Below are 111318 nucleotides of genomic sequence, written 5' to 3' on the forward strand. Positions count from 1 at the left end.
TTCGACATGATCTGCAGGCCCGGACGGGCCAGCTCGGCGCGCATCAGCAGCGCCATCACGCCGCCGATCAGGAAGAACGCGAACGAGGTGACCAGGTACAGCGTCCCGATCGTCTTGTGGTCGGTGGTCGTCAGCCACCGCACGGCCCTGATGTCTCTGATCCTCTTCACGTCCCGCCTCTGTCGGCACCCGGCCCATCGGTCACACTCGGACGGCGCGAGAAGGATCACGGAAGAAGGGTGTGACGATCCGGTCGGTGCCGGACACGAACCGAGCATGAGCAACGACGAGATCTTCGCCGCTGCCTATCGCGAGCACTACTGGGCGGTCAGCCGCTATGTCGCGAGGCGGCTGCGGGGGCGGGCCGACGAGGTGGAGGAAGTGGTGGCGGAGGTGTTCACGGTCGCCTGGCGCCGCCGGGCCGACCTGCCCGCGACGCCGCTGCCCTGGCTGTACGGGGTGGCCCGCCACTGCCTGGCGAACGCGGTACGCGGTCAGGGGCGCCGGCGCCGGCTGGTGGACCGGCTCGGCAACGATGAGGCCGCACACGCCCGGCACGTCGCGGCCGGCCCCGACGCGGAGGCCCCCGGCGCCTGGGTGCACGAGGCGCTGGGCCGGCTGTCCCCGGCGGACCAGGAGGTGCTGCGCCTCGCGGCGTGGGAGGAACTCGGCGCCGACGAGATCGCGGTCGCCCTCGGCTGCGGCAGCCGGGCGGCGGCCATGCGGCTGCACCGGGCCAGGAACCGGCTGAGGACCGAGATCGACCGGCTGCGCCCCCCGGTCGCGGCCGCGACCGCCCCCGCCGACGCGACCACCCGCGAGGACGACCGACATGGCTGACGAACTCGAACTCCTGCGCCGCGCCAACCCGGTGCCGGACGACGGCCCCCACTTCGCGGACGGCCCCCTGGACGCGCGCGCGGAGCACCGGCTCCAGCGGCTGCTGCACGAACCCAGCCCACGGCACCGTGTCCGGCAGCTCCCGGTGTTCCCCGGCCGCGGCGGGCGCGCCAGGCTGGCCTGGGGGCTCGCCGCCACCGCCGTCGTCCTGGTGATCGCCGTCAACGCCGTGCTCGGTGATCCGGGCACCTCGCGGGCCGTGGCCGCGCCGCGGCCGCTGGCGGTTCGGTCCGGCTCCGCGCCCGTACCACTGCGGGACATGGTCGCCCTGGCCGACGCGGCCGCCGCGGCAGGCTCCCCGGACCTGCGCAAGGGCACGCACGTGCAGTCGTGGAGCCTCGGCATGAGCGACGGCGGGCCCCCCGTCACCCTCCCCGAGGAGCGGGTGGTGCGCTGGCGGGCGGACGCGAGCCACACCGAACTGGTCGTGGCGACCGACCCGCGCCGGCCGGGCCGCCCTGTCCTCACCGACGAGGGCGGCGAGCCGCACCTGGTGGCCGACGGCCATGTGATCAGCCGGACCACGTACCCGCCGATGTGGAGCGACGCCCCGCCCGAGGCGCCCCCGCCGCACACCGCGGCGCGCCTGCGCGCCTACCTCACCGAGATCGCCCGCCCCCGGACCGACCGCGGCACGGCCGCGCTGAGCACCGCCGAACTGCTCGACGCGGTAGCGGAACTGCTGGACCACTGGACCCTCGGCGCCCGTGAGTCGGCGGCCGTCGTCCGGCTGTTCGCGGGGACCGGGGGCCTCAGGCCGGCCGGCGAGGTGACCGACCGCCTGGGCCGCCCCGGACACGCGTACGTGCACGACACCGGAGGCATCCGGCACATGCTGATCCTGGAACCGCGCACCGGGGCCGTCCTCGGCATGGAGGACACCTTCACCGAGGACGCCCCCGAGTACGGCGTGAAGGCCGGGGCCGTCATGGGCTACAGCGCCTGGATGCGCTGATCACACCCCGGCCGCCTGCCGCCCGGCTCACCTGGACCGGATCCGCCGGGTCCGGGACGGGCGCGGCAGCGCGGGGCGCGGACGCGGACGCACGGCCCGCAGAACCGACCGGACGACGGCGGCGGACAGGTGCACACCCGCGGCGGACACCGGCGCGGACCGCCGCGGGCGGGCCCGCCCCCGTGCCGCCCGGGCCGAGAAAGTCCAGGTCAGCCGCGCGCCGACCTGGACCCTCGCGGTCTTCCTCCCTACTCGTCCCATGCCTGGATCAGAATCTGCTCGGCGATCTTTCCATCGCGCAGGGTGATCATCGACTCGGCGAGGACCCGGGTACCGTCTCCGTACTCGCAGGACTCGCAGTAGGCGGCCTGATCGCCCTGGACGACGCACCGGTCCAGCCTGTGCGTCATGTCGCGGCTGTAGACGTCGTCGAGCATCGCGGCGATCTCGCCGCGGCCGCGCAGGATCTTGGGATGGCTCGGCTGGGTGTTGCGGTCGATGATGCGGATCTGCGCGTCGTCCGCGTAGAGGGACAGCAGGGTGTTCCCCGTGGTCCCCTCTATGCCCCGGCGCAGTGTCTCGGTGTCGAAGCTGGAGCCTGTCGCGGTGCCCATGGTGTGACCTCCTTCAGGCGCCCGCGGCCCGGCGGGAAGAGGGCGGCGCGAGCCCCATCTCCGAGACTCCTCCGCCCCGGCGGGCTCGGCAAACGCAGACGGCCCGGTCCGCCTGACGAGTGAGCACCGCCCGGTGCCCGTGTCCGGCCGGGGCCCGGCACCGTTGCTGAGGGCATGATCTCAACACGACGCATCGTCGCCGCCGTCGGTCTCGCCGCCGGGTTCGCGGGCCTCGCCGCACCCATGGCAAGTGCGGCCGACAACGGCGCACCGGACACCGGGCGGATCAGCCCGATGGCCACCCTGGACTCGCTCGCCACCACCGGACTTCCCGCCGACCAGCAGGGCCAGATCCCGAAGGTCTCCGAGCAGTTGGGTGGTCTGAACCAGATCGGCGCACCGGACGGAGTGGGTCAACTGAGCCAGCTCACGGATCTGGTCGCGCCCGTGACCGGTCTGCTCCCCGGCCTCTGAACCCGACCCCCGCGGTCCGGGGGTCGTCCCGCTCGGGAACGGCCCCCGGACCGGCCCGGCGTATCGCCGGGCCGAAAGATCCACTCTTCCGGTCGTGCTCCGTGCCGCCACCCGCGGTTCGCGCGTAGGGTCGCACCGAACGCACTACGAGGAAGGGGCCGGACCATGGCGCAGGAAGTACGCGGCGTGATCGCACCGGGGAAGGACGAGCCCGTACGGATCGAGACGATCGTGGTCCCGGACCCCGGGCCCGGCGAAGCCGTCGTACGCGTCCAGGGCTGCGGCGTCTGCCACACCGATCTGCACTACAAACAGGGTGGCATTTCGGACGACTTCCCCTTCCTGCTCGGCCATGAGGCCGCCGGTGTCGTGGAGTCGGTCGGCGAGGGCGTCACGGACGTGGCCCCCGGTGACTTCGTGATCCTCAACTGGCGTGCCGTGTGCGGGAACTGCCGGGCCTGTCTGCGCGGCCGGCCCTGGTACTGCTTCAACACCCACAACGCGAAGCAGAGGATGACCCTGGCCGGCACCGGGCAGGAGCTCTCCCCGGCGCTGGGAATCGGTGCGTTCGCCGAGAAGACCCTTGTCGCGGCCGGACAGTGCACCAAGGTGGACCCGGCCGTCTCACCGGCCGTGGCCGGACTGCTCGGCTGCGGTGTCATGGCCGGTATCGGCGCCGCGATCAACACCGGCAACGTGGGCCGCGGCGACTCCGTCGCCGTCATCGGCTGCGGCGGCGTCGGGGGCGCGGCGATCGCCGGGGCGAACCTCGCCGGGGCGGCGAGGGTCATCGCCGTCGACATCGACGACCGCAAGCTGGAGAGGGCCCGCACGCTGGGCGCCACCCACACCGTCAACTCCAAGGAGAACGACCCGGTCGAGGCGATCCGCGAGCTGACCGGGGGCTTCGGCGCCGACGTCGTCATCGAGGCGGTCGGCCGCCCCGAGACCTACCAGCAGGCCTTCTACGCCCGTGACCTGGCCGGCACCGTCGTCCTCGTCGGCGTGCCCACCCCGGAGATGAAGCTCGAACTGCCCCTGCTGGACGTCTTCGGACGCGGCGGCTCCCTGAAGTCCTCCTGGTACGGCGACTGCCTGCCCTCCCGGGACTTCCCCATGCTGGTCGACCTGCATCTGCAGGGCCGGCTGCCGCTGGACGCGTTCGTCACCGAGACCATCCAACTCGACCAGGTGGAGCAGGCGTTCGAGCGGATGCACCACGGCGACGTGCTGCGCTCGGTGGTGGTCCTCTGATGACCGTGCGCATCGAACGCCTGGTGACCTCCGGCCAGTTCAGCCTCGACGGCGGCACCTGGGACGTCGAGAACAACGTGTGGATCGTCGGCGACGAGCGGGAGGTGATCGTCATCGACGCCGCCCACGACGCCGAGGCGATCGCCCGCGCCGTCGACGACCGGCGCCTGGCCGCCATCGTGTGCACCCACGCCCACAACGACCACATCGACGCCGCGCCCGCGCTCGCCGACCTGACCGGCGCCACCATCTGGCTGCACGCCGACGACATGCCACTGTGGCGGCTCACCCACCCGGACCGCGAGCCCGACCGGTACCTGGTCGACGGACAGGTCATCGAGACCGCCGGCGCCGATCTGACCGTCCTGCACACCCCCGGTCACGCGCCGGGGGCGGTCTGCCTGTACGACCCCGGACTCGGGGCCGTGTTCACCGGTGACACCCTCTTCCAGGGCGGTCCCGGCGCCACCGGGCGCTCGTACTCCCACTTCCCGACGATCATCGACTCCATCCGGGACCGGCTCCTCACCCTCCCGCCGGACACCAAGGTCCTCACCGGACACGGCGAGTCCACGACCATCGGGGCCGAGGCACCCCACCTCGAGGAGTGGATCAAGCGCGGGCACTGACCCCGGCACCGCCGAAACGCGGTAATAAGGTGACAGGAGATGTCCGGCTTCCCCGCGAGAGTGGACGACGACAGCAGTCGTACACGTACAGGAGGCCGGACATGCCAGGTCCGCTGCGGGGCAGGGTCGCACTGGTGGCAGGGGCGACCAGGGGCGCGGGACGGGGCATCGCCACGGAACTCGGGGCGGCCGGCGCGACCGTCTACGTCACCGGACGCAGCACCCGCGCCCGCCGCTCCGAGTACGACCGCCCCGAGACCATCGAGGACACCGCCGACCTGGTCACCGAGGCCGGCGGCCACGGTGTCGCCGTGCCCGTCGACCACCTCGACCCGGCCGCGGTACGGGCCCTGGTGGACCGCATCGCCGACGAGCGGGGCCGCCTCGACCTGCTGGTGAACGACATCTGGGGCGGCGAGAAGCTCTTCGAGTGGGACACGCCGGTCTGGGAGCACGACCTGGACAACGGGCTCCGGCTGCTCCGCCTCGCCGTCGAGACGCACGCGATCACCAGCCACTTCGCGCTGCCGCTGCTGCTGCGCCACCCCGGCGGCCTGGTGGTCGAGGTCACCGACGGCACCGCCGACTACAACCGCGACACCTACCGTGTGAACCTCTTCTACGACCTCGCCAAGGCCTCCGTGCTGCGCATGGCCTTCGCCCTGGGCCACGAGCTGGGCCCGCGCGGCGCGAGCGCGGTGGCGCTCACCCCCGGCTGGATGCGCTCGGAGATCATGCTGGAGGCCTACGGCGTACGGGAGGAAAACTGGCGCGACGCCCTCGCCCGCCAACCGCACTTCGCCATCTCCGAGACCCCGCGCTTCACCGGCCGCGCCGTCGCCGCCCTGGCCGCCGACCCCGAGGTGTCCCGCTTCAACGGGCAGTCCCTGTCCAGCGGCGGGCTCGCCCGGGTGTACGGCTTCACCGACCTGGACGGCAGCCGCCCCGACGCCTGGCGGTACCTGGCCGAGGTGCAGGATCCGGGACGGCCGGCCGACACCACCGGATACCGCTGAGCCCGGGGCCCGCACCGCCCTCGGCCGAGCACGCGGCCCCCGCATCCCCCGCCTCCCCGAAGCCGCCAAGTTCACCGTTTCGTCACAGCGTGGCCGGAACCACAACCCTCCGGCGCCCCGGCAGGTCTAGTAGTCCGGAACCGCGGGAATCGCGAAGGGAACCACCCGGGCACGCCCCGGGCGCAAGGGGACAAGGGGAAGAGGCCGACATGGGGGACATACGCAGACGCGGTGTCGTCGCACTGGGCGTCACCGGACTGGTGGCGCCGCTCACGCTCGCCTTCACCGCGGCGCCGGCCCAGGCCGCGAGCTGCACCACACAGGCGGGCCCGTACCAGAAGCAGGTGGAGAAGTTCCTCGGCCGGCCGGTCGACGGCAAGCAGTCCTCCACCGACTGCAAGGCCATCCAGGCCTTCCAGAACAAGCACGGCATCACGCCCAACATCGGCTACGCCGGTCCCGTCACCTGGGGCGTGATGGATCTCATGAACAAGCAGAAGGCCGTCGGGAGCAACCCGAACAGGGACGGCAAGTGCCCGGTGAACAAGGGCCGGATCGCCTGCGTGAACCTCACGCTCCAGCTCAGCTGGATCCAGGACGGAAGCAGGCTGGTCTACGGACCGGTGCCGGTACGCACCGGCCGTGACGGCTACGAGACCCGCACCGGTCTGAAGAAGATCTACTGGCGGGACATCGACCACGTCTCCACCATCTACAACGTGGCGATGCCCTACAGCCAGTTCTTCGACGGCGGTCAGGCCTTCCACTCGGTGGGCCTGAGCATGTGGAACCCGCCCGGCTCCCACGGTTGCGTCAACATGACCACCGCCACCGCGAAGAAGTACTGGTCGCTGCTGAAGAACGGTGACGACGTCTACGTGTACGGCCGTAAGCCGGGCACCTGAGCCACGGAGGGCTGGACGGCGCTGTGATCCCGATCACGGCGCCGCCGGCTGCCGGGCTGTCGCGCCCCGACACCCGGGGATGTCAACTGGCTTGCTCGCCCAGCTCATTGACGTGATGAGTAACACGGTCCGATATGTCCGCATCCAGTGCGCTTACTCACAGCGCCTTCACTCCGACCGGCATATGCTTCACAACATGTCCACCACTGTTGCAGCCGCCTCCGAGCGATCGGCCGCGGAGGTCAACGAGGAGATCAGGGCCCTGTGGCGCCGGTCGGGCGGGACACTGACCACCGAGCAGCGCGCGGAGTACCAGCGCCTCGTGATGGAGTGGGCCCTGGCGGCCCCCCAGTCCGACCGGGCTGCCTGAACCGACCGGCGGCCTTCCCGGCCGTACCGCCGAGGGCACCCGTGAGCGCACGGGTGCCCTTCTCGTCGTACCTCCCGGAGCCGAACGGCTCCCGTCCGCCCCCGCCCGCTCAGCCCCACGTCGCCGAGTAGTGCCGCTGGTACGCCTTGCGGTCCTGCTCGGACCGGATGTACCGGGTCGCGACGAGGGCGATCAGGCTGCCCGCGACCACCAGCAGCCCGGGGCCGACGTTCCGGGTGTCCGTGAGCCGGGCCAGCAGCGTCCGGCCCTCGGCGCCGCCCGTGACCGGCGCCGAGGAGCCCGGCGAGGCGGCACTCGGTGCGGCGGCGCCCCGTGAGGCCGGGGCGGACGGCGCGGGGGAGGACGCCGCGCCCTGCCCCGCGCCGCCGTTCCCGGCCGACACCAGGAGCTTGACGTTCAGCGCGGTCAGCGCCTTGGTCACCGGCTGGAAGAAGGTCGTACCGCCCGTGGTGCAGTCGCCGCTGCCGCCCGAGGTGACGCCCAGCGCGACGCCCTCGGAGAACATCGGACCGCCGCTGTCGCCGGGCTCGGCACACACATTGGTCTCGATGAGCCCGGTGACGGTGCCCTCCGGATAGTTCACGGTCGCGTTCAGGGCGGTCACCTGCCCGTCGCGCAGCCCGCTGGTGCTGCCGCTGCGGAACACCCGCTGACCCACCGACGGATCGGCGGCCCCGGTGATCCGCACGCCCTTGCCGCCGCCGACCGCGACCACGTCGGCGCCGGGACCGGCCCGGCCCGAGTCGTACTGGACGAGTGAGAAGTCGCTGCCGGGGAAGTTGCTGCTCACCGTCCTGCCGAGCTGCCGGTCGCCCTGGTTGTCGGCGAACCAGGTGGACCCGGAGGGTCCGCAGTGGCCGGCGGTCAGGATGAAGTCGCGCTGCCCGTCGGTGACGTTGAACCCCGCCGAGCAGCGGCCGCCGGTGGACAGGATGGGCTGCGCCCCGTTCAGCCGCGCGGTGAAGGTGCCCTGTGTGCGCTCCATGTGCACGAAGTCCCCGATCCCGGAGGCCACTTGACTCATCCGGGACCAGTCGCCCGCCGACACCGTGCGGTCGGCCCGCACCACGACCCGGTTGGTGCGGTAGTCCACCGCCCACGCGGTGCCGCTGACCCGGGGTGCCGAACGCAGCGTGCCGGTGGCCGACCTGAGCTCGTCCATGCTGTGCGGCACGACCTTCGCCTCGGCCCCCGCCCGGCGTACCGTCCGTGCCGCGTCCGCGTCGGTCACCGCCACGACCGGACGGCCGTCGGCTCCGATCCAGTTCCCCGCCGTCCGCTCCGTGCCGAGCCGCGCCACGAGCGCGGCACCGGGGTCACCGGCCGTCCCCGCCGAGCGGAGCGGCCGGGCGGACGCCGGGGGTGTCTCGCTCGCCATGGCGGCCTGTGCGACCATCGCGCCCCCCAGCAGGAGTCCGCCGACCGCCGCCAGCCGTGTCACCCGCCTCACGACCCGTCGTCGTGCGTGCCTCATGCATGGCTCCCGAACACCGGACGCGCGATGCCCGTACCGGCACCGCGGGGGCCCCGACCGGCGTCGGGCGCCCGGCGTTCAGTACGTGTCCCGGCCCGGCGGCGTTCACCGGCGGCGGCGATCCATCCGGCCCCGGGGTTCCGCGCCCGCTCAGCCCTTGCGCGCCACCCCGCCGAACATGGCGACCTCCTCCGGCTCCGGACCGGCGTCGTCGTCCGGGCGCCAGCGCGAGCACGACACCACGCCGGGCTCCAGCAGCTCCAGACCGTCGAAGAACCGGACCACGTCCTCAGGCCTGCGCTGGGTCAGCTTCGGAGTGCCGTGCTCGTTCCAGAACCTGACGGCCTCGTCCACGTCCGGCATCGCCGGGCTGGTGATGGTGTGCGACAGCACCAGATGGCTGCCGGCCGGCAACCGGTCGGTCAACTGCCGCACCAGCCCGTACGGGTCCTCCTCGTCGCCGATGAAGATGACCACGCCGAGCAGCATCAGTGCCACCGGCTTGCTGAAGTCCAGTGTCTTGGAGGCGTGTTCCAGGATCGCGTCGACGTTGCGCAGATCCTCGTCCAGGTAGTCGGTACGGCCCTCCGGCGTGCTGGTGAGCAGCGCCCGGGCGTGCGCGAGCACGAGCGGGTCGTTGTCGACGTACACGATCCGCGCGTCCGGTGCGACCCGCTGGGCGACCTCGTGCGTGTTGTCGGCGGTGGGCAGCCCCGTGCCGATGTCCAGGAACTGCCGGATGCCCACCTCGCCGACCAGGTGCCGCACCGCCCGGCCCAGGAACAGGCGGTCGGCGCGCGCGTAGTCCCCGATGCCCGGGTGGAGCCCGCGGATCTGGTCGCCGGCCGCGCGGTCGACCTCGTAGTTGTCCTTGCCGCCGAGCCAGTAGTTCCATATCCGGGCCGTGTGCGGCTGGCCCGTGTTGATACGGGCGCGCAGCGACACGGCCACGTCGTTGGTGGCTGCCGGGTTGTCGGTCACGTGGGTCAGCTCCTGGTCGCCTGATGTGTGAGGTGCACCGGTCAAGACGCAATCTAGACGCCCGAGTTGATCCACGCGGCGCGACCCGGGCAATCCGCGGGCGCCCCGGGGCCCGGCCCGCGGTCTCGCCCGCGCCACGCGCCCCACCTGTCCGGCATGCCCCGTTTCCGCGCCGACGGCGGCCGCCTATCTTGAGCCCCATGACCAGCATCCCGCACGGCACACCAGGCGAACCCGACCCGCTGCGCGCCCTCGGTCTCGAGCGGCTGCGCCGTCGTACGAGCATGAAGTGGCGCACCTACCCGGAGGACGTGCTGCCGCTGTGGGTGGCCGAGATGGACGTGCCGCTCGCCGGGCCCGTCGTCCGCGCCCTCACCGACGCGCTCGCCCTGGGGGACACCGGCTACCCCGTGGGCACCGCGTACGCCGAGGCGCTGGCCCGCTTCGCCGCCGAGCGCTGGAACTGGGACGGGATCGACACCGGGCGCACCGCGATCGTCCCGGACGTGATGCTCGGCGTGGTCGAGATGCTGAAGCTGGTCACGGGGCCCGGTGACCCGGTCGTCGTCAACTCGCCGGTGTACCCGCCGTTCTACCAGTTCGTCACCCACCTGGACCGCCGGGTGGTGGAGTCCCCGCTGGACCGCGGCGGGCGCATCGACCTCGACCGGCTGGCGCGGACCTTCCAGGAGACGGCCGCGGACGGCCGCAGGGCCGCCTTCCTGCTGTGCAGCCCGCACAACCCCACCGGCACGGTGCACACCGCCGCCGAACTCGCCGCCGTCGCGGAGCTCGCCGAGCGGTACGGCGTCCGGGTCGTCGCGGACGAGATCCACGCGCCGCTCGTCGCCCCGGGTACGGGCTTCGTGCCGTACCTGAGCGTGCCCGGTGCCGAGCGCGGGCTGTCGCTGATGTCGGCGTCCAAGGGCTGGAACCTGGCCGGCCTGAAGGCCGCGCTCGCCCTCGCCGGACCCGGTGCCGCCGAGGACCTGGCCCGCATGCCCGAGGAGGTGAGCCACGGTCCCAGCCATCTCGGGGTGATCGCCCACACCGCCGCCCTGAACGACGGCACCGGCTGGCTGGACGCCCTGCTCGCCGGGCTCGACACCAACCGCCGCCTGCTCGCCGGGCTGCTGGCCGAGCACCTCCCGGCGATCCGCTACGAGCCGGCCGAGGCCACCTTTCTGGCCTGGCTCGACTGCCGCGCCCTGGGCCTCGGCGACGATCCCGCCGCGGTGTTCCTGGAGCGCGGCCGGGTCGCGCTCAGCCCCGGCCTGCTGTTCGGGACCGGCGGCGCGGGGCACGCCCGGCTCAACCTGGCGACCTCGCCGGAGATCCTCACCGAGGGGGTGCGCCGGATGGCCGCCGCTGCGGCCTGAGTCCCCCGGCGGCCCGCACACGCGCCCGAACGGCCCGCGAACTCCTAGACTGCCGGGCATGGACGACACACGGCCGGACCGCCTCGCCGCCGGCAAGTACCTGCTGGTCACCAGTTACCGCAAGGACGGCACCCCGGTCGCCACCCCCGTCTGGGTGGTCCGGGACGGGGACGGCCTCGGCGTGTGGACCACCGCCGACAGCTGGAAGGTCAAGCGGATCCGCCGGCGCGCCGACGTCCTCGTCGGCCCCTGTGACGTGCGGGGCCGTCCCACCGGCGGCCAGGTCCCGGCCACCGCCGAGATCACCGACGCGGCCACTACCGCCCGCTACCGCGCGCTCATCGCCCGCAAGTACGGCATCCTCGGCCGGCTCACCCTGCTGGGCAGCCGGCTGCGGCGCGGCACGGACGGCACGGTCGGCATCCGGGTGACCTTCGGGCCCTGAGCGGGCCGCCGCCCCGGCGGCCCCGGTGGCCGGCAGGCGGGCGGGAAGTGGCCGGGCGTCAGCTCCAGGCGCGGTAGGGCTCGTCGACCAACTGGAAGACCGGCTCACCGCGCACGGGGTCCTTGGCCGTGGACAGCCGCACCCGGTCCCCGCTGTGTATACCGATCGGCGGGCCCATGACCCGGCCCCGTACGACGAAGCCCTCGCTCATCTCGATCAGCGACACATTCCGCGCCGCGGGTGTGTTGCGGTGCACCACGGTGGAGTGGCGCACCGTCCCGGTGCCCTCGCTGCGCTCGGTGCGCAGTTCGCTGCCCTGGCACACCGGACACAGCAGCCGGTGGTACATGGCGGTGCCGCACCAGGTGCAGCGCTGGAAGGTGATGGCGTCCCTCGAGTCCGCGGCGACGGGCTCGAGGAGGCCCGTCGCTGAGCCGGCCGCCGGAATGGAGGTGCTTGCTGAGTGGTGGTACACGCTGGTCAACTCCCTGCGCTCGGCCGGAATCCCGCATGCCCGGCCTGAGGCCGCGCACGTCTGTGCACGGCCGCGGTGCCACCGTGCACGCCCACAGATTATGGCACTCAGTGTCACTCGTAAAGGCACTCCGTACCCCAATTCTGTGGAGGTCCGGTGTGCGGCGCGGGCGTGCACGGGAGGGGAGGGTCAGGCCCGGCCGGTCAGCGCTTCGAACTCCTGCACCACGCGCCACAGCGGGGTGGCCCGGCGGGTCACCAGCACGACCACGTCGTCGGGCTGTCCGTCGTCCGGCTGTTCCGCGGGGCTCACGCGCACCTGCTGGTCGAACGCGGCCTGCACGTACCCCAGGGCGTGGTCCACCTCCGCGCCCGCGTCGCCCCTGCCGTCCGAACGCAGCCAGGAGCGCAGGGCGTTGTTGTGCGCGGCGACCACGGCGGCCGCGACCACGTCGGCGCGCAGCGTTCCGTCCGGCCGTCCGGCGAAACGGCGCCGCAGGTACTCGGCGAGCGCGCGCTCGTAGCGCCACACCACCGAGAGCTCGTAGGCGCGCAGGCCCGGCACCTGCTTGGTGAGCCGGTAACGCTGCACGGAGAAGGTCGGGTTCTCCGCGTACATCCCCAGCACCAGCCGGGCCGCGTCGCACACCCGCCGCACCGGTTCGGCGTCCGCCGCGCTCGCGGCGAGGAACGCGGTCATGTCGGCGAGGCAGCGCTCGTGGTCGGGGAAGACCACGTCCTCCTTGGAGGGGAAGTAGCGGAAGAACGAGCGGCGGCCGACCCCGGCCAGCGCCACGATGTCGTCCACGGTGGTCTGTTCGTACCCGCGTTCCAGGAAGAGCTGGAAGGCCGCCGCGACCAGGGCGTCCCGCATCGGCGGCTTCGCGGCCGCCGCCGCGCTGCTGGAGCTCATGAACGGGAACGTAGCACCAGACACGGATCGATGACACTCAGTGCAGCCAACAGCCCTGAATGAGGGAACTGAGTGCTGTACTAAGTCGGTCGGGGCAGGGCGTAACCTTTCCGCAGCCGCCGCCGGACCCCGTTCCGCGTCCCGTTCCGCCAGGAGACCCCATGCCCGCCGCCCGCCCCCGCATTCTCTACGTCACCGATCTGGCGTATCCGGCCCGCGGGCGCCGCTACTGCGACGAGGACATCCTCCTCACCTCCCGGCTGCGCGAGCACTTCGACCTCGCCCTGTGCCACCCGCTGGACGCGGCGGCGCTCATGGACGGCTACGATGCCGTCGTCGTCCGCAACAGCGGGCCCGTCCTCGGCTACCAGAGGGAGTACGAGGCCTTCCGCGAGCGGGCACTCGCCGCCGGGGCCCGCGTGTACAACCCGCTCACCGGCCAGGCTGACATGGTGGGCAAGCAGTACCTGCTCGACCTGAGCGCCGCGGGCTTCCCGGTCATACCGACCGTCGACCGCGTCGCGGACCTGCACCGGCTCCCCGCCGCCGAGCGCTACGTCGTCAAGCCCAAGCTCGGCGCGGACTCCCTGGGCCTGCGGATCCTGCCCGCCGGCCGGCTCACCGGGTTCGCCGACGGCACGGTCCTCATCCAGCCGTGCGTCGACTTCGCGTACGAGGTGTCCTTCTACTTCGTGGACGACGACTTCCAGTACGCCCTCTACGCCCCCGACCCGGAGCGCCGCTGGGAGCTCACCCCGTACCCGGCCACCGCCGCCGACCTGGAGTTCGCCCGGCGCTTCATCGACTGGAACGGCCTCGGCCAGGGCATCCAGCGCGTCGACGCCTGCCGGGCCCCGGACGGCGAGCTGCTGCTGGTCGAACTGGAGGACCTCAACCCCTACCTGTCCCTGGACGCGCTGCCGGAGGCGGCCCGGGACGCCTTCGTCGGCGCGCTGACCTCGTCCCTGGGCCGGTTCGTCCAGCAGGCGCCCGTCCCCGCCTGAACGGGGCCGCCGTCCCCGCCGTATCTCACGCCGGGACCGCGGACGTGCGTACGCACGGGACGGAGGGAGAGCAGAGTGCCGACACCGCCCGACCCTGAACAGCCGCACCGCGGACCGGTTCTGGAGCCGGTCCGCGTCCTGCGCCCGCGCCGCTTCGACGCCCTCGCGGAACTGATGCGGGAGATGTACCCGGAACCGGGGCCGAACGGGCCCGAGCCGAGCGGGCCGCAGCCGAACGGGCCGGGACCAGCCTCGCCGGCACCGTCCGGGCATGCGGCGTACGAGTCCTTCGGGACGGCACCCGGGCCGGGCCGCACCGTGCCCTGGGCTTTCCGCAGCGCCGAGGACGAGACGCAGGAGCTGTCGCCCGTCCCGGCCGCACCCCGACCCGGTGGCCCCGGCGCCGGACGAGGCCGTGCCGCCGTCGCCCTGGCGGTCGGAGCGGCCGCGCTCGTCGGCTTCGGCTGCGCCCTGCTGCTCCCCGCCCGGCAGGGCGCCACCGCCGCCCCGGAGCCCTCCCGCCCCGCCGCATCGGCCCCGGCCTCCCCGGCCCCGGCCGCCCCCGTGGGCACGCCCTCCACCGACCCGGACGGCCCCGGCACCCTCCGGCAGGGCGACACCGGCCCCGAGGTCACCGAACTGCAGCGGCGTCTGCTGGGCGTCCCCGACGTCTACCGCGACGGCTCGACCAGCGGCACCTACGACGCCGTGCTCACCGCCGCCGTGGCCCGCTTCCAGCTCTGGTACGGCATCAGGGGCGACGAGACCGGCGTCTACGGCGACGACACCCGCCGGTCGCTGGAGTCCCGGACGGTCTCGGGCACCGGCGGCTGACCCGGCGGCGCCGGGACCCGTTCGCACCCGCCCGTGGTTCGGCTCCGCGCGCCCGGGGCACGCTCACCACACCCGAGACCTCCGGCGGGCGTCCGCGACGAAGGCGGGCAGGGCGACGGTGCGGACGAGAGCTGGGCGGCATGACGGACGTGAGGGGCTTCTTCCGGCGGCTGGATCCGGACCTGTGCCTGGTGACGGCCGCGGTGGGCGGTGAGCGGGCCGGCTGTCTGGTGGGCTTCGCCTCGCAGTGCTCCAAGCGGCCGCCGCGGTTCGCGGTGTGGCTGTCCAAGGCCGACCGCACCTATGAGGTGGCCCGGGCCGCACGCTGCCTCGCCGTGCATCTGCTCACCGGCGACCAGGGGGAACTCCTGGAGACCTTCGGCGGCGGGACCGGTGACGAGGTCGACAGGTTCGCGCGGGTGTCCTGGCGGGAGGGACCCGACGGTGCCGTCGTGCTGCGGGACGCGGCGGCCTGGTTCGTCGGCACCATCCTGCACCGCACCGACGGCGGCGATCACGTCGGCTTCGTCCTCGATCCCCTGCAGGGGGGCGAGGGCCCTGGCGGGCCCCTGCTCCGGCTGTCCGACGCGACACGGATCGAGCCCGGACACCCGGTGGACTGAACCGGCGGCACGCGGGGACGGCCGGGAAGGGCGGACCCCGCTACTCCTCCTCCAGCGGCAGCCGGATGTCCAGCACGCACACGTCGTCCCGCCGCTCGCCCGGCAGCATCGCCGCGAGCAGCGCCTCCAGCGATCCGTCGGCGCCGCACTCGTGCGCGAGCACTGCCTCGGCCATCCGGGCGAGGCCCGCGTCGATCCCCTCACCGGGGCGCTCCACCAGGCCGTCGGTGTACAGCAGCAGCCGGTCCCCGGGCTCCAGGCGGATCTCGGCCGACTCGTAGACGGGGGACGCGCCGGCGCCGAGCAGCATGCCGCGGGGGCGGTCGAGGTAGCGGATCCCGCCGTCGCGCACCAGCAGCGGCGGCGGGTGGCCGGCCTGGGTCCAGGAGAGGATCCGGGTCGCCCGGTCGTAGCGGGCGAGCACCATGGTGGCCGTGTTCCGGGTGTCCCGGGACTGCAGCAGCAGCTGGTTGAGCCGCGCGAGCGCGCCGGTCAGCGAGGAGCCCGTGCTGACCATGCCCTTGGCGGTGAACCGGAGCTGCGCCATCGTGGCCACCGCGCCGACCCCGTGACCGGCCACGTCACCGACCACGAGCAGCGCGGCGTCCTCCGGGAGTTCTATGGCGCTGAACCAGTCACCGCCGACGTGGACACCGGACTGGGCGGGCAGGTAGGCGACCTCTATGCGCAGTCCGGCCAGTCGGACCGGCTTGCTGGGCAGCGGGAGCAGCGCGTGCTGCAGCCGGGTGGCCAGTGCCCGCTCGGCCTGCAGGACCCCGCGCTGCAGCAGCATCGCGCGTTCGCTCTCGGCGAGTGCGAGTTCGGCGCTGCGCTGCGCGGTGAGGTCCTGGACGAAGCCGTGCACCTCGGCGAGGGTGCCGTCCGGTTCCGTCACGGCCTCCGCGACCATCCTCAGGTGCCGTACCCCCAGCGGCCCCTGGATCCGGAACGGCACGTCGAACCGCTGCGCCCGCCGGGCGAGTTCGGTGATCGCGTGCTCCAGAACGGGCGCGTCCTCGGGCAGCGCGAGGGCGGGCAGCCCCTCCAGGGCGACCGGTCCGCGCGTGCGGTCGCGGCCCAGCACCGCGAAGGCCTGCGCGGACCAGGCGATCTCCTCGGTGACCAGGTTCCAGTTCGCCCAGCCGAGGTTGCCGAGCCGCTGGACGTCCGACAGCCGCTGCTCCTGGAGCTCCGCCGGGTCGTGCCGCAGCCAGGACACCAGGAGCCCGTCGCCCAGGGGCGCCGCCCGTACCGAGTAGGTGCCGGTCACGGGCACCGCGTCGGTGATGTCCTGGTAGGCGAACGGCTCGCTCTCGAACGCCGCCCCGGTGGTGAGCGCGTCCAGGTAGCCGTGCCACAGCGGCTCGGCCGCGACGGACGGATAGCTCTCCAGGATGTGCCTGCCGACCATCTCCCGGCCCGTCCGGCCGAACACGTCGACCGCGTCGGGGGTGGCGGCGTCGATGCGGTAGTCCTCCACCTCGCCGGAGGCGGCGCGCAGCGGGGTCAGCAGGATCGCCGCCCCGGGCAGGGCGCCGAGCACCGTCTGCACGGTCCGGGTGGCGGCGTCGTCGGGGCTGTCCGGCGCGGCGTCGAAGGACCGCAGCCGGCCCGCGCACAGCCGGGCCACGGCCCGCAGCAGTTCCCGCTCGCGTGCCTCGAAGGGGCCGTCCTGCCGGCGCAGCACGCCGAGGGCGGCGCCGGCCGTGTTCCCGGCCGGCACCGGCAGCCAGGCCCGCGACGGCCAGCGCTCGGGCGGTTCGCCGATCAGCAGGTACCGCTCCCGGTCCGCGGCCGGATCCTCCAGCCAACGCGGCTCGCCGGACCGCAGGGCGTCGAGCGGGGCGACACCGGACACGGGCGGTACACGGTGCCACTGTGTGGCGAGGGTCGGCTCGATGCCCGCGTGCCCGAGCAGTTCGAGTCCGCCCCCGGGCAGCCGTTCGTAGAGCATCACGGCGTCGGCGCCCACCTCCGGCGCCAGGTGTTCCAGCAGGCATCCGGCCAGCTCCTGTGGGGAGCCGACCCGGACCAGGGCCCGGCCGACGCGGCCCAGTACGTCGGCGAAGTCGCCGGTGCCGGGGAGCGGGGGGTCCCAGCGGCCGGCGGCAGGCGGCTGGACCACGCTCGGGGTGGCCCGCTCGGCCGGCCGGAGGGCACCCAGGGTGAGCCAGCACTCCTCGAGGAGCGTGCGGTTGCCGGTCCTGGCGCCCCGCAGCAGTGCGTCGTGCGCGGCGTCGGGGGAGCAGCCGGTCGACGCCATCACCGCGCCCGTGGCCCGCTCCAGCAGGGCCGACGTCGCGGCCTGCTCCCGCAGCCGCTCCAGTTCCGCGCGCTGCCGGGCCACGACTCTGGCCAGCGCCGCCACATCGGCGCGCGGGCCGGGGTCCACGGGGGGCGCGGGCTCGCTCGTCACGCGATGAGCATCGCACATCCGGGCCCGTTCGATCACTCGTCTGCCGCATCCGCTTCTCCCGCTCGACGGGGCGGACGTAACGGCTGGAAACAGGTGGTCCGGCGAGGGGCGGCCGGTGCGCCGGGCGGTACCCGGTCAGCGGCCGGTGCCGCGTCCGGCCAGTGCCTCGCTGACCGCGCGGACGCTGCGCGCGATGTGCTGGAGCTGCATGATCTCGGCGGCGTACAGCTTGATCGTGTGCTCGATGACCGACTCCGGCAGGCCGAGGACGGGCAGTTCGGCGCGGGCCGTCTGCAGGGCGGTCCGCGCCACCCGGATCTCCTGCTGCACCTGGATCTGCGCGTGCCGGGCGAGCAGGACGGGGTGCCGGATCATGGCCGGGTAGCTGCCGTAGCGCGCCGGGATCAGCTCGCGCAGCCACTTGGCCGCCGAGCGTTCCCAGTCGTAGGTGCCCGGCATCTTGACCTGACAGGGCCAGTCGGGGCTGATGCGCGTGGTGGTCAGGGGCATGGTTCTTCGCTTCCGGTGTGCGGCGTCTTGAGGGTGGTCCGCCGGTTGGGGCGGCCCCGGCCTAGGGGATGACCGGGGCCGCCACTGGCGCACCGCCTCGGCGGTGCGCCACCGGACATCCCTGGCGCCGACGTGGGTAGGGAACGGCGGCTTGGGATGTCCGAGCGGGAGCCCCGGACGACGGGAACCGGCGCGTCGGGCGGGCTTGCATGCGCATGCGGTACGTCGTCCTTCTCGGGGCGGTGCCGCAGGCGGTGGGCCCGCGGGGGCGGACCGTCCCGGAGTGCGCCGGGTGCGATCCGTGAGCAGTATTTATATATGCCGTCGGCTTGGCAAGACGTATGAAAACATTCATGCGCGGTATGCGGTGAATGATCCCCGTACGGCGAAGGATTTCCGTGCCGGCTGCGCGCGGCGGGAAGATCTGGTGCGCACCGGACCACCCGGCGGAAGGTTCAGTCCTTCAGGAAGAAGTGGTGCTGGTCGGCGCCGTGTTCGTACTTCTCCAGCCGGGCCTGGGTGCGCTCGGGATCGGCGTCGGTCATGGCCTGGAGGATCGCCGCGGCCAGCACGCCGGGCGCGGCGTAGGAGTCGAACACCAGCCGGGAACCGGTGCCGGTGGCGAAGACGATGTCGGCCTCCTCGGCCAGCGGCCCGAGCGCCAGGTCGGTGATCAGCGCGACCTTCAGCCCCGCCTCCCGGGCCACCCGGAGCGCGGTGAGCGTCTCCTGCGCGTGCCGCGGCATGGAGAACGCCAGCACCCAGGTGCCGCCCGCCTCCCGGGCCTGCAGCAGGGTGTCGTAGGCCACGCTGCCGCCCCGCGTCACCAGCCGCACGTCGGGGTGGATGCGACGGGCGGCGTAGCCGAAGTACTCGGCCAGCGAGACGGAGATGCGCAGGCCCAGGACGGTCAGCGGGCTGGAGCGGGACAGCTCCCGGCCGACGCGGATCACCCGGTCGGGGTCGGCGACGTCGCGGCGCAGGTTCTCCAGGTTCTGGAGTTCGGCGTCCACCGCGGCCTGCAGTTCGTTGGCCCGGTTCTCCTCACCGGGCCCGCCGGCCAGGCTGCTGAGCGCGATCGACTGGAGCTTCTCCCGTAGCGCCGGGTAGCCGCTGAAGCCGACGGCGGCCGCGAAGCGGGTGACGGAGGGCTGGCTGACGCCGACGCGGTCCGCCAGTTCGGTGATCGACAGGAACGCGGCCTCGGTGATGTGCTCGATCAGGTACTGGGCGACGCGGCGCTGCCCCGGCGAGAGCTGCGGTCCGTCGAAGAGTTCCCTGAGCTGGGAGGTCGGTGCCGCCTCGGCCTCCGGCACGGTCTTGCCCGAGGTGATCGCTGATGCCTGGGCGCGTGCCTGCTGCGGCGAGGGCGCCTGCCCGCCTCCATTGTCTCCCACGACCACTCAACATAGCTCACCGGCCGTCATGAGCAGGGCGTTTACGGGGCGGCGGGCTCACCGCCGGTACAGCGTGACCGAATGCCCGACCTCGCCGACCGGACGGCTGGAGCCGATCAGTTCCGCCAGTGGGCCGCGCGCCTTGGCGGCCGCCGAGTCGGACACGGCCAGCAGCCCGTGCACCCGCTCCGGCGCCACCCCGCGCGGATCGGCGGCGTCGATCCCGTAGTACGACGGCACCCCGCTGCCCTTGTAGACCAGCCACACCCGCTCGCCCGGGTACCGCTGCCGCAGCCGGTCGGCGAGCCGGCCCAGGTCCTGGCCCCAGTCCACGTTGGAGTCGTGCAGCAGCCTGTGCGTGTGCGCCGGACCGCCGAACGCCTCGTTGGCGTACGGCAGGTAGTACGGGAAGGTCCGCAGCGAACTCACCGCCACCAGCAGCACCAGCAGCCCCACCGGTACACCGGTCCGGTGCCGGCGCACCGTGAGCACGCCCGCCGCCGTCACGGCGAGGAACACCGGCACGAACACCGCGTACCGGGTGCCGAGGTCGCGGGAACCCGTCATCGCCGCCGTCAGCAGCACCGCGGGCGGCAGCAGCAGATACGGCGCCACGGGCCGCAGCCGCCGCACCGCCACGGCCAGGACCGCGCCGGCCGCGCCCAGCGCCAGCAGCCCGAGCGGCGTCTTCACGAGCAGCGCGGCCGGCAGGTAGTACCAGCGCGAGCCCGTGTACAGGTGCCCGAACAGAAAGCCCTGCCAGTGCTGGTCCTCGAAACCGAACTGCACCCGCATCCCGGCCCGGTACGCGGGCGGCAGCGGCAGCAGGTCCGTGACCCGCCCGCGCAGCCCGCGCACGGCCGGCACCGGCTCGGCCGGGTCGAACCGCAGCCGCGGATCGACCGCCAGATACGCCGCCCAGACCACGGCGACCGCCGCCACCGGCACGGCCGCGGCGGCCGCCGCCCCCCGGAGCAGCCGCCCGCGGCGGCCGGCGCCCCACACCGACAGCACCGCCAGCAGCATCACCACCGGGACGGCCGGCAGCGCGCTCATCTTCGTCGCCACCGCCGCCCCCAGCGCCGCGCCGGACAGCGGCAGACACAGCCGGGGCCTGCGCCGCGCCCGCCACACCAGCCACGCCGACGTCAGCACGAAACCCGCGGCCGGCACGTCCAGCGTGGCCAGCGAGCCGTGCGCGATCACATCGGGGGAGAAGGCGTACAGCGCCAGGCCCGCCAAGCCGCCCCTGGTGCCCGCCACGTCCCGCGCGAACGCGAACACCACCGGACCGAACAGCAGGGTCAGCACGATCACCGGCAGCCGCGCCCACCACATCAGCCGCCAGGGGTCGTTGCCCGACTCGTACAGCAGATGCCGGCCCACCTCGCCCTGGGTGCCGGAGTACGCCGGGTCGTAGCGCGGGTCCGCCACCGCCACCCCGGCCGCGATCAGCAGCTTGCCGAGCGGCGGATGCTCGGGGTTGTACCGCACCCGGTGCTCGCGCAGGTAGTCGGTGGCCGTCGCCACGTACACGGGCTCGTCGATGGTCGGCGTCTGCTGGACGGCCGTGGTGACCATCGCGGCCGCCATCTGGGCCAGCAGCAGCGCCGCCAGCAGCGGGACCAGCCATCGCCGGTGACGCGACAGCCCGGCGAGCCCGCCCCTCCGCGCGGGGGTCCGCTCGGGGACGCCGTCGCCGGGGACCTCCGGTGCCAGGACCGCACCGCCCGTGCCGGCCCCGTGCTGTTCGCGCGCCGTCATCCGCTCCGCTCCCGCCACCGGGACGTCACCGCTGCCCGGGCCGCACCGGCTGACCTTCCGTCCCGCCCACGGGTACGGCCCCCGGCCCGCCGGAGTTCAACCGCCGGAGTTCAGCCGCGCCACCCGCAGGCGGCACCGCCTACGGCGCGGGCAGCGCGCCGGCCGGCACCACCAGGTCCGCCCGGTCCCGCGTCGCCGCGATCAGGTCGGCGTTGCGCTGGTCCGTGCCCAGCACCCAGGCCACCGCCGCCGCGTGCTCCTTGCCGAACTCCACGTGCCGGGCGACCAGCCGCCGGATCCGCTCCTCCTCGCCGATCTCGCAGAACCACACCTCGTCCAGGCACGGCCGCACCCGCGCCCACGAACCCTCCCGCAGCAGAAGGTAGTTGCCCTCCGTCACCACCAGACGGGCGCTCGGCGGCACCGGGACCGAACCCGCGATCGGCTGCTCCAGCACCCGCTCGAACCCCGGCGCGTACACCACCTCGCCGGTCTCCTCGCGCAGCCGCCCCAGCAGCGCCGCGTACCCGGCCGCGTCGAACGTGTCCGGCGCGCCCTTGCGGTCCCGGCGGCCCAGCCGGTCCAGTTCGGCGTCGGCCAGATGGAAGCCGTCCATCGGCACATGCGCCACCCAGGGCGGCCCGCCCGCGTTCAGGGCCCGCACCAGATGCTCGGCCAGCGTCGTCTTGCCGGCGCCCGGGCCACCCGTGACACCGAGGACGGCGCGCCGCCCGTCCCGGGTGAGGGTGCGGGCGCGGACCAGGAGATCGTCGAAGGTCAGCGGCACACCCAGAGTCTGTCACCCGCGCCCGGACGGTGGGACCCCGGTGCGAAGGTGCGAAAGTATCGCCCGTGTGGTGCTCGCCACCCACTGGACGGCGCCTCATGGGGAACAGTGCTGAGTATGACTCAGCTCGGTCTGCCCGACACCATCCAGGCCTGCCTCTTCGACCTCGACGGGGTCGTCACCAGGACCGCCGTCGTGCACGCGGCCGCCTGGAAGGAGACCTTCGACGCCTTCCTCAGCGCCTACGAGGGCGAGCGGGGACGGCCGTTCGACGAGGTCGCCGACTACGACGAATACGTCGACGGACGCCCGCGCGCCGACGGGGTCCGCGCCTTCCTGGATTCCCGCGGCATCCACCTGCCCGAGGGCGGTCCCGACGACCCTCCGGACGCCGAGACCGTGAACGGCCTCGGCAACCGCAAGAACGTCCTGCTGCTGGAGAAGATCCGCACCGGGGGCGTGGAGGCCTACGAGGGCACCCTGCGCTATCTGGAGGCGGTCCGCGCGGCGGGTCTGCGCACCGCGATCGTCTCCTCCAGCGCCAACTGCCGCGACGTGCTGCGGGCCGTCGGCGCCGAGCACTTCTTCGACGTACGCATCGACGGTGTCGTAGCCGCCGAGCGGAAACTGCCGGGCAAGCCCCGTCCCGACACGTTCCTCGCCGCCGCCCGCGACCTGGGCGTCGAGGCGGCCGGGGCGGCCGTCTTCGAGGACGCGCTGGCCGGCATGGACGCGGGCCGGGCGGGCGGCTTCGGATACGTCGTCGGCGTCGACCGGACCGGACAGGAAGACGCGCTGTACGCGCACGGCGCGAGCGTCGTCGTCAAGGACCTCGCCGAGCTGGGAGGCAAGCGGTGATCACCCACCGGTCGTACACGGTCGAGCCGTGGGCCGTGCGCGAGACGGACCTGAACCTCGACGTCCTCGCGCAGAGCGAGTCGGTGTTCGCGCTGTCCAACGGGCACGTCGGCTGGCGCGGCAACCTGGACGAGGGCGAACCGCACGGCCTGCCGGGCAGCTACCTCAACGGGGTCCACGAGCTGCACCCGCTGCCGTACGCCGAGGCCGGCTACGGCTACCCGGAGTCCGGGCAGACGGTCATCAACGTCACCAACGGCAAGGTCATCAGGCTGCTGGTCGACGACGAGCCGTTCGACCTGCGCTACGGCCGGCTCGTCCGGCACGAGCGGGTGCTGGACCTGCGCCGCGGGGTGCTGGAGCGCACCTGCGAGTGGACGTCCCCTGCCGGCTCCACGGTCCGGGTGCGCTCGACCCGGCTGGTGTCGCTGACCCAGCGGGCGGTCGCCGCGGTGGCGTACGAGGTGGAGGCGGTCGGCAGCCGCAGCCGGGTGGTGATCCAGTCGGAGCTGGTCGCCAACGAACAGTTGCCCGGGGCGAACGGCGACCCGCGCGCGGCGATTGCCCTGCAGTCGCCGCTGGAGCAGGAGGACGGCTTCGCCTCCGGCGACCGGCTGCGCCTGGTGCACCGCACCCGGCGCAGCGGCCTGCGGGTGGCGGTGGCCGCCGACCACGTGGTCACCGGTCCCGAACGCACCACGACCCGCAGCGAGGCCGACATCGACGTGGCCCGGCTGACCGTCACCTCCGTCCTGGAGCCCGGCCAGACGCTGCGCGTGGAGAAGCTGGTCGCCCACGGCTGGTCCGGCACCCGCTCGCTGCCCGCGATGGCCGACCAGGTCGACGCGGCCCTCGCGGCCGCCGCGCACGACGGCTGGCAGGGACTGCTCGACGACCAGCGGGCCCACCTGGACGACTTCTGGGACCGCGCGGACGTCGAGGTGGACGGCGACGAGGAGATCCAGCAGGCCGTACGGTTCGCGCTCTTCCATGTGCTGCAGGCCGGGGCCCGCGCCGAGCAGCGGGCGATACCCGCCAAGGGGCTCACCGGCTCAGGCTACGACGGGCACGCCTTCTGGGACACCGAGATGTTCGTGCTGCCCGTCCTCACCCACACCGCCCCCGAGGCCGTCGCCGAGGCGCTGCGCTGGCGGCACAACACGCTGGACGAGGCCCGCGAGCGCGCCGCCCAACTCGGGCTCGGCGGCGCCGCGTTCCCCTGGCGCACCATCCAGGGCGCGGAGGGCTCGGCCTACTGGCCGGCCGGCACCGCCGCCTTCCATGTGAACGCCGGCATAGCCGACGCCGTCCTGCGCTACGTCGAGGCCACCGGCGACCTGGACTTCGAGCGCGAGGCGGGGGTGGAGCTGCTGGTGGAGACGGCCCGGCTGTGGCGCTCGCTGGGCCACCACGACCACCACGGCGTCTTCCACATCGACGGCGTCACCGGCCCCGACGAGTACAGCGCGGTCGCCGACGACAACACGTACACCAATCTGATGGCACGTCAGAACCTGCTCGCGGCGGCCGACTTCGTCGAGCGGCACGCCCGCGAGGCGCAGCGCCTCGGTGTGGACGAGGAGGAGAGCGCGGCCTGGCGGGACGCCGCCGAGGCCATCCACATCCCCTACAACGACGAACTCGGTGTGCACGAGCAGCACGCCGGCTTCACCCGCTACCAGCGCTGGGACTTCGCCGGCACTCGCCCCGAGCAGTACCCGCTGCTGCTGAACTTCCCCTACTTCGACCTCTACCGCAAACAGGTCGTCAAACAGGCCGACCTGGTGCTGGCGATGTACACCTGCGGTGCCTCCTTCGACGACGAGCAGGTCGCCCGCAACTTCGCCTACTACGAGCCGCTGACCGTGCGCGACTCCTCCCTGTCCGCCTGCGTCCAGGCGGTCGTCGCCGCCCAGGCCGGCCATCTGGGGCTCGCCTACGACTACACGGCCGAGGCGGCGCTGATGGACCTCGCGGACCTGGAGCACAACACCCGTGACGGGCTGCACATCGCCTCGCTGGCCGGTACGTGGATGGCGCTGGTTGCGGGCTTCGGCGGGATGCGCCGGGACGGCGAGGGCCTGCGGTTCGCGCCCCGCCTCCCGGAGCGGCTGCGCCGGGTGGCCTTCCATCTGCAGTACCGCACCCGCCGCCTGCGCGTGGAGATCGGCGCCGACAAGGCCACCTACACGCTCCTCGCCGGGCCTCCGCTCAGGCTCCACCACCACGGGGAGGGGCTGACGGTCAGTGCCGACGAGCCGGCCGTCCGCGCGGTGCCGCCGGTGTCCCCGCGCTCCGCGCCGGGGCAGCCCGCGCACCGGGCGCCGAACGCCCGCTGAGCGCCGGTCCGGCGGGCCGTGCCCGCCGGACCTCAGGCGCCGTCCGCGATGAGCAGTTCGCGCAGCACCCGCTTCTGCTCCGCGCTCAGCCCGGCCACGAACCGCCGGAGCGCGCCGGTCGGGTCCGGCCCCCGGTCCAGCGCCTCGCGCATCGCCTCGGCGGTCAGTTGCGCCGCGTCCTTCGCCGGCCGGTACGCGCCGCGCCTGCCGCCGGCATCCCGCAGTACCAGCCCCTTGTCGTACAGGCGCTTGAGGATCGTGTGCACCGTGTTGTAGGCGAGCTCCCCGTCGATCCCGGCCTGCACCTCCACCGGGGTCAGCGGCCGGTCGGTGGCCCACAGCGCGGCCAGCACCTCATGCTCCAGCTCCCCGGCGCTGCGCCGCTCCGCCCGGTCGCGGGCCCCTCTGCCAGCCATACCTCAACCTTACAGCGCGTAGGGCCGTCGGCCGGACGGTCGCGTCTACCGGGCACGGCGGGATGGTTCGCGCTAGTTTGGCCGTGTTTTGCCCGAGGGAGAGGTGGCCATGGCCGGAAGCGCACACGCGACACGCGAGGCGGCCCGGCGTGCGCGCACGCGACGCGGGCCCGCCGGAACCCGAAGGACCCGGCACACCCGCCTCGCTCCACCGCTCGCCGCCGTCGCCGTGGCCTTCACCCTGGCCCAACTGCTGCTCGTCCGGCCCGGCATGGGGCTCGGCTGGGACGAGACGGTGTACGTCAGCCAGGTCGCCGGACACGCTCCCGCGGCCTTCTTCAGCGCGCCCCGCGCCCGTGGTGTCTCCCTGCTCGTCGCACCCGTGGCGGCCTGGTCCTCGTCCACCGTCCTGCTGCGGATCCACCTCGCCGTCCTGTCCGGCCTCGCCCTGTACCTGGCCCTGCGGGCCTGGCGCGGCCTGTTCCCGGACCGCGTCCTGGCCCTGGCCGGGGCTCTGTTCGCCTCCCTGTGGGTGACCCTGTTCTACGGCCCGCAGGCCATGCCCAACCACTGGGTGGCCGTCGGCGCCCTCGCCGCCGTCGCCTGCTTCCTGCGGGCCCGCAGGGACCGCCGGGACCGGGCCGCGCTGTGGGGCCTGGCCGCGAGCGGTGCGCTGATGGCCTGGATGCGGCCGATGGACGCGGTCTGGGCCGCCCTGCCGCTGCTCGCCCTCGGCCTGCCGCGCCGCCACCGGCGGCCTCTCCTGGCCCTCCTCACGGGACTCGCCGCCGGGACTCTCGAATGGGTGATCGAGGCGTACGTCGGCTACGGAGGTCTCGCCCGGCGCCTGGCCGACGCATCGGCGATCCAGGGCGGACTCGGCCTGCACGTGGCCGTCGTCGACCAGCTCCGCAGCCTCGGTGGGCGGGCCCTGTGCCGGCCCTGCACGGGCCCGCTGCCCCACCCGCTGGTCACCGCCTGGTGGTTCGCGCTGCCCCTGGCCGCCGGGCTCGGCCTGGCGATCGCGGTCCGGGCCCGGCGTACCGCAGCCACCCTGCTGCCGCTCGCCTGCGGCGTCACGTCGGCCTTCCCCTACCTGTTCCTGATCGGCTACGCCGCGCCCCGTTTCCTGCTCCCGGCGTACGCCCTGCTCGCGATCCCCGTCGCCGAGGCGCTGCTCCATCCGCTGACCACACGACCGGGGGCCCGGCGGGCGGTGGCGGTGACGCTGGTGGCGCTGGGCCTCGCCACCCACCTCGCCGTTCAACTGGCCGTCCTGACCGCCGTCGTCAGCCGCACGACCGCCGCCCACCGCGACTGGTCCCGCACCGCCGCCACCCTGCACCGGCTCGGCGTCCGCCCGCCCTGTCTGCTCACCGGGCACGAGGCCATCCCGGTCGCGTACTACGCCGGCTGTTCCTCGGCGGCCACGTCCGGGCACAACGCCAACACCACCGCCGGGACGATCGCCCGCACCGCCCGCCGCACCCCTGTGGCCGCACTGGTGCCCACCGGCTCCCGCCCACCCGGGTACGCCCGCACCTGGCCCTCCGTGGCACTCACCGGGCAGCGCCTCTACTACGCCGTACCGAGGACCGACCCCTGAGCCGCGCCCGCTCCCCGGCGGGTGACGTGCCGAGACACCTCCGGGCCCAGCGGGCCGGCGGCGACGAGCCGACCGGACCGACGAGCGAGGTTAGGTACGCGGCCCGCGGGAAACGCGAACCGGGACCGAGCGCGTGCCGAGACGGAGGCGACGATGAGCGATCAGCAGGCAGGCGGAAGCCCGATGGCGGACGACGCCTACCAGCCCACCGGGACCAACGAGGAACAGGAGGACGCCGGCGCCCTGGACCCGCAGGACACGTTGGACGAGCGCGGCTACGACGACGTCCTCGACGAGGGCTACTCCCCGCCCGAGCGGCCCCTGGGCGTCACCAAGTACGGCACCACCGCCGCCGAGCAGCATGAGGGCGAGACCCTCGACGAGCGGCTCCGCCAGGAGGTGCCGGACGTGGAGACACCGGCGGGCGACGCGACCGGCGACCTCCCCGGGGGCGAGGGCGAACCCGTCGACCCGGAGGCGGGCGAGGCCAGAGCGGGCCGTCTGGTCGCCCCCGACGAAGGCGCCCACACCGACACCACGAAGGAGGAGGTCGCCTCCGACGTGGGGATCGACGGGGGAGCGGCCGGCGCCGAGGAGGCGGCCATGCACATCACCGGGGATCCGGAACGCGGAGCGCCCTAGTGGAACCCGACCGCCGGCCGGCCGCGGCCGGCCGGCGGCTGTGCCCGCGTCGGGCTCGGCGAGGCGGGCACGACGCGACGCCGGGCGGGCGCGCCCCCTGACGAGGGCGTGCCCGCCCGGCGCCTCCCCGTTGGTGTCCTGCCTGCTTCCCGGACCGCCCTGTCAGGGCAGCAGCTTCTCGATGGCCGACGGGCCCTCGGTCTCCAGCTTGCGGCGCGCCCAGTCAAGGGTCGCCGGAGTGACGTCCCTGCCCGTCGCCATCACCAGGTCCTCCGGGGTGAGACCCCGCGAAGGAGCGGAGTGGAGCAGAGCGTCCGGGGTGCAGTGGTCGTCGGACGACCTGGACCCTTCGGGTGTGGATGTCGACATGATGCCTCCTCCTCGGTCCGGATGACCGCATCCGTGCCGGTGCCGCCGAACGGGGCACTCTCTCACCATTCACCGCCGCGGCGGACCCTGCATCCGGAAGGGGCCGCAGAGCGGGGTGAGGACCGCCTGCCCAGCCCGCGCCGAAGCACTCGCCCGTAAGCTGGAAATCCGCCCATACCCTGGAAAACAGCAGCGTCCCGCACCGGGGAGGCCTCAACGATGGCCGACATGCCCTTCCAGCAGGAGTCGTCCCGAAGCCCCCGCTACCTGCCGATCGCCGAGCACGGTCTCATCGGCGACCTGCGCAGTGTCGCGCTGGTCGGCACCAACGGCACGATCGACTGGTACTGCTCACCGTCCTTCGACGCCCCCAGCGTCTTCGCGTCGATCCTGGACGCCGAACGCGGCGGCAGCTTCGAGCTGGCCGCCGCCGTACCGGGCCGCACCAAGCAGTTCTACTTCCCCGACACCAATGTGCTGATCACCCGCTTCTTCACCGAGGACGGCGTCGGCGAGGTGCAGGACTTCATGCCGGTCACCGGGGACGGGCAGGCCGCCGAGTCGGCCCGGCACCGGCTGATCCGGCGCGTGATGTGCGTGCGCGGCACCGTCCCCTTCCGGGCCAGGGTCGCTCCCCGCTTCAACTACGGCGCCGACCCGCACACCGTGCGCAAGCTGAACGGCCTGCTCTTCTTCGAGTCCCCCGAGCGGTCCCTGGCGCTCACCTCCACCGTCGTCATGGAGTGCGACGGACAGGACGCCTGGGCCGACTTCAAGCTGGGCGAGGGCGAGACCGCGGTGTTCGCCCTGGACCTGGCCGGCGAGGAGGTGCCACCGCGCGGCTGCCCCCACATGGAGGCCGAGCACGAGTTCAACGCCACCGTCACCTACTGGCGGCACTGGCTGCACCAGTCCCGTTACCGGGGCCGCTGGCGGGAGATGGTCCACCGCTCCGCGCTCACCCTCAAGCTCCTCACCTACGCCCCCACCGGCGCCATCGTCGCCGCGCCCACCACCAGCCTGCCCGAGCAGCTCGGCGGCGAGCGCAACTGGGACTACCGCTACGTGTGGGTGCGCGACGCCGCCTTCGCCGTCTACGCGCTGCTGCGGCTCGGCTTCACCGGCGAGGCCGAGGCGTTCATGCGGTTCCTGACCACACACATCAGCCCCGGCTGCGGCGACCACTGCGGGCCACTGCAGATCATGTACGGCATCGACGGCCGCACCGAGCTGCCCGAACGCGAACTCACCCATCTGGAGGGCCATCTCGGCTCCGCCCCGGTCCGGGTCGGCAACGCCGCCGCCGACCAGCTCCAGCTCGACATCTACGGCGCCCTGATCGACTCCATCTACCTCTACGACAAGTGGGCCCAGCCCATCTCCAGCGGCCAGTGGGACGACGTGTGCCACCTCGTGGGCTGGGTGTGCGACCACTGGGACCAGCCCGACGAGGGCGTGTGGGAGACCCGGGGCGGCCGCCGGAACTTCCTGTACTCGCGGCTGATGTGCTGGGTCGCCGTGGAACGGGCCATCCGCCTGGCCAACCGGCGCGGACTCCCCGCCGACCTGCCCCGCTGGCGCCAGTCCCGCGACACCATCTACCGGCGGATCATGGACCGCGGCTGGTGCGAACAGCGCAGCGCCTTCGTCCAGCATGAGGACAGCGAGGTGCTCGACGCGGCCGTGCTCATGATGCCGCTCGCCAAGTTCATCGCCCCCACCGATCCCAAGTGGCTGTCGACGCTGGACGCCCTCACCGAGGACCTGGTCTCCGACTCCCTCGTCTACCGCTACGACCCGCAGGCCAGCCCCGACGGACTCCGCGGCGACGAGGGCACCTTCTCGATCTGCTCGTTCTGGTACGTCGAGGCCATGGTCCGGGCCGGACGGCTCGACGAGGCCCGGCTGGCCTTCGAGAAGATGCTCACCTACGCCAACCACCTCGGCCTGTACGCCGAGGAGATCGGCCGCACCGGCGAGCAGCAGGGCAACTTCCCGCAGGCTTTCACCCATCTGTCCCTCATCAGCGCGGCCTTCAACCTCGACCGCGCCCTCGGCTGAGCCGCCTCCGCCACCGGGCGCCCGCCGATGCAGGCGACGGCCGGGACGGTCCCGGCCGTCAGGGCAGTGGCTGCTCCGCCCAGATGATCTTTCCATTGGGGGTGTACCGGGTGCCCCAGCGCTCGGCGAGCTGTGCGACCAGGAACAGGCCCCGGCCGCCCTCGTCGGTGCTCGCCGCGTACCTCAGGTGCGGGGAGGTGGTGCTGCCGTCGGAGACCTCGCAGATCAGCGTCCGCTCGCGCAGCAGCCGTACCCCGATCGGGCCGCGCCCGTAGCGGATCGCGTTGGTCACCAGCTCGCTGAGGATCAGCTCCGTGGTGAACGACAGCTCCTCCAGACCCCAGGCGTCGAGCCGCCGCGCCACCGAAGCCCGCACCTCGGCGACGGCCGCCGGGTCGGACGGCACCTGCCACTCGGCGACCCGGTCCGCGCCGAGGACCCGGGTGCGCGCCACGATCAGCGCCACGTCGTCGCTGGGCCGGGCCGGGAGGCGGTCCAGCACGGTCCGGCAGGTCTCCTCGGGCGAGGCGCCGGACGCCCGGCGCAGCGCGTCGCGCAGCAGCTCGAGGCCGACGTCGATGTCCCGGTCCCGGTCCTCCACCAGACCGTCGGTGTAGAGCACCAGACTGCTGCCCTCCGCCAGCTCCAGATCGACCGTCTCGAAGGGCAGCCCGCCCAGGCCCAGCGGGGGACCCGCGGGCACCTCCGGGAACTCCACCTCGCCGTCCGGGCGTACCAGCACCGGCGGCGGATGCCCGGCCCGGGCGACGGTGCAGCGCCGGGCCACCGGGTCGTACACCGCGTACAGACAGGTCGCGCCGGTGACCGCGGCGCCGTCGGCCGGGGTCTCGTCCTGGTCGATGCGGCCCACCAGCTCGTCCAGCAGGCCGAGCAGTTCGTCGGGCGGCAGATCGAGCGCCGAGAAGTTGTGCACCGCGGTGCGCAGCCGGCCCATCGTCGCGGCCGCGTGCAGCCCGTGCCCCACGACGTCGCCCACCACCAGGGCCACCCGGGCGCCGGACAGCGGCAGTACGTCGAACCAGTCGCCGCCCACCCCGGCCTGTGCCGGCAGATAGCGGTAGGCGATCTCCAGGGCCCCCTGCTCGGGCAGGGAACGCGGCAGCAGGCTGCGCTGGAGGGCCACCGCCATGCTGTGCTCACGGGTGTAGCGCCGGGCGTTGTCGATGGACACGGCGGCCCGCGCCACCAGCTCCTCGGCGAGGGCCAGCTCCTCGGCGTCGAACGGCTGCGGCTTCTCAGACCGCCAGAAGTTCGCCAGGCCCAGGACCAGGCTGCCCGCCCGCAGCGGAACGGTGATCAGCGAGTGGATCCCGTACTCCAACACCTGATCGGTGCGCCGCGGGTCCTGCGCCAGCCAGCCGGGCGCCTGGCGGAGCACCGGTTCCACGACGGCCTGCCCCGTCGTCAGGCTCCGGGCCTGCGGCGACGTCGACACGAACCGGATGCGCTCACCCAGCGGATACAGCGGGGCGTCCTTGCGGATGCCGCTGAAGGCCGCCCGGCGCAGCGCGGTGCCCGGCTTCGGCTCCTCGCCCTTCAGCACCGCGTCGAACAGGTCCACGGTGACGAAGTCCGCGAACCGGGGCACTGCCAGCCCGGCCAGCTCCTCCGCCGTACGGGCCACGTCCAGGCTGGTGCCGATGCCCACCCCGGCGTCGTACAGCATGTTCAGCCGCTCGCGCGCCACCTCCGCCCGGCCGGACAGGGCGCGCAGCTCGGTGGAGTCGCGGAGTGTGGTGACGCTGCCCGGCGGCCCGCCGCGCAGGTCGGTGGGGCGCTGGTTGATGGCCAGCAGCCGGTCCTTGACCAGATGCACCTCGTCCGTGGCGACCCGCCCGGAGGCGAGCAGCCCGGCCGTCTCGTCGTCCAGCCCCAGCTCCAGCACATGCCGCTGCTCGGCGTCCTCGGGCAGGTCCAGCAGTCGCTGTGCCTCGTCGTTGGCGAGCAGCAGCATGCCACCGCCGCCGACGATGAGGACGCCCTCGCGGACGGCGTGCAGCACGGCGTCGTGGTGTTCGTACATCCGGGTCATCTCGTACGGTCCGAGGCCGTGCGTCTGGCGCAGCAGCCGTCTGCTGACCAGGGCCGTGCCCGCGGTGGCCAGCGCCATCGCCGCGGCGGCCGCCGCGAGCAGCAGGGGTAGCTGCTGGTCGGCGGTTCCGCCCACGTGCGCGGTGGTGATCCCGGACGACACCAGGCCCACCACCTTGCCGGACTTGTCCTTGACCGGCACCACGACCTGCACCAGCGGGCCGATCGTCCCGTTGACCTCCTCGACGACCGTCCCACCGGCGACGGCCGGCGCGATCGTCCCGACGAACTTCTTGCCGATCCGGTCCGGCTTGGGGTGGGTGTACCGGGTGCCGTCGGTCGACATCACGACGACGAAGTCCACGCCGGTCGCCTTGCGGGTGGCCTCGGCGCGCGGCTGCAGGATGGCCGTCGGGTCCGGAGCGCGCAGCGCGGCGGCAGTGCCGGGCGCGTTGGCGAACGACTCGGCCACGGCGAGCGAGCGGTTGCGCGCCTCCTGGTCGCTGTCGTGCCGCACCTGGAGCACCTGGGCCACCACGGCCGACACGACCAGCAGCAGCACGATCACCACTTGCAGCAGGAACACCTGCCCGGCGACGCTGCGTCCGGTCACCGCCGACCTCAGCACACCCGGTGGTGCGCCGTTCGCGCCCGGCACCTGCCGCGCCGGTGCGCGCGGATGCCCGAAGGAACGGGGCGGCCGAGTCTCGGGCCGGCCGGGCAGTCGGACCATGAGCCCATGTCTACACTGCGCGGCCCCGGGTGGCGAGGGCGTGGGCGGACGCGGCCCAGGCGGCGCCGGCCGCGTACTCCGGTCACCGCCCCGGCGCCGGGCGCCGGGTGGCGAGCAGCAGCGCCACGTCGTCGGGCCGGGCGGTGGCGTTGCGGGCGGCCGAGGTGAGCCGGTCGGCGACTCCGGCGAGGGAGCCGCCCCGCCGTCCGACGGCCGTCCCGGCCCGCGACAGCGCCAGGGCCAGCGCGGCGATGCCGTCGTCGATGTCGGTGCCGGGCCGCTCCACCAGGCCGTCGGTGTACAGGGCGAGGACCGCCCGCGGCTCCAGCCGCAGCCCGGTCACCGGGTACTGGGCCCGCGGATCCACCCCCAGGACGACACCGCCCGGGATGTCCAGCACCGTGGTCCGCCCGTCGGGGCGGCGCAGCAGCGGCGGTGGGTGCCCGGCACGGGCCGCCAGGGCCCGTCCGGTGGCCGGGTCCAGCCGGACGTAGCAGCAGCTCGCGAACTGGCCGGGGTCGAGGTCGATCAGCAGCCGGTTGGTGCCGCTCATCACCTCGTCGGGCGGCCGGTCCCCGAGCGCGAAGGCCCGCACCGCGCTGCGCAGCTGACCCATGGTGGCAGCCGCCTGCACTCCGTGGCCCTGCACATCGCCGATCACCAGCGCCAGCCCAGTGCCCGCCTCCACCACGTCGTACCAGTCGCCGCCCACGTCCATGCCCTGGGTGCCGGGCAGGTAGCGGCCGGCCGTCTCCACCCGGGGATGCGCCGACAGCCTCCTGGGCAGCAGGGCCTGCTGAAGCCCCCGGGCGAGCGCGGCCTCGCTGTCGTAGCGCTGGGCCCGCTCCATCGCCTGCGCGATCAGTCCGGCGAGCGCGTTGAGGACGGAACGCTCCTGCGTGCTGAAGCGGCGCGAGCCGTCGAAGCCGAGGATGCACGAGCCGACCGGCCGGCCGGAGGCGATCAGCGGCAGGAAGGCGCGGGCGCCCTCCTCGGCGTCGATGGGAATGCCCGGGTAGGTGGCCGCGAGCTGCCGCATGGACTCGAAGAACAGCGGGCGCCCGGTGGTGAGGGTCTCCACGCCCGGCAGGTGCGCGTCCAGACCGACGCCGTCGAACGGGGCCAGGAAGCCCTGCGGGAAGCCGGTCTCCCAGGCCAGGTACAGATGGCGCTCCTGGAGCAGGTAGATGGCCAGGCGGCGGCCGCCGAACGCGGGCAGCAGCTCCCGCATCACCACCGCGGACACCTGCCGGGCGGTGACCGCGTCGGTCAGCGCGATCGCCAGCGCGATGGGCCGGTACAGCGGGGCCAGCGAGTGATCGCCGATCACCGTGTCCTCCAGGACGTGCAGCTCGTCCGGCCGGCCGGCGGTCTCCGGCTCCACCGACGCGTCCACATGGCTGGCCGGGACGAGCGTGCAGGTGAGGATGTCCGGGCCGGGATGGACCGTCAGGGCGAGCCAGTCACCCCCGGCGGGCTCCGCGGCACCCTGTGGCGGGCGCCTGACGTGCACGTGCACCGGTTCGTGCGACAGCAGCACACCACGCAGGTGGTCGTCGTACGGCGGCCCGGTCAGCCACGGCATCGCCTCCCAGAGCGGACGGCCGAGCAGCTCCGGCCGCTCCCGGCCCGCCAGCCGGGCCGCGGCCGGGTTGACGTACACGACCAGTCCCATCCGGTCCAGGCAGAACACCCCCTGCGGGAGCAGGTCGGCCGCGCCGTCCGCCGCCGCGGCGGGACCCGGCTCGAAGACGATGCCGCCCACCAGCACGCTCGCACCCGTGTCCGCCATCGGCCACAGGTCCAGCAGCCGGAGGACGCCGTCCGCCGACCTGACACTCAGCGGCGCGGGCGGTGGCCTCCCGGCGGAGGCCTCGTGCAGCGCGGCCAGGATCCGTTCGGCCTCGTCCCGTGACACCGCGTCCGCGAGCGCCGGGCCGGTGCCGGGGAACTCGCCCGGCCGCAGCCCGAGCAGAGCGCTCAGCCGGTCGTCGGCGGCCACCGCGGAGGTCGCCGGGTCCCAGGTGAAGCGGCCCACCCGGGTCTCCGCGGGACGCGTGACGGGCGGCCGTGCGCACAGCGGGTCCCCGTCCCAGGTGAGTGCCGCCTCCTCCCCGTCCGCGAGCGCGAGCAGCTCGGCACCGAGCCCCTCGGCGAGCCGCCCGAGGAGCTCTTGATCGAGCACCTCGTCCACCGTGTCCGGGACCGCCGGACGCAGCACCGTCAGCACCCCGAGCGGCTCGGCCCCGCCCGGCACCGGCACGTGCACCGAGCCGAACGGGAACGGCAGCCCCGCCGCGAACTGGGGATACCGGCGCACCGTCTCGGTGGCGTCGGGCAGCACCACCGGGACGCCGAGACGGTAGGCGTCGGCCACCGGGAAGGGCCGGCCCAGATGCAGCCGCCACCAGGGCCGGAACAGCGGCCCGGGCAGTCCCACGAGCACGGCCAGGCGCAGCAGCCCCGGGGTGCCGGAGCGCAGGTAGACACCGGCCACGTGGCCGCCGGCCGCGCCGAGCGCACCGGTGGAGGCGTCGACCAGCAGCGTGGCAAGCCGGGCCCGCGTACCGGCCGTGCGCTCGCCGCTCACAGCCATGGGTGCCCACCTCCCGTACGCCGCCGGGTGGATGACACAGCAAGAATGCGCCCCCCGGGCGGCGGACCGCACCTGGGCGACGCGCGGCGTCGCCGCCGGCCCGCGCCGCCGCGAGGCGTGGCGGGCCGGCGTGGGACGTGAGGCCGGTTCAGTACTCCTTGGTCCTCGGCGGCAGCCCGGCCCGCAGCTCGGTGCCCTCCGGCAGGACGCGGCCCGCTCGCAGGCTGCGCAGGGCGAGGAGCAGGACGGCGATGTCGTCGAGGTAGACCGGGTCCGGCAGCAGGTCGGTGGGCAGCACCAGGTACGCGATCGCACCCCAGAACACCCACCGCGGTCCGGTCGGCAGCCCGGCGCGCCGCAGCGTGCGCCGGGCGCGGACCAGGCGCACCAGCAGGGCGACGGCGACGGCGAGCAGCACCGCCGCGACGACGGCGCCTGTCACCAGCCAGGTCGCGGTGGAATCCATGCGGCCTCCAGTCCCTCGTGACGGACGGGGCGGGCCGGTGCGGCCCCGTTCGGTTCCCCTCCTCTTCCCTCTGCCCGGTCCCGGCCGCCGTACCGCCTCGCGCGCGGACGCACTAGTGCCGCTCCGCCGCGCCGGCGCCGTCGGTGCTCTCGACGCCGGGACCTTCGGGGACTTCCGGGACTTCGGGAACACCGGGGAGTTCGGCGACCTCGGAGGGGCCGTCCGGGACCGGTGCCGGGCGCGGGCCCTTGGCGGTGAACCGCAGCCGTTCGAAGGTCCGCGTCAACTGCTGGAGCGCGGCGGGCGTCCGGGCGCCGGACCGCTGCTGCTGCGGCAGGGCGGCGGGGGCGGGCGCGTCGCGGAGGGCGGCCAGCGCCTGGTGGGCCTGCTCGGCGGCCTCCCGGTACAGGTCCCGGGACTTCGTCATCGCCTCCAGCGCGTCGGCGTACATGGCGACCAGCTCCCGTTGCCGCTCCAGCTCCTCCTGGAGCGTCGTCAGGGTCCAGTTCTCCCGCAGGTCCGTCAGCGCCTCGCGCACGCCACGCGGCAGGGGCCGCGGGAGGGCCATGAAGTGGCGCAGCGCCGCCACGAGTCCGGCCGGTTCGGAGCCGTCCAGGAAGACGGTGCGCACGCTGTGCTCCCCGCCGTCGTAGTCCGCGGGCGCCGGGTCGGGCGGCAGCAGCACGGCACCGCCGCGGGGCACCTCGACGCCGAGGTCCTTCAGCGCCCAGTTGACGGCGCGAAGCTGCTGAGGCGCTGCCCGGTGCTCCATCACGCGGTGCCGGAGCCCCGGCGGCAGCAACCGGGCCAGGGGCAGCCTGCCCTGCTCGTCGGGGGTCATCGCCTCGTGCACGACGACATGCGCGCACCAGGACTCGCGGGCCGCGTCCTTCAGCCGGCGCCGCGTCTCCCTGTCGTCGTCGGGCAACGGGTTGACCTGGCGCAGGCGCAGGCCCGCGACACCCGGGTGGTGGTCCCAGTCGCCGTCGGCGCCCTCCGCCGGGCCGGCCTCGGGCCAGAACAGGGTCGCCGGGGAGGGCCACGCCTCGTCCCACGGACGCTCCGCCTCGGCGACGAGCGTCCACTCCTGCCCCTCGGGGCGGGCGGCCCGAGGTACGAGGGTCAGCCGGGCCCGCACGGTCACGGTGCCGCCGGCCCGCCAGCGGGCCTCGAAGATCCGTTCGGGGGAGTCGTCGGGCACGGGCGGCTCGGCGAAGTCGTCGATGTCCCCGCTTTCCCTGTGCCGTCCGAGGGTGCGACGGACGACGTCCTCGGCGGCGGGGCCGGGGTGGCGGCCACGGGCCGCCCAGAGGGTCTGCGGGATGGTGGCGTGGTCGGTGGCGGAGTTCGACATGGGCCAATCTGCTGATGGGGGCCGGTGCGCTACCCAGTATCACCGCGGGGGGACCGGAACCCGTCGACGGGGCCCCGGGCGGCGCGCCGCGCCACCGGTGACACCGGCCCGTGGCGTGTCACGGGCGGGCCGGCGGTGGTGTATCCGAGCGACCGGCGCTCCCGCGCACACGGCGCGCGCTGGTCACCCATGCGCACGCCGCGCACAGGGTGGGCTCCGGGCGCCCGTGACGTACGCCGCTCACACGAGGACGCGCCGATCACCCAGGGTGCGCGCCGCGCGCGTCACGCGACCGTCGTTCACACGTCCCGCAGCCGTGACCGGGCGCCCACAATGGTGCGTCGGACGGGGCCCGCCCACCCATCCGCTTGGGGCGGGCCCCGTCCACCGGCAGGAGCTACGCCCCGCTCTCCCGCAGCATGTCCTCACGCTCGACGAGCTTCACGCGCGCGCGGCCCTGCGGCTCGCCCAGCGCGCGCTCGGCGGCGTCCAGCCTGTACCAGCCCTCCCACGTGGTGAAACGGACCTCGCGCTCGGCGAGGAAGGCGTCCACGGCCTCCGGCGCCGGGGAGGCGGGGGTGTGCAGGCGGCCGTTCGCGTGGTCGTCCAGCAGGTTGGCCACGGTCTCGTTGGCGTCGCCCTTGGTGTGGCCGATGAGGCCGATGGGGCCGCGCCGGATCCAGCCGGTGACGTACGTCGACTGCAGGTGGCCGCCGCTCTCCTCGAGGACCCGGCCGCCCTGGTCCGGGACCGTGCCGGAATCCAGGTCCCAGGGCAGCTTGGGCAGCCTGTCGGAGAGGTAGCCGACGGCGCGGTACACGGCGCTGACGTCCCAGTCCTTGAACTCGCCGGTGCCCTTCACGTTCCCGGTGCCGTCGAGGGCGGTGCGCTCGGTACGCAGGCCGACGACCCTGCCGTCCTCGCCGAGGATCTCGGCGGGGGACTCGAAGAAGTGCAGGAACAGCTTGTGCGGCCGGTCGCCGGCGTCGCGGATCGCCCAGTTCTCCAGGGTCTTGGCGACCATGTCGGCCTGCTTGTTGCCCCGTCGGGTCTCGATGGAGCCCGCGTCGTAGTCGATGTCCTCGGGGTCGACGATGACCTCGATGTTCGGGGAGTGGTCCAGCTCGCGCAGCTCCATCGGGCTGAACTTCGCCTGCGCCGGGCCACGGCGGCCGAAGACGTGGATCTCCTTGGCCCGGTTCGCCCTCAGGCCGTCGTACACGTTCGGCGGGATCTCGGTGGGCAGCAGTTCGTCGGCCGTCTTGGCGAGGACGCGGGCCACGTCGAGCGCCACGTTGCCGACGCCGAGCACGGCGACCTTCTCGGCCTCGAGCGGCCAGGTGCGCGGCACGTCCGGGTGGCCGTCGTACCAGGAGACGAAGTCCGCGGCGCCGTAGGAGCCGTCCAGTTCGACGCCGGGTATGGACAGCTCTCGGTCGGCCGTGGCGCCGGTCGAGAAGATCACCGCGTCGTAGAACGCCCGGAGGTCGTCCAGGCTGATGTCGGTGGGGTAGTCGACGTTGCCGAAGAGGCGGATCTGCGGCTTGTCGATCACCTGGTGCAGGGCGGTGATGATGCCCTTGATGCGCGGGTGGTCGGGCGCCACGCCGTAGCGGATCAGGCCGAACGGGGCGGGCATCCGCTCGAAGAGGTCGATGGAGACACCGGGCTCGGCGGCCACCTCGGACTTGAGCAGGGCGTCGGCGGCGTAGATCCCGGCCGGGCCGGCTCCGACGATGGCTACCCGCAGGGGGCGCGGCATGATCAGTTCCCTTCGAGCGTGAACGTTCGAGCCGTGAAAAGGAGACTCGCTCGATCGGGAAGCCTAAGCTAAGGCAGCCCTAAGTTAGTACGCGGGTTCGGTCTATGACCTCATAAGCGGATCTTATGAGGGTTCAAGGAGCCGCTTATGCCCGCCCCCGGGCCGGAGCCCGGGGCGCCCGCGGAGCGGGTCAGGCCGGCCGGATCACGCGGTGGATCGCGGCTTCCCCGGCGCCGTAGACCGACTCCTCGCGGATGGTGGACCCCGGACCCGGCGCATGGATCATCATGCCGTCGCCGATGTGCAGGCCCACGTGCCGGTCGTCGTCGAAGAACAGGACGAGGTCGCCCGGTTCGAGTGCGGCGAGGGTGACCGGAGTGCCGGCCAGGGCCTGCTCGTGCGCGGCACGCGGCAGGGTGACCCCGGCCGCCTGCCACGCGGCCCGGGTGAGGCTGGAGCAGTCGTAGGACTCGGGCCCGGTGGCCCCCCACACGCAGGGCTTGCCGATCTGTGCCCGGGCGAACGCGATGGCCTTGGCGGCGCGTGTCGCGTCGGTGGCGAAGGGGGCGGGGAGCGTCGTGAAGGAGCCGCTGTCGGTGACGGACAGGAGCGGGAACGCGCCCGTGTCCGTGAGGGCTTCGGTGAAGGGCTGAATGAAGGAGCCCGTGCCGCCGAGGGGGTCGGAGGGGTCAGGAATCACCGCTGGGGCGGGCGCGCCGGGTGTCGCCGTGGCGCCGGGTGCCGTCCACTGGGGCTGCTCCCACTGCCCGGTGAGCGGCTGGAACGCCGTTGACGAGGAGGCGAGTCGGGCGGCGTGCCGGGCCAGGAGGTCGCGGGCCGCGGTCAGCTTGCGTCGGTGGGTCGCCTTGGACTCGGCGGGGGAGGGGTGCCGGGGCGCGGTCCCGGCGTCGGGCAGTTCCCTCGGCATCGGTGCCGGTGCGGCCTGCGGTACGGGAAGGGTGGCGACCGGCAGTACGGCCGTCTCCGCCGGACCGGGGCCGCTCGCCTCCGGGGCACCGGAGAGAGCCGGTTCCGCCGTGCCCCATGCGGCCGGCCGGAGCGCCGTCGGAGCTGACGACTCCGGTGCCATCGAGAACGGTTCGGCGGGGCGCACGGCCGGAAGCTCGGCAGGGGGCGCGGCCGTGAGCTCTGCCGGACGCGCGGCCGGGAGTTCCGGGCGGGCGCCCAGCGGGCCGGGCGTGCCGGCTTCCAGGGCGGCCCGGGGGCGGCCGTTCGGCGTCGCCGAGGGCCCGCCCGTCAGCTCGGCCACCGCGCGGTCGGAGGCCCGGCCGGCGGAGCCGTGCGCCAGTTCGGGCAGCGCGACGCTCAGGGCGTCCCGGTCACCGCCGTTCGCGCGGTCCCACGAGCGGGCCGGGGCGGCCGGGGGTTCGGGCCGGCGGTCGGCGGGGAGCACGGCCGGAACCGTCGGGCCGAGCTTGGCGCGCGCCACGTCGAACCACTGCCGGGCCACGGCGTCGAGATCCGGATCGGGACGCCACCCGGACCTCTTGGACAGCGTGACCCCCCGGTTCCTGCCGGCCGCCGACATGGCCCGGGTCGCGTTGTAGTTCCCGGTCGCGTTCTCGGCCTGTTCGTAGAGGAAGTCGATCCGCTGCCGAACCTCGTCGCGGCCCTCCGGCACCATGGAAGACATGCTCCTTCCTTGCCCCGCGGGGGCAGTTGGGCCGATCCCGGGGTCGGTCGAGCCCCGGCCCCGGACGCCACGGCGGGTTCGCAGGGGGCAGCCGGGCGGCCTGGCGGTCAACCTAGCCAACTTGTGTGCTCGGTGTGAAGGTTGGAGGGCGGAATGTCCGATACGTATTTGTGATGTTCGCGGTGCTGTTCGGGTGGGAAGACTCTTCCGCTCTTTGCATGGCCCTGCCACCCGGCTCGCGTTGCCGTACGCTGCCGCCGCCGGTGTGACCACGGTTTCCTGTGAGTTCCCGGTGAATCATCGATTCGGTTGAACGCTGCGGGTCCGCCTCACGTATGGGACGCGGGAACTCCATGCCCGACCGACCGCTCCACACAAGGGGACCACCGTGGTACGCAACAGGCGCAGACGCCCGACCGGCGCACGACGCGCGACCTTCGCAGCAGTCGCCCTGATGCTGGGCGGGGGCGGCCTCGTCGCCGCGAACGTCTACGCCTCGGCCACGGAGGGCGGTTGGGGCGGCGGGTCCGGCCAGGACGCCACCGGACAGGTCAGGTCCGCCGGCATGGCCACGATCGACTGCCCGGACGTGGGGAGCCGGCTGACGTCGGTCCCGGACGACGCCCGCGCCGAGGTCGACCGTGAACTCGCCCAGCTGGACCAGCAGACGGCCGGTGCCTATCAGCAACTCCAGGCGTCGGCACGGGAGATCCGCCAGGATCCGAGCGCCGCCGACGGCTCGATCATGAACCCGCTGAAGGAGAAGCGGGCGGCGACGATCGAGCGCATCGCGGTCGCCATCGACCGGGTCGGGGACCGGCCGGAGGGACTGGAGTCCCTGGCGGCCTGCACCCTGCGCCCCGGCCAGGAAGACGCGGGTGGCGGCTCGGACGGCGCCGGCCAGGCCACCGCCTCGCCGAGCGCGGGCGGCCAGCAGGGCGGCGGCCAGGGGCAGAACGGCGCCGGGCAGGCGGGCACCGGCCAGGGCGGCAACGGGCCCGTCGCGTCGGACTACGCGGACATCACCGCCGTACAGCCCAACGCGCCGAAGCCGCCCCAGGGGGACGGCGCCTCGCGCGGCACCTTCACCACCGAGTGCGGCGTCAACGCGAACGGCCTGTTCAACTCCGACAACGTCATCGTGGCCCCCGGCGTCTCCAACGGCGCCCACCACTTCCACGACTACGTCGGCAACCAGTCCAACACCGCCTTCGCCAGCGACGACGACCTGGCCGAGGCCGACACGAGCTGCGTGGACAAGGGTGACAGGTCGACGTACTACTGGCCGGTGGTGCGCCTGCAGAACGGCACGCAGGAGCGGGACGCCGGTGCGCCCGGCGGCGGCACGGAGGGCAACGCGGGTCGGATCGTCACGCCGAAGGACGTCACGCTGACCTTCGTCGGCAGCCCCCAGGGCGAGGTGACCGCCATGCCGCGCCTGCTGCGCATCATCACCGGTGACGCCAAGGCCTTCGTCAACGGCCCCGCCAACGCCAACGCCTCCTGGAGCTGCACCGGGTTCGAGGACCGGCAGCTCAAGGACAAGTACCCGCTGTGCCCGTCCGGCAGCGACGTCGTGCGCACCTTCCGCTTCCAGAGCTGCTGGGACGGCCGCAACATCGACAGCGCCAACCACCGTACGCACGTGGCGTTCGCGACGCCCGACGGCGCGTGTCCCGCGGGCTTCCAGGCGATCCCGCAACTGGTGCAGCGCATCGTCTACGACGTCAAGGCGCCGAGCCTGAACGACGGTGGGCGGACGGTGCCGCTGTTCGCCGTGGACTCCTTCCCGGAGCAGTTGCACAAGCCGGTCACCGACCACGGCGACTTCATCAACGTCTTCGACGAGGACCTGATGCGCGAGATGGTCGACTGCATCAACTCCGGCCGCACCTGCGGTCCGCGCGGCGGCGACGACTCCGGTGCCACCGCGGCCCCGAGCCAGAGCCCCGGCGACGGTGCGACGGACGCGCCGGGCGACGGTGCGACTGACGACCCCGGCACGGGTGCCACGGCCACGGCCGAACCGACCTCCTCCGCCCCGGCCGAGGAGCCGAGGACCGACGCGACGACCGCACCGGCGAACACCACCAAGCACAGCAAGCCCGCCAAGGACGACAAGCGGACCGCGTCGGCCGATGACGGCAAGAAGAGCGAAGACGACAAGGCGACGTCGGCAGGCTCGGACGGTACCGGCGAGGTCGGTTCCGCCACTCGGACCACCCCCGCACCTGCGGCCGACGGCGGGGACGGCGCCCAGTCCCCGGCAGCCCAGTCCCCGGACGCGGAGTCCCAGGCGCCGGTCGCCCAGACCGAGCCGCAAGCGGCCGGGCAGGGCGGACTCGCCGAGACCGGGGCCGACCTGTGGCCTGCGGGCATCGGGATCCTGCTGGCGCTGGCGGGCCTGTTCATGCTGATCAAGGCCAAGCGCCTGACCCACTGATCACCCCGCTCGACCCTGCCCCCGACCCCGGAGCCCGATCCACGGAACGGCGGCCCACCCCTGTGGGTGCGGCCGCCGTTCCCTCGCTCCAGGCTGCCGAACGGCTTGTGGGAGCGCTCCCAAAGGGGTGAGGATGTCTCCATGCCGACCAACGCCCCGAGCCCGTTCGTCCGCCTCTACGGCCCTGCCGACCGTGACGCGGTGGCCGACGTCTGCGTCCGCACCGCGCACAACGGCGGCGATTCCCGGGACCTGTATCCCGACCCTCGCCTCCTGCCGGAGATCTTCGCCGAGCCCTACTGTCACTTCGACCCGGACCTCGCCTTCGTGCTGAACGACGGCGCGGGCCGGGCCGTGGGCTATGTGGTCGGGACGGCGGACACCGAGCGCTTCGTGAAGGACTTCCGCCGGACCTGGATACCCCGTCTGACCGGCCGCTACCCGGTCCCGGCGGCGGCGCCGCGCACGCCGATCGACGAGATGATCGGCCTCCTGCACCACCCCGAGCGCATGCTCGTCCCCGAACTCGCCGCGTATCCGGCCCACTTGCACATCGACCTGCTGCCGGCACGACAGCGGCGCGGACACGGCCGCCAGTTGATGGGCGCGCTGCTCGACGCCCTGCACCAGCAGGGCGTTCCGGCCGTCCACCTCGGCATGGTCACGGCCAACACGGCCGCCCGCGCCTTCTACGACCGTCTCGGCTTCCACGAGATCCCGGTCCGCGATCCCGGCCCGCTCACCTACCTGGGCCGGGCGACGGGGGACGGCTGAACCGGGCCACCGGTCGCATCGGACCGTCAGCGAACCCGCAAGGTCCGCTTGGCGAGTTCGTAGGCGGGCCGCATCTCCTCGTGCTCCTCGGTGTCCATGCCGCCGAGGTGCAGCACGACCGGCCCTTCGGGCGTGCCGACCGCGAATGCGGTCTCCTTCTTGGTCTCCTCGAGGAGCTTGCTCGTGTAGAGGTACTCGACCTCCACTGCGGACACCCCGGTGGCCGTCTTGAAGGAGTGGTACTTCTCCTCGCTGACGTTGTCCTCGGCCGCCACGAACTCCCGCAGCGCGGTGCGCGCGTCCGTGTCGCCCGGCTTGCCGGTCCACACGCGCAGGAAGCCGATGTTGCCGGCCGGCTTGGCGTCGATCTCGCAGGCGGTGGTGACCGGCCCCTGGCGCAGGAGGGCATCGGCGAGGTCGCCCGACAGGCCGCTGCCCGAGCCCTTCGACATCTCCGCCTCGGCGTCGATGCCCTTGGCCTTCCAGTGCTTGGCGATGTCGAAGGTGACGGGCAGCTCGCAGGCGGAACCGGCGGCGCCGATCGTGCCTCCGCTCGCCGCCCCGGTCGTCGCCTCCGCCTTCGCCGACGAACCCGACCGGCTCTTGGCGTCCGTTCCGGACGACTCGGCGCACCCGCTCAGTACCGCCGCCAGGAGTGCCGTTCCGGCCGTCAGGCCCACTGCTCCGCCGCGCACAATCCCCACCTCGACCTGCACCGTCTTCTCCCCAATGGTCCGGCCGGACACTGTAGCCGAGGGCTCGGGGCGTCTCGTGGAATATCGGCGCGGGGCCCTTGCTGACGGGGCGTCTCATTATCCAACCGTGACCTTCCACGGGCTACCGCCGGTAACTTACTCGAAAGTAAGGTCCGTGCCACCCGCTTCGGTACCCCCTGCCCCACCACTCGGGAGGTCCGCCATGCCCGCACACACCCGTCTTCCGGTGCTCGCCGTCGCCGTCGCCGCCTGCCTGGGCGCACAGACCGCCGCCGCACTCCCCGCCACGGCCTCGGACACCGTCGTGTCCCGGGGCGTCACCATCCCCGCCTTCTACGACCCGCCCGCCGCCCTGCCCGCCGTCGACGGCACCCTCGTCCGCAGCGAGCACCTCCCGCTCGCCCTCAGCCTGCCCGGCCTCGACGGCCCCCTGCCGGGCCGGGCCACCCGGCTGATGTACAAGTCGACGGATTCCAACGGAAGTCCGGTCGCCGTGACCGGCGCCTACATCGAGCCGGCCGCCGCCTGGAGACACGGCGGACCGCGCCCCCTGGTCGCCGTGGCGCCCGGCACCATGGGGCAGGGCGACCAGTGCGCCGCCTCGCTCGGCCTGGAACACCCGCTCGGCGTCAACGGGCAGACACTGTCGGTCGGTTACGAGGACCTGGCGATCTACCGGATGCTCGCCAAGGGCGTCGCCGTCGTCGTCACCGACTACGCGGGCCTGGGCGCCACCGACCGGCTGCACACCTACGTCAACCGTCTCGACGGCGGACACGCCGTGCTGGACGCCGTACGCGCCGCCCGGAACCTGGCGGGCACCTCCGTGACGGCCGCCTCGCCCGTCGGGCTGTACGGCTACAGCCAGGGCGGCGGCGCCACGGCCGCCGCCGCCGAACTCCAGCCGACCTACGCCCCGGACATCACCCTGGCCGGCACCTACTCGGGCGCGCCGCCCGCCGATCTGACCGCCGTCACCAAGGCCATCGACGGCAGCGACCTGGCCGGTGCCCTCGGCTGGGCCGTGAACGGCTTCCTGCAGACCGACCCGGCCCTGCGGCCGATCGCGGACAAGCGCCTCAACGCCGCGGGCAAGGCCGCCCTGGCCGACCTGTCGACGATGTGCGTCGGAGACGCGATCCTCTCCTACAACTCCGCGCACAGCACGGCCTGGACGGCCGACGGCTCCTCCATCAGCGACGTCATCAAGGCCGAGCCGGCCCTTCAGGACTTCCTCGACCGGCAGCGCATCGGCCGGACGAAGCCGGCCGGCCCGGTTCGGGTGGCGACCGGCGTCAACGACGACCTCGTCCCGCACGCGCAGGCCCGCACGCTCGCCGTCGACTGGTGCCGCAAGGGCGCCGACGTAACCTATGTGCCCGTCGTGGTACCCCCGTTGGGCCGCTCCCTGATCAACCACTTCACCCCCCTGATCACCGACCAGGGCGACGCCATCGACTGGCTGACCGACCGCCTCTCCGGCAGGCCGGCGAGCTCCACCTGCTGGTCGCTGCCCGTCCGGCCCTGACCGCGGCCGGCGCGCTCAGCCGGACGCGCGCCGGCAGTGCAGGAACAGGTGCGGCTCGGGTACGGCGCCGGGATGGGCCGGGGCGAACACGGCGTGCTCCTCCGCCAGGACCGTCAGACCCGCGCCGGTCACCAGCGCCCCGAAGTCCCCGGCCGCGAAGCTGGTCACCCGTACCGGCCGCCCCATGAACAGCCCCTCGACGGCCTCCAGGTCGAGGGGCACGGTGGCCAGTACGGCGTACCCACCCGGCCGCAGCGCCCGCGCCAGCCGCGCCACCACGGCCGACTGCTCGGCGCGGGACATCTGCAGCAGCGAGAAGTACACGCACACCGCGTCGAAGGAGCCCTCGTCGAGCGGCAGTTCACGGATGTCGCCGAGCCGGAAGGCGGCCCCGGGCACCTGCCGGGAGGCCACGTCGACCATGACCGGGGAGACGTCGACGCCGAGCACCTCGTGCCCCGCGTCGCTGAGTGTCCACGCGGTCGGCCGTCCCGTTCCGCTCCCCACGTCCAGCACCCTGCTGCCCGGCTCCAGCCGGTCCAGCAGCCAGCGCAGGGAGTCGCGGTGCGCCTCGGAGGCGGCGAACGCCTTCTCGTAGTCGAGACCCAGCGCGTCGAACAGCACCGCTGCCGGCGCCCGGTGATCGTCCTCGGCCAAGACGGCTCCCTCCGTCGTCCCCTGCGGGTGCCGGGCATCGTCGCACTCCCGGCCCGCGCCCCACAACGCCGCGCGCCGGGCGCGGTTTGCGGGGCACGGCACCGGCAGGGCAGGGTTCGGGACGTGCCCACCTTGCTGATCGTGCATCACACCCCCTCGCCCAACTGCCAGGCGCTGTTCGAGGCCGTCGTCTCCGGCGCGACCACACCGGAGATCGAGGGCGTGCGCGTCGTACGGCGGGCGGCGCTGTCCGCCACCGCCACCGACGTCCTCGAGGCCGACGGCTACCTCCTCGGCACTCCGGCCAACCTCGGCTACATGTCCGGTGCCCTGAAGCATTTCTTCGACCAGATCTACTATCCGTGCCTGGACGAGACCAGGGGCCGTCCCTTCGGCTACTACGTGCACGGCGGCAACGACGTCACGGGTGCCGTCCGCGCCGTCGAGGCGGTCACCACCGGCCTGGGCTGGCGCCGGTCGGCCGATGCGGTCACCGTCACCGGCGCACCCGGCAAGGCCGACGTCGAGGCCTGCTGGGAGCTGGGCGCCACGGTAGCCGCCGGGCTCATGGACGACGCCTGACGACGCCGGCGCACCGGTGCGGGCGTCCCGGTGCGCCGATGGGCCGTTCGGGTGCCCGGGCCACCACGCCGTATTCCGTTCCGCCTGGTGGGGAGGGGGCCGCCCGGCAGGTGGAGGTGCGGGCGTGGGGTCCCTCGCCCAGGATGGGACCGCGACCGGCCTTCGCGGCCTCGGTCGCGCACGCACGTCGTCGAGCCGAGGGAGCGTCGGATGCGAGCGGACGGCCACGCCCCCGGACATCCGGACGAGCAGGACGCCGGAGAACTGCTCCGCCGGTGCGCACAGGACGTCCTGGACGTCGCCGGGGGCATCCGCGCGGTGTCCGCACGGACCGGCGCCGCGCTGCTCGACCCCCGGCTCACCGGCTCCGCGCACCGCCGGCCCCGGACCGCCCTCGCGGTCCGCTGGGCGCTGCTGCGCGCCCTGACCGGCGGGCGGGGCCTCGGGCGCCCGGCGGTCACCCCGCCGAAGAGCCCGGCACGGCTGCCCGGGCGGGAAGGGCTGCCCGCGTGGGTGGCGGTCACCGCGCTGCGGCTGAGGGTCGCCGCCGTGCTGGCCGGTCACCCGGAGTTCGCCCGGGACCCGGGCATGCGGCTGCTCACGGACGCCCTCGCGACCGACCGCGACCCGGCGGCCGTACGCTCCCTGCGCACCCTGTTCCGGGACCCGGGAGCGCAGCGCGCCCTGTCCGGCCTCACCCCCCTGATGGCCGAACTCATAGCCGTACGGCGGATGCTGGAGGGCGATGCCCGGGCCGGCGAGGGGGCCGGCTGGGCGCTCGTACCCGGACCACCGGACGGTCAGCCGTCCGCCGGCCCCGTGCCTCCGGTCGAGGCCCGGGACGAGGGCGAGGCCGCAGCCGACGCCGTCGACCTCACCGACCGGGAGCGACAGACCATCGCCACCGAGGGGTCCTTCCTCGGCTTCCTGCGCAACATCAGGGCGCTGTCCACCGACGGGCGGATCCTGGTGCAGAACGTGCGCGGACCCGACGGCGTCGGCCGCTACGTCGTCCAGGCCCCCGGCACCTCGCCCGGCCGGCCCCGCGACGACGGCCCGCGTGACTTCGCGGACGCCTGGCACGACCTCTTCGCGACCGACTCGCCCCACACCCGCTCGATCCGGCTCGCCCTCGCGGACTACGGCATACCGCGTGGCGCCGAACTCGCCCTGATCGGACACGCCGAGGGCGGCACCGCGCTGCTGAACCTCGCCCGGGACCCGGACTTCTGCCGGGCCCACCGGATCACCCACGTCATAACCGTCGGCTCCCCGGCCGCCGGGCGGCGGACCGCCGACCCGCGCACCTGGGTCGCCGCCATCACCGACCAGCACGACATGGTGCCCGCTCCGGACGGCGGCCCCGCCCCCGACGCGCACCCCAACGGGTACGAGCTCCACTACCCCGGACCCGCCGGCCCGTACCCGCTGCGCCACTCGGTCCGTGACTACATCGAACATCTGCGGACCGTCGTCCCCCAGGCCCGCGAGATCGTCGACGAAGCACTCACGCCTTACCGGGGCCCGGTCGTGCGCACCCGGGCCTACCGGCTCCGAAACCGTGCCCACCCGCCCGAGGGCCACCCGTTCCTCACCCTGCCGACCGCCTCCGTCCCCACCGCGACCGGCCCGGTGGACATGCCGGTGCGCTACTACGACTCCTCCGCCGCCCACCTGTGCTACCTCGTCGACGCCGAGGCCGCGCACGGCCTGCTGCCCGCCGGCACCCGGACGGTGCCGAGCCGGCTGGGCGGCCGGGCGCTGGTGGTGCTGTCGCTGTACGAGCACCGCTGCTCGACCATCGGCCCCTACACGGAGGTCGCCCTGACCGTGCCGGTGGCCGACCTGTGGCGACCGCGCCCTTACGACATCGCCGCCGATCTGCTGCGCCGCGCCGACCTGCGCCGTACCGGACGGCACGTCCTCTCCCTCGCCGTCAGCAGCGAGGAGGCCCGGTCCGTCGCCCGGGAGATCTGGGGCCAGCCCGCCACCCTCAGCTCGGCCGTGGCCGACCTCACGGGGCATCACCTCCGGTTCGCCACCATGGAGACCGGACTCGTCGTGGCCGGCCGCCTCGGTCCCGGTGTGCGCTGCCCGGAGGCGGACTGGGTGCTGTACGGCCGGCGCGACGGGAGCACGGTCCGCACCCTGGTCCGCGCGCACGGTGCGCCACGGCTGCACGCCGGCGCCCGGGTGAGGCTGCGCCTGGACACCGCGGCGGCCGAACCCATGGCCGGACAGCTGCGCCGGCTCGGCATCGACGCGGCCCGTCCGCTCTTCGTGCTGCACAACCCGCGGTTCACGGCCCACCGCAGCGCCGGCGCCGTCCTGCCGCGCTGAACCGAACGCAACGAACACTGAGTTGGGAGCCCTCGTGGTCACCGAGCTGATGCCCCGCACGATGCCGTCACCCGCCGGACTCCTCGACCGGGCTGTCGCGTTGCGTGCCGACGCCGACCTGCTGGACGGCTACGCCCGGCGACTGCTCGCCACCGCCGAGGCACTGACCGGCGCCGCGGCCCCCGAATGGAGCCGCCCCGCCCTGGAACGCCAGGCGGCCGCCTGCCGCGCGTCGGCACGGCGACTGCGCACCGCCGCCGGGGCATTGCTCGCACACCGGCGGGCCACCGGCACCGGACGGGGCGGATCGCCGGCCCGCACCGGCCGGGACGTGACATGGACGGACGCGGGCGGGAACAGGGGCGCGCGAGGATGACGGTCCGGCAGCACCTGCGCGTCAGCGGCCGCGTCCAGGGCGTCTTCTACCGCGACACCTGCCGTCGGCTCGCGGAGGAGCGGGGCGTGGCCGGGTGGGTGCGCAACCTGCACGACGGAGACGTGGAGGCCGTGTTCGAGGGGCCTCCCGACGACGTTGCCCACCTCGCGCGCTGGGCGGCTCAAGGCCCGCCGACGGCCACCGTGACGCGCTGCACGGGCGCCGCCGAGGAGCCCGAGGGGCTGTCCGGCTTCCGCGTGCTGCCCGACGCCGCGCCCGGCGACGGCCCCTACGGAGCATAGGCCCGCGGGAAAGAGCGGGAAAAGAGAGGATGGGGAACGGGAACCGGCGGAAGGGAATCGGGGTCTTACGGTCCGTCGACGCCCGGGATCGGCCCGGTCGCGAATAAAACGGGGGAATGAGAAAGATGCCCGTCCGCAGTCGCAGGACTCTTCTGACCGCCGCCGCCGTCACGGCCGGCCTCACCCTGGCCGCCGTCACGCCCGCCCTCGCCGGTACCGGCGCGAGCCACACCCGCGCCGCCGGCGTGTCCTCCGCCCAGGGCGACCCGCGCAACGCCACCCAGCGCGTGGCCGACTTCTACGGCGCCTACATCGACTCCGTCTGGGCCGCCGACGACCCGGCGGCCGCCGCCAACGCCAAGGCGCTGCGCGCCTTCTACCTGTCCGCCGCCGCCCAGAAGAAGGCCGGCGCCTACGAGAAGAAGAACCACGCCGACGGCGTCCTCTTCGCGCAGAACGTGCCGGTGAGGTGGAAGGTCGCCTACACCGGCTCCGGCATGGGCCACTCCACCAGCAGGGTCACGCTGACCTGGAGCGACGGCGGCGACGCCCAGGTCACCAGGATCGACGTCCAGTCCGATCTGAAGAGCCTGAAGATCACCGGTCTGAGGCCGGCGGACTGACCCCCCGATCGGGCCCGCGGTCCCGCTCCGCCCCACCCGGGGCGGGCCCGCGCGGTCGTCGGCGATGACCGGCCAGGACTGAGCCGTACCGGTCCGGGTACCCGGTGTGCCCTCCGGGGGCCGTCCCGGCCGCCCGGGAGCGCAGGGCGCCGCCGAATGGAGAGACCATGACGCAGAACGGGGAGGGAATCACCCCCGCCCGGCGGACGGAGCCCACCGGGCTCCACCTCGCCGGCGACGGGCCGGAGCCGCTGGTACCGGCCGTACCGGTCACGGAGCCCCTGCCACACGACCGCAGCCAGGCGATCCTGGAGGCCGCCAAGCAGATCGGCGCCCTGCTGAAGAGGAAGGGACACCCCTTCGCCCTCGCGGGCAGCGTGGCGGTCTACGCCCACGGCGGGAGCCGTGACCTCCAGCACGACGCCGACTTCGCCGTGCTGCCCGAGGACTCCGACGCGGTGGCCGCGACCCTGTGCGAGGCCGGTCTTCCCGTGCGCACCCCGCCGGAGGACTGGCTGCTGAAGACGGCCTGCCGCGGGCAGGACGTCGACATCATCTTCCAGCTCGCGCACGAGCCCGTCACCAAGCACATGCTCGCCCGGTCGACCTGCCTGCCGGTCGATTCCGTGCTCATGCCCGTCCTGTCCCCGACCGATCTGATCCGCAGCCTGATCAGCGCCTTCTCGGAGCACTACTGCGACTTCGGGGCGGTTCTCCCGGTGGCCCGCGCCGTGCGCGAGAAGGTCGACTGGGAGGAGGTGCGGCAGACCTGCGGGGACCAGCCCATGCCCGCCGCCTTCCTCTTCCTGCTCGAACGGCTGAACGTGATCGCACCCCCGAAGGGGCAGCCATGACCGACCGAGACGCACACCGGCCGCCGGACCCGCCGGCCGCCGAGAACCTGGACTACCGCGTCGCCCATCTGGCCGAACGGATCGCCGCCGGACCGCTCGGCGAACTGGGCGTACGCCTGGTCCCGCACGGTGACTCCGTACTGCTGACGGGCACCGTGCCCTCCACCGAGTGCCGGGACGAGATCCTCGGCATGGCCCGCGAGGTGCTGGCGGGGCACCCCGTCCACTGCGACATCCTCGTCGCCGGGACCTCCTCGCCCGATCACGGGGAGGACCTCACATGATCCGCGTCGCCGCCGTGGGGGACATCCACATGGGGCCGGCCAGCCAGGGCACGCTGCGCCCCGCCTTCGAAACCCTGCCCGAGTGCGCCGACGTCCTGCTGCTCGCCGGGGACCTCACCCGGCACGGCACGCCCGAGGAGGCGCTGGTCGTCGCCAGGGAGATCAAGGACCTCGCCGTCCCCGTGGTCGCCGTGCTCGGCAACCACGACCACCACGACGACCGTCCCGAGGAGGTCACCGCGATCCTCCGGGACGCCGGCGCGCACGTCCTGGAGGGCCAGGCCACCGTCGTCACCCACGGCGGGGCACGCATCGGAGTCGCGGGGACGAAGGGCTTCGGCGGGGGGTTCGTCGGACGCTGCGCCGGGGAGTTCGGCGAGCCGATCATGAAGGAGTTCGTCCGCTACAGCCGCCGCCGCGCCGACGGACTGCTCGCCGCCCTGAAGCAGCTCGACGAGTGGAACTGCGACGTACGAATCGCCCTGACCCACTTCTCACCCGTGCCGGACACCCTGGCCGGGGAGCCGCCGGAGATCTACCCCTTCCTCGGCAGCTACCTCCTCGCCGAGGCGATCGACACCGCCTGCCCCGACCTCGCCGTGCACGGGCACGCCCACGCGGGCACCGAGCACGGAATGACCAGCGGGGGCGTCCGGGTCCGCAACGTGGCGCAGCCGGTGATCGGGCAGGCGTTCCACGTCTACAACCTGCCGGGGCGCGAGCCGGCGGCGGCCTGAGCGGGCGGCGGCCGGCGCGGTCTCAGGCCGCCGTGCCCAGGGCCTCGCGGCCCGTGACGTCCCCGTCCTTCGCGGGCAGCTTCAGCACGGCGGGGACCGCGACCCGGCGGCGCAGCAGGCCCGCGCCGATCGCACCGGCGATCAGCAGCCCGCCCGCGACCAGGGCGCCCCTCACTCCCGCCCACTCCATCAGCAGACCCAGGACGGGCGGCCCGCCGAGGCCCCAGACGGTGCCGATACTGCTCCACACGCCGAGCACCCGGCCCCGCATACCGGCCGGCGGGTCGGTCTGCAGCACCGCGGTGCCGGCGGTGTCGGAGACCGACTCCACCACGGCCATCGGCAGCACCAGCACCAGCAGCACGGCCAGGGAAGGCGAAAGGCCCGCCGCGACCTGGAGCAGCCCGCCGGCCGCCGCGAGCACGCCCACGGTCCGCACCGAGGGGCTGCGCAGCCGCGCGCCGAGGACCGCGCCGAGGATGCCGCCGACGGCCAGCACCGTGGACACCGTGCCGAAAGCCCCGGCACCGCCCGCGAGCGGCCCGGTGACCAGGACGGCGAGGGTGAGGCCGTAGTTGCGGCCGAAGACCGAGCTGAGACCGGTGACCGCGGCCAGCGCGACCAGCCGGGGACGGCGGGCGAAGAAGGCCAGGCCCTGCCTGATGCCCATTTCCGCCTTGTCCGGTACGGGGCGCTCGGTGGCCGCCCGCTCCCGGACCGTTCCGTGCGCGGGGCGCAGGAACGGCACGACCGCCGCGACGAACAGGAACGACAGCGCGTTGGCGGCGTACGCGGCGGACGTGCCGAGGAAACCGACGGTCACTCCGGCCAGCCCCGTACCGGCCAGCCGGCCCGCGCTGTGCACGAGGGCGCCCACGCCGATCGCGGAGGGCACGTCCTCCACCGGCACGAGATCGTTGCCGAGCAGCGCGCAGGCGGGTCCGTCGACGGTGGCGATGACACCGGTCACCCCGGCCAGCACCAGCAGCGACGTCATGTCGATCCGGTCCAGCGCCACGAGCAGGGCGGTGGTGAGGGCGACCGCGCCGAGCAGGGCCTGGCTGACCGCGACCGTCAGCTTCCGGGGCCAGCGGTCGACGGCGGCGCCGCCCAGCAGGCTCACGAACAGTGCGGGCGCCGCCTGTACCGACATCGACAGACCGGTCGCCGCGGCGGACCCCGTGATCTGCAGCACCAGCAGGTTCTGCACGGTGAGCTGCATCCAGGTGCCGGTGTTGGAGACGAGGTTCGCGACCGACCACCAGCGCATGCCGCGGTGACGCAGCGACCGCCACGGCGAACGCGAGGCGCTCGGGCGCGCGGCGGGAGTGGCTCCGGGCGTGGGCAGGACAGAGGGAGAGGACAAGGCGGCTACTCGACATCCGGGGGAGTCGGAAGAGCGACCGGCGGTACGGCTGAACCGGCTGCGCTGCACGGCTGGTCCGCCCGGTCGGGAGGGCGCCGACCATGGTGGCAGACAGGACGGGCGAGCCGCCGCCGCCCCGCCTCCCGGAGCGGCGCGGGGAGCCCCAAAGTCCGGCACCTGCAGCGGACTTGGGCCCTGGGTGGGCTTCCTCACAGGCCCGCGTCACGCCCCCGTGCGGCGGGCGTTTGCCCGGCGCCCGCGCGGGCTACGCGGAGGGCGGCAGGACCGCGTGGACCGGCCGCCGGAGGTGTGACATGCGTGACAACGACCAGACCAGGGGCGGCCGTCCCCGGCGCGCGGCGGCGCCGGAGCCCCGCTCGGGCTTCGGGACGCCCGGCCGCGGCTCGTCCCGTACCGGCACCGAACCGGTCACCGCCCGCAGCCCCCTCCGGCTGCGGCTGCTGCTCTCCGCGGCCTTCGTGCCGCTCTTCGCCGCGGCGACCGCCGTCCTCGCCGTCTGGGCCGCGCGCTCGGGCCCGGGCGACAGCCCCGGCAGCGGCGCGCTGACCGTCCTCGCCGTGATCTGCGGGGTGCTCGCGCTCGCGGCGGCGCTGGACCTCGCCGTCGTGACCCGCCGTCTGCGGCGGGAGCCCGGCGAGAGGACCCGGCGCCCCGCGAGAGGTCCCGGCGCCCGATGAGAGGTCCCGGCGGTCGGCCTGACCGCCTCAGCGGTTGACCGACCGCATCCCGGCCTCGTCGTAGCGCTCGCCCGACGCCTGCGGCAGCTCGGCGTCGATACGGGCGAGCTCCTCCTTGGTCAGCTCGATGTCCACCGAGGCCGCGTTCTGCTCCAGATAGGTGCGCCGCTTGGTGCCCGGGATCGGGACCAGGTCCTCGCCCTGGGCCAGCACCCAGGCGATCGCGAGCTGGGCCGGGGTCACGTCCTTCTCCGCGGCGATCTCCTTGACCTTGGCCGCCAGCCGCTGGTTCGCCTCGATGTGGGCGTCGGTGAACCGGGGGCTGCTGCGACGCCAGTCGTTCTCGTCCAGCTCGTCGGGGGAGGAGAAGCGGCCGGCGAGGAAGCCGCGGCCGAGCGGCGAGTACGGCACGAAGCCGATGCCCAGCTCACGGCAGGCCGGCAGCACCTCGGCCTCGACGTCCCTGGTCCACAGCGAGTACTCGCTCTGCACGGCGGTGACGGGGTGGACGGCGTTCGCCCGCCGGATGGTCTCCGCGCTCGCCTCGCTGAGCCCGATGTACCGCACCTTGCCCTCGGCGACCAGTTCCCCCAGGGCACCCACCGTCTCCTCGATCGGTACCTGGGGATCGACCCGGTGCTGGTAGTACAGGTCGATGTGATCCGTGCCGAGGCGCTCCAGCGAGCCGTGGACCGAGCTGCGCACATGCTCGGCGGAGCCGTCCTGCCGGCCCACCGTGCTGATGTCGCCCGGCACCGCGTCGTCCATCCGGTAGTTGAACTTCGTGGCGATCACGTACTCGTCCCGGTGCCCCCTGATCGCCTCCCCGACCAGGGACTCGTTGGTCAGCGGCCCGTACATCTGCGCGGTGTCGAGGAAGTCGACGCCCAGCTCGAGGGCGCGGCGGATGGTCGCGATGCCCTCGTCCTGGTCGGCGGTGCCGTAGAAGGCGGACATTCCCATGCAGCCGAGGCCGATGGCCGATACCTGGAGATCCCGCAGACTGCGCTGTCGCATGTGCTGTCCCAGCCTTTCCGTGCCCATCGATGGTGATGCGTTCCGTACGCCCGGGGGCCCCTCATCCATCTAGCGACGGATCCGGCCAGCCGGCATCCCGTGCGGCGGGCCCGGCGGCGCGGGCCCGGTGTGCGGGGACGCCGGTGACGCTACGAGCTGGAGCGCGCTCGAAGTCAACCCGGCCCCGAACGGCCCTGGGCGGAACCCCGCAAGCGTCAATGTGACGCTTTTCGCACTTCGACATGTGCGGGTACCCCCTAATGTTGCCGCGACGTACGGCAGGGCATGGCTGACACCATGGTGTTTGTCGCCGCCAGGCAGCTGAAGGGAATCCAGGATGTTCCGCAAGGTGCTGGTCGCCAACCGTGGAGAGATCGCGATTCGCGCGTTCCGCGCGGGCTACGAACTCGGTGCGCGCACGGTCGCCGTGTTCCCGCACGAGGACCGCAACTCACTGCACCGGCTGAAAGCCGACGAGGCTTACGAGATCGGGGAACCGGGGCATCCCGTGCGGGCCTACCTCTCCGTCGAGGAGATCGTGGGCGCGGCCCGCCGGGCGGGCGCGGACGCCGTCTACCCCGGGTACGGATTCCTGTCCGAGAACCCCGAACTGGCCCGCGCCTGCGAGGAGGCGGGTATCACCTTCGTCGGCCCGGACGCGCAGACGCTCGAGTTGACCGGCAACAAGGCCCGCGCGGTCGCAGCAGCGCGCGCCGCCGGCGTACCCGTGCTCGGCTCCTCCGCGCCCTCCAACGACGTGGACGAACTGGTGCGGGCCGCCGAGGCGATCGGCTTCCCGGTGTTCGTCAAGGCGGTCGCCGGCGGTGGCGGGCGCGGTATGCGCCGGGTGGAGGACCCCGCCCAGCTGCGCGAGTCCATCGAGGCCGCCTCTCGCGAGGCCGCGTCCGCGTTCGGCGACCCGACCGTCTTCCTGGAGAAGGCCGTCGTGGACCCGCGCCACATCGAGGTGCAGATCCTCGCCGACGGCGAGGGCAACGTCATCCACCTCTTCGAACGCGACTGCTCGCTCCAGCGCCGCCACCAGAAGGTCATCGAACTGGCGCCCGCGCCCAACCTCGACCCCGCACTGCGGGAGCGGATCTGCGCCGACGCGGTGCGCTTCGCCCGCGAGATCGGCTACCGCAACGCGGGCACCGTGGAGTTCCTGCTCGACCGCGACGGCAACCACGTCTTCATCGAGATGAACCCGCGCATCCAGGTCGAGCACACGGTCACCGAGGAGGTCACCGACGTCGACCTGGTCCAGGCCCAGCTGCGCATCGCCTCCGGCCAGACCCTCGCCGACCTCGGGCTCTCCCAGGACACCGTCACCCTGCGCGGTGCCGCCCTGCAGTGCCGCATCACCACCGAGGACCCGGCCAACGGCTTCCGCCCGGACACCGGCCGGATCAGCGCCTACCGCTCCCCGGGCGGCTCCGGCATCCGCCTGGACGGCGGAACCACCCACGCGGGTACGGAGATCAGCGCCCACTTCGACTCGATGCTGGTCAAACTCACCTGCCGGGGCCGGGACTTCCAGGCCGCCGTGGGACGCGCCCGGCGTGCCGTGGCCGAGTTCCGCATCCGCGGTGTGGCCACCAACATCCCGTTCCTGCAGGCGGTCCTGGACGACCCCGACTTCCAGGCAGGCCGGGTCACCACCTCCTTCATCGAGCAGCGCCCCCACCTGCTGACCTCCCGGCACTCCGCCGACCGCGGCACCAAGCTGCTCACCTACCTCGCCGACGTCACCGTCAACAAGCCGCACGGCGAGCGGCCCGAGCTGCTCGACCCGGTCACCAAGCTGCCCTCGCTCCCGGCCGGTGAGCCCGCGGCCGGCTCCCGGCAGCGGCTGGTCGATCTCGGTCCCGAGGGCTTCGCCCGGCATCTGCGCGAGTCGCCGACCATCGGGGTCACCGACACCACCTTCCGCGACGCCCACCAGTCGCTGCTGGCCACCCGGGTGCGCACCAAGGATCTCCTCGCGGTCGCCCCGGTGGTCGCCCGCACCCTCCCGCAGCTGCTGTCCCTGGAGTGCTGGGGCGGCGCCACGTACGACGTCGCGCTGCGCTTCCTGGCCGAGGACCCCTGGGAGCGGCTGGCCGCCCTGCGGGAGGCCGTGCCCAACATCTGCCTGCAGATGCTGCTGCGCGGCCGCAACACCGTCGGCTACACCCCGTACCCGACCGAGGTGACCGACGCCTTCGTGCAGGAGGCCGCCGCCACCGGCATCGACATCTTCCGCATCTTCGACGCCCTGAACGACGTGGGCCAGATGCGGCCCGCCATCGAGGCCGTGCGCGAGACCGGCACCGCCGTCGCGGAGGTCGCCCTCTGCTACACCGCCGACCTCAACGATCCCGCGGAGCGGCTCTACACCCTCGACTACTACCTGCGGCTCGCCGAGCAGATCGTCGAGGCCGGCGCCCACGTCCTGGCGATCAAGGACATGGCCGGACTGCTGCGCGCCCCGGCCGCCGCGAAGCTCGTCACCGCGCTGCGCCGCGAGTTCGACCTGCCCGTGCACCTGCACACGCACGACACGGCGGGCGGCCAGCTCGCCACCTACCTGGCCGCGATCCAGGCGGGCGCCGACGCGGTCGACGGCGCGGTGGCCTCGATGGCCGGTACGACCTCGCAGCCCTCGCTGTCGGCGCTCGTCGCCGCCACCGACCACTCGGAGCGGCCCACCGGCCTCGACCTGGGGGCGGTCGGCGACCTGGAGCCGTACTGGGAGGGCGTGCGCAAGATCTACGCCCCGTTCGAGGCGGGTCTCGCCTCCCCGACCGGGCGGGTCTACCACCACGAGATCCCCGGCGGGCAGCTGTCCAACCTGCGCACCCAGGCCGTCGCCCTCGGCCTCGGCGACCGCTTCGAGGACATCGAGGCGATGTACGCGGCCGCCGACCGGATCCTCGGCCGGCTGGTCAAGGTGACCCCGTCGTCCAAGGTGGTCGGCGACCTCGCGCTGCACCTGGTCGGCGCCGGGGTCTCGCCGGAGGACTTCGAGGCGACCCCGGACCGGTTCGACATCCCGGACTCGGTGATCGGCTTCCTGCGCGGCGAGCTGGGCACCCCGCCCGGCGGCTGGCCCGAGCCCTTCCGCACCAAGGCCCTGAAGGGCCGGGCGGAGGCCAGGCCGGCCCCCGAGCTGTCCGCCGAGGACCGCGACGGCCTGGCCAAGGACCGCCGCGCGACCCTCAACCGGCTGCTGTTCCCCGGCCCGACCCGCGAGTTCGACACGCACCGCCAGAGCTTCGGCGACACCAGCGTGCTGGACAGCAAGGCCTTCTTCTACGGGCTGCGCCCGGCCAAGGAGTACGCCGTCGACCTGGAGCCCGGTGTCCGGCTGCTGATCGAGCTGCAGGCGGTGGGTGAGGCCGACGAGCGCGGTATGCGCACCGTGATGTCCTCGCTCAACGGCCAGCTGCGGCCCATCCAGGTGCGGGACCGGGCGGCGGCCTCGGACGTCCCGGTGACGGAGAAGGCGGACCGGGGCAACCCGGGACACGTGGCGGCGCCGTTCGCCGGTGTGGTGACGCTCGCCGTGACCGAGGGTGACGAGGTGGCAGCCGGTGCCACCGTGGCCACCATCGAGGCGATGAAGATGGAGGCGACGATCACCGCCCCGAAGGCGGGCCGGGTGTCCCGGCTGGCCATCAACCGGATCCAGCAGGTGGAGGGCGGCGACCTGCTGGTGGAGATCGCCTGACGGCAGCGCCCGTCCGCCGCGGCCGGTTGTCTCCGGCCGCGGCGAACGGGCGTACGAACCGGCTCGGTGCCGGTCGGGAGGTGCCGGTCAGTTCGGGAGCGGGTAGCTCACGACCTGGTCGAAGCCCTCGGGCCGGGCGCCCTCGTAGGTGAGGGTGATCCGGGTGAACCGATCGACGCCCGGGTGCTTCTTCCACGGGGCCGGGCTGTCCAGCCGCACCGTCACCCGGTACGAGTGGAACTTGCCGGCCGCGCAGTACGGCTTGCAGTCGTTGACCGCGTTCAGCCCCTCGGCCACGGCCGCCTGGGAGCCCCACTTGGTCCAGTTCAGGCCCATCAGGCGACTGTTGCCGTCGCCGCAGGCCAGGATGTAGTCGGCCGGGCGGACATTGAGCTTGAAGGAGCAGTCGACCAGCACCGGCTGTGACGACCCGGCCTGCGTGGCCGACGTGTCCGGCGGACTCGCGGAGGCCGTCGTCATGGCCGCCGTGAGCATGACTCCCGCCGCGAGCGTGACTGCCGTTCCCACGAATGATCCGCGCATGGCCGCTCCCACTGCCGTTCCGTGTCCGACCGCGTGCACATCGACGCTACGACCGTACGCCCGGATGTACCAATCGCGCAGGTCGCGCCGCGTGTCCGCGGGACGGACGGTCGTTCGGCGTCAGGTTTGGACCGAACACGTCAAGCGCGTCAGCACACGCCCTCGTCCTGCCAGGGACCCCACTCCGAGGCGCCGGGCACCTCGTTCTGGGTCCACCACTTGGCCTTCCAGTTGTGCTTGCCGTACGAGACCTCGTTGTCCTTGGTGTACACCGCCGTCGAGTTCCAGGCGGCCTTGCAGGAGGTACCCGGGGACGGCGTGGGGGTCGGGGTCGGGGTGGGCGTCGTGGTGGGCGGTGTGACGCCCGCGAACTTCACCGAGTACTTCGCGAAGTCCCAGGAGTTCTGCGCGACGCTCGAGCAAGTGCCCGACGTACGGCCGCCGTTGTCGGCCGGTGTGCACTGGCGGTCGCGGTTCAGGGACCAGAAGGTGAAGCGGTCCATGTGGTGACCGGTGGCGTAGTCCAGCACGGTCTGGAAGTCGGCCTGCGTGAAGTACTCGCCGGTGTCGCTGCGGCCGTTCATGCCGGAGAAGCCCTCGTGGGCGTAGGCGGTCGCCTGGTCCCAGCCGAAGGTCGACTGGAGGATCGAGTTGAAGTTGGTCAGCGCCGTGGTCTGGCTCGCGGCCCCGTTGAAGCCGCCGTCGAACGGCATGATGGAGAAGTTGTTCGGGGTGAACCCCTGCGATTTGGCCTCCAGCAGCATCTGCTTGCCGAACCAGCCGGTGCCGTCCGCCGTGCCGGCGGTGGTCACGGAGACGTACAGTCCCGGGTTGTTCTGCTGGAGGATCTTCGCGGCGCCGATCTCGTTCCTGATCGCGGCGCTGTTCTCGTACTCCGGCTCCTCCAGGTCGAAGTCGATGGCGTGCAGGCCGTACTTGGTGATCACCTGCTGATAGGCCGCGGCCGTGGCGGCCGGGTCCGCGCACGCCTGGCCGAGCTTGGTGCCGCCGTAGCCGCCGATGGATACGGAGACGTCGCCGCCCTTGGCGCGGATGCCGCCGATGACCGACTGGACGGCCGTGTCGGAGGAGACGGGGGAGGTCCCGCCCCAGGTGGGGGAGCAGCCGCCGCCGTTCGGGGCGAGCACGAAGGCGAGCTGGAACGCCTTGAGACCGGTGGCGTCCATGATGGCGGCCGCGTCCGGCGGGTCGTTGTGCAGCGGCATCAGATAGGGGGCCGCGGCGTACCACCGGTCGCTCAGCGCGGTGGTGGCGCCCGAGGCGCTGGTGGTGACGAGGGCGGTGGTGCCCGCGGCGGCCAGTCCGACGGCGGCCGCCGCACCCAGACATGCGCGAAGAGGTCTCACTGCGTGCCTCCAGGGGGTGGGGGTGGGAGTTGCCCAGCGGGGAGTCGCCCCAGCCTCCGGGAGCTGTCGCGGTCACGTCAATGAGTTGGTCTAGTCCAAAGAGGTCTTTGGACTAGACCAGACGAATTCTTTACTCAAGGCGCGGGGTCCGGTGCCCGGCCGTGGCCGGCCGAGCTCAGGCCCCGCTCTTCCGCAGCACGATCTGGGTCTGCGTAGTCTGGCCGACCAGCCGGTCCCGGTCGTCCCGCAGATCGGTCTGCACCACCAGGAGGGTGCCGCCGAGATGCAGCGGGCGGGCCGTGGCGTGGACGTGCCCGGCGGTGACCGCCCGCAGGAAGTTGGTCTTGGACTCCACCGTCGAGGTGCCGGTGGCCCCGGCCGGCAGGTTCAGGTGGGCGCACACGGCGCCGACGCTGTCCGCCAGCGCCATGAGTGCCCCGCCGTGCAGCGCGCCGCCGGCCGTGCAGACCTCCGGGGACCAGGCCAGCCTGCCGGCCGTGCGTTCGGCCGTGGCCTCGTGCAGCTCGATGCCCAGGCCGGCCGCGAACGGCATGGCGGCCAGCAGGTCGGCGGGCCGGGGAGCGGCCGGCTCGGACAGGGACATGGGGTACCGCCTCTCATGGGTGCCGTGCTGCTCCGCACGTCGATCAGGCAGTGTGCCAGCGGTGACCGGCTCGGGCCGGGATCATGGTCGTCATCACGCCAGCCGGCCCCCCTGCCGCCCGGGCGGCCGCCCGGGGCGGGTTTCGCGCCGTCCGTCCCGACTCGTGCTCGATTCCGCACACCCATGGCGGATCGTCCGTCGCCTGGGGCACCCTTGACAGGGTGCGTACGGTTTCGCGAACTTTGAGCATCGGCGCACGGCGGAGATCCGCACACGGCAGCAGCAAATGGCAGGACGCGCCAGGCGCGTCATGGGGGGAGCGGTCGCCCATGCGATCCATGAGCCATGATCCACACACCTCACCGGCCCCGGGCCGTCCCGGCGGGCCACCGGCGGAGCGGGCCGAAGGGCGGTCGAGCTGAGGTGGACATCACCATCCACAGACCCGGGGACCTGACCTCCGCGCTGCGCGGGGCCTGGCACCGGGCGATGGACGAGTCACCCGAGTACGCGAACCCCTTCCTGGCACCGGAGTTCACCGTCGCTGTCGGCCGACACCGTCGCGGCGCGCGGGTCGCGGTACTGCGGGAGGGCGGACAGCCCGTCGGATTCCTCCCGTACGAGCGCGGCCCGTTCGGCACCGGCCGGGCCATCGGGCTCGGACTGTCCGACTGCCAGGCCCTCGTGCACCGGCCCGGAATCACCTGGGACCCCCGAGACCTGCTGCGCGCCTGCGGGCTCAGCATCCTCGAGTTCGACCATCTCGTCCAGGAACAGCGGCCGTTCGCCCCGCACGTCACGGGAACCTTCGCCTCTCCGGTGATCGACGTGAAGCCCGGCGACGGCCCGTACGCCGAGTGGCTGCGCGGGGCCTACCCGGGGCTGGCCAAGACCACCCTGAAGAAGGAGCGCCGGCTGGGGCGGGACATCGGCGCGGTGCGGTTCGAGTTCGACGAGCGCGATCCACGGGTCCTGCGCACCCTCATGCGCTGGAAGTCCGCCCAGTACCGCCGCACCGGGCGCATGGACCGCTTCTCGCGGCCCTGGATCGTCGACCTGGTCGACCACCTCTTCCACGTCCGCGAGGAGCACTTCACCGGAGTGCTCTCCGTCCTCTACGCCGGCGACCGCCCTGTCGCCGCCCACTTCGGCCCGCGCTCAAGCACCGTCCTGGCCGCCTGGTTCACCGCCTACGACCCCGAACTGCACTACTACTCACCCGGGTTGATGATGCACCTGCGGACCGCGGAGGCGGCCGCCCGGCACGGGGTGACCCTTGTCGACCTGGGGCGCGGCGACAAGGAGTACAAGGACTGGCTCAAGACCCGGGAACTGCGGGTGGGGGAGGGCTTCGCGGCGCGCCGGCACCCGGTGGCCGCCGCGCGGCGCCTGTGGCGCCGGCCGGTACGCGGCCTGCGGAACACGGTCCTCGCCCATCCCCGGCTGCGCGAGCCCGCCGACCGGCTGCTGAGAACGGTGGGAGAACTGCGCACCCTCGGCCCACGCCCCTGAGGCCCTCCGCCCCGTGCCGGAAGCGACCGAATGCGGGCGTGCCGGTTTGCCCGCCCCGCCGTCCATGGCGTAGCTCTGCCACCCGTCGGGGCACACGGACGGAAGCGGTGGGTGGTACCGGTGGCACGCATTCTGGTGATCGGCGGCGGCATCGCGGGCACGGCGGCCGCGCTGGGCCTGCGCAGGGCCGGGCACGAGGTCGCCGTCTTCGAGGCGCACCCCGACACCGCCGAGGACATCGGCGCCTTTCTGACCCTCGCGGCGGGCGGCATGCGCGCCCTGGGCCAGATCGACGCCACGGACGCCGTCACCGCCGTCGGTTTTCCGCTGACTTCCCTGCGCCTGCTCGACAGCGAGGGCGGCGAGGTGGCGCGCGCACCGCTCGCCGGTGCCGACGACCCCACGCTGCGCTACCGCTGCCTGCGCCGCGGCGAGCTGAACGCGGCGCTGCAGGCCGAGGCGGTCCGGCGCGGCACGCCCCTGCGCCACGGTGCCCGGCTGGTGTCCGTGGACGACGGCACCGACAGTGTGACCGCGCGCTTCTCCGACGGCACCAGCGCCACCGGAGACCTGCTGATCGGCGCCGACGGCCTGAACTCGGCCGTGCGCCGGCTGGTCGTGGCGCCCGCCGCCCGGCCCCGGTACGCGGGCCAGCGCGTGTACTACGGCTACACGGACGCGGCACCCGCGCCGGGGGTGACCGGCGTCATCACCATGGTGCGCGGCAGCGGAGCCGCGTTCGGGTACGCGGTCTCGCCGGCCGGGGAGACGTACTGGTTCGCCCGGGTCAACCGCGACCCCCGGCCTGCCGGTGACACGGCCGGCCCCACACCCGCCGGTCTGCGCGGCGAGCTGCTGCCGCTGCTGCGCGAGGACGCCACGCCCGCCGGGGACATCGTCGCGGCCTGCGGCGAGACCGTCATGGCCACCGATGCCACCGAGATGCCGCTGGGCACCCCCTGGCACGCGGGCCGCGTCCTGCTCCTCGGCGACGCGGCGCACGCGGCCTCGCCGGCCACCGGCCAGGGCGCCTCCATGGCCATGGAGGACGCCGTCGTCCTCGCCAAGGCACTGCGCGACCTTCCGGACTGGCGGACCGCCTTCACCGTGTACGAGCGCCACCGCCGCCCGCGTGCCGAGCACAACATCACCGTCAGTGGCGCCATCTCGCGCGGTACCCACACCCCGGCGCGCGACGGGGCCGCGGCTCCCGGCGCACCCCGCGAGGACGACACGCTGAACCGCCTGCTGGACTGGGAGACCCCGCTCGACGACGTTCCCCCCACGGAGCGCTGAGCGGGCGCAACCGGACCGGCGAAAGCGGAAGTTCGGCCGGTGGGAGCGCGGGCTATCCTGCCCGCATGGAGATGATCGGCCCGGCCTCGGACGCCCGCCTCGCCCGTACGGCGGCACAGGCGGGAGCCGCCGTGGTCCGCGAGATGTACGGCGGGCGGCTCGACCGCATCGAGAAGTCGGCCGGTGACTTCGCGACGGCGGCCGACCTCGCGGCCGAGAAGATTATCCTCGACGTCCTGCGCGCCGCCCGGCCCGGCGACGCTGTCACGGGCGAGGAGAGCGGCAGCAGCGGTGCCGCGGACACCCGGCGCCGCTGGCTGGTCGACCCGCTGTGCGGCACCCTCAACTACGCCGTGCGGAACATGCTGGTGGGGGTGAACGTGGCCCTGCGGGAAGGCGACGGGATCACCGCGGCCGCGACGGCCGACCCGTTCGGCGGCGAGGTGTTCTGGACCGACGGACACCGCACCCGGGTCCACCGCGACGGTCTGGACGAGGAGGTGGCGCCCTCGCCGGAGTCCCGGCTGGTGGACGTCAACCTCGACCCGCCGTTCCCCAACGCACCCGGCTTCCAGGCGGTCCGGCTGCTGGCCGACCCCGGCTTCGGCCGGCGGTTCCGGCCCCGGGTGGTCTCCACCACCCTCGCGGTCGCCTGGGTGGCCGCCGGCCGCAGGGCCGCGTACGTCACGGACGGCGACCTGCGCGACAGTGTGCACTTCGCCGCCGGGATCGCCCTGTGCCGGGCCGCCGGCTGCACGGTGACCGGCATCCAGGGTCAGCCGCTGCACACCGGCGCCGGCGGCCTGATCGCGGCCGCCGACGACGAAACCCACGCCGCGCTGCTGGAGTTGGTCAAGAACCAGACACCGTAGCGGAGTTGGCGCGCGGGCACGCCAGGTCGCGCGTATTTCAGGTTTTGACTTCCGAAGGCTTGCCGCCCGCTTGGCTCATCACTTAAATCAAAACATGAACTAAGCCATGGGGTCAGTTTCCTGACCTCCGCAGCCGCATGGAGCCACCACATGAGACTGAGATCCCTGGGCATCGCGCTGGCCGCCACGGCCGCGCTGATCGCCCTGCCCACCACCCATCCGCCCGCCGCCGCGGCCGAAACCCCGCTGTCGCAGGGCAAGACGGCCACCGCGTCCTCCGAGGAGAACGCCGGCACCTCCGCCGCCAAGGGCGTCGACGGCGACACCGGCACCCGCTGGTCCTCGGCCGCCACCGACGACCAGTGGTACCAGGTCGACCTGGGGGCCACCGCCACGGTCAGCCAGGTGGTCCTCAACTGGGAGGCCGCCTACGGCAAGGACTACAAGGTCCAGCTGTCCAAGGACGGCAGCACCTGGACCGACCTGAAGTCCGTCACCGGCTCAGACGGCGGCGTCGACACCCTCGACGTCTCCGGACAGGGCCGCTACGTCCGCCTGCTCGGCGTCCACCGCGCCACCCAGTGGGGCTACTCCCTCTGGGAGTTCCAGGTCTACGGCACGGCGAACGGCAGCCAGACCGGCTGTGGCACCGCGAACGCCGCCCAGGGCCGGCCCGCCACCGCGTCCTCCACCGAGAACGCCGGCACCCCCGCCTCCGCCGCCTTCGACGGCGACACCGGCACCCGCTGGTCCAGCCAGGCCACCGACCCGCAGTGGCTCCGTGTGGACCTCGGCTCGGTCCAGGACCTGTGCCGGATCGACCTCGACTGGGAAGCGGCGTACGGCAAGGACTTCCAGCTCCAGGCCTCCGCCGACGGCCAGACCTGGACCACCCTGAAGAGCGTCACCGGCGCGACCGGCGGCACCGCCTCCTACGACGTCAGCGGCACCGGCCGCTACGTCCGGGTCCAAGGCACCGCCCGCGGCACCGGCTACGGCTACTCGCTGTGGGAGGTCGCCGTGCACACCGGCTCCACCGGCGAACCGCCCGTCCAGGGCGGCGGCGACCTCGGCCCCAACGTCATCGTGGTCGACCCCTCCACGCCGAACCTGCAGCAGAAGTTCGACGACGTCTTCAAGCAGCAGGAGTCGAACCAGTTCGGCACCGGCCGCTACCAGTTCCTGCTCAAGCCGGGCACCTACAACGGCATCAACGCCCAGATCGGCTTCTACACCTCGATCTCCGGTCTCGGCATGAACCCCGACGACACCCAGATCAACGGCGACGTCACCGTGGACGCGGGCTGGTTCAACGGCAACGCCACCCAGAACTTCTGGCGTTCGGCGGAGAACCTCGCCATCAGGCCGTCCAACGGAACCGACCGCTGGGCCGTCGCCCAGGCCGCTCCGTTCCGCCGCATCCACGTCCAGGGCGGCCTCAACCTCGCCCCCAACGGCTACGGCTGGGCCTCCGGCGGCTACATCGCCGACTCGAAGATCGACGGCACCGTCGGCCCCTACTCCCAGCAACAGTGGTACACCCGTGACAGCTCCGTCGGCGGCTGGACCAACGGCGTGTGGAACATGACCTTCTCCGGAGTCCAGGGCGCGCCGGCGACCAACTTCGACAACGGCCCGTACACCACCCTCGACACCACACCGGTCTCACGCGAGAAGCCGTTCCTCTACCTGGACGGCTCCGCCTACAAGGTGTTCGTCCCGGCCAAGCGCACCAACGCCCGTGGCGTCTCCTGGCCGGCCAACGCGGGCACCTCCCTGCCGCTCGACCAGTTCTACGTGGTCAAGCCGGGCGCCACCGCCACGACCATCAACGCGGCCCTCGCCCAGGGCCTCAACCTCCTCTTCACCCCCGGCGTCTACCACCTCGACCGGACGATCGACGTCACCCGCGCCGACACCGTGGTCCTCGGCCTCGGCCTCGCCACCCTGGTCCCGGACAACGGTGTCGACGCCATGCACGTCGCCGACGTGGACGGCGTGAAGCTCGCCGGATTCCTCATCGACGCGGGCCCGGTCAACTCCGACACCCTGCTGCGGATCGGCGACCCCGGTGCCGGCGCCGACCACTCCGCCAACCCCACCACCATGCAGGACGTGTTCGTCCGCATCGGCGGCGCCGGACCCGGCCTCGCCACCAACTCCGTCGTGGTCAACAGCGACGACGTCATCGTCGACCACACCTGGATCTGGCGTGCCGACCACGGCAGCGGCACCGGCTGGGACACCAACCGCGCCGACTACGGCCTGCGGGTGGCCGGTGACGACGTCCTCGCCACCGGCCTGTTCGTCGAGCACTTCAACAAGTACGACGTGTACTGGAGCGGAGAGCGCGGCCGCACGATCTTCTTCCAGAACGAGAAGGCGTACGACGCCCCGAACGCCGCCGCCATCACCCACGACGGCATCGTCGGCTACGCGGCCTACAGGGTCGCCGACTCGGTCACCACGCACGAGGCGTGGGGCCTGGGCAGCTACTGCAACTACACGGCCGATCCCACGATCGTCCAGGCGCACGGCTTCCAGGTCCCGGCCACCTCGGGGATCAGGATGCACGACCTGCAGGTGATCTCCCTCGGCGGCAAGGGCCAGTACGCCCACGTCGTCAACAGCACGGGCGCGCCCACCTCGGGGACGGACACCGTCCCCTCCAAGGTGACCTCGTTCCCGTGACACACGCCCCGCTCCCGCGCGTCCGCCCGGCGCGCGGGAGCGGGCTCATTCCCCGGCCGGCGCCAGGTGGGGAGCGCGTCCGCCGCCCGCTGCCCGCCCCGACCGACCGGGCGCCGGCCGAGGCGGTGGAGCGGGTGCGCGACGCGACGGCCCTCGCTCCCGCCGAGCGGTACGACGCGTGGGCGGTGCGGTTCGGCTCCCCGGAGTGAACGGATCCCCGGTCCCCGACGCGGCCGATCCCCCGGCCGGGGCCCTTCCCGGTACCGGCGCGTCCCTGACCGACGCGAGCCGAACTGCGCGGTCCGCGCGCAGCGCCTAGGGTGGCGGGTGCGGGCGGCCGGGTGCCGGCCCGCTCGCGGGTCAAGAAACCGGCCCTCCTCCGAACCCGCTTTCGGCTGGGGGCGGCGACCCCGCCGACGGTCCCCGGGTCCGGGCGCACGTCCGAAGGGCCGGACGCGCGGACGACACTCCGCGTTCCCGGCCCGACTTCACCCCACGGGAAAAGCCGCACGGCTCCCGGCTTCGGACGCCCCGGCCCGGGGACCTCGGTGTGCCGGGCCCCCGCCAGTACCCGCGGGCCCGCGGCGGCTCAACGGGCTGCGCGCCCACCGGGTCCGCAACGCTTCCCCGCCTCCTGACCTGCGCCGGTCTCCCAACGGCGTATCCCAACAGGCGTCCGCCTCGCGCAGCCGGTGTGATGAGAGGGTCCCTACGTCAACCAGTGAGGCAACACACATGCGTATGCGCAGCTTTGCCACGGCGGCGGTTCTCGCGGGCTCCCTCGCGCTGGCCGGCACGACGGCCGCCCACGCGGCCGACCCGGACCCCACGACCGGCACCGCCAGCAACAGCCCGGGCGTCCTCTCGGGCAACGTCACCCAGGTTCCGGTCGACCTCGGCCTCAACCTGTGCGGCGACAGCATCGATGTCATCGGGCTGCTGAACCCGGCCGGTGGGAGCACCTGCACCGCGCAGTGACACCGTGGCGTGCGCCGGCCCCCTCGCGCGGGGGGCCGGCCCACGGCTGTTCAGGACGCCGAGGTGCGGCAGAGCAGCAGACAGACGTCGTCGTCGTGCTCTGAGTCGTGCAGCATCGGCTTCAGCAGCGACTCGGCGGCCGAGTCCAGATCCTCCAGCTCCGCGGCGCCGAGCGTCTCCATGGCCCGGGCCAGCCGGTCGATGCCCGCGTCGATCCCGGCCGCCCGCCTCTCCACGAGGCCGTCCGTGTAGAGCGCCATCGTGGACCCGGCCGGCAGCCGCACGGTGTGTTCCTCGTACTCGTACGCCATGGGCACGCCCAGCATGATCCCCGGCTTGAGGTCCAGGACGCTCACCCTGCCGCCGGGATCCCGGGTGACGGCCGGCGGATGGCCGGCCGCGGCCCACACCACGGCCGGATCGCCCGGGGTGAAACGCGCGATGGCGCAGGTCGCGTACAGCTCCGGCTGCTGGTGGCCCAGCATCCGGTGCAGCAGGGTGAGGATGCGGGCGGGGCCGTTGCCCTCGACGGCGTACGCGCGCAGGGCGGTGCGCAGCTGCCCCATGATCACCGCCGCGCGCAGCCCGTGCCCCGTGACGTCCCCTATCACCGCGAGGACGCTGCCGTCGGGCTGCGGGAACGCGTCGTACCAGTCGCCGCCGATGTTCAGGCCGCGGGTCGCCGGCAGATAGCGCGCGGCCAGTGACACGCCCCGGACGTCGGGCAGGTCGGTGAGCTGGGCGCGCTGCAGCGCCTCGGCCACGTCCCGGTGCTGCTCGTACTGACGGGCGTTGTCCAGCGCGATGCCCGCCCGCCGGCCAAGCTCCAGCAGCATCACGGTGGTGTCCGGGTCGAACCGGTCGCCCGGCGCGGTCAGCGTCAGCACGCCCTGCACGGTGCGCGCGCCGAGCGGGATGCACAGCAGCGGCCGGTCGGGGGAGAGGGCCGAGGGCGGCAGGTCGTCCACGCCGGGCAGCTCGCCGGGGTGCCGGGCCGCGTGCTGCGGGCGGCCCGTACGGGCCGCGGTGAGGGTGGCGGCCGCCCGGTCGTCCCTGGGTGTGCGCTCATCGTCGGCGAGCCATACGTCGACGTCGGCGGCGTACTCCGGGACGAGCAGATCGGGCAGCCTGCGCAGGATGTCGTCGTGCTCCAGGGAGGCGTTCAGGGCGGCGCTCGCGTTCGCCAGGAAGGTCAGCAGCCGCCGGGCGTTCTCCGCCGTGGTGCGTGCCGCCCGTTCCGCGTCCAGCAGTTCGTGCTGCGCCAGCGCGGCCGCCTCCAGCTCGGCGTGCAGCGCCAGCACCCCCTGGTTGGTCTGGTGCAGCTCGTCCCGGTGGAAACGGACCATCTCCTCCGTCTCGGTGAGGCTGTCCAGTACCGCGTCCGCGTCCGCGTCGGCGTCCAGCAGTGCCTCGGCGAGCCGTGTGCCGTCCAGCTCGGCGGGCGTGGGCAGCGGCGAAGCCACCGGACGGGGGCAGTTCAGGGTGCGCCGCCACGCGCCGGACCGGCCGGGCCGCCGTACCGCGATGTGCAACTGCCCGGAGCCGTCGGAGCGGACGGCGACCTCGGCACCGCCCTCGCCGAGACAGCGGCGCAGCCGCGCGGTGAACGCGGTCAGGAACCGGGCGCGGTCGAGCGCGGGCAGGCCGGCCTCCGCCGTGAGCCGCCCGAGCGCGGCCCGGGCGCGGGCCGCGTCGGCGGTCGAGTCGATGGTCCAGAGGTCACGGGCGGCTGTCATGGGAGCTGGTCCGGCGGTCGGGGGCCAGTACGGCCACACTGGTGTCGTCGCGTACGGGTCGGGCGGGGCTGCTCGCGTCGCGCAGGATCGTCGCGGCCACCACCGACGGGTCACGGGTGAGCAGCCCGGGGTCGCCGGGCGGCGACCAGCGGCTCGGCAGCCCGTCGCTGTGCACGACGAGCAGGCTGTCCGCGTGCCACGGCATCTTCCGCAGCGGAACCCGCGCCGGGAAGTACGCCCCGACGATGCCCGGATGGGAGATCAGGGAGGTCCAGGTGTCTCCCGTGCGCAGCCGGGCGCCGGCGTTGCCCACCCCGGCGAAGCGCAGTTCCCGCCGCTCGGTGTCCACCTGCGCCACCACGGCGGCCACGCCCCGGGTGCGCCGCAGGGCGGTGTGCAGGCGCCGCAGGATCTCCTCCGGTGACAGACGCGCACTGCCGCGCAGCTCCTCCACCGCCGCGGTGGAGGCGTGGGCGGCCTTGGCGCCGTGCCCGAGTCCGTCGGCCAGGAGCAGCGTCAGCAGGGAGCCGGAGCGTGCCCAGCCCCACGAGTCCCCGGAGTGCTCCGCCTGGTCGAGCGCGACGTTGATCCCGCCCACCGGGACCTCCGGCGCGGACCCGTCGGCGCGGTCGGCCTCGTGGTCGACGCGGGCCGCCGCCACCGTTCCCCGGCCCGGGACGCTGTGCAGGTGGAAGGCGTTCGCGAGCCGGCGGCAACTGCCCAGGCCCGCACCGAGGGACCCCTCGGCGGTGCTGAAACCGTCCCGCAGGGCCGTGCCGACGTCAGCGATGCCCGGCCCCTGGTCGAGCGAGCACAACTGCACCGACGGCGCGCCGCCGTCCGGGCCGTCCACCAGGTTCAGCACCATGCGGCCTTCGGCGGCGTGCTTGAGCAGATTGGTCGCCAGCTCGGTGGCGACCAGCGCGGCCGCCGCGGTGCGCTCCTGACCGAGGCCCGCGACGGCGCTCGCGGCCTCGGCCGCGACCCGGACGTCCCGGACCCGTGTCGAGTCGTGCACCGGGATCTCCCACACGCGGCCCATCACAACCCCGTCCTGGACGGCGGCACCGGAGTCACCCAGGCTACGGCCGTCACCTTGGTGCCACGGCCGGGCGCGGTGTCCACGGCGAACTCCTGCACGAGCCGCTTGGCACCACTGAGTCCCAGACCCAGGCCGCCGCCGGAGGTGTAGCCGTCGGTCATCGCCAGGTCCAGGTCCCGGATGCCCGGGCCCTCGTCGGTGAAGCGCATCCGCAGCCCCGGGACGCCACCGCGGTCCAGCGGGGTGATCTCCGCCTGCCCGCCGCCGCCGTGCACCAGCGTGTTGCGGGCCAGTTCACTGGCCGCGGTCACCAGTTTGGTCTGCTGCACCAGGCCGAAGCCGAGCTGCGCCGCGTACTGCCGCACCTGCTGCCGGACGTAGGCCAGATCCCCGTCCGAGCCGATGGGCAGGCAGGTCGGGCAGGCCTGCCCGGACGACGCCGGCATCACTTCTCCTCCGGCGACAGCAGTTCCATGGCGCGGTCGACATCGAGAGTGGTGGTCAGACCGGGCAGCGTGAGCCCCAGTTCGACCAGGGTGATCGCCACCGCCGGGCGCATGCCGGCCAGCACCGTCCGGGCCGCCAGCAGCCGGGCCGTCGACGCGATCTCCGCGAGCACCCGGCCGAGGAAGGAGTCCACGATGTCGACACCGGAGATGTCGATCACCACACCGGTCACCTTGCTGGTGGCGATGCGGCTGGAGATGTCGTGCTGGAGCCGTTCGGCCATGCCGTCGTGCAACTCGCCCTGCAGCGAGACCAGCAGGATGTCGCCCAGCGCCAGCACGGGCACCTGTGCCTGACCGGAAAAGGGCTGGATCACCGCGCGGCCGTCCCGGCGTCCGTGCGGGTGGAGACCTCGATGCCCTGCCGGCCGAGCGCGTAGGCGAGCGCGTCGGCCAGCGAGGCGCGGGTGAGCACCGACCCAAGGTCGATGCCGAGCTGCACGATGGTCTGCGCGATCGCCGGCCGGATGCCGGAGACGATGCACTCCGCCCCCATCAGCCGTGCGGCGGCCACCGTCTTCATCAGGTGCTGCGCGACCAGCGAGTCCACCGTGGGCACACCGGTGATGTCCAGGATGGCGTACCGGGCGCGCTGTTCGACGATCGCCTCCAGCAGGGACTCCATGACCACCTGGCTGCGCGCGCTGTCCAGGGTGCCGATCAGCGGCACGGCGACGGTGCCCTCCCACAACTGGATCACGGGCGTGGCCACCTCGAGCAGTTGCTGCCGCTGCCGGTGGATCAGGTCCTCACCCGCGTGCAGTGCCGTCTCCATCACCACCAGACGCAGGGTGCCCATGATCAGGGTCAGGGCGAGCACCCCTTCCCGCGCCTCGGGGCCGGCCGGGTCGGGGAACTCCTCACGCAGCAGCTCCGTCGCCGGGCGGCGCAGCGCGGCCACCTCCTCGGAGATCTGCGCCGGGCTCGATCCCGTACGGGACCGGGTCGCGGCCATCCGTCCCAGCTGCTCGCGCACCGTGCCGAAACCGGGAGCGTCGATGTCCTCGAACCGGCCGCTCATCGCCACGTCCGAGAGCGCGTCCAGCACGGCCTTGCACGCCTCGACCGCTTCGTCGCGGGAGACGGTGAACACCGAGCGGAACAGGGGGGCGTCCGCCCAGCGCTGCGCGATCTGCTCCTGACGCCGCTCCAGAAAGGCGCTCACCACACGAGACGCCGACTCGGCCGCTTCCTGCTCCGGCACGTACATCCTCTCCCTTCCACACGGCCCGGACCGCCCCCGTCCGGCCGGATCCGGGCCGATGGCCTCCATACGACAGACAACAGGGGCCCGCGCCGACGAGCGGCCGAACCCCGGACGGCCCGGCAGCCGAAGCCGCCGGGCCGGTGTCGGAGGCCGTCTACCCACGATCAGGGAGACATCTCCGCACTGTTAGACACGTCACTCGCGCGTGCGACGGATCAGATCGCCCCGCCGCCGCCCGGGCCGCCCATCTCGCCGCGCCACGCCCCGGTCTCCCGGCCGCCGCGCTGCTCGATGAAGTCCTTGAACCGGTGCAGATCCCCCGAGACCCGCCGCTTGACGACACCGAGCTTGTCGCCGACCGTCTCGGTTAGGCCCTCGGGCTCGAACTCCAGTTGCAGCATGACCTTCGTGGTGGAGTCGTCGATGCGGTGGAAGGTGACGACGCCGGCCTGCTTCGCCTCGCCGTCCACGGTGGTCCAGGCGACCCGCTCGTCAGGCCGCTGCTCGGTGATCGCCGCGTCGAACTCCCGCCGAACCCCGCCGACGTTGGTCACCCAGTGGGTGAGGGAGTCGGTGCGCTGCTCGATGCGCTCCACCCCCTCCATGAACTCCGGGAACGTCTCGAACTGGGTCCACTGGTTGTAGGCGGTGCGCACCGGGACGCCGACCCGCACGGATTCCTCGACCTGCGACATAAAGGAACACCTCTCGTTCTCGTCGGCTGTACGAGTAGCGGGTTCCTGATTGCCGCCAGGTCATGCACACGATCCCGCGAACGAGTGACAGAGGGCGGGCGGCGGGGAGGCGGGCGGCGCCCGTCAATCCCCTGCCGGGGCCGGGGCATCCCGGGTGCCAGCGACCGGCTCGCGCCGCTCCCCCGACTCGCGGCCGGCGCGCCGGCGGCGCAGCAGCAGGCGTCTCGCGGGCCGTTCCACCGCCTCGTACAGCACCCAGGACAGCGCGAGCGACACGGTGAACGCGACCGCCGTCACCGCCAGGCCCGCGAGCAGGCCGAAGTGCGGTTTCGTGCCCAGCAGTTGGGTGCCGGTGCGCAGGACCAGCAGGTGGATCATGTAGAAGGCGAACGACAGCTCCCCGAGCCGTACCAGCCGCCGGCGCCGCCACAGCGACGGCAGGCCACGCAGGTCCGCGACGGCCGCCGCCGGGATGAGCAGGGTGAACCCGGCGAGGGTGCACACGGTGGTGGAGTAGCCGGGCGTCACCTGGGGCACCAGGAAGTAGCCGATGACGGCCAGCGCGAGCGAGGCCTCGAGTCCGGGCCCGCGCCACCGGCCGAGCAGCACCAGCCGGGCCGTGACGGCGCCGAGCACGAACTCGGGGAGGCGGGCGGCGGGCAGCGAGTACAGGGCCTGCTCCGTCCAGTGGTGGGCGTCCGCCCGGGCCAGGACCAGCACGGCCACCACCGACAGCACGCCCAGCACCGCCGTGCCCCGGGCGCCCAGCCGGCGCAGCAGCAGGAACAGCAGCGGGAAGGCCGCGTAGAAGAACGCCTCGCAGGCCAGCGACCAGCTCACCGGGTTCAGCGTCTGCCACCAGGGACGCCACCACGAGTGCACCAGCAGCAGGTTGGACAGCGCCTGATCCGGGGTCGGTCTCGTCTGGTGGGGCAGCGCGTAGGCCATGAGCAGGGCGATGCCCAGGGTGACCAGGTGCACCGGGTAGACGCGCGCGGTCCGCCGCCGCCAGAAGGCCGTCGCGCGGTCGTGGGGCCGCGCGGACCACGTCAGTACGAAACCGGACAGCACGAAGAAGAACGACACGCCCGTGGCGCCCGCCCCGAAGCCCCACAGGACGATACGGCCGGCCTCGCCGCCGAAGTATCCGAAGTTGTTCACGTGCAGTCCGAAGACCAGCAGTGCCGCTACCCAGCGCAGGCCGGTCAGGGACGGCAGGGCGGGCCGGGCGGCCGGCGGGGCGGAGCCAGCCCCGGCCTCGCCGGTTCGTGTGGGCGGCGTCCGGGTCGTCCGGGTCGTCGCCGTGGTCATCACATCACCTGCCGCGGGAGGGTTGCGTGGGGCATAAAGGGGAACATTGCCCGTTCGCCCCTTTGCATTCACATCACGTTGCAAACATCACACGGCTGCCGAACGAATCGGGCCGCCGTATGCCACGGACAGCCGCCCCCGGGCATCCTTACGAGTGAAAAGCCCGTGTCCCCGCGAAGCCACCCCCGCCGGTCCGACGGCGGCACCGTGACCGGCGCGCCCGGCGACTCGCGGCCGGCTGACGGCAACGAACAACGCCGGTACGTGAGTTGACGTCCAGGCCGTGCGGCAGGCGACGCGGTGGCGGGTGCGGTTGCTACGGCGGTCCTCCGCGCCGGTTTCTTCCGGGCGCGGGTGCCGGCGTCGCACCGGCCCGTGGCTCACAGCGGCGGAGAGGGCAGGATTCGAACCTGCGTGGACCCCTGGCGGGGCCCGACCTCGAGACGTGCTCATGGTCCCCGATCAACCACTCCGGGCACCTCTCCCTGTTCCCGGCCCGGTCTCCCGTGCCGTTCACACGCATCACAGTGGCAGGGGCCGCTGACCGTGCCCTGACGTTCCGCTGACGGCGATCGCTCCGCGCTCACCCGTCCGGAGGACCCGTCGGGCTCGGCGTGCCGCCCGGTGGACCGTACGGCCACATGATGCGTTCACACGAGGTCTCCGGTGACGCCGGGCGAAGCCACGCGCAGGCGAACACCGGGCATCGGCAAGAGGCCAGAATTGCATCGTTCGTTTTATTGAACCGTTCGTGTTTACAGGGGTAGGTTCGGCCCATGACCGCATCCGGTACTCCGACCACCGCCGAGGAGCTGCGCGGTGCCGGCCTGCGCGTGACGGCGGCCCGTGTCGCGCTGCTGGAGACAGTCCGGGACGGTGACCACCTCGGCGTCGAGGCGATCGCTTCCGGGGTCCGCGACCGTGTGGGCCACATTTCCCTGCAAGCCGTCTACGAGGCACTGCACGCGCTGACCGCGGCGGGCCTCATACGGCGGATCGAGCCGGCCGGCAGCCCCGCCCGGTTCGAAGGCCGTGTCGGCGACAACCACCACCACATCGTCTGCCGGTCGTGCGGTGCCCTCGCCGACGTCGACTGCGCGGTCGGCGAGGCGCCCTGCCTGACCGCGTCCGACGACCGCGGCTTCTCCATCGACGAGGCCGAGGTCGTCTACTGGGGCACCTGCCCCGGCTGTTCCACCGGCCGCATTTCCTGAGTTCCTGAGTTCCTGAGCACAGAGTTCCGTTCCGTTCGGAAGGATTGCCATGACTGAGAACCACGACGCGATCGTCACTGACGCGAAGTCGGAGGAGGCGAGCGGCGGCTGCCCGGTCGCGCACGGGCGAGCCCTGCACCCGACCCAGGGTGGTGGCAACCGTCAATGGTGGCCGGAGCGGCTCAACCTGAAGATCCTTGCCAAGAACCCGGCCGTCGCCAATCCGCTGGGCGCGGACTTCGACTACGCCGAGGCGTTCAAGTCCCTGGATCTCCCGGCGGTGAAGCAGGACATCGCCGAGGTGCTCACCACTTCCCAGGACTGGTGGCCGGCCGACTTCGGCCACTACGGCCCCTTCATCATCCGGATGGCCTGGCACAGTGCGGGCACCTACCGCATCAGCGACGGCCGTGGCGGCGCCGGCGCCGGCCAGCAGCGCTTCGCCCCGCTGAACAGCTGGCCGGACAACGCCAACCTGGACAAGGCCCGCCGGCTGCTGTGGCCGGTCAAGAAGAAGTACGGGCAGAGCCTGTCCTGGGCCGACCTGCTGGTCCTCGCCGGCAACGTCGCCCTGGAGTCCATGGGCTTCGAGACCTTCGGCTTCGCCGGCGGCCGCGAGGACGTCTGGGAGCCGGAGGAGGACGTCTACTGGGGTCCCGAGACCACCTGGCTGGACGACAAGCGCTACACCGGTGACCGTGAGCTGGAGAACCCGCTCGGCGCCGTCCAGATGGGCCTGATCTACGTCAACCCGGAGGGCCCCAACGGCAACCCGGACCCGATCGCCGCGGCCCGCGACATCCGTGAGACGTTCCGCCGCATGGCGATGAACGACGAGGAGACCGTCGCCCTGATCGCCGGCGGCCACACCTTCGGCAAGACCCACGGCGCCGGCCCCGCCGACCACGTCGGCCCCGACCCGGAGGCCGCCGGCTTCGAGGAGCAGGGCCTTGGCTGGCGGAGCTCCTACGGCACCGGCAAGGGCGCCGACGCCATCACCTCCGGCCTCGAGGTCACCTGGACCACCACGCCCACCCAGTGGAGCAACGGCTTCTTCGACAACCTCTTCGGCTACGAGTGGGAGCTCACCGAGTCCCCGGCCGGCGCCAAGCAGTGGAAGCCGAAGGACGGCGCGGGCGAGGGCACCGTCCCGCACGCCCACGACTCCTCGAAGAAGATCGCCCCGTCGATGCTCACCACCGACCTGGCGCTGCGCCTCGACCCGATCTACGAGCCGATCTCCCGCCGCTTCCACGAGAACCCGCAGGAGTTCGCGGACGCCTTCGCCCGCGCCTGGTACAAGCTGACCCACCGCGACATGGGCCCGAAGTCGCTCTACCTCGGCCCGGAGGTTCCCGAGGAGACCCTGCTCTGGCAGGACCCGCTGCCGGAGCGCGAGGGCGACCTGATCGACGACGCGGACATCGCGGCCCTCAAGACCAAGCTGCTCGACTCGGGCCTGACCGTCTCCCAGCTCGTCACCACCGCCTGGGCGTCCGCCTCCACCTTCCGCGGCAGCGACAAGCGCGGCGGGGCCAACGGCGCCCGCATCCGCCTCGAGCCGCAGCGCGGCTGGGAGGTCAACCAGCCGGACCAGCTCGCGCTGGTGCTGCGCACCCTGGAGAGCGTCCAGCAGGAGTTCAACGCCTCCTCCGGCGCCAAGCGGGTCTCCCTCGCCGACCTGATCGTCCTCGGCGGTGTCGCGGCCGTGGAGAAGGCCGCGAAGGAGGGCGGGTTCCAGGTCGAGGTGCCGTTCACGCCGGGCCGGGTCGACGCCGGTGAGGAGCACACCGACGTCGAGTCCTTCGAGGCGCTGGAGCCGACCGCGGACGGCTTCCGCAATTACCTCGGCAAGGGCAACCGCCTGCCGGCCGAGTTCCTGCTGCTGGACCGGGCCAACCTGCTGACGCTGAGCGCCCCGGAGACGACCGTCCTGGTCGGCGGCCTGCGGGTGCTGGGCGTGGGCCCCGAGGGGTCGCAGCTCGGCGTCCTCACCAGCACGCCCGGATCCCTGACGAACGACTTCTTCGTCAACCTGCTCGACCTGGGCACGACGTGGTCGGCGACCACCGAGGACCAGACCACCTTCGAGGGCAGGGACGCCGCCACGGGCGAGGTGAAGTGGGCCGGCAGCCGCGCCGACCTGGTCTTCGGCTCGAACTCCGAGCTGCGCGCGCTCGCCGAGGTCTACGCGGGCGACGACGCGAAGGAGAAGTTCGTGAAGGACTTCGTCGCCGCCTGGGACAAGGTCATGAACCTCGACCGGTTCGACGTGGCCTGACCGACCCGTCGGAGGGCGTCCGGCCCGGCCCGCGCGGGCCGGGCCGGACGCCCTCCGCGTGCACCTGCGCGCTGCCGTGCCCTGCCCGCGCCGCCCGGACGTACCGGCGACGAAGACCGTCGCCGGTACTGCGGTCGCGGCGGTCGGGGTGCACGATGGTGAGGTGGCGATCCGGATCCCGATCCGGATCCTCCGGACGCCGAGCGGGCCCGCGCGTCCCGGCACGCGGCCGCCGGCAGGCGAGAGGAGGCGGCGGCCGATGACTCGGACACCTCCCATGACGGTGACACGGGACCGGCTGTGGCGCTGGCGGCGCAACCCGTTGCGCAGGCACAGCGACATCGTCGAGGGCTGGGTCGTGCTCGCCACCTGGATCCTCGCCCTGCTGGGCGCGGCCCTCGGCGGCTGGGCGGGGGCTCACTCCGTGGACTCGACGCTGACCGCACGGCGGGCCGAGGTGCACGCCGTCTCCGCGGTCCTCACCGACGGCGCGGTGAAGACACCGGCCGCCGGCAGCGGATACGACGACGGCCGGGTCTGGGCCACGGCCCGCTGGACGGGCCCGGACGGCAAGGTGCACATGGACCGGACGAAGGTCCTGCCGGGCGCTCCGGCCGGAACCCAGGTCACGGTGTGGACGGACCGCGCGGGCCGCGCGGTGCCCGCGCCCGCCTCCACGTCCGAGGCCATGCTGCAGACGGTCCTCACCGGCGCCCTGATCGCCCAGGTCACCGGCACGACGGTCTGGGCCGGCGGCTGGCTGGTCCGCAACGCGCTGGTGCGGCGCAGGCTGGCCGAATGGGACGAGGAGTGGAAGCGCGTCGGACCCGAGTGGCGCAACTTCAGCGGCGGCCGCGGCTGACCGCTGCTGCCCGTCCGCGCAGCACCCGTCCGCTCCCGCTGGTCCGCGCCTCGTCCCGTCCGCTCCTGCTGAGCCGCGTCGCGCCGCGTCCGCGCCTCATCCGACCGCCCTGACCGTCGGCGTCGCGCTCCGTTGGCTCCTGCTGGTCCGCGTCTCACCTCGTTCGCGTCTCACACGACCGCTCCTGGCTGTCCGCGTCGCGCCTCGTCCGCGTCTCGCCCGTCCGCGTCTCACCCGCGCAGCGCCTCGAAGGCCTGGCGCGCGCCGATGCCGATCGCCAGGTCGATGTCCGGCGCCTGCGCCGCCCGCCGGTCCGCCCGGGTGAGCGCGGCCACGGCCACCCGCGCCCCGGAGTCCGCCTCGACCACGCCGATCTCGTGCCGCAGATGCAGGAAGGTGCCCGTCTTGCCGCTCAGCCGCAGGCTGTCGGCGCGCAGTTCGCTCGCCAGGCGCTGGGTGAAGACCTGATGGCCCATCAGCCGCCTCAGTTCGGCCGTGGCCCGGGGATGGGCCACCTCGTCGCGCCACACCCGCCCCAGCAGGCCGACCAGCGCCGAGGCGGTGCCGAGGTTGGCGTGCGCGGGATCGAGCGTCTCGATGGTGTGCCGGCCCGCACGCTCGTCGCGGACGGCCAGTTCGAGGGCGAGGGAGAAGTCGTTGCCCGCGGCCCCGGCGGCGCACTCGTACATGTGGTTCATCCGGTGCCGTACCCGGATGCCGGTGCAGTCCCAGGCACGCAGCCGGGCGTCGACGTCGGCCACCGGCACCAGGTCGAAGAGCGCGTCGGCGGCGGCGTTGTCACTCACCGAGAGCATGAGCAGGAGCAGATCGCCGACGGCCACCGTGACCGGGTGGCGGAACGCCGCGACGCCGGTGGGACCGACACTGCTGGTGGCCGGGTCCACCGTCACCGGCCGGGCCGGGTCCAGGTCGCCCGCGGCGATCAGGTCCAGCACGACCAGCGCGAACGGCACCTTCACCACGGACGCGAGGGGAACGGGCTCCTCGGTGTCGAAGCCGAGCTGGTCGCCGGTGTCGATGTCACGGGCGAGGAACGAGCCGCGGACGCCGAGCGCCGCCCAGTCCCGGGCGATCTCCTCGGCGACGTCCAGCAGGGGGCCGTCACCGCAGAACTGCGCCGGACGGTACGCCGTGTCCCCGGTCATCCGCGTGCCGCCAGCCGCGACGTGGTGTCCGCGGACTCCGGCCGTTCAGCAGTGCGTACGGCGGTCTCCGCACCGGCCGCCGCCGCCAGTACCGCGGACAGCCACTCCGGCACGTCGCCACCGCGCTGACGCGGTGTGCCCCGCACGTCGTACCCCCGGTGTAGCGAGGTGTCGGCCAGCGGCGCCCAGCGGGCCCCGTGCCGCCGTGCGAAGGGCTCGTCGCACAGCAGCGTCGACCGGCCGGCCAGCGTCTCGGCGAGCGCCGTGGCCGCCGGTCCGGCCGGCCGCACCAGCCGCTCGGGCAGCCCGGAGCGGGCCGCCGCGCGGCCCAGTCTGTCCCGCGCATAGGGCACTTCGTCCTCCGACAGGGTCAGGATCGGCAGGGGGTCGGTCCGTTCCCCGGTGACGGCACCGCGGCGCGGCCGCAGGTCCTCCAGGTGGACGGGACGTCCCCGGCCGGCGCGCGACGGACGGTCAGCGCCGAAGGGCGGTGCGCCGGCCAGGCCCAGCGGCACCCGGTACGCGGCGTGCTCGGGCGGGACACGCAGCAGCGCGTACGCGAGCGATCCGTCCGCCAGTCCGCCTGCCCGCTCGTGGGGCGGCAGTTCGCGCACCCCGAGCGTGATGCCGTGTTCCGCCCCGGCGCGGATGACCCGTGCCAGCGCCGCCGGCGCACGGTCGGCGGGCACTCCGACGGCACGTGTCTGGGCCCGCTGGGCGGACCGGGCGACCTGTTCGAGCCGGTGGGCCCGGTCCAGTACGTCCTGAGCGTAGGGGAGCAGCATCATGCCCAGCTCCGTTGTCGCGACCTGCCGCCGGGAACGGTCGAACAGCAGTCCGCCGAAGTGGGCCTCCAGCGTCTTGATGCGACGGCTGAGGAGAGGCTGGGCGATCCCGAGCCGGTCGGCCGCACGCGAGAAGCTCGTCTCGTCCACGGTGGCGACATAGGCCTCGAGGTGTGCGAGCAGATCCATCCAGCTGTCATATCAATTCGGTATGGGACCTTCAAAGTTCACTCTTGGACATGAGTGGAGTCCTGCTGTTTCGCTGTCCGGGTCGACGAAGATCCACCAAGCCGGCGCCCGATCACTGACGACCAGGGAGAACTCCGCACATGACCAGTGCCAGCCCGATGCCGCGCCGCCGCCTGTTCAAGGCCGGTACCGCCCTCGTCGCCGCCGCCGCGGTGGCCCCCGCCCTGACCTCCACTCCCGCTTCGGCGGCTCCGGACGCCCGACCGGAGGAACTCGGGGACCGATTCGGCGAACTGGAGCAGCGGTACGGCGCGCGGCTCGGTGTCCACGCCCGGAACGCCCGTACCGGCCGGACCGTGGCGTACCGGGCCGGGGAGCCGTTCGCGATGTGCTCCACGTTCAAGGCGTTCGCCGCCGCGGCCGTGCTGCGCGACCACGGTGACTGCGCACCGCTGGGCAAGGTGATCCACTATCCGCCGCGCGACATCCTCGCCAACTCCCAGCAGTCCGAGGACCACCTGGCCACGGGGATGACGGTGGGCGACCTGTGTGCCGCCGCGATCCAGTACAGCGACAACACGGCGGGGAACCTGCTGCTGCGTCAGATCGGCGGTCCGGAGGGGCTCACCCGGTTCTTCCGGTCGCTCGGCGACCGGGTGAGCAGGCTCGACCGCTGGGAGACCGACCTGAACACCGCCGTCCCAGGCGACCCGCGGGACACCACCACGCCGGAAGCCCTCGGCGGCAGCTTGCAGCGGCTGACCCTCGGGCGGGCCCTGGCCCGCGCCGACCGCGAGCGGCTCATCACCTGGCTGAAGGGCAACACCACCAGCGGCGAGCGGTTCGGCGCCGGCCTGCCGCAGGACTGGGTCCTCGCCGACAAGACGGGCACCGGCGACTACGCGACCGCGAACGACATCGGCGTCGCCTGGACGACCCGGGGGACCCCCCTGCTGCTCACCGTGCTGACCACGAAGGACACCAAGGACGCGCCCGTCGACAACCGGCTGATCCGCGACGCGGCAGCCATCCTGGCCGAGGCCCTCGCGCCCGGCGAGTAGGGCCGGCCGTCCCGCCGCGGGACGCCGTTCACCGGCGTCCCGCTCCGGCACGCCGACGGCGATTTTCCACTACCGCAAGTAACGTGATGATCTTCTCCGTGGTTATACCAGTCAGTCAACTTTGCACGTCCGGCGGACGTGCTCCGCCCGGAGAAGTCCATGTCCTCTGAAGCCTTCGAGCACGCGCGCCTCACGTACGAGCACCACATGCGGACCTGCCGCCAGTGCCATGCCGACACCGTGCCCTGCGCGGTGTCCAAGCACCTGCTGCGGATCTGCAACAACGCCCGCAGGGAACTGCTGCGTACCTCGGGCCACCAGGCCGCCGAGGCCTGACCCACCCACCGCCCGGCGTCCGGGCTACAGCGGGGGCTCCTCGGCGAGTTCCAGCAGGGAGCGGGCGCTCTCGGCGGTCAGGGGAGAGGTCTCGGTCGCGGACGGGAACAGACCGCCCCAGGCCCGGGACCGCCCCAGGGCGCTCAGCCGCCAGGCGAGACGTGCCGCGCGCCGGAGTTCCGCCGTCGTGCGGCCGGCTCCCGTCCACGGCTCCAGGTAGGCGTCGCGCAGCCGCGGCAGTACGCCCGGCCCGTACCGTTCGCACGCCTTGCGGACCGGGACCCGAAGGCTGCAGAACGGGTGGGAGACGGCCGCGTCGCCCCAGTCGAAGAAGGTGAACCGGCCCGGCTCCGGGTTGAACAACTGGCCGTCGTGCAGATCCACATGGTCGAGCGAGTCGGGCACGCCCAGGGCCGCGAGCTCGGCGCACCAGTCCGCCAGCCGGGGGCCCAGTTCCGCCAGCCGGGCGCGTTCGTCCGGCCCCAGCGCCTGGCTGTCGGCGACCAACTCGTCGAAGACGCGGGTCAGTTCAGCGGTGCGGGCGTTCGGCACGCCCAGCCGTTCGAGTTCCAGCGTGTGCGGGATCAGCGCGCCCTGCATGCTCGCGTACTGGCGCAGCAGGTCCTCCCAGGCCTCCGGCCCGACGTGCTGCCGGTCGAGTACGTCCCGGAAGAGCGCGCCCCCGTCGGGCAGCAGCGACCAGCCGCGGTCGGCGTCGATCGCCAGTGGCGCCAGGACGTGCCGCGGCACCCAGTGGGCGAGCGCGGCGGTGAGCGCGCCCTCGAAGCCACTGGCCGGCGGATTCGCCTTGAACCAGACGGTCTCCCGGCCCGCGACCGTCTCCCGGCCCGCGACGGGCACCCGCACCAGCACGGACCACGGCCGCAGGCGTACCCGCAGACCGCCGGACACCCGCAACCCGTGGGCGGTGAGCCCGTCCTCCAGCCAGCCGAGGGCCGCGGACCGCCAGCTCTCCTGCTCCCAGGGGGTCACCGCGTCCGGGTAGGCGCCCCGGTCCACGGTCAGTGACGCAACATCTCGCATCCGGCCATCCCAGCACGGCGCATGCCATGTGGCCAGTGGTTTCCCGTACCGTGGGGCGGCGGAGAGGGCAGGATTCGAACCTGCGTGGACCCTTTGAGGGGCCCGACCCCGAGACGAGCTCATGGTCCCCGATCAACCACTCCGGGCACCTCTCCCTGTTCCCGGCCCGGTCTCCCGTGCCGTTCACACGCACTACGTTGCCAGGCCCCCCTGACCGCGGCCTGACGCTCAGCTGACGCCCGGTCGGTACCGCGCAGCACGGTCGTGGCCGGCGTCTCAGCGCACCGGGAAACCGAAGGAGTAGCCCTGCTGCTTCAGCCAGGGCAGCACGGTCCGCAGGGCCGCCACCGTCTGCGAGCGGTCACCGCCGGCGTCGTGGAAGAGCAGGGTGGGGCCGTTGGGCAGTTCCCGCTGGACGGTGGCGACGATGGCCTCGGTGCCGGGCCGCTCGAAGTCCTTGGAGTCGACGTTCCAGCCGAGCGGCCGCATGCCGTGGGAGGCCGCGAGTTGCCGGCTGTAGGGGGTGAAGGCACCGCCGGGGGCACGGTAGTACATCGGGCGCACACCGCCGGACGCCTTGGTGATCTGGCGTTCGGCGGTGAGGATCTGATCCGACTGGTAGGACCGCGGCTTCTTGTCCATGGTGGTGTCGTGCGACACCGAGTGGTCGCACAGCCGGTGTCCGGCCGCCACGACCTGCTTCACCAGGTCCGGGTGGGCCTCGGCCTGGGGCCCGACCATGCAGAAGGTCGCCTTCACGCCGTTGTCCCGCAGCACCTGGAGCACCTGCGGGGTCCAGGTCGGGTCCGGGCCGTCGTCGATGGTGATGTTGACCGCGTGGTCACCGCCGTCGGAGGCGTGGACGATGCCGGCGGACACGGGGGCCACCTTCGGTGCGGCGGGCTTCGCCGCGGCCTGGTTCCCGCCCGCGGGGCCCGCCTGCGCGGTCCACACCGACGTCGCGGCGGCCACGGCCGTCACCCCGACCGCCGCCGCGACCACCCGGCCGTACCATCCCCGCCCGCCGTGCCGTGCCATGTCCCGCCCCGTTCCTGCCGTGTTGGTGTCCCCGTGCACCTGACAGGACGGGCGGGAACCGCCCGGGGATCCCGCTGTTACCGATCAAGGACAATTCCGGGGTGCTTCCGGGACAACGAAGAAAACCCCGCGGCGGGAACGGCCGTCCACCACCCCGGTCGCCCCGCTCGGCTCGGCCCGCACTCGGACCCCGTGACTCCGTCGGACCGTGGACGGGCGGCGCGCGTACACCTCGGTCTCGGTCTTCATGCGGGGGCCGGCGAGACCGCACACGAGCGTCGTCGCGGCCGGCCAGAGCTCACCGAAGCGGCGGCCCGGCACCGGCCGGCAGGCCTCGAAGCCGGCGCGAACACCGGTCCTGGGCGGCCGCGATGCCCTCAGCGGCCGTAGCGGCGGTCCCGGGCGGCGTACGAACGCAGGGCGCGCAGCAGGTCGATCTGACGGAAGGCGGGCCACAGGACGTCGACGAAGTGCACCTCCGCGTAGGCCGACTGCCACAGCAGGAAGCCGGACAGCCGCTGTTCGCCCGAGGTGCGGATGATGAAGTCGGTGTCGTGACCGGCCGGCGAGTACAGGTTGTCGCTGATGTGCTCCAGGTCGAACTCCGCCGCCAGGTCCCGCGGATCGCCACCGGCGCCGATGTGCTTGTCGAAGGCCGTCCTGACGGCGTCGACGATCTCCCGGCGGCCGCCGTAGCCCACGGCGACGTCGACCTTGAGCCCGCCCCGGCCGGCGGTGCCCGCGGCGGCCTCCTTCAGGACGCGGGCGGTGTTCCCGGGCAGCAGGTCGAGCGCGCCGATGATCTCGATCTCCCAGGGCTCCCCGGGAGCGCAGATCCGCTGGACGGTCTCCTCGATTATGGCGAGCAGCGGGCCGAGTTCGTCGGCCGGCCGGTGCAGGTTGTCGTCGGACAGCATCCACAGCGTGACGTGCTTGATCCCGGCGTCGGTGCACCAGTGCAGGAAGTCCGTGACCTTGGCACCGCCGACGCGGTAGCCCTCGCGGACGTCGCTGTGTCCCGCGCCCCGGGCCCAGCGCCGGTTGCCGTCCAGCATGATCGCCACGTGCCGCGGCCGGGGCAGGCCCTCCAGCTTGCGGTTCAGGCGCCGTACGTAGACCGCTTCCAACGCCGCACGCAAGGCCTTCATCGCCACACCGACATCCTTTCTCCGAGCCGTGTTAGAGGGCGCAACGATAGTCCCACGTCCGCCGTCGGGACATGCGGAGCCCCGTCGTCCGCGTTCCCGGATGCCGCTACGCTGCGGGCGTGACCGGTCGAGCGATGAGCCGCCGCGGCCTGCTGCGGGCCGCGGGCCTCGGTCCGGTCGCCGCCGCGGTGGCCGGCTGCTCCGGCGACTCCGGGCCCGGGCTGCGGCTCAGGCTCGCGACGGGAGCGCCGGGCGGTCCGTACCACGCCTTCGGCCGGGCACTCGCCGCCGAGGCGGCCCGCAGCGGGACCCGGTTGCGCATCAGCACGCTCAGCACCTCGGCGAGCGTGGACAACCTGCGCATGCTCGCGGACGGTTCGGCCGACCTCGGCCTCGCCATGGCCGACGCCGCCGAGGACGCCGTCCGGGGCCGGGCGCCGTTCGCGCGCCCGACGGGTGTGACCGCCCTCGCCCGTGTCTACGTCAACTACGCGCACCTCGTCGTGCCGGCCGGCGGACCCGTGCGGTCGGTGCGGGACCTGGCGGGGCGTACCGTCGCCACGGGGGCGGCGGGTTCCGGCGGGCAGGTGCTGGCCGGCCGGCTGCTGCGGGTCGCGGGGCTGACCGGTGAACGGTCGGTGCGCCAGCGGCGGTTCGGGCTCGCCGCCTCGCTGGAGGCACTGCGCACGGGCACGGTCGACGCCCTGGTCTGGGCCGGCGGTGTCCCCACCCCGGCCCTGTCCGCTCTGGCCCGTGAACTGCCCCTGCGCTTCCTGCCGCTGGAGTCCGCCGCCGGAACCCTGCGCGACGCCTACGGCCCCGTCTACACGACCGTCACCCTCCCGGCCGGCGTGTACGGCCTCACCGCACCGGTCGCCACCATCGGCGTGGGCAACTACCTGCTGGCCCGCCCACGCGTGCCCCGGCAGGCAGCCGAGGACGTGCTCCGGGTGGTGTTCGACCGGTGGCGGGTGCTGCTGAGGGAGGTGACCGCGGGAGCCCGGCTCGAACCCCGGTTCGCCGTCGCCACGGGTGACGTACCCCTGCATCCGGGGGCGGTGGCCTACTACCGGTCGGTCTACGGCTGACGCGCGACCCGCGGCTCGCGCCCGCCGGCTCAGACGGCCGGCAGCCGCAACTCCACCACCAGGCCGTGCGGATGGTTCCGGGCAGTACCGAGCAGCCCGCCGCTGAGCCGGGCGATCTCGTCGGCGATGGCCAGTCCGAGGCCGCTGCCGGGCACGTTCTGGTGCTCGGGAGCCCGTGCGAAGCGCCGGGTCAGCAACGGAATCTGGTCGTCCGGCACGCCCGGCCCGTCGTCGGTGACGCGCACCACGGCCTCGCCGCCCGCGACCGTGGCCGCCACCACTACGGCCCCGCCGGACGGGACGAACTTGACCGCGTTGTCCAGCGCGGCGTCCAGGATCCGGCCCACCGCGTCCGCCACCGCCCGGGCCCGCGGCCCCTCCGGTGCGCAAGCGGCACTCAGCGTGAGCCCCGAGGCCTCGAAGACCGGCTGCCACGCGGCCACCCGCTCGCGCACGGCACGCGACACGTCCTGCTCCGTCCGCCGCACCGCACCGGACTCCACACGCGCCAACGCGAGCAGTCCGTCGAGGAGTTCCTCCAGACGCTCCGCCTCGTCCAGGGCGTGCGCGTGCTCGTCGCGGCCGGGACCCGGCACCAGATGCGGCTCGACGTTCTCCAGCCGCAGGACCAGCGTCGCCAGCGGGTTGCGCAACTGGTGCGAGGCGTCCGCGACGAAGGCGCGCTGGCGCCCCAGGGAGTCGGCGACCGCCTCCACCATCGCGTTGAAGTGCCTTCGCAGACTGCGCAGTTCGGGCGGGCCGGTGTCGGAGACGGCCCGCGTCTGCAGGCTTCCGGAGGCCAGACCCGCAACGGCCCGGTCGAGATCACGCACCGGGCGCATCAACCACCGGGTGATGCCGGCCGCGACCAGCGCGGCGGCCGCGAAGGCGGTGAGCGCCCCGCAGGCGATGAACGCCCAGCGCACGGTCACGTCCCGCCGGGCGGCCGTGGTCGGCACGGCCAGCAGCACCGCCCCGCTGACCCGCTCGTCCCGCCCCACCGGCTCGGCGAGCACCACCCGGTCCGGGCCCCAGGGCCGTACGGTGGGCAGCCGCTCGGTGGACCGGCCGGTCAGCGCCCGGCCCAGGATCTCGTCCGCCGAGGACGCGGAGACGCCCCCGCCCGCCCGCGCCAGGGTCCGCCCCGCGGAATCCACCACGGTCACCGAGGCACCGTACAGCCCGGCGTACCGGCGGATCTCGGTGGACAGCTCGGCGCGGTCGGCCGCGGTCCGCACCCGGTCGGCGAGATCGGCGAACCGTACCGCGTCGGAACGCCGTTGCAGCAGCAGGTGCTCCGTGCGCCCGCTCGCGTACGAGCCGGCCAGCGGCACGGACAGCAGCAGCGTCGCGGCCCCCATGAGCACCGTCAGAACGGCGAGCAGCCTGCGCCTCACCGGCCCTCCGGCCCTGCCGCGGTACCGTCCGGCGACCCCAGCCGGTACCCGAAGCCCCGCACGGTGCGCACCAGCCCGGCGCGGCCCGTCTTCGCGCGGATGCCCGCCACATGGACGTCCAGGGACCGGGAGGCGGCGAGGAAGGCGTCGCCCCACACCCGGTCCAGGATCTCCTCCCGCGAGTGCGCCTCGTCGGGCCGCGTCGCGAGGACGGCGAGCACGTCGAACTCCCGCCGGGTGAGCCGCACTTCCGCGCCCCCGACGGTGACCGTACGGCCCGCGACGTCTATCTCCACGTCCCCGGCGCGCACGGGACGCCCCGCGGTTCGGGCGCGGGACGGCGTCGCCCCGGTGCGGCGGCGCACGGTGTCGATCCGGGCCATCAGCTCGTTCATCCGGAACGGCTTGACCACGTAGTCGTCGGCGCCGGCCCGCAGCCCCTGCACGATGTCGCGTTCCTCGCAGCGGGCCGTCACCACGATCAGCGGCGCGTCGCACACCGTGCGCAGCCGCCGCAGCAGCTCCAGCCCGTCCAGGTCGGGCAGTCCGAGATCGAGCAGCACGAACTGGGCCTCGTGGACGTGCCGCAGGGCGTCCAGGGCCCGGGCGGCCCGGCGCACGGTGTGCCCGCGCTGGGCGAGCGCCGTGGCCAGCGCCTGGGCCATCCGGTCGTCGTCCTCGACGAGCAGCGCGTGCATGGGAACGTCCTCGTGCCGGGGTGACCTGGGCGGCAGCTTACGCAGACGGCGCGGACCGGGTCACCACCCCGGTCAGTGGACGGCCCGCGCCCGGGCGGGGTCGGGGCCGGTGTCCGCGTCCGTGGCCGCCTCGGCGCGGCTGAGGGTGGCGTCGCGGGTGTCCCGCATCAGGACGTAGGTGACCAGCGAGACGAGCGCACAGCCCGACACGTACCAGAAGAACAGCTTCTCGTGACCGGCGTCCTTGAACCACAGGGCCACGTACTCGGCCGTGCCGCCGAACAGCGCGTTGGCGATCGCGTACGGCAGCGCCACACCGAGGGCGCGCACCCGGGTGGGGAACAGCTCCGCCTTCACGGCCGCGTTGATCGAGGTGTAACCGGTGACGATGACCAGGGCGAGCAGGGAGAGTCCCAGCGCCGGCCAGTAGGAGGACGCCGAGCCGAGCGCGGTCATGATGGGGTACGTGCCCACCGTGCAGCCCACCGCGAAGGTGATCAGCAGCGGCCGGCGCCCGATCCGGTCGGACAGCGCCCCGGCGAGCGGCTGGAGCAGCGCGAAGGCGGCGAGCGCGGTGAAACTCACCAGCGTGGCCGTCGACTTGGCCATGCCGGCGCTGCCGATCAGGTACTTGGTGAGATACGTGGTGTACGTGTAGTACGCCACCGTGCCGCCCAGCGTGAGCGCCATGACGAGGGCGGCCTCGCGGCGGTGCTGCCACAGCGCGGCGAGCGTGCCGCGCGCGCTGTCCGGGCCCGTGCCCGCGCCGGACTCCTCGGTGAAGGCCTCGGTCTCCGTCAGCCGCCGCCGCAGCCAGTACACCACCACGGAGAACAGCGCACCGAGCACGAACGGGATCCGCCAGCCCCAGCTCTCCAGCTGACCGGTGGTCAGCGTGTGCTGCAGCGTGATCAGCACGGCGAGACCGAGGAGCTGACCGCAGGTCATCGACACGTACTGGAACGAGGAACCGAGGCCGCGCCGGTTCCGGGCCGACGCCTCGGTCAGATACGTGGCGCTGGCGGCGTACTCGCCCCCGATGCTCAGGCCCTGCAGCAGCCGGGCCAGCAGCAGCACCACGGCGCCGAGGTATCCCGCCCGTCCGTAGGTGGGCGCGAGGGCGATGAGCAGCGCGGCCACCGACATCAGGGTGACGGTGAGGGTGAGCGCGCTCTTGCGGCCGTGCCGGTCCGCCGCCCGCCCGAGGATCCACCCGCCGACCGGGCGCATCAGGAAGCCGACGGCGAAGATGCCGGCCGTGTTCAGCAGCTTGGTGGTCGGGTTGTCGCCGGGGAAGAACGAGTCGGCGAAGTAGATCGCGAAGCTCGCGTAGACGAACCAGTCGTACCACTCCACGAGGTTGCCCAGGGACCCGCCGACGAGGGCGAGGCGGCGGCTGCCGGGGGAGTGGCCCGGTGGCGTTCCGGGCACGGCGGCGGAGGATGACATGGCGGCTCCAGGTGGGGAAGTTGCGGTGGGGACCGGGGGGAGCGGGGCGGGTGCCCCCGGGACCTGAACGCGCCCGAGCATGAGGGCGTCCGGCATCCCGGACAAGCACCGGCGCGCAGATCTAACACGCCGCTAAGAAACCGGCCCCACGTGGCCGGACCCGGGGGCCCGCCGCCCGGCGGGGACCGAGCCGCGGTGCCCGGTCCCCGCGGGACCCCGGGTTCACAGGGTCAGGTACAGCCGCGTGCCCCGGGGCCGGAAGCCGACCCGTTCGTACACGCGGCGGGAGCTCTCGCCCGAGTACTCCAGCCACACGGACGACGTGCCACCGCTGAACGTGGCCCCGGCCAGGGCGGCGGTGACGGCGGCCGCGATGCCCCGCCCCCGGTACGCGGGCCGGGTGCCGACGCCGGCCAGTTCCGCGGTGTCCTCGGCGGGCGCGGAGCAGAGGGCACCGCCGGCGCAAGTGCCGTCGGGCGCGCGCACGAAGCGGACGGCGCCGCCCTGGTCCTCGGTGCGCCGCAGCCGGGCCGCGCCCGCCTCGGAGGGGCCGAACTCGCCCGCGAACGCCTCGGACAGCGCGGTGTCGATCGCCCGGTAGTCCGCGTCGGCGCGCGGCGCCAGGACGGCGAGGCCCCCGTCCGGCCCGCCGCCGTCCGCCGGCACCGCCAGGGTCGCGGGGGTGCAGACCAGGTACTCGTGGACCGCCTCGGTGCGGAAGCCCGCGCGGCGCAGCGCGGGTTCGACCGCGGGCGCGGCGTCCGGGGCGAACTCCAGACGGGGCCGCAGACCGCGTTCGCGGAACTCCCGGATCAGTGCGGTGACGTCCCGTTCGGCCGGTTCGGCACCGGGGAAGGGGGTCGCGTAGTTGACGTACGGGCTGTCCGTCGCGGGATCGAAACCCGCGACGAAGCCTCCGGCTTCGACCGGCGCCGGACGGCGGAGCAGATGGGCGACGGCGAAGTTCTGCACGTTGTCGTGCACGATGATGTGGACCTCACGGTGAAGGACAGCCGGCAGGGCTGCGGGACCGGCCGGGGCCGGGAACACGGGACATGCGTGGGGCCGCCGTGAGGAGACGCGAGGGCACCGGTCGCCGCCGTGGTGGCGCGCGGTGTCAGTGCCGACGGCGGCCGCTGTGGGACGCCGCGATCAATGGCTTCAGTCCTTCGTCGTGCAGAAGTCCGCTGGATCAACTCGGCGGATGCTGCCACACGTTGGGGTGGCCGCACAAGCCGTGACCCGCCTGCCTCTGGCTCGGGTTCCCTCAGAGCCGGACCACGATCAGGGCGATGTCGTCGCGGCCGCCGCTGGCGACACCGAGTTTGGTCAGCAGTGTGTCGGCGAGCCGCTCGGCGCCCAGGCCGCCGCACTCCGCCAGCGCGCGCATCAGCCGGTCGAGGCCGGCGTCGATGTCCTCCTTGCGGCGTTCGATGAGCCCGTCGGTGTACAGCACCAGGGTGTCGCCGGGCGAGTACTGGATGCTGGCCTGGGGCCGCGGCACGTGCATCGGCCGTGCGCCCAGGGGCGGGTCGGTCGCCCGGTCCAGCAGCTCCATGCGGCCGTCCGGGTGAGCCAGCACCGGCGGCGGGTGGCCGGCGCAGCTGTAGGTGATCAGATGGCTGCGCCGGTCGACGATCGCCTTGACCGCCGTCGTGCCCAGGGCTCCCTCGATCGAGCGGGCGTACAGCCCCAGGACCTCCAGGGCCTGCGCCGGCCGCTCCAGGGCCCGGATCGCCGCCGACAGCGCGCTGCGCAGCATGCCCATCACGGCGGCGGCCTCCAGGCCGTGCCCGATGACGTCGCCGACCGCGAGGGCGAGCTGATCCGGCGGGATGTCGACCACGTCGTACCAGTCGCCGCACACGTTCAGCGAGCCGATCGCGGGCAGGTAGCGCACCGCCACGTCGTGCGGATGGTGGGCCAGGTCGGGCGCGTACAGCATGGCCTCCTGCAGCGTGACCGCGACCTCCCGTTCCCGGGTGTTGGCCTGCCGAAGCTCCTCGTTCAGCCGCTGCAGCTCCCGCGCCCGGGCGTACAGCTCCGCCTCCAGCGCCTGGGCGGCCTGCAGGCGCTTGCCGACCCGCACCCCGTCCGGGTTGGCGGCCCGGTGGGCCTTGACGAACGCGGTCACGTCCTCGACCCGGTGGATGATCCACGCCACCTGCCCGTCCGGCCCCATGACGGGCGTGTTCACCGGGGACCACCAGCGCTCCTCGAACTCCCCGGGCCGGCGCACGACGGGGATGTCGTACTTCTGCAGCGCCATCGTGTCCTGCTTGCGGGTGGACAGGACGCGGTGCAGGGAGGCGTTGAGGTTCCGCGTCCCGTCGGCCTCCGGGTCGTTCGGGTTGTCCGGGAACGCCTGGAAGACGTGCTGCCCGATCAGGTCGTCGCGGGTCCGCCCGGTCGCCTCCAGATACGCCCGGTTGACATCCACGATCACCAGGTCCGGCCTCAGGACGAGGTACGGGCTCGGGGTGGCGGCGAACAGCGCCGCGTGATCGACCTCCGCCGGCATCCTCCGCTCCCTGTTCCACTGGTGGGCCGCACACCCAGGCTGCACCAGCCGGACGCGTCCCGCTCCTCCAGCGGCGCCCGGACACGACCGCGGCGCGGGCCGTGTCCGGCCCGCGCCGCGGCCTCGCCGTGCGGGTGTGCGTGCGCCGAGGCGCGTCAGACGGCGGGCTGGACGGCCTCCAGCTCGGCCTGCCCGGCGGCGTGGGCACGGCCCGGCAGCGTGAGCACGGCCAGGAAGCCGAGGACGGCCACCGCGGCGAAGAAGTAGAACCCCCACGGGTGACCGACCCCGGAGGCGACCAGGGCGCCGGTGATCGACGGGCCGACGATCGACCCGATGCGGCCGATGCCGGAGGCCGAGCCGAGGGCGGTGCCGCGCACGGCGGCCGGGTAGAAGTTGGTCACGTAGGCGTAGACGAGCACCTGCGCCGAGAAGACGAACACACCCGTCAGGAAGACCACGGTGTCGAGCAGCAGGTCGCTGTCCATCCGGATGCTCAGGCAGGCCAGCATCACCACCGAGACCGCGAACCAGCCGAGTGTGACCGGCTTGATGCCCCGCCGGTCGGCGACGAAGCCGCCCAGCACCAGCCCGGCCACACCGCCGGCGTTGAGGATCAGGAGCTGGGTGACGGCCGTGGGGACGGGATAACCCGCCTCGTTCATCAGCTTCGGCAGCCAGGTGTTGAGGCCGTAGACCAGCAGCAGGCCCATGAAGGAGGCGACCCAGATGCCGATGCCCGCCCGCAGGTGGGCCGGCTTGAGCAGCTCGGTGAACGGCACGCGCCGGGTCCCGGTGGCCTCCCGGGCGCGCACGAACGCCTCCGACTCCGGCAGCCGGAACCACTGGACGACCGCGACGACGAGCCCGGCCGCGCCGAGGACGTAGAAGAGCACCTCCCAGTTGTCGGTCACCTGCAGGGCCAGCAGCGAGGTGATCACGGCACCGGTGTGGTAGCCGGTCATCGTCAGCGTGCTGGCGCGTGCCCGGCGCCGGGCGGGCATGTGCTCGGCCATCATGGTCAGCGACACCGGCATGCAGGCGCCGAGGCCGACACCGGCGACCAGCCGCAGCACGGCGAACATCGCCACGGAGGAGGCGAGCGGCACCAGCAGGGTGAAGACGGAGAACAGCACCACCGACCCGATGAGCAGCAGGCGCCGCCCGAGCCGGTCGGCGAGCGGACCGACCAGGACCGCGCCGATGGCCACGCCGACCAGCGAGAGCGTGGCGATCGTGGTGGCGTCCCCGGCGGTGATGCCGAGGTGCTCGGTCTTGATCAGGGTCGGGATGATCGCGCCGAGGACGACGAGGTCGTACCCCTCGAGCATGACGGTGATCCAGCACAGGACCACCGTCCAGAGGTTGCGGCCGGCGGCGCCGGTGCCCGCGGTGGTGTTGGACGCGTCGGACGCGTCGGAAGAGACGACGGATGCCATGGTGACATTCCCCCCAGAGCGGCTACGGGAGACGGAGGTGGGTGAGCGGAAGCCGGAGCGCTTGCGCGGAGATCCGGCGGAACGGGAAGGCGGGGATCAGAACGGGTAGTCGGCGATGTCCGGCCGGACGGTGACCCACTGGGTCTCGGTGAAGGCCTCGATGTTGGCGGCGGCTCCGCCGAACCGCGACCCGGTGCCGGACGCCTTGACCCCGCCGAAGGGGGCGTGCGGCTCGTCGGCGACGGTCTGCTCGTTGATGTGGATCTTGCCCGAGTCGATCAGGTCGGCGAGCCTCATCGCCGTGCCGACGTCACCGAGGATGCCGACGGACAGCCCGTACTCGCAGTCGTTGACGATCCGCGCGGCCTCTTCAGGCGTGGCGAAGCCGATGACGGGCGCCACGGGACCGAAGATCTCCTCGCGCCAGGCAGGCATGCCGGGCGTGAGGCCGGTCAGCACGGTGGCGCGGTATCCGGCACCCACTATCTCGCCGCCCGCGGCGAGCTTCGCGCCCGCCGCGACGCTGTCGGTGACGATGCCGTGCACCCGCTCGAGCTGCCGCCGGTCGATGATCGGGCCCAGCGCCACGTCCTCCCGGGCCGGGTCGCCCACGGCCAGCGCCTCCGCCTTCTCGGCGAGCACCGCCGAGTACTCCTCCAGCAGCGACTCGTGCACGATGTGGCGGCCGGTGGTCATGCAGATCTGCCCCTGGTGCAGATAGGAGCCGAACGCGCCGGCGGAGGCCGCCTTGCGGACGTCGGCGCCCGGCAGCACCACCAGGGCGTTGTTTCCGCCGAGTTCGAGGTGGGCCCGTTTGAGCAGCCGGCCCGCACGCTCGCCGATCGCCCGGCCGACCGGGGTGGATCCGGTGAAGGAGACGACCCGCACCTCGGGCGACTCGACGACGGCCTGGCCGACCGAACCGTCGCCCGGAAGCAGGTGCAGCAGACCGGGGGGCAGCCCGGCCTCCTCGAAGACGCGGGCGATGACGACGCCACCGCTGACCGCGGTGCGCGGGTCCGGCTTCAGCAGGACCGCGTTGCCCAGCGCCAGCGCGGGCGCCACCGAACGCAGGCCGAGGATGAGCGGGAAGTTGAACGGCGCGATCACGCTGACGACCCCGGCCGGGCGGCGCCGGGCGAACGACCAGCGTGCCTCCTCCGAGGCCAGCACCTCGCCCTGCGGATGCGTCGGCAGCGCCGCGCACTCGAAGCACTCGCCCAGGGCGAGCCCCACCTCGAAGGCCGCCTTGGACCGCACCGAGCCGGCCTCCCGCACCAGCCAGTCCTCGATCTCGGTGGCGTGCCCGGTGAACAGCTCGCCCGCGCGGCGCAGCACGGCCGCCCGTTCCGCCGCGGGGGTCGCCGCCCAGGCCCGCTGTGCTTCGGCCGCGCGGGCCGCGGACCGGCCGACGTCCTCGGCCGTGGCCAGGCCCACGGTGCCGAGCCGGTCGCCGGTCGCGGGTTCGGTCACCGGCTGGTCGAGGGAGGCGTCCCGCCAGCCGTCGCTGAAGAGCTTCTCGCCCCAGACGGCGCTGTCCAGGAGTGTCATCGGTGTCCCTTCCGCCACCCGTCGAGGGGGCGAGTCGGTTCGAGAGGGATGCGGGCCAGGAGGGTGGTCAGGACGGTGTGGTGAGCTCGGTGTCGACCTGGACGAGCCGGGGGCCGTCCGGGCGCTCGGCCAGCACGGCCCGCAGCTCGTCCACGCCGCCGACGTGCCGGGCGGGCACCCCGTAGCCCTCCGCGATACGGGTGAAGTCCAGACCCGGGATGTCCAGGCCCGGCGCGTCCGGCACGCCGAGGAGACCGCTGAACCAGCGCAGCGCCCCGTACGTCCCGTTGCGCAGCAGCACCACGGTGAGCGGAACCCGGTGCCGCGCGGCGGTCCACAGCGCGGTGATGCCGTAGTTGGCCGAGCCGTCCCCGATCACGCCGACGACCGGCCGGCCGGGCTGGGCCATGGCGACCCCGACCGCGCCGGGCAGCCCGAAACCGAGGCCGCCGGCCGCCGGGAAGTAATAGGAGCCCGGCTCGCGCAGGTCCATCTGGCGCCACCACGCGGAGTTCGTCGAGGTCGACTCCACGACATAGGCGGTGTCGCCCGGCTGCTCGTCCCGCAGGGCGGCGAAGACCTGCTCGGGGTGCAGCCGCGGTGCCTCGGCGGACGCCGGCGCGGGCACCGGCCGGAACGATCCCGTGGGCGCCGCGGGCGCGTCCAGCTCCTTCAGCAGCAGCTCGATCACCGCCGCCGGGTCGGCCACCAGCGCCTCGCCCATCGGCGCCCGCGCGGCGGCCGGGGCGTCCTCGGTCACCTGGATCAGCCGGGTGCCCTCCGGCAGGTACCGGCCGGGAAGATACTCGTGGTACCGGAACACCGGGGCGCCTAGCACCAGCACGAGATCGTGTCCCTCGAACGCCCGGGAGACCGGTTCGATACCGGCCGGCAGCACACCGCGGAACAGCGGATGGCGGTTGGGGAAGGGCAGCCGGAACTGCGACGGCGCCGCCCACACCGGACCGCCCAGCCGCTCGGCGAGGCGCACCGCGTCGTGGAACAGCCCGGCCGAGTCGATGTCCCCGCCCAGCACCAGCGCGGGCCGCCGCGCCGCGGCGACCAGCCCGGCGAGCCGCCGCCCCTGCTCCGCGCCGGGCACACCCGCGAGCTCCACCCGCCGCTCCAGCACGGCCTGGGAGTTCTCGCCCGCGTCGGCCGCCCAGTCGTCGTACGGCACGGAGAGGTAGGTGGGCCGGCGCTGCAACCGGGCCTCGAAGAGCGCCTGGGCGAGCGCGCGCGGCACGTCCTGCGCGCACGCCGGCTCGGCGGCCCAGCCGACCAGCGGCCGCATCAGCGCGGGCGCGTCGACGTTGGCGAGGTTGGCCTCCGGCCCGATGGCCGGCCGCACCTGCTGACCGGCCACGACCACCAGGGGGGTGCGCGAGGCCACCGCGTTCGTCAGCGCGCCCATGGCGTTGCCGGATCCGGACGCGGCGTGCAGGTTGACCAGGACGGGACGGCCGGTCGCCTGGGCGTAGCCGTCGGCCATGCCCACCACGGCCCCCTCGTGCAGACCGAGGACGTAGCGGAACCCGTCCGGCAGGTCGGCGAGGAAGGGCAGCTCGTTGGAGCCGGGATTGCCGAAGACGGTGGTGAGCCCCTGACGCCGCAGGAGCTCATGGGAGACATGACGCACGGATGGCACGGGTGTTTTCCCTTCGGAAGTGACGCAGCACACGCTAGGGAGCCCACGACATGGTCACCAATAGATGTTGACCGGCCCCGATATAGACTCCGTCGATATGAGCAGCTTCGACCTCAACCTCGCCCGGGTCTTCGTGCTGCTCTACGAGACCGGCAGCGTCACGGCGACCGCCGAGACCCTGCACGTCACCCAGCCCACGGTCAGCTACAGCCTGGGCAAGCTCCGCCGCCACTTCGGTGACGACCTCTTCCGCCGGACCGGCCGCGGCCTCACCCCCACCGCCGGCGCCCGCCGCCTGTACGAGCCGCTGCAGCGTGCCCTGGCCGACATAGACGGGGCGATCCGCCAGTCCGACGACTTCGACCCGGCGACCATGGGGGGCCGCTTCACCGTCTCCTTCTCCGACCTGGGCGAGGTGACCCTGCTGCCGCGCCTGGTGACGGCGGCGCGCGAGCGCGCGCCCCGGGTGTCCTTCGCCGTCCGCTCCCTGGACGTGGACGACGCCGAGAGCCAGCTCCGCAGCGGCGAACTCGACGCCTTCGTCGCCACACCGGTGCTGACGTCCCACCGCACCGTGAGAATCCCGCTCTTCCACGAGCGCTACGTCGGCATGGTCGCCGCCGACCACCCCCGCGTCCGCGGCGCCTGCGTCACCCTGGCCGAACTCGCCGCCGAGCACCACGCGTCGGTGTACGGGCCCAGCGGGCACGTCGTCCCACGGTCCCTGCTGGCCACGCACGGGCTGCTGGACCGCGTGGCCGTGGACGCCACCCGCTTCTCGGTGCTGCCGTACCTGCTGGAGCGGACCGACCTGATCGCCATCGTCCCCGAGTACGTCGGCGAGGTCTTCACCGCCTCGCACCGCCTGCGGCTGGTCCGTCTGCCGTTCGACACCGAGCCGATCGAGATCGCGCTCTACGCCCGGCACGAGGCCTCCCGCAGCCCCTCGCAGCGCTGGCTGGTCCACTTCATGGCCGAGGTTCTGGGCGAGCTGGTCAGCCCCGCGCAACTGCCGCCGACCGCCATCCGGTAGGGCGCTCTCTTCTGGCGGTGCGGCGCCGTCTCGCGCACCGTGGAGGTGAGGGGACGGACCAGGCGGGCGCACGTGCCGCGAGAGAGGTGGGACACGTGGACAGCAATGTCTCCGGGCCGAAGGTCGTGGTCGGTGTCGACGGCTCGCCGTCCTCGTACGCGGCGCTGCGCTGGGCCGTACGCTACGCGGACCTCGTCGGCGCCACCGTGGACGCCGTGACCGCGTGGGAGCTGCCTGGCCTGTACGGCTGGTCGGGGCCCGCGGTGGACATGGACGTCGACCGGGACGAGGCCCGGGATCGGATGCGGCAGGAACTCACCGAGGTGCTCGGCGCGGACGCGGTCGGCTCGGTGCGGACCCATGTGGTGCACGGCAATCCCGCCGAGGTGCTGCTGCGGGCCGCCGAGGGAGCCGAGGCGCTGGTCGTCGGCAGCCGGGGCAGGGGAGGCTTCGCCCGGGCCCTGCTCGGTTCCGTCGGCCAGCACGTGACGCAGCACGCGACCTGCCCGGTCGTGCTGGTGCGTCCCGAGCCGAAGTAGACCCGGCCGGGGCCGTCACTCGGCGGCGGCGCCCTGCCCGGCCGCCGCGTCGAGGCCGTCCGGCGGCAGATCGAACCGCACGTCGACCACGCCCTCGACAGCCCTGACCAGACGGGCGGCGACGGGGACCAGGGCGGTGTCGCGCACCCTGCCGACGAGCGTCACCACCCCGTCCTCGACCACCACGCGCAGGGACGACGTCGGCGGCGGGAAGAGGTAGGACACGATCTCGCGCCGGACCTGCTCGGCGATGTCCTCGTCCCCGCGCAGGAAGACCTTGAGCAGGTCGGCGCGGCTCACCACGCCCTGCAGCAGCCCGACTTCGTCGACCACCGGCAGCCGCTTCACCGCGGCCCGCGCCATCACCCGGGCGGCCTCCGCCAGGGTGGCGTCCGCCCGTACGGTCACGGCGGGCGAGGACATCAGGTCCCCGGCGCTGAGCGCGCCGGCCTTGGCCAGGTCGGCGGGGCGGCGCAGCCGCGTGTACTCCTCGGCGGGGTCGTCCCGCAGTTCCTCCGTGGGCAGCAGGTCGGCCTCGGAGACCACGCCGACGACCCGGCCCTCACCCTCGATCACCGGCAGGGCGCTGACCCGCCAGTCCTGCATCATCTCCACGATCTCCTTGAACGGGGCCCGGCGGCCGACGGCGGCGACTGTGTGCGTCATGACGTCGCTGACGATGTGCGGGGTGCCGTACATGGGGACTCCAAGGGGGGACTCGGGACTCGGCTTCGGCGGCGGGCCGGGTGCTGGGGCAGTCGTGAGTGCACCTCGAAGACACCCCCCAGGCCCGCGAGGCGCAGCATGCGCAGGAAGCCCGTGCTGTCGTCGGCGACCAGCCGCAGCCGGCCCCGGCGGGCCAGGGTCCGGTTCCGGGTCCGGCACAGGACGCCCAGCCCGGCGCAGTCGATGAAGGTGGCCGGCCGCAGGTCGAGCACCAGATCGGGGCGCGGGCCCGCGGTGAGCGTGTCGAGCCGTTCCGCCAGCGCGTCCACGGCCAGCAGGTCTATCTCCCCGTTCAGGGCCACGACGGTCGCGCCGTCGGCCTCGCGGAGCGCGGCGGCCGTGCTGGGCATCGTGTGGTACTCGGCCATGCAACGAGGCAAACGCCTGCGGGGGTGCGCGCGGAAGGGCCGGTCGGCCCCATCCCAGGGCCGGCCGGGCCCGCCTGGTGCGGAACGCGGCCTGCGCGGCGCGTGCACGGCGTTCCAGGGGGGCTGGGACGGGGCCCGGCGGGGGCGAAAGGCCCGGACGGGCGCCCTCCGGCCGGTGGTGAGGGCCGGTCGGCCCCATGCGCGGTGCCCGCACACCGCACAAGCTGAATGTGGGGCACTTCCGGCACCTCGCCGGAGTCCGGCCGGCGCCCGCCCGCCTGCCGGACGCCCTGGTCCCGCGGCAGACCGAAGAGGTGAGGGGCGTCATGAAGGGCTATGTCTTCCACGGTCCCGGGCAGGCCTCCTGGCAGGACGTCCCGGACCCGGCGATCAAGGAGCCGACCGACGCGATCGTGCGGGTCGGCGCCGTGACCATCTGCGGGACGGATCTGCACATCCTCAAGGGCGACGTGCCCGAGGTGCGCCCCGGCACGGTGCTCGGCCACGAGGCGGTCGGCGAGGTCGTCGAGGTCGGCGGCGACGTGAACACCGTGCGGCCCGGCGACCGGGTGCTGATCTCCTGCATCAGCTCCTGCGGCCGGTGCCGTTACTGCCGGGACGGCTCCTACGGCCAGTGCCGCGGCGGCGGGGGCTGGATCCTCGGCCACCTGATCGACGGCACCCAGGCCGAGTACGTCCGCGTGCCCTTCGCCGACCTGTCCGTGCACCCGCTGCCCGGCGCGGTCCGCAGCGAGGACGCCGTACTGCTGGCGGACATCTTCCCGACCTCCTACGAGGTCGGCGTCCTCAACGGGCGGGTCCGTCCCGGTGACACCGTCGCCGTCGTCGGCGCCGGCCCCATCGGACTCGCGGCGATCATCACGGCACACCTGTTCTCACCCGAGCGGATCATCGCCGTCGACCTGGCACCGGCCCGTCTCGAGGCGGCCAGGCGGCTCGGCGCCGACGCGGTGGCCGATGTGCACGAGGCCCCCCGGCAACTGGTGGCCGACCTCACGGACGGGCTGGGCGCGGACGTGGTCATCGAGGCGGTCGGCGTCCCCGAGAGCTTCGAGCTGTGTACCCGCATGGTGCGCCCCGGCGGGCACCTCGCCAACATCGGCGTGCACGGCCGGCCCGCGACCCTGCACCTCGAGGACCTGTGGATCAGGAACGTGACCATCACCACCGGTCTGGTGGACACCTACTCCACCCCGATGCTGTTGCGGATGGCCGCCGCCGGCCGGCTGCCGACGGGGCAACTGGTCACCCACACCTTCCCGTTGCAGCAGATGGAGGAGGCGTACGACATCTTTTCCCGGGCCGGGGAGACCGGCGCGCTCAAGGTGGTACTCGGCGGGGAGCAGCACGCGGAACTGGCCGTCCCCGCGGCCTGACGGGGATGCCGGAAGGAGGCGAACGACCATGACCGGCAGGACAAGGGCGAGGACGACGGCGGGCCCTTCGGCGGGAGCGGTGACGGACACGCCCACGGAGCTGGACACCCGTACGGCGCTGGGCGACCTCGGCCGACGGCTGGCCGCCCGGCGGCTGCAGCTCGGCCTGACCCGGCGGCAGGCGGCGACCCGCGCCGGGATGGCGGCCAGCTACCTCAGGTACCTGGAGGAGCACCCCGGCGCCGCGCCGGGCACCGGTGCCCTGATGAATCTGGCCGAGGCGCTGGAGACCACCGTCACCGAACTCACCGGCGGCGGCGTCGACCTGCCTCCCGGCACCGGACGGGCCGGGCCCGCAGCGGAGTTCAGCAAACTGCGCCCCAGCGAGTGCCGCACCCTGCTCGCCATGCACGGCGTGGGGCGGCTCGCGGTGCCCACGGCGTCGGGGCCGGTGATCGTGCCGGTCAACTACACCGTCGTGGACGGCGCGATCGTCTTCCGGACCGCGCGCGGCGCGACCCCCTCCCTGGCGGCGGGCCTCCAGGTGGCGTTCGAGGTGGACCGCATCGACGACGCGTTCAGCCAGGGCTGGAGCGTCCTGGTGCGCGGTCCCGCCCGGGCGGTCACGGACCGGCACGAGCAGCTCCGGCTGGCGGAGCGGGCGTACAGCACGCCCTGGGCCGGGGGTCCCCGGAGCGTGTGGGTGCGCATCGATCCCTTCACCATCACCGGACGCCGGATCACCGTGTGAGGCGGCCCGGCGCCCGGACCACGCGCTGTTTCGCCGGGCGCGCGACGGCGGAGCGACACCGCGGGGGATCGGTGCCGCTCCTGCGACCACTGTCGTCCATACCGTGCCCTGTCCGTAGTGCCGATGGGCCCCGATGGGGGGCCACAGGTCCCTCGGCGTGCGCGGCCGGCGCTCAAGGGCGTCGTCAGCCGTTCCGACCTGCTGAAGGTGTTCCTGCGCTCCGACGAGGACATCGCCGAGGACGTCAACCGAGAGGTCGTCGTGCGGTAGTTCGGCACCGCGGAGGCGCCGGTGCGGGTCGAGGTGCGCGACGGGGTGGTCACCCTCACCGGGCGCGTCCACGACGTCGTGCTCGTGCCGCTCGCCACACTGCTGGCACGGTCGGTCCCCGGCGTCGTCGACGTGCGTTGTGCCCTGACCGGCCCGCGCCGCCACCCGCACGCCGGTCCGGATCTCCCGGAGCCGCGCCGGACGGCCCCCGCCTGACGGCGGCCCGACGGCAGGCGGAGCCGAGAGGAGGCCACCCGATGCCGGCGAAGACACTCCGCGTGAACAAGTCCCCCGTCCGGCTGTGGCGTTGGCGCCGCAACACGTTGCGCAGGCACAGCGACGTTTTCGAGGCCTGGATCGTGCTCGGCATCCGGCTCCTCGTCCTGGTCGGCGGGGCCGTCGCGGGGCTGGTGGCGGCCCGGACGGTCGACTCGGACCTCGCCGCGCGCCGGGCCGGCGCGCACCCACGTGGAATCAGGGGCCGCCGGCCGCCGCGGAGCCGAGTCCGGCCTTCACCGCCTCGGATGCCTCGCCCCGGGGCGGGCGCGTCAGTCGTCGGCGGAGGTGAGGTGGCAGTCCACGCCCACCACGCCCTCGACGGCGCGGACCATGCCGACCGCCAGGGGGATGCGGGCCGCGTCGGGGACACGGCCGGTCAGGGTGGCGACGCCGTCCGAGACCGTGATGTGCACGGGCTCGACCGGGGCCGGGAAGAGGACGTCGACGACGTCCCGCCGGATCTCGTCGGCGAGGTCGTCGTCCGGGCGCAGGAACACCTTGAGCAGGTCCGAGCGGCTGACGACGCCTTCGAGCACGCCCTCGGCGTTCACCACGGGCAGCCGCTTGACGTGCCGCAGAACCATGATCCGTGCCGCCTCGGCGAGCGTGGCGTCGGCGTGCACGGTGACGGCCGGGGCGCTCATCACCTCGTCCGCCGTCACCGCCCCCGCCTTGGCCAGGTCGGGCAGCCTGCGCAACTGGGTGCGCCGGTCCGGATCGCTGTCCCGGAACTCCTCCTTGGGCAGCAGATCGGCCTCGGAGACCAGTCCGATCACCCGGCCGTCGCCCTCCAGCACGGGCAGCGCGCCTACCTTCCACTGATCCATGCGCTCGACGATGTCCTTGAACAGGGCCTTGCGTCCCACCGCGACGACGGCACGCGTCATCACGTCGCTCACCCGGTACGGGCTGCCTGCCATGGTGTCCTCCTCGCCGGGCCGGGTGCTCACACCAGGCCGCCGCTGCCGTAGGGGGCGTAGAGGTCGAACGAGACCTCGCGGGCGGCCCGCAACAGGCGTTCGCGGTGCTCGGCTGGCAGAGCCGCGTTCAAGGTGGTGGTGGCGGAGGTCATGGCACCGGCTCCCTTCATGGCGTCTGCTGCCAGCGTGGGCCCCCCGGGCCCTAGGCACCACGGGCCGCTCGGGTCCGAACCGGGGGCCCTTCGGCCCGGACGCGCAGGCCGGGAGGGACGGTTGACGGGAAGGACGCATGACGGGCGGGAAGGACGCCATCCGCTTCTCGTGGATCCTGATTGCGCGGTGCACGGCCGCCAGCCGCTTCTCCGCGTCTCCAAGGAGTCCTTCCCGCTACCTCCAGCACACCACGGGAAACGTCCGTCCACCAGTAGTCTCCGGCCGCCGGTCCCCGTCAGTCACCTCAGCCTCTCCAGCCCCTGCTCGGTCCCCCGACGCCACGCAGCTCCAGCTCCCGCGTCGAGCTCACTCCGTACGGACCGGTTGCCCTGATCCCCCTGCTGCGGTCGGCAGCGGCCGAGCTGGGGCTCCGCCTGCCCGCCCGCTGAGCCGGGCGGATCCGGCTCTGGACGGCGGTGGGGTCCCGGGTTAGCCTCTCTGTCCAGAGTTGGATGTTCAGTCCAGATTCCGGGACGGATCGCGATGGGCCACGTCATGGACAACGCCGGGCCGGACCGCCGCACCGCTGCGGCGGCGTCCGCGGCCGCCGAGGCGGACGACCATCTCATCGGTGAGGCGGAGAAGATCGCCGTCGCGCTCGGGCGCATGTTCCCGGGCCTGTGCGAAGTGGTCCTGCACGACCTGCGCGACCCCCGGCACGCCATCCGGGCGATCGAGAACAACCTCTCGGGCCGCCGGATCGGGGACTCCGCGACCGAGCTGGGCCTGGCCCGGATCGCCGACCCGGAGTACCCCGGCGTCGTCCAGAACTACCCCAACCGCTTCCCCGACGGCCGCCCGGCGAAGAGCACCTCGATCGGCATCAAGAACGGCGCCGGCGAGTACATCGCCGCCCTCTGCCTGAACCTCGACGTCTCCGTCCTCTCACCCGTCACGCTCGCCCTGGCCAACCTCGTCGCCACCGACACCGACCACCGCGAACAGCCGCTGGAGGCACTGCGCGACCGCAACGCCCGTGAACTGCGCCGGGCGGTCGAGGCGCTCGCCGCCGAGCGCGGCGGGACACCGCGTTCGCTGAGCCGGGACGCCAAGAAGGAGCTCGTACGGCACCTGCACGCCGAGGGCTACTTCGACTCGCGCGACGCCGCCCGGAGCATCGCCGACCTGCTCGGCGTGTCCCGCGCCACCGTCTACAACTACACCAGGTGAGAGGCCGCCCATGACCGCCGCGGAGCGCCGTCCGCTCGAAGACGGACAGCAGCTTGTGACCGCCACCCCGCCCGCCGCCCCCGCCCGGACCCTGGCCGATCCCGGCACGCCGTTCGCGGTCCTCGACGCGCACCGGGTGCGGCGCAACGCCGAGCGGCTCGCCCGCCGCGCCGACCGCCTCGGCGTCACCCCGCGCCCGCACGCCAAGACGGCCAAGAGCCTCGACGTGGCCACGCTCCTGCACGACGGCACACCCGGCCCCGTCACCGTCTCCCGCCCATTCGCCCAGCGCCCCTGAACCCCTCCCGCCGTAAGGAACCAGCATGGCCGCCGCATCACCCGTATCGTTCGACGACGTCCGGGCAGCCGCCGCACGCCTGCGCGGCATCGCCCACCGCACCCCCGTCCTCACCTCCCGCACCCTGAACTCGGCCGTCGGCGCCCAGGTGTTCGTCAAGTGCGAGAACTTCCAGCGGGTCGGCGCCTTCAAGTTCCGCGGCGCCTACAACGCCGCCGCCCAGCTCCCGCCCGAACAACTCGCCAAGGGCATCGCCGCCTACTCCTCGGGCAACCACGCCCAGGCGACCGCGCTGGCCGCCCGTGAACTGGGTACAAGCGCCGTCATCCTGATGCCCGAGGACGCCCCGCGCTCCAAGCTGGCGGCCACCGCCGGATACGGCGCCGAGGTCGTCACCTACGACCGTTACGCCCAGGACCGCACCGCGCTCGGCGAGGCCCTGGCCGAGGACCGCGGTCTGGCCCTGATCCCGCCCTACGACCACCCGGACGTCATCGCCGGCCAGGGCACCGCGGCCCTCGAACTCCTCGAGGAGACGGGGGAGCTCGACGCACTCCTGGTGCCGGTCGGCGGCGGCGGTCTCATCGCGGGCAGCGCCACCGCGGCCAAGGCGCTGCACCCCGGTATCCGCGTGATCGGCGTGGAGCCCGAAGCGGGTGACGACACCCGGCTCTCCCTGGCCAGTGGCGCACGCGTCACCATCCCCGTGCCCCGCACCATCGCCGACGGCCAGGCCCTGGCCACGCCCGGCGAGATCACCTTCCCGATCAACCAGCGCCTCGTCGACGCCGTCTCCCTCGTCAGCGACGAGGAGATCGTCCACGCCATGCGGTTCGCCTTCGAACGCCTGAAGATCGTCCTCGAACCGAGCGGTGCGAGCGCCCTGGCGGCCCTGATGGCCGGGCGCGTCGACAACCCGCCGCGGCGGATCGGCGTCATCGCCTCCGGCGGCAACATCGACACCGAGAGGTTCGCCGGACTCGTCGCCCGCTGACCCTGTGACTTCTCCCACCTGCTCTTGCCGCGACGGCCGGGGCGTACCTACGTTCGGACGCATGTCCACCCATGGCCCCATCGTTCCTGGCGAACCGGACGAACCCGTCACGACGGGCAAGTCCCCGGCGGACCGGCCCGGCGCCGCCGAGCCGGTCGAGTTCACCGTCGACCTCAGCTCCCACGAGATGCTCCGGCGTACGCACACCGTGGCCGCCCTGGGCGCCGGCTGGGACCCCGTCGCGGCGCTGCACGGCGAGGAGGCGGCGTACGACCTGCTGTACTCCGGCCTCGACGCCGAACAGCAGCGGCTGTACGAGGAGCTGATCGCGGCCGGCGTGCTGCCCCGTCGCGGCGGCGGCGATGCTGCCGCTTGATCCGCAGGCCGACATCGGCCGCCGGGCCTGGGTGGCCTGCCCGAACTGCGACGACCGCCGCGGCTGCGCCACCTGCGAGCAGGGGCGCCCGTGCCGCGGGCACTGGCGCTACCTGCTCTCCAACACCGGCAGCCTGCTGCACCTGCAGTGCCCGTCCTGCCGCCACGTCTGGAACCACGAGACGCACTTCGGCGCCACCCGCTCCCAGATGTGACGAGGGCCGGGACCCGCGGATCCGCTCAGCGGCCGCCCGTCCAGTTGTGGGCCACGTCGACCACCAGCCGGCCCGACACCTGCTGCACCCGGAACGGCAGCCGCGCGCGTACGCCGAGACCCACCTGCGTCTCGCCCTCGAAGCTGCCGGCGAACCGGGTGTCCCGGAACGTGCGGTAGCCGTGGACGTTCACGCCCGGCAGGGTGCGGCCCACCCGCCCCGGGTACGTGACCGCGCCGGTCGCCGGGTCGTAGCTCGGCGCGCCGACATGGACGTCGAGCACCGCCCCGCCGCCGACCGGGATCGTGTGCCCGGTGGCGCTCTGCCGGAGCCGGTCCACGTACCGGACGTAGTACCCGACGGCGCGGCCGCCGCCGGGCACGTCGAACACCATGCGGTCGTAGCAGTCGTGCCGGCCGGTCCTGATGTTCCTCAGCGGCACCGCCCCGGTGGCCGTACCGCCCTTGGCTCCGCTGCCCCAGCCCGTCGGACAGGCCGTGGCCCGCGCGGCGGCCGCCGGAACCGCGTCCGCGGCCGTCGCCACGCCGCCCAGTCCGGCACCCGCCAGGACGAGAGCTGTCGCTATTACCCCTGTTCTCCGCATGATGTCCCCCTTGGTCACGCCATGCTGTTATGAGATGAGACATGCGGATATGGCGAATGGTTGCATGCGGAGAGGGGAAATCCGCGCGCGTCCGCCCGGGGCTCAGGGCAGCGGTGGTTGCCGGTGCGGGGCGGTGGGCAGCGCGAGATGCGCGAGGTCGCCCGGCGGCGCTGTCGTCACCGGCCACAGGGGAGCGGCATCGCCGTCGGCGAGTGCGGCGGGAGCGTCGGTGAGGTTCATGCGCTCGCGCAGCCGTCCGTAGAAGTCCATCGGGCCCAGCCGGACCGCCTTGAGCCGGCGGGGAGCGGCGTACACACCGATCCAGTCCCCGGGGTTCAGCACGCCGCGCACCTGGCCGTCGATGCTGACGGCGGCCTGCCCGGAGCGTTCCAGCACGCGCAGCGCGATGGGCTCGTCCGGGGCGGCCACGACAGACCGGTTGAACACCATGTGCGGGGCGACCGGGGTGAAGATCAGGCCCTCCGCCCGGGGTGAGACCACCGGGCCGCCCGCAGCGAAGCTGTACGCCGTCGAGCCCGTGGGCGTGGCCACCAGCAGCGCGTCCGCCGAATAGGCGGCGAGCAGCCGGCCCGCGAGATAGACGCCCACCGAGACCTGCCGGTCCCGGCTCAGCTTCTCCAGCACCACGTCGTTCAGCGCGACGACGTTCAGGGCGACGCCCCAGTCGTCACCGACCTCGCACTCCGCGCGCACCCGGGGCGGCGGCAGCATCGGACCGCGGCCGTAGCGCACCAGCGCCTCCATGTGCTCCGGCACCTCCAGCCGGCAGGATGCCCGCAGGGTGAGCAGCATCCGGCTCTCGACCGTGATCCGCTCCTCCCGTACGGCGTCCAGCGCGGCGCGCACCGCCGGGGCGGGCACCTCCGTCAGGAAGCCCACCCGTCCGAGGTCGACGCCCAGCACCAGAGCGTCGTTCGCGGCCGCCAGCCGGGCACCGCGCAGGAACGTCCCGTCGCCGCCCAGGGTGACGATCAGGTCCGGATCGCCGGCCGCGTCCATCTCCTCACGGGCGCTGTGCCGCTCGCCCTCCTGCCACACGTCGATGTCGGCACAGGCCACCGTGTGCTCCGCGCACCACTCGCGCGCCGCACGCGCGGCGGCCACGGCCTCCGCCCGTCCGCCGTGCACGACCAGGCCGACACGGTTCACCGTCATACCCGCCTCCCAGCCGGTTCGCCCAGAACTCCATCGTCGCCGGGAAACCCGGCGGGCACCTCCCGCGCCGCGTTCCGTGCCGATCCGACCCCGTTACCGTCACCGCCGTGTCACAGCTGAGGCGCCGCGGAACCCCTGGTCAGGCGGCTCTGTCTGGGTGGGTGAGCACCGGCGCCGAGCCGGTCGACCTGAGCACTTCGAACCATCGGGGGATCCCATGCCGTACCGCAACACCGTCCGGGTCACCACTTCCGCCGCGGCCGTGATCGCGGCCGCCCTGTCGCTGGCGGCATGCCAGTCCGGCGGCGACGAGCCGTCGGCCGGGGCGTCCCGGACACCTGCGGCCACCGCCGCTTCCCCCACCGCGTCCGCCGGAAGCGCCTCCGCACCCACGAGCCCGGCCCCCGTGACCTCCCGGCCCGCCGGCGGCGGCACCCCCGCCGCCACGGCGGCCCCCGCGTCACCGGCGTCCCACACCTCGGCGAAGCCCGCGCCGCCGTGCCCGGCGACGGCTCTGAAGACCAGGGCCTACCAGGCCGCCGACCGCCCGGACGGCACGGGCACCGGGGCGGCGGTCGTGGAGTTCACCAACGTCTCCGGCGGGGCCTGCGTGCTGCGGGGCCACCCCTCGGTGGCCGGGGCGGGCAACGGCTCGCCCG

Annotated in this window: 105 protein-coding genes, 1 tRNA gene and 3 pseudogenes (1 of these 109 only partly in view); 55 read left to right on the plus strand and 54 right to left on the minus strand. The window is 73.5% G+C overall.

Going from position 1 to position 111318, the window contains the following annotated elements:
- A pseudogene (locus ACZ6B1_RS28845) lies at positions 1–170 on the minus strand (aa3-type cytochrome oxidase subunit I); the annotation flags it as partial.
- 106 nt (positions 171–276) lie between these two features.
- Here ACZ6B1_RS28845 and ACZ6B1_RS28850 point away from each other — a divergent pair.
- Positions 277–840, plus strand: coding sequence for an RNA polymerase sigma factor (locus ACZ6B1_RS28850; protein ID WP_468783116.1), 564 nt, complete (start codon positions 277–279; stop codon positions 838–840).
- Entirely contained in the window at positions 833–1855 is a 1023-nt protein-coding gene (locus ACZ6B1_RS28855; protein ID WP_468783117.1) for a CU044_5270 family protein, read from the plus strand. The genes ACZ6B1_RS28850 and ACZ6B1_RS28855 overlap by 8 nt, the downstream gene beginning before the upstream one ends.
- 248 nt (positions 1856–2103) lie before the next feature.
- Here ACZ6B1_RS28855 and ACZ6B1_RS28860 read toward each other — a convergent pair whose 3' ends face one another.
- Complete coding sequence (locus tag ACZ6B1_RS28860; protein WP_468783118.1) at positions 2104–2469, minus strand: nuclear transport factor 2 family protein; 366 nt, start codon at positions 2467–2469, stop codon at positions 2104–2106.
- 174 nt (positions 2470–2643) lie between these two features.
- Between ACZ6B1_RS28860 and ACZ6B1_RS28865 the strand changes: the two genes are divergently transcribed.
- The 6 genes from ACZ6B1_RS28865 to ACZ6B1_RS28890 all read left to right on the plus strand — a co-directional run bounded on the left by ACZ6B1_RS28865 (position 2644) and on the right by ACZ6B1_RS28890 (position 7117).
- Positions 2644–2943 (plus strand): hypothetical protein, encoded by a 300-nt coding sequence (locus ACZ6B1_RS28865; RefSeq protein ID WP_468783119.1) that lies wholly within the window; start codon positions 2644–2646, stop codon positions 2941–2943.
- Between the two features lie 165 nt (positions 2944–3108).
- Positions 3109–4197, plus strand: a complete 1089-nt coding sequence (locus ACZ6B1_RS28870) for an S-(hydroxymethyl)mycothiol dehydrogenase (RefSeq protein WP_468783120.1) — start codon at positions 3109–3111, stop codon at positions 4195–4197.
- Positions 4197–4826, plus strand: coding sequence for an MBL fold metallo-hydrolase (locus ACZ6B1_RS28875; protein ID WP_468783121.1), 630 nt, complete (start codon positions 4197–4199; stop codon positions 4824–4826). The genes ACZ6B1_RS28870 and ACZ6B1_RS28875 overlap by 1 nt, the downstream gene beginning before the upstream one ends.
- A gap of 101 nt (positions 4827–4927) precedes the next feature.
- Complete coding sequence (locus ACZ6B1_RS28880) at positions 4928–5842, plus strand: SDR family oxidoreductase (RefSeq protein ID WP_468783122.1); 915 nt, start codon at positions 4928–4930, stop codon at positions 5840–5842.
- A gap of 209 nt (positions 5843–6051) precedes the next feature.
- Entirely contained in the window at positions 6052–6747 is a 696-nt protein-coding gene (locus ACZ6B1_RS28885) for a L,D-transpeptidase (RefSeq protein WP_468783123.1), read from the plus strand.
- 184 nt (positions 6748–6931) lie between these two features.
- Positions 6932–7117: a hypothetical protein gene (locus ACZ6B1_RS28890; protein WP_451214492.1), complete on the plus strand. Its 186-nt coding sequence runs from the start codon at positions 6932–6934 to the stop codon at positions 7115–7117.
- 109 nt (positions 7118–7226) lie between these two features.
- Here the strand turns inward: ACZ6B1_RS28890 and ACZ6B1_RS28895 are convergent, their stop codons facing one another.
- Both ACZ6B1_RS28895 and ACZ6B1_RS28900 read right to left on the minus strand, forming a co-directional pair.
- Positions 7227–8612, minus strand: a complete 1386-nt coding sequence (locus tag ACZ6B1_RS28895) for a S1 family peptidase (protein ID WP_468783124.1) — start codon at positions 8610–8612, stop codon at positions 7227–7229.
- 150 nt (positions 8613–8762) lie between these two features.
- Positions 8763–9593: an SAM-dependent methyltransferase gene (locus ACZ6B1_RS28900; RefSeq protein WP_468783125.1), complete on the minus strand. Its 831-nt coding sequence runs from the start codon at positions 9591–9593 to the stop codon at positions 8763–8765.
- Positions 9594–9793: 200 nt separating this feature from the next.
- Between ACZ6B1_RS28900 and ACZ6B1_RS28905 the strand changes: the two genes are divergently transcribed.
- The gene (locus ACZ6B1_RS28905; RefSeq protein WP_468783126.1) at positions 9794–10972 is read left to right on the plus strand and encodes a MalY/PatB family protein; all 1179 of its coding nucleotides are present in this window, start codon (positions 9794–9796) and stop codon (positions 10970–10972) included.
- A gap of 58 nt (positions 10973–11030) precedes the next feature.
- Entirely contained in the window at positions 11031–11417 is a 387-nt protein-coding gene (locus tag ACZ6B1_RS28910; protein ID WP_468783127.1) for a PPOX class F420-dependent oxidoreductase, read from the plus strand.
- Positions 11418–11475: 58 nt separating this feature from the next.
- Here the strand turns inward: ACZ6B1_RS28910 and ACZ6B1_RS28915 are convergent, their stop codons facing one another.
- Positions 11476–11892 (minus strand): Zn-ribbon domain-containing OB-fold protein, encoded by a 417-nt coding sequence (locus tag ACZ6B1_RS28915; RefSeq protein ID WP_468783128.1) that lies wholly within the window; start codon positions 11890–11892, stop codon positions 11476–11478.
- 189 nt (positions 11893–12081) lie between these two features.
- The gene (locus ACZ6B1_RS28920) at positions 12082–12804 is read right to left on the minus strand and encodes a TetR family transcriptional regulator (protein WP_468783129.1); all 723 of its coding nucleotides are present in this window, start codon (positions 12802–12804) and stop codon (positions 12082–12084) included.
- Positions 12805–12965: 161 nt separating this feature from the next.
- Here ACZ6B1_RS28920 and ACZ6B1_RS28925 point away from each other — a divergent pair, with 161 nt between their 5' ends.
- From ACZ6B1_RS28925 to ACZ6B1_RS28935, 3 genes are all read left to right on the plus strand, one after another.
- Entirely contained in the window at positions 12966–13808 is an 843-nt protein-coding gene (locus ACZ6B1_RS28925; RefSeq protein WP_468783130.1) for an ATP-grasp domain-containing protein, read from the plus strand.
- A gap of 75 nt (positions 13809–13883) precedes the next feature.
- Positions 13884–14642, plus strand: a complete 759-nt coding sequence (locus ACZ6B1_RS28930; protein WP_468783131.1) for a peptidoglycan-binding domain-containing protein — start codon at positions 13884–13886, stop codon at positions 14640–14642.
- 140 nt (positions 14643–14782) lie between these two features.
- Positions 14783–15265, plus strand: a complete 483-nt coding sequence (locus ACZ6B1_RS28935) for a flavin reductase family protein (protein WP_468783132.1) — start codon at positions 14783–14785, stop codon at positions 15263–15265.
- Positions 15266–15305: 40 nt separating this feature from the next.
- On the opposite strand, the gene ACZ6B1_RS28940 is transcribed toward ACZ6B1_RS28935, so the two are convergent.
- The 5 genes from ACZ6B1_RS28940 to ACZ6B1_RS28960 all read right to left on the minus strand — a co-directional run bounded on the left by ACZ6B1_RS28940 (position 15306) and on the right by ACZ6B1_RS28960 (position 22139).
- Positions 15306–17699, minus strand: coding sequence for a SpoIIE family protein phosphatase (locus tag ACZ6B1_RS28940; protein WP_468783133.1), 2394 nt, complete (start codon positions 17697–17699; stop codon positions 15306–15308).
- 117 nt (positions 17700–17816) lie between these two features.
- Positions 17817–18191, minus strand: coding sequence for a hypothetical protein (locus tag ACZ6B1_RS28945; RefSeq protein WP_199213095.1), 375 nt, complete (start codon positions 18189–18191; stop codon positions 17817–17819).
- Positions 18192–18646: 455 nt separating this feature from the next.
- Positions 18647–19588 (minus strand): MurR/RpiR family transcriptional regulator, encoded by a 942-nt coding sequence (locus tag ACZ6B1_RS28950; protein ID WP_468783134.1) that lies wholly within the window; start codon positions 19586–19588, stop codon positions 18647–18649.
- Between the two features lie 57 nt (positions 19589–19645).
- Entirely contained in the window at positions 19646–21352 is a 1707-nt protein-coding gene (locus ACZ6B1_RS28955) for an ArnT family glycosyltransferase (RefSeq protein WP_468783135.1), read from the minus strand.
- Between the two features lie 139 nt (positions 21353–21491).
- Positions 21492–22139: a nucleoside/nucleotide kinase family protein gene (locus tag ACZ6B1_RS28960; RefSeq protein ID WP_468783136.1), complete on the minus strand. Its 648-nt coding sequence runs from the start codon at positions 22137–22139 to the stop codon at positions 21492–21494.
- Positions 22140–22256: 117 nt separating this feature from the next.
- Between ACZ6B1_RS28960 and ACZ6B1_RS28965 the strand changes: the two genes are divergently transcribed.
- Together ACZ6B1_RS28965 and ACZ6B1_RS28970 are read left to right on the plus strand one after the other, a co-directional pair.
- Positions 22257–22997: an HAD family hydrolase gene (locus ACZ6B1_RS28965; RefSeq protein ID WP_468783137.1), complete on the plus strand. Its 741-nt coding sequence runs from the start codon at positions 22257–22259 to the stop codon at positions 22995–22997.
- Positions 22994–25336 carry a glycoside hydrolase family 65 protein gene (locus ACZ6B1_RS28970; protein WP_468783138.1) on the plus strand — a complete coding sequence of 781 codons (2343 nt, stop codon included), beginning with the start codon at positions 22994–22996 and terminating at the stop codon, positions 25334–25336. Before ACZ6B1_RS28965 ends, ACZ6B1_RS28970 begins: the two co-directional genes overlap by 4 nt.
- A gap of 32 nt (positions 25337–25368) precedes the next feature.
- Here ACZ6B1_RS28970 and ACZ6B1_RS28975 read toward each other — a convergent pair whose 3' ends face one another.
- Positions 25369–25752: a BlaI/MecI/CopY family transcriptional regulator gene (locus tag ACZ6B1_RS28975; protein ID WP_468783139.1), complete on the minus strand. Its 384-nt coding sequence runs from the start codon at positions 25750–25752 to the stop codon at positions 25369–25371.
- Between the two features lie 109 nt (positions 25753–25861).
- Between ACZ6B1_RS28975 and ACZ6B1_RS28980 the strand changes: the two genes are divergently transcribed.
- The gene (locus ACZ6B1_RS28980; RefSeq protein ID WP_468783140.1) at positions 25862–27358 is read left to right on the plus strand and encodes a hypothetical protein; all 1497 of its coding nucleotides are present in this window, start codon (positions 25862–25864) and stop codon (positions 27356–27358) included.
- A gap of 153 nt (positions 27359–27511) precedes the next feature.
- Positions 27512–28000, plus strand: a complete 489-nt coding sequence (locus ACZ6B1_RS28985; RefSeq protein ID WP_468783141.1) for a DUF5709 domain-containing protein — start codon at positions 27512–27514, stop codon at positions 27998–28000.
- A 162-nt stretch (positions 28001–28162) separates the two neighbouring features.
- Here ACZ6B1_RS28985 and ACZ6B1_RS28990 read toward each other — a convergent pair whose 3' ends face one another.
- Positions 28163–28369 carry a hypothetical protein gene (locus tag ACZ6B1_RS28990; protein ID WP_359549655.1) on the minus strand — a complete coding sequence of 69 codons (207 nt, stop codon included), beginning with the start codon at positions 28367–28369 and terminating at the stop codon, positions 28163–28165.
- Positions 28370–28588: 219 nt separating this feature from the next.
- Here ACZ6B1_RS28990 and ACZ6B1_RS28995 point away from each other — a divergent pair, with 219 nt between their 5' ends.
- Complete coding sequence (locus ACZ6B1_RS28995) at positions 28589–30430, plus strand: glycoside hydrolase family 15 protein (protein WP_468783142.1); 1842 nt, start codon at positions 28589–28591, stop codon at positions 30428–30430.
- 58 nt (positions 30431–30488) lie between these two features.
- On the opposite strand, the gene ACZ6B1_RS29000 is transcribed toward ACZ6B1_RS28995, so the two are convergent.
- From ACZ6B1_RS29000 to ACZ6B1_RS29025, 6 genes are all read right to left on the minus strand, one after another.
- Entirely contained in the window at positions 30489–33215 is a 2727-nt protein-coding gene (locus tag ACZ6B1_RS29000; protein WP_468783143.1) for a SpoIIE family protein phosphatase, read from the minus strand.
- A gap of 82 nt (positions 33216–33297) precedes the next feature.
- Entirely contained in the window at positions 33298–35811 is a 2514-nt protein-coding gene (locus tag ACZ6B1_RS29005; RefSeq protein WP_468783144.1) for a SpoIIE family protein phosphatase, read from the minus strand.
- A 148-nt stretch (positions 35812–35959) separates the two neighbouring features.
- On the minus strand, positions 35960–36277 hold the full coding sequence (locus ACZ6B1_RS29010; protein ID WP_468783145.1) for a DUF1232 domain-containing protein: 318 nt from the start codon (positions 36275–36277) through the stop codon (positions 35960–35962).
- A gap of 112 nt (positions 36278–36389) precedes the next feature.
- The gene (locus tag ACZ6B1_RS29015) at positions 36390–37631 is read right to left on the minus strand and encodes a hypothetical protein (RefSeq protein WP_468783146.1); all 1242 of its coding nucleotides are present in this window, start codon (positions 37629–37631) and stop codon (positions 36390–36392) included.
- Between the two features lie 397 nt (positions 37632–38028).
- On the minus strand, positions 38029–39393 hold the full coding sequence (locus ACZ6B1_RS29020) for an FAD-dependent oxidoreductase (protein ID WP_468783147.1): 1365 nt from the start codon (positions 39391–39393) through the stop codon (positions 38029–38031).
- A gap of 190 nt (positions 39394–39583) precedes the next feature.
- Entirely contained in the window at positions 39584–41047 is a 1464-nt protein-coding gene (locus ACZ6B1_RS29025; protein WP_468783148.1) for a C40 family peptidase, read from the minus strand.
- 454 nt (positions 41048–41501) lie between these two features.
- Between ACZ6B1_RS29025 and ACZ6B1_RS29030 the strand changes: the two genes are divergently transcribed.
- Entirely contained in the window at positions 41502–43490 is a 1989-nt protein-coding gene (locus tag ACZ6B1_RS29030) for a DUF1996 domain-containing protein (RefSeq protein WP_468783488.1), read from the plus strand.
- A gap of 141 nt (positions 43491–43631) precedes the next feature.
- Positions 43632–44264 (plus strand): GNAT family N-acetyltransferase, encoded by a 633-nt coding sequence (locus tag ACZ6B1_RS29035; RefSeq protein ID WP_468783149.1) that lies wholly within the window; start codon positions 43632–43634, stop codon positions 44262–44264.
- A 26-nt stretch (positions 44265–44290) separates the two neighbouring features.
- Here ACZ6B1_RS29035 and ACZ6B1_RS29040 read toward each other — a convergent pair whose 3' ends face one another.
- Positions 44291–44980: a lipoprotein gene (locus tag ACZ6B1_RS29040; protein WP_468783150.1), complete on the minus strand. Its 690-nt coding sequence runs from the start codon at positions 44978–44980 to the stop codon at positions 44291–44293.
- Positions 44981–45182: 202 nt separating this feature from the next.
- Between ACZ6B1_RS29040 and ACZ6B1_RS29045 the strand changes: the two genes are divergently transcribed.
- Positions 45183–46508, plus strand: coding sequence for a lipase family protein (locus ACZ6B1_RS29045; RefSeq protein ID WP_468783151.1), 1326 nt, complete (start codon positions 45183–45185; stop codon positions 46506–46508).
- Between the two features lie 15 nt (positions 46509–46523).
- Here ACZ6B1_RS29045 and ACZ6B1_RS29050 read toward each other — a convergent pair whose 3' ends face one another.
- A complete protein-coding gene (locus ACZ6B1_RS29050) occupies positions 46524–47165 on the minus strand; it encodes a class I SAM-dependent methyltransferase (protein ID WP_468783152.1) in 642 nt (213 codons plus the stop codon).
- A gap of 123 nt (positions 47166–47288) precedes the next feature.
- Here ACZ6B1_RS29050 and ACZ6B1_RS29055 point away from each other — a divergent pair, with 123 nt between their 5' ends.
- The 8 genes from ACZ6B1_RS29055 to ACZ6B1_RS29090 all read left to right on the plus strand — a co-directional run bounded on the left by ACZ6B1_RS29055 (position 47289) and on the right by ACZ6B1_RS29090 (position 53263).
- Complete coding sequence (locus tag ACZ6B1_RS29055) at positions 47289–47747, plus strand: flavodoxin family protein (RefSeq protein WP_468783153.1); 459 nt, start codon at positions 47289–47291, stop codon at positions 47745–47747.
- Positions 47748–47957: 210 nt separating this feature from the next.
- Positions 47958–50087, plus strand: coding sequence for an acetoacetate decarboxylase family protein (locus tag ACZ6B1_RS29060; protein WP_468783154.1), 2130 nt, complete (start codon positions 47958–47960; stop codon positions 50085–50087).
- A gap of 34 nt (positions 50088–50121) precedes the next feature.
- The gene (locus tag ACZ6B1_RS29065) at positions 50122–50463 is read left to right on the plus strand and encodes a hypothetical protein (RefSeq protein ID WP_468783155.1); all 342 of its coding nucleotides are present in this window, start codon (positions 50122–50124) and stop codon (positions 50461–50463) included.
- The gene (locus tag ACZ6B1_RS29070; RefSeq protein ID WP_468783156.1) at positions 50460–50765 is read left to right on the plus strand and encodes an acylphosphatase; all 306 of its coding nucleotides are present in this window, start codon (positions 50460–50462) and stop codon (positions 50763–50765) included. Before ACZ6B1_RS29065 ends, ACZ6B1_RS29070 begins: the two co-directional genes overlap by 4 nt.
- A 125-nt stretch (positions 50766–50890) precedes the next feature.
- Positions 50891–51388, plus strand: a complete 498-nt coding sequence (locus ACZ6B1_RS29075) for a hypothetical protein (RefSeq protein ID WP_468783157.1) — start codon at positions 50891–50893, stop codon at positions 51386–51388.
- A 167-nt stretch (positions 51389–51555) separates the two neighbouring features.
- On the plus strand, positions 51556–52242 hold the full coding sequence (locus ACZ6B1_RS29080) for a hypothetical protein (RefSeq protein ID WP_468783158.1): 687 nt from the start codon (positions 51556–51558) through the stop codon (positions 52240–52242).
- On the plus strand, positions 52239–52526 hold the full coding sequence (locus tag ACZ6B1_RS29085) for a BON domain-containing protein (protein ID WP_468783159.1): 288 nt from the start codon (positions 52239–52241) through the stop codon (positions 52524–52526). Before ACZ6B1_RS29080 ends, ACZ6B1_RS29085 begins: the two co-directional genes overlap by 4 nt.
- Entirely contained in the window at positions 52523–53263 is a 741-nt protein-coding gene (locus tag ACZ6B1_RS29090) for a metallophosphoesterase family protein (protein WP_468783160.1), read from the plus strand. The genes ACZ6B1_RS29085 and ACZ6B1_RS29090 overlap by 4 nt, the downstream gene beginning before the upstream one ends.
- Positions 53264–53285: 22 nt before the next feature.
- On the opposite strand, the gene ACZ6B1_RS29095 is transcribed toward ACZ6B1_RS29090, so the two are convergent.
- The gene (locus tag ACZ6B1_RS29095) at positions 53286–54533 is read right to left on the minus strand and encodes an MFS transporter (RefSeq protein ID WP_468783490.1); all 1248 of its coding nucleotides are present in this window, start codon (positions 54531–54533) and stop codon (positions 53286–53288) included.
- Positions 54534–54943: 410 nt separating this feature from the next.
- On the opposite strand from ACZ6B1_RS29095, the gene ACZ6B1_RS29100 reads away from it, so the two are divergent.
- Positions 54944–55327, plus strand: coding sequence for a DUF6343 family protein (locus tag ACZ6B1_RS29100; protein ID WP_468783161.1), 384 nt, complete (start codon positions 54944–54946; stop codon positions 55325–55327).
- A 27-nt stretch (positions 55328–55354) separates the two neighbouring features.
- On the opposite strand, the gene ACZ6B1_RS29105 is transcribed toward ACZ6B1_RS29100, so the two are convergent.
- On the minus strand, positions 55355–56344 hold the full coding sequence (locus ACZ6B1_RS29105) for an aldo/keto reductase (RefSeq protein ID WP_468783162.1): 990 nt from the start codon (positions 56342–56344) through the stop codon (positions 55355–55357).
- A gap of 337 nt (positions 56345–56681) precedes the next feature.
- Here ACZ6B1_RS29105 and ACZ6B1_RS29110 point away from each other — a divergent pair, with 337 nt between their 5' ends.
- Positions 56682–60056 carry a pyruvate carboxylase gene (locus ACZ6B1_RS29110; RefSeq protein WP_468783163.1) on the plus strand — a complete coding sequence of 1125 codons (3375 nt, stop codon included), beginning with the start codon at positions 56682–56684 and terminating at the stop codon, positions 60054–60056.
- An 87-nt stretch (positions 60057–60143) separates the two neighbouring features.
- Here ACZ6B1_RS29110 and ACZ6B1_RS29115 read toward each other — a convergent pair whose 3' ends face one another.
- The 3 genes from ACZ6B1_RS29115 to ACZ6B1_RS29125 all read right to left on the minus strand — a co-directional run bounded on the left by ACZ6B1_RS29115 (position 60144) and on the right by ACZ6B1_RS29125 (position 62570).
- Positions 60144–60599, minus strand: coding sequence for a hypothetical protein (locus ACZ6B1_RS29115; protein ID WP_468783164.1), 456 nt, complete (start codon positions 60597–60599; stop codon positions 60144–60146).
- 149 nt (positions 60600–60748) lie between these two features.
- Entirely contained in the window at positions 60749–61966 is a 1218-nt protein-coding gene (locus ACZ6B1_RS29120) for a chitinase (RefSeq protein ID WP_468783165.1), read from the minus strand.
- 175 nt (positions 61967–62141) lie between these two features.
- Positions 62142–62570 (minus strand): PaaI family thioesterase, encoded by a 429-nt coding sequence (locus ACZ6B1_RS29125; RefSeq protein WP_468783166.1) that lies wholly within the window; start codon positions 62568–62570, stop codon positions 62142–62144.
- 423 nt (positions 62571–62993) lie between these two features.
- Here ACZ6B1_RS29125 and ACZ6B1_RS29130 point away from each other — a divergent pair, with 423 nt between their 5' ends.
- From ACZ6B1_RS29130 to ACZ6B1_RS29155, 6 genes are all read left to right on the plus strand, one after another.
- Positions 62994–64082: a GNAT family N-acetyltransferase gene (locus ACZ6B1_RS29130; RefSeq protein ID WP_468783167.1), complete on the plus strand. Its 1089-nt coding sequence runs from the start codon at positions 62994–62996 to the stop codon at positions 64080–64082.
- Between the two features lie 120 nt (positions 64083–64202).
- On the plus strand, positions 64203–65378 hold the full coding sequence (locus ACZ6B1_RS29135; RefSeq protein WP_468783168.1) for an FAD-dependent oxidoreductase: 1176 nt from the start codon (positions 64203–64205) through the stop codon (positions 65376–65378).
- Between the two features lie 65 nt (positions 65379–65443).
- Complete coding sequence (locus ACZ6B1_RS29140) at positions 65444–66250, plus strand: inositol monophosphatase family protein (RefSeq protein WP_468783169.1); 807 nt, start codon at positions 65444–65446, stop codon at positions 66248–66250.
- A gap of 150 nt (positions 66251–66400) precedes the next feature.
- The gene (locus ACZ6B1_RS29145) at positions 66401–68941 is read left to right on the plus strand and encodes a discoidin domain-containing protein (RefSeq protein ID WP_468783170.1); all 2541 of its coding nucleotides are present in this window, start codon (positions 66401–66403) and stop codon (positions 68939–68941) included.
- Positions 68938–69150, plus strand: a complete 213-nt coding sequence (locus tag ACZ6B1_RS29150) for a hypothetical protein (RefSeq protein ID WP_468783171.1) — start codon at positions 68938–68940, stop codon at positions 69148–69150. Before ACZ6B1_RS29145 ends, ACZ6B1_RS29150 begins: the two co-directional genes overlap by 4 nt.
- 532 nt (positions 69151–69682) lie before the next feature.
- On the plus strand, positions 69683–69919 hold the full coding sequence (locus ACZ6B1_RS29155) for a chaplin (RefSeq protein WP_358933916.1): 237 nt from the start codon (positions 69683–69685) through the stop codon (positions 69917–69919).
- Between the two features lie 50 nt (positions 69920–69969).
- Here the strand turns inward: ACZ6B1_RS29155 and ACZ6B1_RS29160 are convergent, their stop codons facing one another.
- From ACZ6B1_RS29160 to ACZ6B1_RS29195, 8 genes and pseudogenes are all read right to left on the minus strand, one after another.
- Entirely contained in the window at positions 69970–71655 is a 1686-nt protein-coding gene (locus tag ACZ6B1_RS29160; RefSeq protein ID WP_468783172.1) for a PP2C family protein-serine/threonine phosphatase, read from the minus strand.
- Positions 71639–72697 (minus strand): SpoIIE family protein phosphatase, encoded by a 1059-nt coding sequence (locus ACZ6B1_RS29165; RefSeq protein ID WP_468783173.1) that lies wholly within the window; start codon positions 72695–72697, stop codon positions 71639–71641. The genes ACZ6B1_RS29160 and ACZ6B1_RS29165 overlap by 17 nt, the downstream gene beginning before the upstream one ends.
- Positions 72697–73143, minus strand: coding sequence for an anti-sigma regulatory factor (locus ACZ6B1_RS29170; RefSeq protein ID WP_468783174.1), 447 nt, complete (start codon positions 73141–73143; stop codon positions 72697–72699). Before ACZ6B1_RS29170 ends, ACZ6B1_RS29165 begins: the two co-directional genes overlap by 1 nt.
- Complete coding sequence (locus ACZ6B1_RS29175) at positions 73143–73520, minus strand: STAS domain-containing protein (RefSeq protein WP_468783175.1); 378 nt, start codon at positions 73518–73520, stop codon at positions 73143–73145. The genes ACZ6B1_RS29170 and ACZ6B1_RS29175 overlap by 1 nt, the downstream gene beginning before the upstream one ends.
- On the minus strand, positions 73517–74413 hold the full coding sequence (locus tag ACZ6B1_RS29180) for an STAS domain-containing protein (protein ID WP_468783176.1): 897 nt from the start codon (positions 74411–74413) through the stop codon (positions 73517–73519). Before ACZ6B1_RS29180 ends, ACZ6B1_RS29175 begins: the two co-directional genes overlap by 4 nt.
- 212 nt (positions 74414–74625) lie before the next feature.
- Complete coding sequence (locus tag ACZ6B1_RS29185) at positions 74626–75105, minus strand: SRPBCC family protein (RefSeq protein WP_468783178.1); 480 nt, start codon at positions 75103–75105, stop codon at positions 74626–74628.
- A gap of 123 nt (positions 75106–75228) precedes the next feature.
- Positions 75229–76416 (minus strand): acyltransferase family protein, encoded by a 1188-nt coding sequence (locus ACZ6B1_RS29190; RefSeq protein ID WP_468783180.1) that lies wholly within the window; start codon positions 76414–76416, stop codon positions 75229–75231.
- A gap of 389 nt (positions 76417–76805) precedes the next feature.
- A pseudogene (locus tag ACZ6B1_RS29195) lies at positions 76806–76901 on the minus strand.
- 291 nt (positions 76902–77192) lie between these two features.
- Between ACZ6B1_RS29195 and ACZ6B1_RS29200 the strand changes: the two are divergent.
- The 3 genes from ACZ6B1_RS29200 to ACZ6B1_RS29210 all read left to right on the plus strand — a co-directional run bounded on the left by ACZ6B1_RS29200 (position 77193) and on the right by ACZ6B1_RS29210 (position 80773).
- On the plus strand, positions 77193–77630 hold the full coding sequence (locus tag ACZ6B1_RS29200) for a Fur family transcriptional regulator (protein ID WP_468783182.1): 438 nt from the start codon (positions 77193–77195) through the stop codon (positions 77628–77630).
- Between the two features lie 49 nt (positions 77631–77679).
- Positions 77680–79911 carry a catalase/peroxidase HPI gene (gene katG, locus ACZ6B1_RS29205; RefSeq protein ID WP_468783184.1) on the plus strand — a complete coding sequence of 744 codons (2232 nt, stop codon included), beginning with the start codon at positions 77680–77682 and terminating at the stop codon, positions 79909–79911.
- A 259-nt stretch (positions 79912–80170) separates the two neighbouring features.
- Complete coding sequence (locus tag ACZ6B1_RS29210; protein ID WP_468783186.1) at positions 80171–80773, plus strand: Rv1733c family protein; 603 nt, start codon at positions 80171–80173, stop codon at positions 80771–80773.
- 230 nt (positions 80774–81003) lie between these two features.
- Here ACZ6B1_RS29210 and ACZ6B1_RS29215 read toward each other — a convergent pair whose 3' ends face one another.
- Both ACZ6B1_RS29215 and ACZ6B1_RS29220 read right to left on the minus strand, forming a co-directional pair.
- On the minus strand, positions 81004–81939 hold the full coding sequence (locus ACZ6B1_RS29215; RefSeq protein WP_468783188.1) for a serine hydrolase: 936 nt from the start codon (positions 81937–81939) through the stop codon (positions 81004–81006).
- Entirely contained in the window at positions 81936–82913 is a 978-nt protein-coding gene (locus ACZ6B1_RS29220; protein WP_468783190.1) for a LysR family transcriptional regulator, read from the minus strand. Before ACZ6B1_RS29220 ends, ACZ6B1_RS29215 begins: the two co-directional genes overlap by 4 nt.
- A gap of 140 nt (positions 82914–83053) precedes the next feature.
- Between ACZ6B1_RS29220 and bla the strand changes: the two genes are divergently transcribed.
- Both bla and ACZ6B1_RS29230 read left to right on the plus strand, forming a co-directional pair.
- Positions 83054–83974, plus strand: a complete 921-nt coding sequence (gene bla / locus ACZ6B1_RS29225) for a class A beta-lactamase (RefSeq protein WP_468783191.1) — start codon at positions 83054–83056, stop codon at positions 83972–83974.
- Between the two features lie 159 nt (positions 83975–84133).
- Positions 84134–84310, plus strand: a complete 177-nt coding sequence (locus ACZ6B1_RS29230; RefSeq protein WP_468783193.1) for a hypothetical protein — start codon at positions 84134–84136, stop codon at positions 84308–84310.
- 24 nt (positions 84311–84334) lie between these two features.
- Here the strand turns inward: ACZ6B1_RS29230 and ACZ6B1_RS29235 are convergent, their stop codons facing one another.
- The 4 genes from ACZ6B1_RS29235 to ACZ6B1_RS29250 all read right to left on the minus strand — a co-directional run bounded on the left by ACZ6B1_RS29235 (position 84335) and on the right by ACZ6B1_RS29250 (position 87540).
- Positions 84335–85354, minus strand: a complete 1020-nt coding sequence (locus tag ACZ6B1_RS29235) for a phosphotransferase (protein WP_468783195.1) — start codon at positions 85352–85354, stop codon at positions 84335–84337.
- 59 nt (positions 85355–85413) lie between these two features.
- Positions 85414–85509, minus strand: a tRNA-OTHER gene (locus ACZ6B1_RS29240).
- A gap of 121 nt (positions 85510–85630) precedes the next feature.
- Positions 85631–86392: a polysaccharide deacetylase family protein gene (locus ACZ6B1_RS29245; protein WP_468783197.1), complete on the minus strand. Its 762-nt coding sequence runs from the start codon at positions 86390–86392 to the stop codon at positions 85631–85633.
- Positions 86393–86769: 377 nt separating this feature from the next.
- A complete protein-coding gene (locus ACZ6B1_RS29250; protein ID WP_468783199.1) occupies positions 86770–87540 on the minus strand; it encodes an isoprenyl transferase in 771 nt (256 codons plus the stop codon).
- A gap of 119 nt (positions 87541–87659) precedes the next feature.
- Between ACZ6B1_RS29250 and ACZ6B1_RS29255 the strand changes: the two genes are divergently transcribed.
- Positions 87660–88628, plus strand: coding sequence for a TAXI family TRAP transporter solute-binding subunit (locus tag ACZ6B1_RS29255; RefSeq protein WP_468783201.1), 969 nt, complete (start codon positions 87660–87662; stop codon positions 88626–88628).
- 29 nt (positions 88629–88657) lie between these two features.
- Here ACZ6B1_RS29255 and ACZ6B1_RS29260 read toward each other — a convergent pair whose 3' ends face one another.
- The 8 genes from ACZ6B1_RS29260 to mdlC form a co-directional block, all read right to left on the minus strand.
- Complete coding sequence (locus ACZ6B1_RS29260; protein WP_468783203.1) at positions 88658–90025, minus strand: sensor histidine kinase; 1368 nt, start codon at positions 90023–90025, stop codon at positions 88658–88660.
- The gene (locus tag ACZ6B1_RS29265; RefSeq protein WP_468783204.1) at positions 90022–90723 is read right to left on the minus strand and encodes a response regulator; all 702 of its coding nucleotides are present in this window, start codon (positions 90721–90723) and stop codon (positions 90022–90024) included. Before ACZ6B1_RS29265 ends, ACZ6B1_RS29260 begins: the two co-directional genes overlap by 4 nt.
- A 72-nt stretch (positions 90724–90795) precedes the next feature.
- Positions 90796–92172: an MFS transporter gene (locus ACZ6B1_RS29270; RefSeq protein ID WP_468783206.1), complete on the minus strand. Its 1377-nt coding sequence runs from the start codon at positions 92170–92172 to the stop codon at positions 90796–90798.
- A gap of 222 nt (positions 92173–92394) precedes the next feature.
- Entirely contained in the window at positions 92395–93156 is a 762-nt protein-coding gene (locus ACZ6B1_RS29275; RefSeq protein WP_468783207.1) for a GNAT family N-acetyltransferase, read from the minus strand.
- Between the two features lie 283 nt (positions 93157–93439).
- A complete protein-coding gene (locus ACZ6B1_RS29280; RefSeq protein WP_468783209.1) occupies positions 93440–94693 on the minus strand; it encodes a PP2C family protein-serine/threonine phosphatase in 1254 nt (417 codons plus the stop codon).
- Between the two features lie 155 nt (positions 94694–94848).
- Positions 94849–96132 (minus strand): MFS transporter, encoded by a 1284-nt coding sequence (locus tag ACZ6B1_RS29285; protein ID WP_468783211.1) that lies wholly within the window; start codon positions 96130–96132, stop codon positions 94849–94851.
- A 96-nt stretch (positions 96133–96228) separates the two neighbouring features.
- On the minus strand, positions 96229–97683 hold the full coding sequence (locus tag ACZ6B1_RS29290) for an aldehyde dehydrogenase family protein (protein ID WP_468783212.1): 1455 nt from the start codon (positions 97681–97683) through the stop codon (positions 96229–96231).
- A 67-nt stretch (positions 97684–97750) separates the two neighbouring features.
- Entirely contained in the window at positions 97751–99331 is a 1581-nt protein-coding gene (mdlC, locus tag ACZ6B1_RS29295; protein WP_468783214.1) for a benzoylformate decarboxylase, read from the minus strand.
- Positions 99332–99428: 97 nt separating this feature from the next.
- Between mdlC and ACZ6B1_RS29300 the strand changes: the two genes are divergently transcribed.
- Together ACZ6B1_RS29300 and ACZ6B1_RS29305 are read left to right on the plus strand one after the other, a co-directional pair.
- Positions 99429–100364 (plus strand): LysR family transcriptional regulator, encoded by a 936-nt coding sequence (locus tag ACZ6B1_RS29300; RefSeq protein ID WP_468783216.1) that lies wholly within the window; start codon positions 99429–99431, stop codon positions 100362–100364.
- A gap of 95 nt (positions 100365–100459) precedes the next feature.
- Complete coding sequence (locus ACZ6B1_RS29305) at positions 100460–100903, plus strand: universal stress protein (protein ID WP_468783218.1); 444 nt, start codon at positions 100460–100462, stop codon at positions 100901–100903.
- Positions 100904–100918: 15 nt separating this feature from the next.
- Here ACZ6B1_RS29305 and ACZ6B1_RS29310 read toward each other — a convergent pair whose 3' ends face one another.
- On the minus strand, positions 100919–101602 hold the full coding sequence (locus tag ACZ6B1_RS29310; protein WP_468783220.1) for a CBS domain-containing protein: 684 nt from the start codon (positions 101600–101602) through the stop codon (positions 100919–100921).
- Complete coding sequence (locus ACZ6B1_RS29315) at positions 101566–101997, minus strand: STAS domain-containing protein (RefSeq protein ID WP_468783222.1); 432 nt, start codon at positions 101995–101997, stop codon at positions 101566–101568. Before ACZ6B1_RS29315 ends, ACZ6B1_RS29310 begins: the two co-directional genes overlap by 37 nt.
- A gap of 326 nt (positions 101998–102323) precedes the next feature.
- Between ACZ6B1_RS29315 and ACZ6B1_RS29320 the strand changes: the two genes are divergently transcribed.
- The 4 genes from ACZ6B1_RS29320 (at position 102324) to ACZ6B1_RS29335 (ending at position 104631) form a co-directional block, all read left to right on the plus strand.
- A complete protein-coding gene (locus ACZ6B1_RS29320) occupies positions 102324–103394 on the plus strand; it encodes a zinc-dependent alcohol dehydrogenase family protein (RefSeq protein WP_468783492.1) in 1071 nt (356 codons plus the stop codon).
- 28 nt (positions 103395–103422) lie between these two features.
- Complete coding sequence (locus tag ACZ6B1_RS29325) at positions 103423–104145, plus strand: helix-turn-helix domain-containing protein (RefSeq protein ID WP_468783223.1); 723 nt, start codon at positions 103423–103425, stop codon at positions 104143–104145.
- Between the two features lie 123 nt (positions 104146–104268).
- The gene (locus tag ACZ6B1_RS29330; RefSeq protein WP_468783225.1) at positions 104269–104415 is read left to right on the plus strand and encodes a hypothetical protein; all 147 of its coding nucleotides are present in this window, start codon (positions 104269–104271) and stop codon (positions 104413–104415) included.
- Between the two features lie 21 nt (positions 104416–104436).
- Positions 104437–104631, plus strand: coding sequence for a BON domain-containing protein (locus ACZ6B1_RS29335; protein ID WP_468783227.1), 195 nt, complete (start codon positions 104437–104439; stop codon positions 104629–104631).
- 332 nt (positions 104632–104963) lie between these two features.
- On the opposite strand, the gene ACZ6B1_RS29340 is transcribed toward ACZ6B1_RS29335, so the two are convergent.
- A complete protein-coding gene (locus ACZ6B1_RS29340; protein ID WP_468783229.1) occupies positions 104964–105614 on the minus strand; it encodes a CBS domain-containing protein in 651 nt (216 codons plus the stop codon).
- A 26-nt stretch (positions 105615–105640) separates the two neighbouring features.
- Positions 105641–105766 carry a hypothetical protein gene (locus ACZ6B1_RS29345; RefSeq protein ID WP_468783230.1) on the minus strand — a complete coding sequence of 42 codons (126 nt, stop codon included), beginning with the start codon at positions 105764–105766 and terminating at the stop codon, positions 105641–105643.
- A 556-nt stretch (positions 105767–106322) separates the two neighbouring features.
- Between ACZ6B1_RS29345 and ACZ6B1_RS29350 the strand changes: the two genes are divergently transcribed.
- From ACZ6B1_RS29350 to ACZ6B1_RS29370, 5 genes and pseudogenes are all read left to right on the plus strand, one after another.
- Positions 106323–106997, plus strand: a complete 675-nt coding sequence (locus tag ACZ6B1_RS29350; RefSeq protein ID WP_468783494.1) for a helix-turn-helix transcriptional regulator — start codon at positions 106323–106325, stop codon at positions 106995–106997.
- 10 nt (positions 106998–107007) lie between these two features.
- Positions 107008–107271: pseudogene (locus tag ACZ6B1_RS29355) on the plus strand (hypothetical protein); the annotation flags it as partial.
- A gap of 49 nt (positions 107272–107320) precedes the next feature.
- Positions 107321–108289 (plus strand): threo-3-hydroxy-L-aspartate ammonia-lyase, encoded by a 969-nt coding sequence (locus ACZ6B1_RS29360; RefSeq protein ID WP_468783232.1) that lies wholly within the window; start codon positions 107321–107323, stop codon positions 108287–108289.
- Between the two features lie 61 nt (positions 108290–108350).
- On the plus strand, positions 108351–108665 hold the full coding sequence (locus ACZ6B1_RS29365) for a DUF6400 family protein (RefSeq protein ID WP_468783234.1): 315 nt from the start codon (positions 108351–108353) through the stop codon (positions 108663–108665).
- On the plus strand, positions 108652–108879 hold the full coding sequence (locus tag ACZ6B1_RS29370) for a hypothetical protein (RefSeq protein ID WP_143633568.1): 228 nt from the start codon (positions 108652–108654) through the stop codon (positions 108877–108879). The genes ACZ6B1_RS29365 and ACZ6B1_RS29370 overlap by 14 nt, the downstream gene beginning before the upstream one ends.
- 25 nt (positions 108880–108904) lie before the next feature.
- Here the strand turns inward: ACZ6B1_RS29370 and ACZ6B1_RS29375 are convergent, their stop codons facing one another.
- Both ACZ6B1_RS29375 and ACZ6B1_RS29380 read right to left on the minus strand, forming a co-directional pair.
- Positions 108905–109483, minus strand: a complete 579-nt coding sequence (locus tag ACZ6B1_RS29375; RefSeq protein ID WP_468783496.1) for an AMIN-like domain-containing (lipo)protein — start codon at positions 109481–109483, stop codon at positions 108905–108907.
- Positions 109484–109585: 102 nt separating this feature from the next.
- Positions 109586–110659, minus strand: a complete 1074-nt coding sequence (locus tag ACZ6B1_RS29380; protein WP_468783236.1) for an NAD(+)/NADH kinase — start codon at positions 110657–110659, stop codon at positions 109586–109588.
- A gap of 217 nt (positions 110660–110876) precedes the next feature.
- On the opposite strand from ACZ6B1_RS29380, the gene ACZ6B1_RS29385 reads away from it, so the two are divergent.
- A protein-coding gene (locus ACZ6B1_RS29385; RefSeq protein ID WP_468783238.1) for a DUF4232 domain-containing protein crosses the window boundary here: on the plus strand, positions 110877–111318 show its 5' portion. 275 nt of this gene lie beyond the right edge of the window; 442 of the gene's 717 nt are visible here — the first part of the coding sequence; the start codon lies at positions 110877–110879; its stop codon lies beyond the right edge, outside the window.

The organism is Streptomyces sp. NPDC041129 (assembly GCF_055592265.1).

Coding starts and splice junctions, on each gene's coding strand:
- ACZ6B1_RS29125 (WP_468783166.1), bottom strand. CDS start 62,570: ATGTCCCTGTCCGAGCCGGCCGCTCCCCGGCCCGCCGACCTGCTGGCC.
- ACZ6B1_RS28890 (WP_451214492.1), top strand. CDS start 6,932: ATGCTTCACAACATGTCCACCACTGTTGCAGCCGCCTCCGAGCGATCG.
- katG (WP_468783184.1), top strand. CDS start 77,680: ATGACTGAGAACCACGACGCGATCGTCACTGACGCGAAGTCGGAGGAG.
- ACZ6B1_RS29230 (WP_468783193.1), top strand. CDS start 84,134: ATGTCCTCTGAAGCCTTCGAGCACGCGCGCCTCACGTACGAGCACCAC.
- ACZ6B1_RS29370 (WP_143633568.1), top strand. CDS start 108,652: ATGCTGCCGCTTGATCCGCAGGCCGACATCGGCCGCCGGGCCTGGGTG.
- ACZ6B1_RS29270 (WP_468783206.1), bottom strand. CDS start 92,172: ATGTCATCCTCCGCCGCCGTGCCCGGAACGCCACCGGGCCACTCCCCC.
- ACZ6B1_RS29160 (WP_468783172.1), bottom strand. CDS start 71,655: ATGACAGCCGCCCGTGACCTCTGGACCATCGACTCGACCGCCGACGCG.
- ACZ6B1_RS28855 (WP_468783117.1), top strand. CDS start 833: ATGGCTGACGAACTCGAACTCCTGCGCCGCGCCAACCCGGTGCCGGAC.
- bla (WP_468783191.1), top strand. CDS start 83,054: ATGACCAGTGCCAGCCCGATGCCGCGCCGCCGCCTGTTCAAGGCCGGT.
- ACZ6B1_RS29315 (WP_468783222.1), bottom strand. CDS start 101,997: ATGGCCGAGTACCACACGATGCCCAGCACGGCCGCCGCGCTCCGCGAG.
- ACZ6B1_RS29220 (WP_468783190.1), bottom strand. CDS start 82,913: ATGGATCTGCTCGCACACCTCGAGGCCTATGTCGCCACCGTGGACGAG.
- ACZ6B1_RS28985 (WP_468783141.1), top strand. CDS start 27,512: ATGAGCGATCAGCAGGCAGGCGGAAGCCCGATGGCGGACGACGCCTAC.
- ACZ6B1_RS29215 (WP_468783188.1), bottom strand. CDS start 81,939: ATGACCGGGGACACGGCGTACCGTCCGGCGCAGTTCTGCGGTGACGGC.
- ACZ6B1_RS29095 (WP_468783490.1), bottom strand. CDS start 54,533: ATGCGCTGGTGGTCGGTCGCGAACCTCGTCTCCAACACCGGCACCTGG.
- ACZ6B1_RS29100 (WP_468783161.1), top strand. CDS start 54,944: ATGCGTGACAACGACCAGACCAGGGGCGGCCGTCCCCGGCGCGCGGCG.
- ACZ6B1_RS29020 (WP_468783147.1), bottom strand. CDS start 39,393: ATGCCGCGCCCCCTGCGGGTAGCCATCGTCGGAGCCGGCCCGGCCGGG.
- ACZ6B1_RS28975 (WP_468783139.1), bottom strand. CDS start 25,752: ATGGCTGGCAGAGGGGCCCGCGACCGGGCGGAGCGGCGCAGCGCCGGG.
- ACZ6B1_RS28895 (WP_468783124.1), bottom strand. CDS start 8,612: ATGAGGCACGCACGACGACGGGTCGTGAGGCGGGTGACACGGCTGGCG.
- ACZ6B1_RS29340 (WP_468783229.1), bottom strand. CDS start 105,614: ATGGCAGGCAGCCCGTACCGGGTGAGCGACGTGATGACGCGTGCCGTC.
- ACZ6B1_RS29170 (WP_468783174.1), bottom strand. CDS start 73,143: ATGCCGGCGTCGTCCGGGCAGGCCTGCCCGACCTGCCTGCCCATCGGC.
- ACZ6B1_RS29060 (WP_468783154.1), top strand. CDS start 47,958: ATGCGAGCGGACGGCCACGCCCCCGGACATCCGGACGAGCAGGACGCC.
- ACZ6B1_RS29015 (WP_468783146.1), bottom strand. CDS start 37,631: ATGTCGAACTCCGCCACCGACCACGCCACCATCCCGCAGACCCTCTGG.
- ACZ6B1_RS29115 (WP_468783164.1), bottom strand. CDS start 60,599: ATGCGCGGATCATTCGTGGGAACGGCAGTCACGCTCGCGGCGGGAGTC.
- ACZ6B1_RS29290 (WP_468783212.1), bottom strand. CDS start 97,683: ATGACACTCCTGGACAGCGCCGTCTGGGGCGAGAAGCTCTTCAGCGAC.
- ACZ6B1_RS28935 (WP_468783132.1), top strand. CDS start 14,783: ATGACGGACGTGAGGGGCTTCTTCCGGCGGCTGGATCCGGACCTGTGC.
- ACZ6B1_RS28865 (WP_468783119.1), top strand. CDS start 2,644: ATGATCTCAACACGACGCATCGTCGCCGCCGTCGGTCTCGCCGCCGGG.
- ACZ6B1_RS28980 (WP_468783140.1), top strand. CDS start 25,862: ATGGCCGGAAGCGCACACGCGACACGCGAGGCGGCCCGGCGTGCGCGC.
- ACZ6B1_RS29285 (WP_468783211.1), bottom strand. CDS start 96,132: ATGGCATCCGTCGTCTCTTCCGACGCGTCCGACGCGTCCAACACCACC.
- ACZ6B1_RS28850 (WP_468783116.1), top strand. CDS start 277: ATGAGCAACGACGAGATCTTCGCCGCTGCCTATCGCGAGCACTACTGG.
- ACZ6B1_RS29190 (WP_468783180.1), bottom strand. CDS start 76,416: ATGACCACGGCGACGACCCGGACGACCCGGACGCCGCCCACACGAACC.
- ACZ6B1_RS29180 (WP_468783176.1), bottom strand. CDS start 74,413: ATGTACGTGCCGGAGCAGGAAGCGGCCGAGTCGGCGTCTCGTGTGGTG.
- ACZ6B1_RS29045 (WP_468783151.1), top strand. CDS start 45,183: ATGCCCGCACACACCCGTCTTCCGGTGCTCGCCGTCGCCGTCGCCGCC.
- ACZ6B1_RS29035 (WP_468783149.1), top strand. CDS start 43,632: ATGCCGACCAACGCCCCGAGCCCGTTCGTCCGCCTCTACGGCCCTGCC.
- ACZ6B1_RS29300 (WP_468783216.1), top strand. CDS start 99,429: ATGAGCAGCTTCGACCTCAACCTCGCCCGGGTCTTCGTGCTGCTCTAC.
- ACZ6B1_RS28990 (WP_359549655.1), bottom strand. CDS start 28,369: ATGTCGACATCCACACCCGAAGGGTCCAGGTCGTCCGACGACCACTGC.
- ACZ6B1_RS29005 (WP_468783144.1), bottom strand. CDS start 35,811: ATGGCTGTGAGCGGCGAGCGCACGGCCGGTACGCGGGCCCGGCTTGCC.
- ACZ6B1_RS29210 (WP_468783186.1), top strand. CDS start 80,171: ATGACTCGGACACCTCCCATGACGGTGACACGGGACCGGCTGTGGCGC.
- ACZ6B1_RS28860 (WP_468783118.1), bottom strand. CDS start 2,469: ATGGGCACCGCGACAGGCTCCAGCTTCGACACCGAGACACTGCGCCGG.
- ACZ6B1_RS29090 (WP_468783160.1), top strand. CDS start 52,523: ATGATCCGCGTCGCCGCCGTGGGGGACATCCACATGGGGCCGGCCAGC.
- ACZ6B1_RS29250 (WP_468783199.1), bottom strand. CDS start 87,540: ATGAAGGCCTTGCGTGCGGCGTTGGAAGCGGTCTACGTACGGCGCCTG.
- ACZ6B1_RS29330 (WP_468783225.1), top strand. CDS start 104,269: ATGGGCCCCGATGGGGGGCCACAGGTCCCTCGGCGTGCGCGGCCGGCG.
- ACZ6B1_RS29320 (WP_468783492.1), top strand. CDS start 102,324: ATGAAGGGCTATGTCTTCCACGGTCCCGGGCAGGCCTCCTGGCAGGAC.
- ACZ6B1_RS29310 (WP_468783220.1), bottom strand. CDS start 101,602: ATGTACGGCACCCCGCACATCGTCAGCGACGTCATGACGCACACAGTC.
- ACZ6B1_RS28880 (WP_468783122.1), top strand. CDS start 4,928: ATGCCAGGTCCGCTGCGGGGCAGGGTCGCACTGGTGGCAGGGGCGACC.
- ACZ6B1_RS29375 (WP_468783496.1), bottom strand. CDS start 109,483: ATGCGGAGAACAGGGGTAATAGCGACAGCTCTCGTCCTGGCGGGTGCC.
- ACZ6B1_RS29075 (WP_468783157.1), top strand. CDS start 50,891: ATGCCCGTCCGCAGTCGCAGGACTCTTCTGACCGCCGCCGCCGTCACG.
- ACZ6B1_RS28870 (WP_468783120.1), top strand. CDS start 3,109: ATGGCGCAGGAAGTACGCGGCGTGATCGCACCGGGGAAGGACGAGCCC.
- ACZ6B1_RS29280 (WP_468783209.1), bottom strand. CDS start 94,693: ATGCCGGCGGAGGTCGATCACGCGGCGCTGTTCGCCGCCACCCCGAGC.
- ACZ6B1_RS28875 (WP_468783121.1), top strand. CDS start 4,197: ATGACCGTGCGCATCGAACGCCTGGTGACCTCCGGCCAGTTCAGCCTC.
- ACZ6B1_RS29080 (WP_468783158.1), top strand. CDS start 51,556: ATGACGCAGAACGGGGAGGGAATCACCCCCGCCCGGCGGACGGAGCCC.
- ACZ6B1_RS29185 (WP_468783178.1), bottom strand. CDS start 75,105: ATGTCGCAGGTCGAGGAATCCGTGCGGGTCGGCGTCCCGGTGCGCACC.
- ACZ6B1_RS28910 (WP_468783127.1), top strand. CDS start 11,031: ATGGACGACACACGGCCGGACCGCCTCGCCGCCGGCAAGTACCTGCTG.
- ACZ6B1_RS29145 (WP_468783170.1), top strand. CDS start 66,401: ATGAGACTGAGATCCCTGGGCATCGCGCTGGCCGCCACGGCCGCGCTG.
- ACZ6B1_RS29110 (WP_468783163.1), top strand. CDS start 56,682: ATGTTCCGCAAGGTGCTGGTCGCCAACCGTGGAGAGATCGCGATTCGC.
- ACZ6B1_RS28945 (WP_199213095.1), bottom strand. CDS start 18,191: ATGCCCCTGACCACCACGCGCATCAGCCCCGACTGGCCCTGTCAGGTC.
- ACZ6B1_RS29085 (WP_468783159.1), top strand. CDS start 52,239: ATGACCGACCGAGACGCACACCGGCCGCCGGACCCGCCGGCCGCCGAG.
- ACZ6B1_RS29070 (WP_468783156.1), top strand. CDS start 50,460: ATGACGGTCCGGCAGCACCTGCGCGTCAGCGGCCGCGTCCAGGGCGTC.
- ACZ6B1_RS29105 (WP_468783162.1), bottom strand. CDS start 56,344: ATGCGACAGCGCAGTCTGCGGGATCTCCAGGTATCGGCCATCGGCCTC.
- ACZ6B1_RS29010 (WP_468783145.1), bottom strand. CDS start 36,277: ATGGATTCCACCGCGACCTGGCTGGTGACAGGCGCCGTCGTCGCGGCG.
- ACZ6B1_RS29350 (WP_468783494.1), top strand. CDS start 106,323: ATGGACAACGCCGGGCCGGACCGCCGCACCGCTGCGGCGGCGTCCGCG.
- ACZ6B1_RS29365 (WP_468783234.1), top strand. CDS start 108,351: ATGTCCACCCATGGCCCCATCGTTCCTGGCGAACCGGACGAACCCGTC.
- ACZ6B1_RS28925 (WP_468783130.1), top strand. CDS start 12,966: ATGCCCGCCGCCCGCCCCCGCATTCTCTACGTCACCGATCTGGCGTAT.
- ACZ6B1_RS29030 (WP_468783488.1), top strand. CDS start 41,502: ATGCTGGGCGGGGGCGGCCTCGTCGCCGCGAACGTCTACGCCTCGGCC.
- ACZ6B1_RS28885 (WP_468783123.1), top strand. CDS start 6,052: ATGGGGGACATACGCAGACGCGGTGTCGTCGCACTGGGCGTCACCGGA.
- ACZ6B1_RS29235 (WP_468783195.1), bottom strand. CDS start 85,354: ATGCGAGATGTTGCGTCACTGACCGTGGACCGGGGCGCCTACCCGGAC.
- ACZ6B1_RS28955 (WP_468783135.1), bottom strand. CDS start 21,352: ATGACGGCGCGCGAACAGCACGGGGCCGGCACGGGCGGTGCGGTCCTG.
- ACZ6B1_RS29165 (WP_468783173.1), bottom strand. CDS start 72,697: ATGGGCCGCGTGTGGGAGATCCCGGTGCACGACTCGACACGGGTCCGG.
- ACZ6B1_RS28940 (WP_468783133.1), bottom strand. CDS start 17,699: ATGTGCGATGCTCATCGCGTGACGAGCGAGCCCGCGCCCCCCGTGGAC.
- ACZ6B1_RS29325 (WP_468783223.1), top strand. CDS start 103,423: ATGACCGGCAGGACAAGGGCGAGGACGACGGCGGGCCCTTCGGCGGGA.
- ACZ6B1_RS29265 (WP_468783204.1), bottom strand. CDS start 90,723: ATGCACGCGCTGCTCGTCGAGGACGACGACCGGATGGCCCAGGCGCTG.
- ACZ6B1_RS29140 (WP_468783169.1), top strand. CDS start 65,444: ATGGAGATGATCGGCCCGGCCTCGGACGCCCGCCTCGCCCGTACGGCG.
- ACZ6B1_RS29025 (WP_468783148.1), bottom strand. CDS start 41,047: ATGTCTTCCATGGTGCCGGAGGGCCGCGACGAGGTTCGGCAGCGGATC.
- ACZ6B1_RS28965 (WP_468783137.1), top strand. CDS start 22,257: ATGACTCAGCTCGGTCTGCCCGACACCATCCAGGCCTGCCTCTTCGAC.
- ACZ6B1_RS29245 (WP_468783197.1), bottom strand. CDS start 86,392: ATGGCACGGCACGGCGGGCGGGGATGGTACGGCCGGGTGGTCGCGGCG.
- ACZ6B1_RS28905 (WP_468783126.1), top strand. CDS start 9,794: ATGACCAGCATCCCGCACGGCACACCAGGCGAACCCGACCCGCTGCGC.
- ACZ6B1_RS29380 (WP_468783236.1), bottom strand. CDS start 110,659: ATGACGGTGAACCGTGTCGGCCTGGTCGTGCACGGCGGACGGGCGGAG.
- ACZ6B1_RS29345 (WP_468783230.1), bottom strand. CDS start 105,766: ATGACCTCCGCCACCACCACCTTGAACGCGGCTCTGCCAGCCGAGCAC.
- ACZ6B1_RS29360 (WP_468783232.1), top strand. CDS start 107,321: ATGGCCGCCGCATCACCCGTATCGTTCGACGACGTCCGGGCAGCCGCC.
- ACZ6B1_RS29200 (WP_468783182.1), top strand. CDS start 77,193: ATGACCGCATCCGGTACTCCGACCACCGCCGAGGAGCTGCGCGGTGCC.
- ACZ6B1_RS28995 (WP_468783142.1), top strand. CDS start 28,589: ATGGCCGACATGCCCTTCCAGCAGGAGTCGTCCCGAAGCCCCCGCTAC.
- ACZ6B1_RS29155 (WP_358933916.1), top strand. CDS start 69,683: ATGCGCAGCTTTGCCACGGCGGCGGTTCTCGCGGGCTCCCTCGCGCTG.
- ACZ6B1_RS29000 (WP_468783143.1), bottom strand. CDS start 33,215: ATGGTCCGACTGCCCGGCCGGCCCGAGACTCGGCCGCCCCGTTCCTTC.
- ACZ6B1_RS28920 (WP_468783129.1), bottom strand. CDS start 12,804: ATGAGCTCCAGCAGCGCGGCGGCGGCCGCGAAGCCGCCGATGCGGGAC.